Genomic DNA, 115343 nt, shown 5'->3' with positions numbered 1-115343 from the left:
AGGTCGGCCAGCAGCGCGAACGCAGCGGCCTGACGGTTGAGCGCGCGGAAATAACCTTGGCTGAGCTTGTCGCCGGGCATGTGTTCCAGATGCCCGAAACCGAGGTTCAGCACCAGGGTGCTGGCGGCGTTGCTCACGGCAAAACCGATGTGCTTGAGCAGCAGGCCGTCGAATTCGATCAGTGCCTGATCCTTGTCTTCGCGGCTGGCGAGCGCCATTTCCTTGAGGACGAACGGATGGCAGCGAATCGCGCCCTGGCCGAAGATCATCAGGTTGCGCGAGAGAATGTTCGCCCCTTCCACGGTGATGCAGATCGGCGCGCCATTCCAGATCCGACCGAGATAATTCCTTGGCCCCATGATGATTGCCTTGCCGCCATGAACATCCATGGCGTGGGTGATGCACTCGCGACCGCGTTCGGTGAGGTGATATTTGAGAATGGCCGACAGCACGGACGGTTTTTCGCCCAAATCCACTGCATTGGTCGTCAGCATTCGCGCCGCGTCCATCATCCAGGCGTTGCCGGCGATGCGCCCCATGGCTTCCTGGATACCCTCGAAGGCGGCAATCGGAACGTTGAACTGCTCGCGAATCCGCGCGTATTGGCCCGTCACAAGACTGGTGAACTTGGCCATGCCGGTACCGACCGCTGGCAGGGAGATCGAGCGCCCGACCGACAGGCAATTCATCAGCATCATCCAGCCCTTGCCGAGCATTTCCTGGCCACCGATGAGGTATTCCAGCGGCACGAATACATCCTTGCCGGAGTTCGGGCCATTCATGAACGCCGCGCCGAGCGGCAGGTGACGGCGGCCGATTTCCACACCGGCGGTATCAGTCGGTATCAATGCCAGGCTGATGCCCAGGTCTTCCTTGTCACCCAATAAATGGTCCGGGTCGTAGGCCTTGAACGCCAGGCCGAGGAGGGTGGCCACCGGCCCCAGTGTGATATAGCGCTTTTCCCAATTCAGGCGCAGGCCAAGGGTTTCCTTGCCTTCCCATTCGCCTTTGCAGATCACCCCGGTATCGGGCATGCCGCCTGCGTCGGAACCGGCCAGGGGGCCGGTCAGGGCAAAACAGGGGATTTCTTCGCCGCGCGCCAGGCGTGGCAAGTAATGGTTGCGTTGTTCGTCGGTGCCGTAATGCAGCAACAGTTCGGCCGGACCGAGGGAGTTGGGGACCATCACGGTGGAAGCGAGGTCGCCGCTGTGGGAGGCCAGTTTCATCGCCACTTGGGAGTGGGCATGGGCCGAGAATCCCTTGCCGCCAAATTCCTTGGGAATGATCAGGGCGAAGAAGCCGTTTTCCTTGATGAAGGCCCAGGCTTCGGCCGGCAGATCCAGGGTCTGACCGAGCTCCCAGTCACTGACCATGGCGCAGAGCTCATTGGTCGGGCCGTCAATAAAGGCCTGTTCTTCTTCGCTCAACTGCGCTTTGGGATAGGCCAGCAGTTTGTTCCAGTCCGGGCGGCCGCTGAACAATTCGCCGTCCCACCACACCGTACCGGCCTCGATGGCTTCACGCTCGGTTTGAGACATGGGCGGCAGGGCTTTCTGGAACCATTTGAACAGCGGCGCACTGAAGGATTTGCGACGCAGCTCGGGCAGCAACAAGGGGGCCGCCACGACCGCGAGCAATACCCAGAAAATCAGCAGCAGCCAGCCTGGTGCACGGCTCAAAGCGCCCATTGCCACCAGGTAGACGGCCACGATGCCCAGTGCAGGCAGCGGCGAAATGCGACGGTGGGCCAAATAAGCTATCCCGACAATCAGAACCAGTATCCACAACAGCAGCATATTTAATCCTCCGTGAAACCAGGGCGAGCCAACCCTCAGAGCTTAGACGGCATCCGCAAAACAGGGGGGGGCAGAGCGTTGTGATTGAAAACGTGGGAAAACCATGGATGTTTTTGTAGGCCTGATGAACGACAGGTCGTGACAAATCGTTCATTGAACGAGTGACATAGCGTCCATGTTTGGCCGAAACGTCGTTATCTTTGTGCTTGATCGCTCGCTAGACTCGGGGCTTCCCCAGGAGATAGCCCTCATGCACGAGTATCTGAGTCCCGGCCGCTTCATCGATAGTGACCATCCCTCGGTGGTGGAGTTCGCCGAAAAACATCGTGGCAACAGTCGCGACCCGCTCGAGCAGGCGATCAACCTCTATTACGCCGTCCGTGAAGCCGTGCGTTACAACCCTTACACATTTAGCCGTGATCCCCAGACCTTGCGCGGCAGTCATGCACTGGCCACCGGTGAAAGTTATTGCGTGCCCAAAGCCACGCTGTTGGCCGGGTGTGCGCGGCACTGCGGGATTCCTGCGCGGATCGGTCTGGCGGACGTGCGCAATCATTTATCGACGCCGCGTCTGCTCGAATTGCTCAAGAGTGACGTGTTTGCCATGCATGGCTACACCGAGCTTTACCTGAACGGTCGCTGGGTCAAAGCCACCCCGGCCTTCAACCAGGGTCTGTGTGAGTTGTTCAATGTCGCGCCGCTGGAATTCGACGGAATCAACGACAGTGTTTTCCATTCATTCAATCGCGATGGAGACAAATTGATGGAGTACCTGATTGATCACGGCCAGTTCGCCGACGTGCCCGAAACGTTTTTCTTCGCGCACCTTGAACAGTGCTATCCGCACTTGTTCGGCGAGCAACTGCCAGCGCTGCTGGGGGACATGCAGAGCGATTTGAGTCGCGCCTGAACCGGCGTATGCTGCCTGCGCGTTCATCCATTGAGAGGCGGTCATGCTGAAGATCTGGGGTCGGAAAAATTCATCGAATGTCAGAAAGCTATTGTGGGCCGCCGAAGAGCTGGGCCTGGCCTATGAAGCCATCGATGCCGGCGGTGCCTTTGGTGTCGTCGACACCCCGGAGTACCGCGCGATGAACCCCAACGGCCGCGTCCCGGTGATTGAAGACGATGGCTTTGTGTTGTGGGAGTCCAATGCCATCGTCCGTTACCTGTTGGCCCGTCACGCCGAAGGCAGCGCCTGGTACCCGGCCGACCTGCAAGCCCGCGCAACGGCCGACAAGTGGATGGACTGGACCACTTCCAGTTTTGCCGGACCGTTCCGCACGGTGTTCTGGGGCGTCCTGCGCACCCCGGCAGACCAGCAGGACTGGCCCGCCATCAAGGCGGCAATCCAGGAATGCGAAGCGTTGCTGGCGATGGCCGATCAGGCATTGGCAACCCGGCCGTACCTGTCCGGCGATGAGATCGGCATGGGCGACATTCCTTTGGGCAGTTTCATTTATGCCTGGTTCGAAATGCCGATCGAGCGTGCGCCCATGCCGCATCTGGAGGCCTGGTACGCACGGCTCAAACAGCGTCCGGCTTATCAACGGGCGGTGATGACCGCGTTGACTTAATACTCACTATCGACACACTTGACTGTACTTGTGTGGCGGCGACAAGCACCATTGTGCCGGTGCGTCGTGGTTGAGTTGTCCGCCGCCCGCCCCTATTTACTCCTCTCTTCCCTTCTTGGTGCGTAAATCCGATATGAGTTCCGCTCTGTCCATCCGGCAGCTAACCAAAACCTACGGCAACGGTTTCCAGGCCTTGAGTGGTATCGATCTGGATGTCGCCGAAGGTGACTTTTTCGCCTTGCTCGGCCCCAATGGCGCCGGCAAATCCACGACCATCGGCATTCTCTCCACCCTGGTGAACAAGACCAGCGGCACGGTGAATATTTTCGGTCACGACCTGGACAAGGATCCGGCGGGGCTCAAGCGCTCCATCGGCGTCGTGCCCCAGGAGTTCAACTTCAACCAGTTTGAAAAGACCTTCGACATCGTCGTGACCCAGGCCGGTTACTACGGCATTCCGGCGAAAATCGCCAAGGAACGCGCCGAGCAGTATCTGACCCAGCTCGGTCTGTGGGACAAGCGCGATGTGCCGTCGCGCTCACTGTCCGGCGGCATGAAGCGCCGACTGATGATTGCCCGGGCGCTGGTCCACGAGCCACGCCTGTTGATCCTCGACGAACCGACTGCCGGCGTGGACATCGAACTGCGTCGCTCGATGTGGACCTTTCTCACCGAGCTGAACAAAAAAGGCATCACCATCATCCTCACCACGCACTACCTGGAAGAGGCTGAGCAGTTGTGCCGCAACATCGGCATCATCGACCACGGCACCATCGTCGAAAACACCAGCATGAAGCAGTTGCTCGGCCAATTGCACGTCGAAACCTTCCTGCTGGATTTGAAGAACAGCCTGAGCGTGCCACCGCAGCTGATCGGCTATCCGTCACGGTTGCTCGACGACCACACCCTGGAGGTCCAGGTCGACAAGAGCATGGGTATCACTGCGTTGTTCACTCAACTCGCACAGCAGAACATCGAAGTGCTGAGCCTGCGTAACAAAACCAATCGCCTCGAGGAGTTGTTCGTGTCCCTGGTGGAGAAAAATCTGTCGAAGGTGGCGGTATGAGTTCCGAGCTGCAGCCCAACCTCGTTGCCCTGAACACAATCGTCTACCGTGAGGTCCGGCGTTTTACCCGGATCTGGCCGCAGACCCTGCTGCCGCCGGCGATCACCATGGTTCTGTACTTCGTGATCTTCGGTAACCTGATCGGCCGGCAGATCGGCGACATGGGTGGTTTTACCTACATGGAGTACATCGTGCCGGGGCTGATCATGATGTCGGTGATCACCAACTCCTACGGCAACGTGGTGTCGAGTTTCTTCGGCAGCAAGTTTCAGCGTTCCATTGAAGAACTGATGGTGTCGCCGGTCTCGCCCCACACCATTCTGATTGGTTTCACCCTGGGCGGCGTACTGCGTGGCCTGATGGTTGGCGTCATCGTGACGCTGCTGTCGCTGTTCTTCACTGATTTGCAGGTACATCACCTGGGTGTGACCATTCTGGTGGTGGTGCTGACGGCGACCATCTTTTCGCTGCTGGGCTTCATCAACGCGGTGTTTGCGCGCAATTTCGATGACATTTCGATCATTCCGACCTTCGTGCTGACGCCGCTGACCTACCTGGGCGGGGTGTTCTACTCGATCTCGCTGCTGCCGCCGTTCTGGCAGACCGTGTCCCTGGCCAACCCGGTGCTGCACATGGTCAATGCGTTCCGCTACGGCATCCTCGGCGTGTCGGATATCCGCATCAGCATTGCGATTACCTTCATGCTGGTGGCGACCGTCGTGCTGTATATCGGTTGCGCGCGATTGCTGGTCAGCGGCCGCGGGATGCGCACATAAGAGATAGTGTGTCGTCTGAATCGCGGGCAAGCCCGCTCCCACAAGGACCTGTTGTGTAGCACAAGTCGCATTCACACCGAAGAACCTGTGGGAGTGGGCTTGCCCGCGATAGCGTCATGACAGACACCTGCAAGAAACGGCCTCCATACGGAGGCCGTTTTGCTTTCTCACATTCGACTTTTCTTGCGCCGTTTCCATTGCCGCGCCACCCACCAGCGCCAATACATCATCACCAGGCAATAGGCGAGCGCCCCGAGGGCCAACCCCGTCACTACCGAGCCCAGCAAAAACGGCTGCCACAAGGTCGATAACTCGCCGCTAATCCATTCCCAGGTCAGCGCATCCGGCAATTGGCGGGGAGGAACGTCCATCAGCCAGGCGCCGGCCTGGTAAGTGCAATAGAACACGGCTGGCATGGTGATCGGGTTGGTCAGCCAGACCAGGCTGACGGCAATCGGCATATTGCCGCGCACCATGATGGCGAGCATGGCGGCGAGCAACATCTGCAACGGGATCGGCAGGAATGCCGCGAACAGGCCAACGGCCATGGCCCTGGCAACGGAGTGCCGATTCAGGTGCCAGAGGTTCGGGTCATGCAGCAGGGTGCCGAGAAAGCGTAAGGATTTGTGTTCCCTGATGCTGGTCGGGTCTGGCATGTAGCGTTTGAATAAGCGCCGGGGCATAAGGCTTCTCGGTCGGTTAAGGCGGCAAGTATGTCTGGATTCTATGAGGTGCCCATTCAGAGTTTGTGACAATTAATAACGACGGTGGTGCGATGGGCCGGCTATGCCTAGGGGCTGGACTCTCTAGGACGAGCTTATGCGCACAGGGATGGTTGCGTTGGCGCTGGGTCTGCTGGCGTTGCGTTTTTTACCGGCATTGCCGCCGGTCTGGTTATGCACGTTGTTGCCGGTTATCGGTTTGATGCTGCTGCCGTTCAGGACTTATCCAGTGGCGTTTTTCCTGTTCGGTTTGAGTTGGGCCTGCCTGCAGGCCCAATGGGCGCTGGATGATCGATTGCCATCGCGCCTGGATGGCGAAACGCGCTGGGTCGAAGGGCGGGTGGTGGGTTTGCCGCAGCATACCGAGGCGGTGGTGCGTTTCGAATTGGCCGACGCGCGGTCGCGCCACGGTACCGTGCCGCCACTCATGCGTCTGGCCTGGTATGGCGGACCACCAGTGAAGAGCGGCGAGCGCTGGCGAGTGGCGGTCAAGCTGAAACGTCCCGCCGGGCTGCTGAATCCACATGCCTTTGATTACGACGCCTGGCTGTTGGCGCAACGAATCGGTGCGACCGGGACGGTCAAGGACGGCGAGCTATTGAGCGAGGCGCGTGGGGCTTGGCGCGACGGCATCCGGCAGCGGTTGCAGGCCGTGGATGCCCAGGGCCGGACGGGCGTTCTGACGGCGTTGGTGCTGGGGGATGGTGGCGGACTCAGCCGTCAGGACTGGCAGGTGTTGCAAGACACCGGCACTGTGCATCTATTGGTGATTTCCGGGCAGCACATCGGTCTGCTGGCGGGGGTGGTGTATCTGTTGATTGCCGGACTCGCCCGCTATGGCCTGTGGCCGAACCGTCTGCCGTGGTTGCCCTGGGCCTGTGGTCTGGCATTCGCTGCAGCCCTCGGATACGGGTTGTTGGCCGGGTTCGAGGTGCCGGTGCGGCGTGCCTGTTTGATGATCGGTCTGGTGTTGTTATGGCGCCTGCGTTTTCGTCATCTCGGGGCCTGGTGGCCGCTGTTGCTCGCGCTCAATGGCGTGTTATTGCTGGATCCGCTGGCAAGTTTGCAACCGGGATTCTGGTTGTCCTTTGCGGCGGTCGCGGTGTTGATTTTCACTTTCAGCGGTCGTTTGGGACCGTGGCGATGGTGGCAAACCTGGACGCGCGCGCAATGGTTGATCGCCATCGGCCTGGGCCCGCTTTTACTGGTGCTGGGGTTGCCGATCAGTCTCAGTGGACCGCTGGTCAACTTGCTGGCCGTGCCGTGGATCAGTCTGATGGTGTTGCCACCTGCTTTGCTCGGGACGCTGTTTTTGCCGGTGCCGTATGTGGGTGAGGGCCTGTTGTGGCTCGCGGGCGGCTTGATCGATGGGTTGTTCAGGGGCCTGGCGTGGGTGGCTGGCCAGGTTCCGGCATGGGTGCCCGCGGCGATCCCGCTGTGGGTCTGGGGCCTGGGTGCCTTGGGGGCCTTTCTCTTGTTGCTGCCGCGAGGCGTACCGTTGCGCCCGCTGGGCTGGCCGCTGCTGCTGTTGCTGATTTTTCCGCCGCGTCCGGAAATACCGGAAGGCGTTGCCGACATCTGGCAGCTGGACGTCGGCCAAGGCCTGGCGATCCTGGTGCGCACTCGCCACCACACGCTGCTGTATGACGCGGGTCCCCGATTCGGTGATAACGATCTCGGCGAGCGCGTGGTCTTGCCAGCGTTACGCAAGCTGGGCGTGGACGGTATTGACCTGATGCTGATAAGCCACGCCCATGCCGGCGGGGCGCGGGCAGTCGCCCAGGGGCTACCGGTGAAGCACGTACTCGGTGGTGAACCCGCAGAATTGCCGAGTGAATGGCAAGCGGCGGGCTGCGAGAGCGGTCGGCGATGGACCTGGGACGGCGTGAACTTTGAACTGTGGCAATGGGCGCACGCCCGTGAAAGTAATCCCAAATCCTGCGTGTTGCAGATTGAAGCCAGCGGTGAGCGAATGCTGCTGACCGGCGACATCGATATGGCCGCCGAGCGAGCGTTGCTCGAGAGTCCGTTGGCCATACCCACCGATTGGCTGCAATCGCCGCACCATGGCAGCCGCAGTTCGTCCTCCATGGCGCTGCTTGACCGGTTGCTGCCCAGCGCGGTGCTGATCTCACGTGGCCAGGGCAATTCGTTCGGCCATCCACACCCGACCGTCCTGGCACGCTATCAAAAGTACGGCATGGCGATCTACGACAGTGCGGATCAAGGTGCCATTCATCTCCAGCTCGGGCGTTTCGAGGCGCCGCGCTCAATGCGTCTGGAACGGCGCTTCTGGCGCGATCCACCACCCCTGGCCAAATAACCGGGTGTCATGAACGCCCGACCGAATGCGACATCACGGTCTTCGGTGCGCCGACCCCCTATGTTAGAGTGGCGCACTTTTTCGAGGGGACTGTCACTGTGTGGGAATTGGTTAAATCCGGCGGTTGGATGATGATACCGATCATCCTGAGTTCCATCGCGGCAATGGCGATTGTCGCTGAGCGCCTTTGGACCCTGCGTGCCAGTCGCGTCACCCCGGAGCACTTGCTCGGGCAGGTCTGGGTCTGGATCAAGGACAAGCAGCTCAATAAGGAAAAACTCAAGGAACTGCGCGCCAATTCGCCATTGGGCGAGATCCTGGCGGCGGGTCTGGCGAACTCCAAGCATGGCCGCGAGATCATGAAAGAGTGCATTGAAGAAGCCGCCGCCCGGGTCGTCCACGAGCTGGAGCGCTACATCAACGCCCTCGGCACCATCGCCGCCATGGCGCCGTTGCTGGGCCTGCTCGGTACGGTGCTGGGCATGATCGATATCTTCAGTTCGTTCATGGGCACGGGCATGGCGACCAATCCGGGGGTGTTGGCCGGCGGTATTTCCAAGGCATTGATCACTACGGCGTCGGGGCTGATCGTAGGTATTCCATCGGTGTTCTTCCATCGTTTCCTGCAACGGCGTATCGATGAACTCGTCGTGGGCATGGAGCAGGAAGCCATCAAGCTGGTCGAGGTGGTGCAAGGCGACCGTGATGTGGATCTGGCCGGGAGCAAAGCGTGAAATTCCGCCGCAAACCACGGGAAACGGTGGACATCAACCTCGTGTCGCTGATCGACGTGGTGTTTGTCCTGTTGCTGTTTTTCGTGGTGACCACGACCTTTACCCGTGAAACCCAATTGCGTGTCGACCTGCCGGAAGCGGTCAGCGGCTCGCCGGCTGAAGACCAGACCAGGCAGCTGGACGTCGCCATCAGTGCCGAAGGCGTGTTTTCGGTGAATAACCAGGTATTGCCGAAAAGTGACCTGGCGACCCTGATGGACGCGTTGCAGAAAGAATCCGGCGGCGATACCAGCCGGCCGCTGTCCATCAGCGCCGACGGCAAGACCCAGCATCAGGCGGTGATCACCGCCATGGACGCCGCCGGCAAGCTTGGCTTCAGTCACTTGCGCATGACCACCATCGAGGCGGCGCCGCCCGCACCCTGATGGCCATGTCCGATCGCCTGCTTGCCGCCTGGTATCGGGGTCATCCGGCCCTGAAACTTCTGCAGCCGCTGGAGTGGTTGTATCGGCGCGTGGTCAACAACAAGCGCAAGCGCTTTCTGGCGGGCGAGGGTGATATCTATCAGCCACCCGTGCCGTTGATCGTGGTCGGCAACATCACCGTGGGCGGCACCGGCAAGACACCGCTGATTCTGTGGATGATCCAGCATTGCCAGCGCAGTGGTTTGCGGGTGGGTGTGGTCAGTCGTGGTTACGGCGCCAGGCCGGCGCAATGGCCATGGCGGGTCGAGGCGGATCAAACCGCAGACATTGCCGGTGACGAGCCATTGTTGATCGTCCAGCGCACCGGTGTGCCGTTGATGATCGACCCCAATCGCAGCAATGCCGTCAAATCCTTGCTGGCGAGCGAACCGCTGGACCTGATTTTGTCCGATGACGGCATGCAGCATTACCGGCTGGCCCGGGACCTGGAGCTGGTGCTGATCGACGCTGCCCGTGGCCTGGGCAACCAGCGTTGCCTGCCGGCCGGGCCGCTACGAGAACCGGTCGAACGCCTGCAAAGCGTCGATGCGGTGCTCTATAACGGCGCCACGGCTGACCGCGATGGAGGGTTCGCTTTCCAGTTGCAACCCACCGCGCTGGTCAATCTGCAAAGCGGTGAGCGTCGTCCCCTCGATCACTTTCCAAAAGGCCAGGCGCTGCACGCCGTGGCCGGGATCGGCAATCCGCAGCGTTTCTTCAAGACCCTCGAAACGCTACACTGGCAACCCGTGCCGCATGCCTTCGCCGACCATGCCGAATATAGCGTGCAGGCCTTGAATTTCACTCCGTCATTGCCATTGGTGATGACCGAAAAGGACGCGGTGAAGTGCCGTGCCTTCGCCGCTGCCGATTGGTGGTACCTGGCGGTCGATGCTGCGCCGTCGCCGGCCTTCGTGGCCTGGTTCGATACGCAGTTGATGCGCCTGTTACCGGCCCGACTTTTGCCTTAAACCGTTTTATCCAGGGAATGCTCATGGACACCAAATTGCTCGACATCCTCGCTTGCCCGGTCTGCAAAGGCCCACTCAAGCTCAGCGCCGACAAGACCGAGCTGATCAGCAAGGGCGCCGGCCTGGCTTATCCGATCCGCGACGGTATCCCGGTGATGCTCGAAACCGAAGCTCGCACCCTCACGACCGATGAGCGTCTGGACAAATGACCACAGCCTTTACCGTTGTCATTCCTTCGCGATACGCCTCTACGCGCCTGCCGGGCAAGCCGCTGCTGCTGATCGCCGGCAAGCCGATGATTCAACACGTTTGGGAGCAGGCAAGCAAAAGCAGCGCCCAGCGTGTGGTGGTTGCCACGGATGACGCCCGTATTGTCGAGGCTTGCCAGGGTTTTGGCGCTGAGGTGGTGCTGACTCGCGAAGACCACAACTCCGGTACCGATCGTCTGGCGGAAGTCGCGGCGAAACTGGGCCTTGCGCCCGATGCCATCGTTGTCAACGTCCAGGGCGATGAGCCGTTGATCCCGCCGAGCGTGATCGATCAGGTCGCCGCCAATCTGGCTATCCACACCGAAGCGCGCATGGCCACCCTGGCCGAGCCCATCGACGATGTTGAAACCCTGTTCAATCCCAACGTGGTCAAGGTTGTCAGTGATCTCAATGGCCTGGCCCTGACTTTCAGTCGCGCCACGTTACCGTGGGCACGGGATGCTTTCGCCAAGAGCCGCGAGCAATTGCCGCAAGGCGTGCCTTACCGCCGCCACATCGGTATTTATGCGTACCGTGCCGGTTTCCTGCATGACTTTGTCAGCTGGGGCCCATGCTGGCTGGAAAACACCGAGAGCCTGGAACAACTGCGTGCGCTGTGGCACGGCGTACGGATTCACGTTGCCGATGCGCTGATCGCACCGCCGGCCGGCGTCGATACCCTTGAAGACCTTGAGCGCGTTCGTCGCCTGCTGGAGGCCTGATGCGTGTTTTGTTTGTATGCCTGGGCAACATCTGCCGTTCACCCACGGCCGAAGGCGTGCTGCGGCATAAATTGCGTGAGGCGGGGCTGGCCGACCAGATAGAAGTCGCCTCCGCCGGCACCGGTGAATGGCACGTCGGCCAGGCGCCGGACAAGCGCAGCCAGGCGGCTGCCAAGCTGCGAGGTTATGATTTGTCCGCCCAGCGCGCCCAACAAGTGACCCGTGCCGATTTCTCCACCTACGACCTGATCCTGGCGATGGATAAAAGCAATCTGCGCGATCTCGAGTCCATGCAACCGGTCAAGGGTAAAGCAGAGCTGGATCTGTTCCTGCGCCGCTATCAGTCGGGCATCGATGAAGTGCCGGATCCCTATCACGACAGTGACCAGGGCTTCGAGCGGGTGCTGGATTTGATCGAGCGTGCCAGTGATCTGCTGGTGATCGAATTGAAGGGACGGTTATGAGTCTGCAGGTGCGGCAACAGGTTTCGCTCAAACCGTACAACAGCTTTGGCGTGGATGTTCAGGCCCGTCTGTTTGCCGAGGCCCATAGCGACGCCGACGTGCGTGACGCTCTGGCTTATGCCCGGGACCATGACGTGCCCTTGCTGGTCATCGGTGGTGGCAGCAACTTGCTGTTGACGGCGGACGTGTCGTCGCTGGTGCTGCGCATGGCCACTCGCGGGGTTCGTGTGCTGAGCGACGATGGCCGCACAGTCGTGCTTGAAGCCGAGGCTGGCGAGCCCTGGCATCCGTTCGTGCAGCACACACTGGCGCAGGGGTTGTCCGGTCTGGAAAACCTGAGCCTGATTCCCGGCACCGTGGGCGCGGCACCGATGCAGAACATCGGTGCTTATGGCGTCGAGATCAAGGACGTGTTTGCCGGCCTGACGGCACTCGATCGCCACAGCGGTGAACTGCGCGACTTCAGCCTGGAAGAATGCAACTTCGCTTACCGCGACAGCGTCTTCAAGCAGCAACCGGGGCGCTGGTTGATCCTTCGGGTACGTTTCACGCTCGACCGCACCGCGCATCTGCATCTGGATTACGGCCCGGTGCGTCAGCGCCTGACCGAGCAGGGCATCGATCAGCCGACCGCCACTGACGTCAGCCAGGCCATTTGCAGTATCCGCAACGAGAAGCTTCCGGACCCGGCGGTGCTCGGCAATGCTGGCAGTTTCTTCAAGAATCCGCTGGTACCGGCCGCGCTGGTAGCGCAGCTCAAGGGCGAATACCCGGATCTGGTGGCCTACGCGCAACCGGACGGTCAGATGAAGCTGGCCGCAGGCTGGCTGATCGAACGGGCAGGGTGGAAAGGGTTTCGCGAGAACGATGCCGGCGTGCATAAATTGCAGGCACTGGTGCTGGTCAACTATGGCAGTGCTACCGGGCTGCAATTGCTCGACCTGGCACAGCGTATCCAGAAAGACATTTCAGAGCGTTTTCATGTCAATCTGGAAATGGAGCCCAATCAGTATTGAGGCTAAGCTTTCCAGACTGATCTCAAAGCCCTGCACAACTTCCATTGTGCAGGGCTTTTTTGTTAATGCTGGGTTAACTTAGCCACCTAACGATACCAGCATTTGCTCCATCCAAAGGCCCGGTGCAGACGTGTTCGTTCGCACAAGAGAGCCCAATAGCCTGAGTCGATCTGCGATTACCGAACCGCTTGGCTAAAGCGGCAGATTGCTCGACCCCATAACCCAATACTATGCGGGCGTGCCCATGATTACCCTGAAACTCAATGGTCAAGACCATCAACTCGACGTCACCGAGGACATGCCGCTGCTCTGGGCGATCCGCGACGTGGCCGGTTACAACGGCACCAAATTCGGCTGCGGCATGGGCCTGTGCGGTGCCTGCACCATTCACATCGAAGGCGCTCCGGCGCGCAGCTGCATCACGCCAATCGGCTCGGTAGTGGGGCAGAACGTCACCACGATCGACAATCTGCATGCCGACCCGGTCGGCCAGGTCGTGCAGCAAGCCTGGCTCGATACGGCCGTAGCCCAGTGCGGTTACTGCCAGGGCGGGCAAATCATGTCGGCTACCGCATTGCTCAAAACCAATCCGAACCCGAGCGACGAACAGATCGAAGAGGCGATGGTCGGCAACATTTGCCGCTGCGGCACCTACAACCGCATCAAGACCGCCATCCGCCAGGCATCCACTCACCTGAAGGAGGCCAAGGCATGAGCCAGTTACCGAATGATTTCGCCCTGAGCAACCTCAGTCGGCGTGGTTTCCTCAAAGGCGTGGGTGCTACCGGCGCCTTGGTGGTGGCCGCCAGTTGGGGCTGGCAAGACGCGTTCGCCGAGGAGAAGGAGAAGAAGTTCGGCGCCGATGGCATGCCCCACGGCTCGGTCGACGATCCCAAGGTTTACCTCAGCATCGCAGCTGACGGCACAGTGACAGTCGTCTGCAACCGTTCGGAAATGGGTCAAGGGGTGCGCACCAGCCTGACCATGGTCGTGGCCGACGAACTCGAAGCCGATTGGGCGCGGGTCAAAGTCAAGCAGGCACCGGGCGACGAAGTGCGTTTCGGCAACCAGGACACCGACGGTTCGCGCAGCATGCGCCACTGGTACGAGCCAATGCGCCGCTGCGGTGCCGCCGCGCGGACCATGCTGGAGCAGGCGGCTGCCGAGCAGTGGAAAGTGCCGGTCAGTGAATGTCATGCGCAACTGCATAAAGTCATCCATAAACCTTCCGGTCGCGAGCTGGATTATGGTGCCCTGGCCGCCGCTGCCAGCGCCTTGGCCGTGCCGGCGCGTGACAGTCTGCGACTCAAGCAACCTTCGGAGTTCCGCTACATCGGCAAGGAAGGCACCAGGGCCATCGACGGCGACGACATCGTCAACGGTCGCGCGGTGTATGGTGCCGACGTGCATGTCGACGGCATGTTGTTCGCCACCATTGCCCGTCCAGCGGTTTACGGTGGCAAGGTCAAAACCTTCGATGCCAGCGCCGCGATGAAAGTCCCCGGTGTACTCAAGGTCGTGCAGATCGAAAGCCGTCCACTGCCCTCGGAGTTCCAACCGCTGGGTGGGGTGGCGGTGGTGGCCAGTAATACCTGGGCGGCGATCAAGGGACGTGAAGCGCTGAAAATCGAATGGGATGACGGCGCCAATGCCAGTTACGACTCGATCGCCTACCGCAAGGAGCTGGAAGCCGCTTCGCTCAAGCCCGGCAAAGTGGTGCGCAACACGGGCAACATCGATGAAGCCATGAGCGGCGCCAACAGCACGCTGGAAGCCTCCTACTACTTGCCGCATCTATCGCAGTCGCCGATGGAGCCAATGGTCGCCATCGCCCGCTACAAGGACGGTGTGTGCGAAGCCTGGGGCCCGAGTCAGGCGCCACAGGTCACCCGTGAGCGGATCAGCGAACGTCTCGGCCTGCCGTTCGACAATGTCACCTTCAATGTCACCTTGTTGGGTGGCGGTTTCGGCCGCAAGTCGAAGCCGGATTTCATTATCGAGGCGGCGATTCTTGCCAAGGAGTTCCCTGGCAAGGCCGTGCGTGTGCAATGGACCCGCGAAGACGACATCCACTGCTCCTATTTCCATACCGTGTCCGCCGAGTACCTGAAGGCCAGCCTGAACAAGGATGGCCTGCCATCCGGCTGGTTGCATCGCACGGTCGCGCCGAGCATCACCGCATTGTTCGCGCCGGGCATGAACCACGAGGCGGCATTCGAGCTGGGCATGGGCTTTACCAACATGGCGTACGCGATTCCCAACGTGCGCCTGGAAAACCCCGAGGCGACGGTGCACACCCGCGTCGGCTGGTATCGCTCGGTGTCGAACATTCCCCACGGCTTTGCGATCCAGAGTTTCGTCGATGAACTGGCGCACAAGGCCGGACAGGACCCGCTGAAGTACCAGATCAAATTGCTCGGCCCGGACCGCAAGATCGACCCGCGCACCTTGAGTGAAGAGTGGAACTACGGTGAATCGCCGGAACGTTACCCGATCGACACCGGACGTTTGCGCACGGTGCTGGAAACTGCGGCCAAAGCCGCCGGTTGGGGGCGCGAGCTGCCGAAGGGGCGCGGCCTGGGCCTGGCGGTGCATTACAGCTTTGTCACATACGTGGCGGCGGTGATCGAAGTCGAGGTCAAAGACGATGGCACGTTGATTGTGCACAAGGCTGACATTGCCGTGGATTGCGGGCCGCAGATCAATCCCGAGCGGATTCGCGCGCAGTTCGAAGGTGCCTGCGTCATGGGCCTGGGCAACGCGGTGCTGGGTGAAATCAGTTTCAAGGATGGCAAGGTCCAGCAGGACAACTTCCATATGTACGAAGTGGCGCGCATGTCCCTGGCGCCGAAGGAAGTCGCCGTGCATCTGGTCACGCCGCCGGGCAATGTCCCATTGGGCGGCGTCGGCGAGCCCGGCGTGCCGCCGATTGCGCCGGCGCTGTGTAACGCGATCTTCGCTGCCACCGGCAAGCGCATCCGCAGCCTGCCGGTTCGCTATCAGTTGCAGGGCTGGCAAAAGGCTGAAGCCTGATGGACAGCGCTGATCTGAATGTCCTGCGCAGTGTCCTGGAGTGGCGCCGTGCCGGTCAGCGGGTGGTGTTGTACAGCGTGGTCCAGACCTGGGGCACCGCGCCCCGGGCGCCTGGTGCCATGCTGGCCTTGCGCGAAGATGGCGTGGTGATCGGTTCGGTTTCGGGTGGTTGTGTCGAGGACGACCTGATTGCCCGGTTGCACGATGGTCGGATTCCGGCCGACGGGCCGCCGGTGCAATTGATCACCTACGGCGTGACCCGCGAAGAGGCGGCACGTTTTGGCTTACCGTGCGGCGGCACGTTGCGATTGACCGAGGAGCGCGTCGGCGATCCCGCGTGGGTCGCTGAACTGCTGGCGCGTTGCGAAGCCCATGAAATCGTGGCACGTTGCCTTGATATCGCAACCGGTGAAGTGGTTGTGCAGCCGGCCGGCAAAACGGATGTACTGGCATTTGACGAGCAGACCTTGCGCGCCATCTACGGCCCCCGCTGGCGCTTGTTGTTGATAGGCGCAGGGCAATTGTCACGCTACGTCGCCGAAATGGCGCGGCTGCTGGATTTCGAAGTGCTGATTTGCGATCCGCGTACCGAGTTCGTCTATGGCTGGGAAGAGCAGCATGGCCGTTTCGTCTCCGGCATGCCCGATGAGGCGGTGCTGAGTATCCAGACCGACGAGCGCACGGCCATCGTTGCCCTGACCCACGACCCGCGCCTGGATGACATGGCCCTGCTGACGGCTCTCGATTCCAGGGCGTTTTACGTCGGCGCGCTGGGATCACGGGTTAACAGCCAGAAGCGCCGGGACAATCTGGCTCAACTGGGCTTGTCGCAACAGGCCATTGATCGGCTGCACGGCCCGATCGGTTTGCATATCGGCAGTCATAGCCCGGCGGAAATCGCCTTGTCGCTGATGGCTGAAATCGTGGCCATTAAAAATGGCGTGGAGCTGAAACAGAAGAAGCCGCTACAGGAGCGCGTATGAGCGAGTCCATCGGCGTCATTGTGCTGGCAGCGGGGCAGGGCAGCCGGTTTCGTCAGTTCGCCGGTGGCGACAAGGACAAGTTGCTGGCCGATTGCACCGGCCGCGATGGTGCGGTTCGTTCGGTGATCGAACACGTGCTGGTGAATCTGCCGGCCAATGGGGGCAAGCGCGTCCTGGTGACCACCGCTGATCGACCCCAAGTGATTCGCATGGCCCAGGCTTATGGCTGCGAAATTGTGTTGATCGAGTCCATCGGCATGGGCGACAGCATTGCTGCGGGAGTTTCTGCCTGTGCGCAACTCGATGGCTGGTTGATGATGTTGGGTGACATGCCGTTCATCCTGCCGTCCAGCATTGAAAAAGTCCTGGCGGGCATCAGCCACGACAGCGTCAGCGTGCCGGTGCAGAACGGAGAGTATGGGCATCCGGTCGGGTTCGGACGTGATTTCGCGGCGGGATTGATGGCGCTATCGGGAGATCGTGGCGCCAAGCCGCTATTCGCCAAGGGGCGTGTGGTTGAGGTGGCTGTGGGGGATCCCGGGGTGTTATGGGATGTGGATGTGCCGGAGAAGTTGGTCTTCAAGTAATCGCTGATCCCTGTGGGAACTCGCGCCCACAGGGAATCGGTGTGATTGTTCTGGATATGAAAAAGCCCCGCCTGGGTTACCAGGCGGGGCTTTTCATTAGCCGATGGAATCAGGCGAGAGGTTTAGGCTCGTGTTCTTTTTCCAGGGCTTGTTCGTGTTGCTCAACCGCTTCCTGAACGGAGCGAGGTGCTTCGTGGATTGCGGATTGAGCTGGCTCGACAGCAACTTCTGCAGTCGGGGCAGGTGCTGCCTCGGCCACTTCAGCAACAACTGCTTCAGCCTGAGCAGCAGCGGCAGCCAATTCGGCTTCCTTCTGCAGGCGCTCTTCTTCACGCTTGCGACGACGCACTTCACGCGGGTCGTTCGGTGCGCGGCCGCTAGGCGTCAGGGCGCTGGCCGGAGCGGCAGCCACCACTGGTGCAGGCTCTTCGACAACTACCGGCGCTTCCACGACAGGAGCAGGCTCGGCTGCTGCGACGACCGGCTCGGAGGTCACTGTATCGGTGACCGGAGCTTCAACGGCCGGAGCTTCAACGACTGGCGCTGGAGTTTCGGTTACGGCTGGCTCGGCAACCCAGTTGAACGCGGTTTGCTCTTCGCGAACTTCACGAACGGCTTCGGTCACGGTTTCAGTGGCGGTTTCGACAACCGGTTCTGCAACCACGACAGGCGCTTCAACCACAGGCTCCGCTTGTGGTGCTTGTGCCACTTCGACTTCCGGCGATGCGCTAGCTTCGACCGGACTAGTCGCTTCAACGACTGGCGCTTCGACTGGAGCGGTTTCCAGGGTGGCGGCAGTGGCGCGTTCGGCTTGCTCGTTGGCCTGTGCTTCGGCCGGGGCGCTGATCACGGTGCTGGCAACGGCTGCGGTAACAGCCAGGCCGGCGGCCAGGTCAGCGGTGCTTGGTGCTTCATTGCTTTCGCCGGATTCGGATTCTTCCGAACCTTCGATCACATTGCCGTTGGCATCGCGTTGACGCTCGCGACGGTTGCTGCGACGACGCTGGCCACGGGAACGGCGGCGTGGGCGATCGCCTTCGGCGCCGTCCTGACCTTCTTCCTGCAGTTGCTCTTCGTTGGTGGTCAGCTCTTCTTCAGCGACGGCAGCGGCTTGCTCGGCACGGGGTTGACGTTCTTCACGCGGTGGGCGTGGAGCGCGTTCTTCGCGTGGCGGGCGGGCCGGGCGCTCTTCAGCGGTCGCCGCCGCAGCCGGAGCAGCAGCCGGAGCAGCATCCAGAGGCTCACGCAGTTCACGAACGCGCTCTTCGCGTTCGCCACGTGGCTTGCGGTCTTCACGCGGTGCGCGAGGGGCACGTTCTTCTCGTGGAGCACGCGGTGCGCGTTCTTCACGTGCTACGGCTGGTGTCTCTTCACGGGCTTCGCGTGGTTGACGCTCTTCGCGTGGCTCACGTGGTGCGCGCTCTTCACGCGGTGCACGTTCTTCGCGCGGCTTGCGTTCTTCATCGCGGCGACCGTTACGGTTGCGGCTCTGCTGGCGACCGTTGCGACGTTGTTCTTCATTGCTGCGAGCCGGACGCTCGGTGGCAGCCGGTTTCTCGACCACGGCCGGGGCAGCAGGCTCTTCCTTGGAGGCGAACAGGCTGACCAGCGATTTCACCAGGCCCTTGAACAGGCTTGGCTCTGGAGCAGCGACGGGAGCGGCAACCGGAGCGGCAACGACTTCGGTCGGAACCGGAGCGTTGGCACGGGCTGGCGCAGTCTTGACCGCCGCTTCCTGGCGAACCAGGGTGCGGGTGGCCGCAGCTGGCTGGACTTCTTCCACTTCGGCAGCGGCAGCAGCGATTTCGTAGCTGGACTGGTTGATCGCGGCTTCAGGGCTGTCATCACGCAGACGCTGTACTTCGAAGTGCGGCGTTTCGAGATGATCGTTCGGCAGAATCACGATGCGGGCACGGGTGCGCAGTTCGATCTTGGTGATCGAGTTGCGTTTTTCGTTGAGCAGGAACGCGGCGACCGGGATAGGCACCTGGGCGCGAACTTCGGCGGTGCGGTCTTTCAGTGCTTCTTCTTCGATCAGGCGCAGGATCGCCAGCGACAGCGATTCAACATCACGGATGATGCCGGTACCGTTGCAGCGCGGGCAGACGATGCCGCTGCTCTCGCCCAGGGAAGGACGCAGGCGCTGACGGGACATTTCCAGCAGGCCGAAGCGCGAGATGCGACCGACTTGCACGCGAGCGCGGTCGGCTTCCAGGCATTCGCGGACTTTCTCTTCCACGGCACGCTGGTTCTTGGCAGGGGTCATGTCGATGAAGTCGATGACGATCAGGCCGCCAATGTCGCGCAGGCGCAACTGACGGGCGATTTCTTCGGCGGCTTCAAGGTTGGTCTGCAGGGCGGTTTCTTCGATGTCGCTGCCTTTGGTGGCGCGCGCCGAGTTGATGTCGATGGACACCAGGGCTTCGGTCGGATCGATAACGATGGAGCCGCCGGAAGGCAGTTCGACCACGCGCTGGAACGCGGTCTCGATCTGGCTTTCGATCTGGAAGCGGTTGAACAGCGGAACGCTGTCTTCGTACAGCTTGATCTTGCTGGCGTACTGCGGCATCACCTGACGGATGAAGGTCAGGGCTTCGTCCTGGGCTTCGACGCTGTCGATCAGCACTTCGCCGATGTCCTGGCGCAGGTAATCGCGGATGGCGCGGATGATCACGTTGCTTTCCTGATAGATCAGGAATGGCGCGGAGCGATCCAGCGAGGCTTCTTTGATGGCGGTCCAGAGTTGCAGCAGGTAGTCGAGGTCCCACTGCATTTCTTCACTGCTGCGGCCCAGGCCGGCAGTGCGCACGATCAGACCCATGTCGGCCGGGGCAACCAGGCCGTTCAGGGCTTCACGCAGTTCATTGCGCTCTTCGCCTTCGATGCGACGGGAGATGCCGCCGGCACGCGGGTTGTTCGGCATCAGTACCAGGTAACGGCCGGCCAAGCTGATAAACGTGGTCAGGGCGGCGCCCTTGTTGCCACGTTCTTCTTTTTCGACCTGAACGATGACTTCCTGGCCTTCGCTCAGGACGTCCTTGATGTTGACGCGGCCTTCAGGGGCTTTCTTGAAGTATTCGCGGGAGATTTCTTTGAGTGGCAGGAAGCCGTGGCGCTCGGAGCCGAAATCGACAAAGGCAGCCTCAAGGCTTGGTTCGATGCGAGTAATCCGGCCTTTATAGATGTTGGCCTTCTTCTGCTCGCGTGCACCGGATTCGATGTCCAGGTCGTAGAGGCGCTGGCCATCTACCAGTGCAACACGCAACTCTTCGGGTTGAGTTGCGTTAATCAGCATTCTTTTCATGTAGTACCGTCGGTTTCCGGGCTGCCGGAAACGGCGTTCGGCACACACGACTTCTCACGGTCGGTGTCAGGTGCGTCAGGAGTGGTTGGACACTCCAGTGTCTAGCGAACCCCGACCAATTGGGCCGGCGTCGCGACGTACGCGTCCTGCTTGCTGTGGCTACTTAAGCACTCAGTCAGGAGGAGGAATCAACCAGCGGCTGTGGACGAGATGAAGCGTCTTGATAAAGCCTATTGCTACACAGTCCAGCGGTTGTGCATCTCCACCCTACACGTATCCCTGATAATTCGGGTGCTGCCGCGCGCAGAATCCGCAGCGGGTTGGCATTTACCGTGAGCTCCGATAGGGGAGGTCACGCATCATGGCTAATTTAGGCGTTGTTTCCGAAGCGTTCGCTCGGGGTCATTCGCAGCTGACTGCACTTTGTGAACTGGCCATGAATATTGGCTCGCAAGACGAGTGAAAACTCTGCTTTGCGGTTTGATTCAGGCCTCATGTCACCTGCGCTTGTTACAACTGCAAACTCCACCGTTACGTAGCGAAAGCCCCGTAGGACGGCCTCGCGTCCTGGTGAATTGCGTTGGTCAGGGTCGGTTTTTGACCGTTGGTCCGCTGTCCAGGCCGCTTTTGGCGGCGTTCGCGACTATAGCAGCAATGATTAAGTGCTTCAATTCCATAAAAAATTGTTATCATCCGCGGCATGACGACTACAGCCCCCTCGACCCCAGGCGTACAACTGCTTGAGGTCTCGCCGGAATATGCCGGCCAACGTATTGATAACTTCCTTCTCGCTCGGCTCAAAGGCGTGCCCAAGACCCTGATTTACCGCATTTTGCGCAAGGGCGAAGTGCGGGTGAACAAGGGGCGGATCAAGCCCGAATACAAGCTGCAGGCGGGCGATATCGTGCGCGTGCCGCCGGTTCGCGTGCCTGAACGCGACGAGCCGGTGCCGCTGGCCCAGGGCCTGCTGCAGCGACTCGAAGCCTCGATTGTCTATGAAGACAAGGCGCTGATCGTGATCAACAAGCCTGCTGGCATCGCTGTTCACGGCGGTAGTGGCTTGAATTACGGCGTCATCGAAGCCTTTCGTCAGTTGCGCCCCGACTGCAAGGAGCTGGAACTGGTCCACCGTCTTGACCGTGACACTTCCGGGCTGCTGATGATCGCCAAGAAGCGCAGCATGTTGCGTCACCTGCACGCCGCATTGCGCGGTGATGGTGTCGATAAGCGCTACATGGCGCTGGTTCGCGGCAACTGGGCGAGCTCGATCAAGCAAGTCCGTGCGGCGCTTGGCAAGAGCAATCTGCGCTCCGGCGAGCGCATGGTCGAGGTCGACGAGGAGGAGGGCAAGGAGTCTGTGACCGTGTTCAAGGTCCTGCGTCGCTTTGGCGACTTTGCCACCCTGATCGAAGCCAAGCCGATCACCGGCCGCACTCACCAGATCCGCGTCCACACGTTGCACGCCGGGCACTGCATTGCCGGCGACACCAAGTACGGCGATGACGATTTCAGTAAGGAAATTCGCGACCTGGGCGGCAAGCGCCTGTTCCTGCACGCCTACATGCTGACTGTGCCGCTGCCCGACGGCGGTGAACTCAAGTTGCAGGCGCCGGTCGATGAAATGTGGGCCAAGACCGTGGAGCGATTGAGTGCGCCCATCTGATTACAAGCTGCTGATTTTCGATTGGGATGGCACGCTCGCCGATTCCATTGGTCGGATTGTCGAAGCGATGCATGTGGCATCGGAGCGAACCGGTTTTCCGTTGCGTGATGATTTCGCCGTCAAGGGCATCATCGGGCTTGGTCTGCCGGAAGCGATCCGAACCTTGTACCCCGAAATCGGCGATGCCGAGCTGATAGCCTTTCGTCAGCATTATGCGGATCACTACATCGCGTCGGAGGCGGTACCTTCGCCGTTGTTCGAGGGGGTCGTTGAGTCGCTCGAGGCGTTTCGTGCCGAGGGCTATCATCTGGCTGTGGCGACCGGCAAGGCCCGTCGCGGGCTGGATCGGGTGTTGAAATCCCATGGCTGGGAAGATTATTTCGACATCACCCGTGCGGCTGACGAGACCGCCAGCAAGCCGCATCCGCTGATGCTTGAGCAGATCCTGGCTCATTGCAATGTGGCTCCCGCGCAGGCACTGATGGTCGGCGACTCGTCGTTCGATCTGCAGATGGCGCGCAATGCCGGGATGGATTCGGTGGCGGTCGGCTACGGTGCTCAATCGATCGAAGCGCTGAAGCTGTTCGGGCCGCGCCTGGCGGTCGATCGCTTTTCAGAATTGCATGCCTGGCTGAGTCAGCGGGCTTAATACGTTGTTGCTGGGGTAGATGGCATGACCGACGAATGGAAAGCGCCCGCCAAGTCGAGCGCAGAGAGCGGTGACGAGAAAAGCTGGAAGCTGCTGGAAAAGACGCTGCTGGCCGGCGTGCAGGAACAGCGTCGGTCTCGTCGCTGGGGGATTTTCTTCAAGCTGCTGACGTTTGTGTACCTGTTCGGCGCGCTGGCCTTGTTCACGCCGCTGGTGGACATGGAAAAGGCCGCCACCCGCAGCGCCCATTACACGGCGTTGATCGACGTGACGGGCATGATCGCCGACAAGGAGCCGGCCAGCGCCGACAATATCGTTGGAAGCCTGCGAGCGGCCTTCGAGGACGATAAGGTCAAGGGCGTAATCCTGCGTATCAACAGTCCGGGTGGCAGTCCGGTGCAGTCAGGTTACGTCTATGACGAGATTCGCCGCCTGCGTGGCCTGCATCCGGATATCAAGCTCTATGCGGTGATTTCGGATCTGGGGGCTTCCGGCGCGTATTACATTGCCAGTGCGGCCGATCAGATCTACGCCGACAAGGCGAGCCTGGTGGGTTCCATCGGCGTCACGGCGGCCGGTTACGGCTTTGTCGGTACCATGGAGAAGCTGGGGGTCGAGCGTCGCACCTACACTTCTGGCGAACACAAGTCGTTCCTTGATCCGTTCCAGCCGCAAAAACCGGAAGAGACGGCGTTTTGGCAGGGTGTGCTCGATACCACCCACAATCAGTTCATCAACAGCGTCAAGCAGGGGCGGGGTGATCGCCTGAAGGACAAAGAGCATCCGGAGCTGTTCTCCGGCCTGGTCTGGTCTGGCGAGCAGGCGCTGCCGCTGGGGCTGATCGATGGCCTGGGTAATGCCAGTTCGGTTGCCCGGGATGTGATCGGCGAAAAAGAGCTGGTGGATTTCACGGTTCAGGAGTCGCCGTTCGATCGCTTCTCGAAAAAGCTCGGCGCCAGCGTGGCTGAGCATTTGGCGATGTGGATGGGTTTCAATGGTCCATCGCTGCGTTGATCTTTTGGATGCTCAAAATAACCGGCCTGTGTGGCCGGTTTTTTGTGGCTCAGGGAATTTGCACGCCTTCAGTCAGCAGCATGTCGACAAGGCGGATCAGCGGTAGTCCGATCAGGCTGGTGGCGTCCGGGCCTTCGGTGCTTTGGAACAGGCTCACGCCCAGGCCTTCGGCCTTGAAGCTGCCAGCGCAGTCGTAGGGTTGTTCGGCGCGCAGATAGCGCTCGATGCGCGCGCTGTCGAGTGTGCGCATGTGCACGGTGAACGGTATGCAGTCGACCTGGCAGCGACCGGTCTGGCTATTGAGCAGTGCCAGGCCCGTCAGGAAGGTCACGCTGGCACCACTGGCGGCCAGCAGTTGTTCGCGGGCCTTTTCGAAGGTGTGGGGCTTGCCGATGATGCTGTCCCCCAGCACGGCAACCTGGTCGGAGCCAATGATCAGGTGAGCGCTGTGGTGGTCGGTCAATGCGCGGGCTTTTTCCTCGGCGAGGCGCTTGACCAGATCAACGGCGGTCTCGCCCGGGCGATGGCTTTCGTCGATATCTGGCGAGCTACAGGTAAACGGCAGTTGCAGGCGGGCCAGCAATTCCCGGCGATAGACCGAGCTGGAAGCGAGTAATAAAGGCAGCATGGGCAACTCCAAAAGGCAGACGGGAATTCTAGCGAGCCTTCCAAGTGACGGACAGGGCTGAATTTCCTTTGACATGGGCGGGGGCATCCCTATAATGCTGCGCCTATGTTGAATGACCCGATTCCACCTCACGTTGACCCGCGCAAATTGGCTGACCGTGGCACCACCCTTCAAGGTGAAATGCTGCTGGCCGATTTGGAGAGACTCTGCGACCCGCTTTCCGACAATGTCGGTACGGTGCAGGCTAAATTCGTTTTTGAACGAGATGAACGTAAATCTGTGGTCATCCACAGCTTTATCGACACTGAAGTCAAAATGGTTTGCCAGCGTTGTCTTGAGCTGGTCACCCTGCCGATCCATAGCGAATGCAGTTATGCTGTGGTGAAGGAGGGTGCGAATACCCAGTCGTTGCCGAAAGGTTATGACGTGCTGGAACTGGGCGAAGATCCATTGGATCTGCAGTCACTGATCGAGGAGGAGCTTCTGCTCGCCTTGCCCATTGTGCCTGCTCATCATCCGGAAGAATGCCAGCAGCCGGCGGGAGCAGATGAGCCCGAACCGAGCGAGGACGAGGTAACGCGGTCCAACCCGTTCAGTGTATTGGCGCAGTTAAAGCGTGACCCAAACGTTTAGGAGTTAATCAATTATGGCTGTTCAGCAGAACAAAAAATCCCGCTCTGCCCGTGACATGCGCCGTTCGCACGACGCTCTCGAGGCTAGCACTCTGTCTGTAGAAAAAACCACTGGTGAAGTTCACCTGCGTCACCACGTATCGCCAGAAGGCGTATACCGTGGCCGTAAAGTGATCGACAAGGGCGCTGACGAGTAATCACTTGTCCGCTCAAGTCATCGCGATTGACGCAATGGGCGGGGACTTCGGTCCCCGCAGCATTGTCCAGGCCAGCCTTGCTTGCCTGTCTGCTACACCCTCGCTACACCTGACCCTCGTCGGTCAAACCTCCCTCCTTGAAGAATTGATCGCTGGCCATTCGGCTGTGGATCGCGCTCGCCTGTCGATTACACCTGCGTCCGAATTCATCACCATGGATGAAAAACCGGCCCAGGCCCTGCGCGGCAAGCCTGATTCCTCGATGCGCGTGGCGCTTGAGTTGCTGCGTGACGGCAAGGTCCAGGCCTGTGTCAGTGCCGGCAACACCGGTGCGCTGATGGCGTTGTCGCGGTTTGTGCTCAAGACCTTGCCTGGCATTGATCGGCCCGCCATGATCGCGGCGATTCCGACGCAGAAAGGGTACTGTCAGTTGCTCGACCTGGGTGCGAATGTCGATTGCAGTGCCGAGCACTTGTTGCAGTTCGCGGTGATGGGGTCTGTCGCGGCAGAAACCCTCGGTATTGTTCGTCCGCGTGTAGCGCTGCTGAATATCGGCACTGAAGATATCAAGGGCAACCAGCAGGTCAAGCTGGCGGCAACGTTGTTGCAGAATGCCCGTGGCATCAATTACATCGGTTTTGTAGAGGGTGACGGCTTATACCGTGGCGAGGCGGATGTCGTGGTGTGTGACGGCTTTGTCGGCAATATCCTGCTCAAATCCAGCGAAGGCCTGGCCACCATGATTGCCGGGCGCATCGAGGCGTTGTTCAAGAAAACCCTGATGTCGCGAATGGTCGGTGCATTGGCGCTGCCGTTGATGAAGCGTCTGCAAGCGGATCTGGCTCCGGCACGGCATAATGGCGCAAGCTTTTTGGGGTTGCAGGGGATTGTGGTGAAAAGTCACGGTTCTGCCGGGGTACAGGGCTTTCAGAGTGCCATTCAGCGTGCGCTGATCGAGATTCAGGAAAACCTGCCCGAGCGACTTCACGGTCGTCTTGCGGATTTGTTGCTTTAGGCGTTTTCGTCGGACAATGCTTAAATGTGACCGCTCAGTTCAATTGGCCATCCAACTGTCAGTTTCTTGCGTCCCCCAAGAGGGACGTCAATTCTCCGACGACAAGATCATTAGGGGCTTGTTACATGTCTGCTTCCCTCGCATTCGTCTTTCCGGGACAGGGTTCGCAGTCCCTCGGCATGCTGGCCGAGTTGGGCGCGCAACATCCGGTTGTCCTCGAAACATTCAAAGAAGCTTCCGATGCTCTGGGTTACGACCTGTGGGCACTGACCCAGCAAGGGCCGGAAGAGCAACTCAATCAAACCGATAAAACCCAACCGGCCATTCTGACCGCCTCGATCGCCCTGTGGCGTCTGTGGCTGGCTGAAGGTGGTGCGCGTCCGGCCTACGTGGCTGGTCACAGCCTGGGGGAATACAGCGCGCTGGTCGCGGCGGGCAGCCTGAGCCTGGGCGATGCGGTGAAGCTGGTCGAGCGTCGTGGCCAACTGATGCAGGAAGCCGTTCCCGCCGGGCAGGGTGGCATGGCCGCCATCCTCGGGCTGGACGATGCTGACGTAGTGGCGGCCTGTGCTGAAGCGGCGCAAGGCGAAGTGGTCAGTGCGGTCAACTTCAACTCTCCAGGCCAGGTGGTTATCGCCGGTGCCAAGGCTGCGGTCGAGCGCGCCATCGAAGGCTGTAAGGCCCGTGGTGCCAAGCGCGCCATGCCACTGCCGGTCAGCGTGCCGTCCCATTGCGAGCTGATGCGTCCGGCCGCCGAGCGTTTCGCTGAGTCGATCGCTGCGATCGACTGGCAGGCGCCGCAGATTCCTGTGGTGCAGAACGTCAGTGCCGATGTGCCGGCCGATCTGCAAATCCTCAAGCGCGATCTGCTTGAACAGCTCTACAAGCCTGTGCGCTGGGTCGAATCGGTCCAGGCACTGGCGGCCAAGGGGGCAACTCAATTGGTCGAATGCGGCCCGGGCAAAGTGCTGGCCGGTCTGAACAAACGCTGCGCCGAAGGCGTATCGACTTCCAACCTCAATACCCCAGACGCTTTCGCTGCCGCTCGTGCAGCGCTGGCCTGAATCAGGAGAAGCTTGCATGAGTCTGCAAGGTAAAGTTGCACTGGTCACTGGTGCAAGCCGCGGTATCGGCCAGGCTATCGCCCTGGAACTGGGTCGTCAGGGCGCCATCGTTGTGGGCACCGCGACCTCCGCTTCGGGTGCCGAGCGCATTGCCGCCACCCTGAAGGAAAACGGCATTCAGGGCACTGGCCTGGAACTCAATGTCACCAGCGACGAGTCCGTAGCGGCGGTCCTGGCGAGCATCCAGGAGCAGTTCGGTGCGCCGGCGATTCTGGTCAATAATGCCGGCATCACCCGCGATAACCTGATGATGCGCATGAAAGACGACGAGTGGCATGACGTTGTCGATACCAACCTGAACAGTCTGTTCCGCCTGTCCAAGGGCGTTTTGCGCGGCATGACCAAGGCCCGTTGGGGACGAATTATCAGTATTGGCTCGGTTGTGGGTGCCATGGGCAACGCAGGCCAAGTAAACTACGCTGCCGCCAAGGCCGGTCTGGAAGGTTTCAGTCGTGCACTGGCGCGTGAAGTCGGTTCGCGTTCGATTACGGTAAACTCGGTGGCCCCAGGGTTCATCGACACCGATATGACCCGTGAACTGCCCGAGGCACAGCGTGAAGCCTTGCAGGCGCAGATTCCGCTGGGTCGTCTGGGGCAAGCACAAGAGATCGCGTCTGTGGTCGCTTTTCTTGCGTCCGACGGTGCGGCATACGTTACTGGGGCTACAATCCCGGTGAACGGCGGGATGTACATGAGTTAAATGTGACGGATTGCTTCAAAAAAATGTCATACGAGCTGTCTAAAATCCGTTATAAAGCTGCAATCTATTTATAGGCAGAGGGCTGCAGGGTTTGAGGAGTGAAGCTTTCAGTTGAAAAGCTGAAAAGTCTTTCTATACACTTACCCACTGGCCAGCTGCCTGAATTTGTCCATTAGGAGTGAAAACAAGGTATGAGCACCATCGAAGAGCGCGTCAAGAAAATCGTTGCCGAGCAACTGGGCGTTAAAGAAGAAGAAGTGGTCAACACTGCTTCCTTCGTTGAAGACCTGGGTGCTGACTCCCTTGACACCGTTGAGCTGGTGATGGCTCTGGAAGAGGAATTCGAGACCGAAATCCCTGACGAAGAAGCTGAGAAGATCACTACTGTACAAGCTGCAATCGACTACGTTACTAGCCACCAGGCGTAATAGTTTGTAATCGTTGCTTGCTGTCATGGAAAAACCGCACTGCTATCACGGCGTGCGGTTTTTTCTTTAGGCCTGATGCAAAGTCGTCATTTCAAAAAAGGAGAGTGCTGTGTCGCGTAGACGCGTCGTAGTCACCGGTATGGGTATGTTGTCGCCACTGGGCACTGATGTGCCAAGCAGCTGGCAGGGCATTCTGGCTGGCCGCAGTGGCATTGGTCTGATCGAACACACCGACCTTTCTGCCTATTCCACCCGTTTTGGCGGCTCGGTAAAGGGTTTCAATGTCGAGGAATACCTGTCGGTCAAGGAAGCCCGCAAACTCGACTTGTTCATTCAGTACGGCCTGGCCGCAGGTTTTCAGGCGGTACGCAATGCCGGCCTGGAAGTCACCGATGCCAACCGTGAGCGCATCGGCGTCGCCATGGGCTCGGGCATTGGCGGACTGACCAATATCGAAGAAACCAGCCGTACCCTGCATGATTCCGGCCCACGACGGATTTCGCCGTTTTTCGTGCCAGGCTCGATCATCAATATGATTTCCGGTTTCCTGTCGATCCACTTGGGTGCACAGGGACCTAACTACGCCATCGCCACCGCTTGCACCACGGGTACGCACTGCATTGGCATGGCTGCACGCAACATCATGTACGACGAAGCTGACGTGATGATTGCCGGCGGCTCCGAAATGGCGGCCTGTGGCCTGGGCATGGGCGGCTTTGGTGCCTCTCGCGCCTTGTCGACCCGCAATGACGAGCCGGCCCGCGCCAGCCGCCCATGGGACAAGGGCCGTGATGGCTTCGTGCTTTCCGATGGTGCCGGTGCGCTGGTTCTTGAAGAACTGGAACACGCCAAGGCGCGCGGCGCGACCATCTATGCCGAACTGATCGGTTTCGGCACCAGTGGCGATGCCTATCACATGACCTCGCCTCCGGCTGATGGCGCCGGTGCTGCGCGCTGCATCACCAATGCCTTGCGCGATGCCAGGATCAATGGCGATCAAGTGCAGTACATCAACGCCCATGGCACCTCGACGCCTGCCGGCGACCTGGCGGAAGCCAATGCGATCCGTTCGGTGTTCGGCGATCACGCCTACAAGCTGGCCGTCAGTTCGACCAAATCCATGACCGGTCACCTGTTGGGTGCGGCGGGCGCGGTCGAGGCGATCTTCAGCGTGCTGGCGATCAACAGTCAGGTGGCGCCACCGACCATCAACCTCGATGAACCGGACGAAGGCTGCGATCTCGATTTTGTGCCGCACACCGCGCGCAACATGGATATCGATGTCGTCCTGTCCAACTCCTTCGGGTTTGGCGGTACCAACGGCTCGCTGGTGTTCCGCCGGTTTGCAGGCTGATGGAAAGCCGGGTCGACGGTCAACCGGCTGACGCAGTGTCGCTGAAGGATCGCGGCCTGGCTTACGGTGATGGTCTCTTTGAGACCATTGCCGTGCGGCGTGGCCTTCCGGTGTTGCTGGACCGCCATCTGCAGCGTTTGGCCAAGGGGTGCCAGCGGTTGGCGATCAACCTTGATCATGATGCGATGGCCACGGAGCTGCTGGCCTACGCCAGGGAGCTGGACGAAGGTGTGCTCAAGCTGATCGTGACTCGCGGCGATGGCTTGCGTGGCTACGCTTTCGATCCTTCAGCCAAAGCCCGACGTATCCTCTCTGGTAATCCTCCAGCCGTTTATCCAGCCGCCCATGCCGAGCAGGGCGTTCGTCTGTTCCCCTGCACGACACGACTTTCCATTCAGCCATTGCTCGCCGGTCTCAAGCACTTGAACCGCCTCGAACAGGTGATCGCCCGCGCCGAATGGCGAGACACCGAACATGCCGAAGGCCTGATGCTCGATCAGGCGGGGCGTGTGATCGAAGGTGTGTTCAGTAACCTGTTCCTCGTGCGCAATGGCGAGTTGATCACGGCCGATCTGAAACGTTGCGGCGTGGAGGGTGTGATGCGTGCCGAGATATTGTTTCAAGCCGAGTCATTGGGCATTCCCACGCAAATCACCGATATCACCCTCGAACAGCTGCAATGGGCTGACGAAGTCTTTGTCTGCAACAGCGTGTATGGTATTTGGCCCGTGCATGCCTATGCCGCACTGAGCTGGCCGGTTGGGCCGCTCACCCGTAAACTCCAAACCATTGCCCGTGCGCTACTGGATGCTTGATACGTGAGACGTAAACTCTTGCTGCTGCTGGAAACCGGACTGGTTCTGGCAGGGCTGATGTTGGGCGCTTCTGCCTGGAAGGTTCATTCGGCGCTGGTGCAGCCGCTGAATATCGCTCAGGAAGAACTGCTGGAGGTGCCCAAGGGCACCACGCCGACCCGCACCTTCTACCGACTTGAAGCCGATGGCGTCATCAAGGACGCTTTCTGGCTGCGCCTGTACTGGCGTTTCAATCTACCGAAACAACCCCTGCACAGCGGCGAATACCGCATGCTTCCCGGCATGACCGTAGAAGGTCTGATCGATCTGTGGAAGCGCGGAGAAATGATGCAGTACAGCGTAACCCTGGTCGAAGGCTGGAACTTCCATCAGGTTCGCGCTGCCTTGGCCAAGGAAGAAAAACTCGATCACACCCTGGACGGCCTGAGCGACACCCAGGTCATGGACAAGCTCGGCCATGGCGGAATTTTCCCTGAGGGACGATTTTTCCCTGACACCTATCGCTTCGTCCGTGGAATGTCCGACGCAGAACTGCTGAAAACAGCCTATGACCGTCTCAATGAAGTGCTCGCCAAGGAATGGGAGCGGCGCGCCCCTGATGCGCCCTACACCGAGCCCTATCAGGCGTTGATCATGGCCTCGCTGGTGGAAAAGGAAACCGGCGTGCCACAGGAGCGTGGGCAGATTGCGGGTGTGTTTGTCCGGCGGATGGCGATGGGCATGTTGCTGCAGACCGACCCGACGGTGATCTATGGCCTCGGTGAGCGGTACAGCGGCAAATTGACCCGTGCCCATCTCAAGGAACCGACGCCTTACAACACTTATGTGATTGCCGGCCTGCCGCCGACCCCGATCGCCATGGTCGGCCGTGAAGCAATTCATGCGGCGCTGAATCCGGTGGCTGGCAACAGCCTGTATTTTGTCGCTCGTGGCGATGGCAGCCACGTGTTCTCCGATGACCTGGATGCCCACAACAACGCCGTGCGCGAGTTCCAGCTCAAGCGTCGTGCCGATTACCGCTCCAGTCCGGCGCCTGCCACCGCGCCCGACACGCAGGATGCCCCGGCCGCGGAAGCCCAGGCACCGATCCCGGTTGCTTCACCCGATCCGGCCCCGGAAGCCCTGCCGCAAGTGCCGGCGCAAGATCCTGCACCTGCGCCAGCGACTGCTCCCGAGCCGGATGCTGCCGCCCCGCAAAGCCCGCAATGACTCTGACTAAGGACTGCCTGTGACTGGCTTGTTTATTACGCTGGAAGGCCCGGAAGGCGCCGGCAAGAGCACCAATCGCGAATACCTGGCCGAGCGCCTGCGCGCCGCCGGTATTGAGGTCGTGCTGACTCGCGAACCAGGCGGTACGCCACTGGCCGAGCGTATCCGCGAAGTGCTGCTGGCACCGGTTGAAGAACAGATGAACCCGGACACCGAATTGCTGCTGGTCTTCGCGGCGCGGGCCCAGCATCTGGCCGAGGTGATCCGCCCTGCGCTGGCTCGGGGCGCTGTGGTGCTCTGTGACCGTTTTACCGATTCGACCTACGCCTATCAGGGCGGTGGCCGCGGCTTGTCGCTGGAGCGTATCGCGACACTGGAAACCTTCGTGCAGGGCGACCTGCGTCCCGACCTGACACTGATTTTCGATTTGCCGGTGGAAGTGGGCCTGGCCCGCGCCAGTGCGCGTGGTCGCCTCGATCGCTTCGAGCTCGAAGGCCGAACCTTTTTTGATGCGGTGCGCAGTGCCTTCCTCAAGCGCGCGGCAGCGGAGCCGGCGCGTTATGTGTTGGTCGACGCCGCGCAGCCGCTGGCACAGGTTCAGCAGTCCCTCGATGCCTTGCTGCCGCGTCTGCTGGAGCTGACCCGTGGCTGAAGCCTATCCGTGGCAGGACAGCCTCTGGCACCAGTTGGCCGGTCGTACGCATCACGCCCACGCCTATCTGCTGCACGGTCCGGCCGGGATCGGCAAGCGAGCGCTGGCCGAGCGCCTGATGGCCAGTCTGTTATGCCAGCGTCCCACTGCGCAGGGCGCTTGCGGAGAATGCAAATCCTGCCTGTTGCTCAAGGCTGGCAGTCACCCCGACAACTACATTCTCGAACCGGAAGAGGCCGACAAGGCCATCAAGGTCGATCAGGTACGTGACCTAGTCAGCTTCGTGGTCCAGACCGCGCAGTTGGGCGGACGCAAGGTGGTGCTGATCGAGCCCGTCGAATCAATGAACATCAACGCTGCCAACGCCTTGCTCAAAAGCCTTGAAGAGCCGTCCGGCGATACCGTATTGCTGCTGGTCAGCCACCAGCCGAGCCGTTTGCTGCCGACCATCAAGAGTCGCTGCGTGCAGCAGGCTTGCCCGCTACCGAGCGAAGCCATGAGTCTGGCCTGGCTGGCGAAAGCGCTGCCGGATTGCTCGCAAGAAGAGCGTATTGAATTGCTGACCCTGGCTGCCGGTTCGCCACTGGCCGCGGTCAACCTGCAGGCTCAAGGTGTACGCGAACAACGTGCGCAAGTGGTCGATGGCGTGAAGAAGCTGCTCAAGCAGCAGCAATCGCCGACCCAACTGGCCGAAGGCTGGAATGCGATCCCGTTGTTACTGTTGTTTGACTGGTTCTGCGACTGGTCTAGCCTGATCCTGCGCTACCAGCTGACCCAGGACGAAGAGGGGCTGGGACTGCCGGACATGCGCAAGGTGATTCAATACCTGGCGCAGAAGACCGCGCAGGACAAAGTCCTGAATATCCAGGACTGGATCCTTGCCCAGCGCCAGAAAGTACTGAGCAAGGCCAACCTCAATCGGGTGCTGCTGCTGGAGGCGCTGCTGGTGCAATGGGCGTCCCTGCCTGCCCAGAGGTAACCTGGACGCTACCTGTCAGCGGTAAAGCGTTACCGGGCAGCCGGGGTTGGCGTACAGTTCAACAATGCTGAAAACACTGCCCGCAGTCGAATCGAAACCCATCTGGCCGGAGCCCTCGAGTCCGACCGTCCCACTCATACGATGTAAGTTGCAGCCCTTTTTATGCTCGTAGATTCCCATTGCCACCTTGATCGCCTTGACCTCGCAGCCCATGACGGATCCCTGGACGCTGCCCTCGATGCCGCTCGTCAGCGCGGGGTTGGGCACTTTCTGTGTATCGGCGTCAGCGTCGATAACGCGGCTGATGTCAAAGCGCTGGCCGAGCGTTACGACGACGTCGACTGCTCGGTGGGCGTGCATCCGCTGGATGTGCAGCCAGGAGCGGCGCCTGCGCTGGACTGGCTGTTGCAGGAGCTCAATCACCCGCGCGTCGTGGCGATTGGTGAAACCGGTCTGGACTACCACTACGAACCCGAAGCCGCCGAATTGCAGCAGGCGTCTTTTCGACTGCACCTGCAAGCGGCGCAACAAACCGGCAAACCGGTGATCATCCATACCCGTGGTGCCCGTTCAGATACCCTCGACTTGCTGCGTGAAGCGGCGCTGCCCCAGGCGGGTGTTCTGCATTGCTTCACCGAAGACTGGGACATGGCCAAGGCCGCCCTGGACATGGGCTATTACATTTCCCTGTCCGGTATTGTCACTTTCCGCAATGCCGATGCGTTGCGTGATGTGGCCAGCAAAGTCCCGGCCGATCGTTTGCTGGTGGAAACCGACTCACCGTACCTGGCGCCGATTCCCTATCGTGGCAAGCCGAACCTGCCGCAGTATGTGCGAGAAGTGGCAGAGTTTCTGGCCATGCTGCGCGGTGAGCCCTACGAGCGATTTGCCGAGCAGACCACCGCGAACTTCAAGCGACTGTTTCCTCTGGCGCACGTAAAAGGTTAAATCGCAGGCAAAAAAAACCCGGGTTCTGGGGGGTGAATCCGGGTTAAGACCATTAGGAGTAAAACAATGGCACGCGGTCCGTTGGTACCAATATCGGCGTGACACTTGGGGGAGATGCCCCGCCGACAGTTCAAGTATTGATCACTATTACGCCGAGTCCAGTTTACCGGACACCGTTTTTAAACAATTTTGGAATACGCCCGCTTCGGAAGCGTTCTCATCAGGTGCAGACCCTGTCCGAATTCATCAGGAAACACAGACATGGTCGGATGATCCGTGCATTTTTGCGTAATTTAGGCATAATACGCGGCTTCGAATTTTGACCCCTACAGACCTTTTCTTATGCATAAAGAACCTCGTAAGGTCCGTGAGTTTCGCCGCCGCGAGCAGGAAATTCTCGATACCGCGCTCAAGCTGTTCCTCGAACAAGGTGAAGACAGTGTCACCGTCGAGATGATTGCTGATGCCGTCGGTATCGGCAAAGGCACGATCTATAAGCATTTCAAATCCAAGGCCGAGATCTATCTGCGGCTGATGCTCGACTACGAGCGCGATTTGAATGAACTGCTGCATTCGGCCGACGTCGACAAGGACAAGGAAGCCCTGTCGCGCGCCTATTTCGAATTCCGCATGCGTGACCCGCAACGCTATCGGCTGTTCGATCGCCTGGAAGAAAAGGTGGTCAAGGGCAACCAGGTTCCGGAGATGATCGAGGAGTTGCACAAGATCCGCGCCTCGAACTTCGAACGCCTGACCTTGCTGATCAAGGGCCGGATCAGTGAAGGCAAGCTGGAAGACGTGCCACCTTACTTCCATTACTGCGCATCCTGGGCGCTGGTGCACGGTGCCGTGGCCCTGTATCACTCGCCGTTCTGGAGCAATGTGCTGGAAGATCAGGAAGGCTTCTTCCAGTTCCTGATGGACATCGGCGTTCGCATGGGCAACAAGCGCAAGCGCGACACCGACGCCCCGAGCATCTGAGCCATTCAGTTGCCTTATGACGCCATGAATTCGCTACATGGTGCGATACCGCAGGAATATACTCAGGCATAGGGCTTGCTAAAACTTGATTTGTGAGTCAAGTTTTAGCGGTTCGATTTTCTTCCGCCGGAGTGATCCATGATCGTTGACCGTCAAGGCAGGCGCTTTCGTAATTTGCGAATCAGTCTGACCTCAGCCTGCAATTACGCTTGTACCTACTGCGTGCCGAACGGCAAGCGGCTGGTGGCTGCGCAGGATGAACTGTCGGCCGAAGCCATGGCGCGCGGCGTGGCGTATCTGATTGAAGCGGCAGGCATCGAGCGCTTGCGCATCACCGGCGGCGAGCCGCTGGTCAGCCCCAAGCTCGAAGCCTTCATGACCGCCGTCGGCCAGATGGGCCTGGAAGACATCAGCCTGACCACCAATGGTCAACTGCTGGCGAAAAAGCTGCCGTTGCTGGTCCATGCCGGCATTCGCCGCATCAACGTTTCCCTCGATACGCTCGACGCCAGCGCCTTTCGCGGCATTGCCCGTGGCGGCGATCTGGCGACCGTGCTCGACGGCATGGACCAGGCCAGCGCCGCTGGCATGAAGATCAAGGTCAACATGGTGCCGTTGCGTGGCCAGAACCTTGACCAGGTGATGCCACTGCTCGAGTACTGCCTGGAGCGTGGCTATGAACTGCGCTTCATCGAATTGATGCGAATGGGCCACCTGGCCAGCGACTCCAACGCCTTCCTGCAGCAGTTTGTCAGCCTTCAGCAGTTGTTGAGTCTGATCGGCGAACGCTACGAATATCTCCAGGCCGATGCCCCACTCGATGCCACGGCCGTGCGCTACGAGATTCCGGGGATGGGCCATTTCGGTGTAATTGCCAACGAAAGCGTGCCGTTCTGTCGCACCTGTTCCAGGCTGCGCCTGTCCTCCACCGGCTGGTTGCATGGCTGTTTGTCCTCGAGCAATCGTCACTACGTCGGCGATCTGTTGGACAAACCGCGTCATCAGGCATTGCCGGCCTTGCAGCGGTTGCTGGTCAAGGCGTTGGGCGACAAGCAGGAGGTGGCGTTTTCCGGTGGTGCGACAGTCATGAAGATTATCGGCGGCTGAACCGGCCTCATCGCGGGCAAGCCACGCTCCCACAAGGTTTTACGCAGATACTTGTGGGAGCGTGGCTTGCCCGCGATTGCGTTGGATCAGGCGGCGACGTCCATGAGGTGGCGCAAAAGCTGCATCCCATGGCCATTCGCCGGTTTTCCGACACCGGCCTCTGGAGGATAGGATGCGTAGCCTGGTTTTGCTGCTGGCCGTTTTGGCGCTTGGCGGCTGCATGAATGTCAGCGATATGGCCGAAGGGACTCTTTACCACATGAGCGACGTCGGTCTGCTGGATCACAGCGACAGCCGCCGCGTGAATAACCTGCGCATTCAGCCGGACTCGTTCGTCTACATTGCCCAGGGTGCATTCGTACCGCCGGGCAGTGCCGTTTACCCGCGACCCAACGTGATCGCCGAAGTCGCCTTCGATGGCTTTGTCGAATACTTCCCGATGGTTCGTCGCGCTCGCACGCCGGAAGGTCTGGACCAGGCCATGGGCGAAGCCCGTGCCGTGGGTGCCCATTACCTGCTCTACACCCGTTTCGCCAAGTCCGATGACCGCATTGGCAACACGGATGAACTGCTGGACCAAGAGGCGCTGGATCGCCTCGGAATCGACAGCGGCGTGATTCAGATCATGTTGATCGAGACCAGCACCCAGTATTTGATTGATACTGCACGTATCAAGAGTCGTGGCGGTTTACTGACGTTCCACGACAAAAAGCCGGAAGACCTGATGGGCCCGCCGCTGGAGCAATACGCTCGTAGTCTGTTGGGGCTCAGCGACCAGTAAATCAAAGGAGATCGCCATGAGTGGCCCGCAAAAAGCCAACGACCTGTTGGGGCAAATCCCCAAAACCAAAGGCTTGCCGCCGGTCCACCTGTGGAATCCCGACTTCTGCGGCGACATCGACATGCGCATCGCTCGCGACGGCACCTGGTATTACCTGGGCACGCCGATCGGGCGCAAGCCGATGGTCAATCTCTTCTCCACCATCATTCGCCGCGATGGCGATGATTATTTCCTCATCACGCCGGTCGAGAAGGTCGGCATCAAGGTTGATGACGCACCCTTCGTGGCCATCGCCGTGGACGTGGAAGGCGAGGGCGAGGCACAGGTCCTGCGCTTCACCACCAACGTCGACGAAACCACCGACGCCGGTGCCGAACACCCGATTCGTGTGGTGGTCGATCCACTCACCCAGGAACCGGCGCCTTACGTGCATGTGCGCACTAATCTTGAAGCGCTGATCCATCGCAATGTGTTTTACCAACTGGTTGAGCTGGCAGTCAGTCGCGAGATCGATGGGCAGCGCTGGTTGGGCGTGTGGAGTGGGGGTGAGTTTTTCCGCATCGGCCTTGAACCCTGACACGTAACCCTGTGGGAGCAAGGTCGCTCCCACAGGGTTTGCGTATCTTCAAAAAATCAATTTGACAGTCAATCGTATGATGATTAGCGTGGCCACCTTGGCGAATGGCTTTGGGGATATCCATGTCCAGCAGTTTTCATGCGTCGACCGTCGATTGGCTGGGTTGCTGGATCGCTACCGGCCAAGTGAAGCCCGGCGAAACCATCAAGGTCGAGGCTGACCTCGGCGAGCAGCTCGGCGTCAGTCGTACCGTCATCCGCGAAGCCATCAAAACCCTGGTTGCCAAAGGCCTGCTCGAAGTCGGGCCGAAGGTCGGTACCCGGGTGTTGCCGGTACGGCGCTGGAACCTGTTCGACCCACAAGTCGTCGGCTGGCTGTCGCGCAGCGGCTTGCCGGAAAACTTCGTCGATGACTTGCTCGACCTGCGCCGCACCATCGAACCCATGGCCGTGCGCTGGGCCTGCGAGCGGGCGACGGGCGAGCAGGTCGAGGCGATTTTACTGGCTTGCAACGCGCTCGAACGCGCCGTGGACAGTGGCATCGACTACAACCGCGCCGACCAGCTCTTCCATGAGTGCATCCTCGCCGCGAGCCACAATCAATTCATCGAGCAAATGGTGCCGGCCCTCGGTGCCTTGCTGGCGGTGTGTTTCGAAGTGTCCGCCGCCGACCCCGACGAACTGCGTCGCACCTTGCCCATTCATAAAGACATGGCCCAAGCCATCGCCGCCCGGGATGCCGCGCGGGGTGTATGGGCCTGTATGACCCTGATCGACAACGCTGACCTGGCGATCAAACGCTACTACCCGCAGGTCATGGCCGACAAAAAAGCCAGCTGAAAACGAAAAACCTGTGGGCGCCGGCAAACCGGCTCCGACCTGAAAAGAATAAGAAAGCAGGAGGTTTCATGACGTGGACTGCGGTGACCGGACACCGGGCGCAACTCGGTGAGGGCCCATTCTGGGATGCGCCGACCCAGGCACTGTACTGGGCGGACATCGCCGGCAAGCAAGCGCTGCGGCTGATCGGCGACAACGTGCAGATCTGGCAGATGCCGGAGCACGTGTCGGCGTTCATTCCGTGTGAGCGCGGCGATGCACTGGTGACCCTGAGCAGTGGCGTCTATCGACTTGATCTGGATTCGCCCGGCCTGGAGCCGCGGTTGACGTTGCTCTGCGTCGCCGACCCGCAACCGGGCAACCGCGCCAACGAAGCGCGTTGCGATGCCCTCGGCCGGCTCTGGCTCGGCACCATGCAAAACAATATCGGCGAACAAGGCGAAGACCTGCCCATCGTGCGGCGTACCGGCGGGCTGTTTCGCATTGACCGCGACGCCAGGGTAACGCCCCTGCTTCGCGGTTTGGGCATTCCCAATACGTTGTTGTGGAGCGATGACGTCACCACCCTGTATTTCGGCGACAGCCTCGATGGCACGCTGTATCAACATTTCATCCGCACCGACGGCAACCTCGAACCGGCGCAGACCTGGTTTGCAGCCCATGGGCGCGGCGGTCCGGACGGATCGGCGATGGATGCCGAAGGCTTTATCTGGAACGCCCGGTGGGACGGCAGCTGCCTGCTCAGGCTCAGCCCGGACGGCAAAGTCGATCGGGTGATTGAACTGCCAGTCAGTCGCCCCACCAGCTGCGTGTTCGGCGATACCGATCTCAAAACCCTGTACATCACCAGTGCCGCGAGCCCGCTCGGGCATTCGCTGGATGGGGCCGTGTTGTCGATTCGTGTGGACGTACCCGGAAAGCATTGCACTCGATTTGCGGGATAAATCCCAAAATATGGGATGTAAATATATATATTGAGATTTATCCTGGGCCGGGTTTATAGTCGGCCTCACCAGTTACATGCACTCACACTTAAGAAAAACAAAACAGGTGAAGTGATGCAGCGATATTCCACCGTCCTCCCTTGCGGAGTCAGTGCTTCAGAGCGTTTCAAAGCTGAAACGTTTTTTGCGTGCCTGTTCTTGCCTCAACGCCTTTTGACCGGACATCCACGGATGCCCGGTTTTCGTCGTGCTTTCGAACAGGAGTCTTGATCCATGGCTGAACCTCTTTCCTTGCCACCGGTACCCGAACCGCCGAAGGGCGAGCGTTTGAAAAACAAAGTCGTGTTGCTCACCGGCGCGGCCCAGGGTATCGGCGAAGCGATCGTCGCCAGCTTCGCATCTCAGCAAGCCAGGCTGATCATCAGCGATATTCAGGGGGATAAAGTCGAAAAGGTTGCGGCGCACTGGCGGGAAAAAGGTGCCGATGTGGTGGCGATCGAGGCCGACGTCTCGCACCAGCAGGATCTGCACGCCATGGCCAGGCTGGCGGTGGAACGCCACGGCCGGATCGACGTGCTGGTCAACTGTGCCGGGGTCAATGTGTTCCGTGATCCGCTGCAAATGACCGAAGAAGACTGGCGTCGCTGCTTTGCCATCGACCTCGACGGCGCCTGGTTCGGCTGCAAGGCCGTTTTGCCGCAGATGATCGAGCAGGGCACCGGCAGCATTATCAACATTGCCTCGACCCATTCCAGCCACATCATTCCCGGCTGCTTCCCGTACCCGGTGGCCAAGCACGGCTTGCTCGGCCTGACCCGTGCCTTGGGTATCGAATATGCGCCCAAGGGCATTCGCGTCAACGCCATTGCACCGGGCTACATCGAAACTCAGTTGAACGTCGATTACTGGAACGGTTTTGCCGATCCTTACGCCGAGCGTCAGCGTGCCTTCGACCTGCATCCGCCGCGCCGCATCGGTCAGCCGATAGAAGTCGCCATGACGGCCGTGTTCCTGGCCAGCGATGAGGCGCCGTTCATCAACGCTTCCTGCATCACCATCGATGGTGGGCGCTCGGTCATGTACCACGACTGAATGATGAGGGTTTCAGGCGCCATTCTGCGCCTGAGATTCAATCATCATACGATATGACTATTTAGCGATAAGGTTTCACCGCGCCACTGGTTGAAAAGAACGCTTTCGAAGAATGCTCAACAAAAATAACAAGGAGTCAAAACCTATGAATCGTCGTCGTGCAATCCGTTCCCTGTGCTGTGCCGCTCTGGCGGTCACTGCGGTCAGCCTGAGCAGTACGCTGCTGGCGGCCGAGGAAGTGAAAATCGGATTTCTGGTCAAACAAGCGGAAGAGCCGTGGTTCCAGACCGAGTGGGCCTTCGCCGAAAAGGCCGGCAAGGAGAAGGGCTTCACCCTGATCAAGATTGCCGTGCCTGATGGCGAGAAGACCCTGTCGGCCATCGACAGCCTGGCCGCCAACGGCGCCAAGGGCTTTGTGATCTGCCCGCCGGATGTATCCCTCGGCCCGGCCATCATGGCCAAAGCCAAGCTCAACGGCTTGAAAGTGATCGCCGTCGATGACCGCTTCGTCGATGCCAGTGGCAAATTCATGGAAGAGGTTCCGTACCTGGGCATGGCAGCGTTCGAAGTCGGCCAGAAGCAGGGCCATGCCATGGCCACCGAAGCGAAAAAGCGCGGTTGGGACTGGAAAGACACCTACGCGGTGATCAACACCTACAACGAACTCGACACCGGCAAGAAACGCACCGACGGTTCGGTCAAGGCGCTGGAAGACGCCGGCATGCCGAAGGATCACATCCTGTTCTCGGCGCTGAAAACCCTCGACGTGCCGGGCAGCATGGACGCCACCAACTCGGCGCTGGTGAAGCTGCCGGGCGCGGCGAAGAACCTGATCATCGGCGGCATGAACGACAACACCGTGCTCGGCGGCGTGCGCGCCACGGAAGCTGCCGGTTTCGCGGCGAAGAATGTGATCGGCATCGGCATCAACGGCACCGATGCCATCGGTGAATTGAAGAAACCTGACAGTGGCTTCTATGGCTCGATGCTGCCAAGCCCGCACATCGAGGGCTACAACACCGCCAGCATGATGTACGAGTGGGTCACCACCGGCAAAGAACCGGCGAAATACACTGCCATGGATGACGTGACACTGATTACCCGCGACAACTTCAAGCAGGAGCTGGAAAAGATCGGTCTGTGGAACTGAGGACGGGTTGATTTCATCGGCAGCCCCGGCAACGGGGTTGCCTGATCTGTGTCATGAGGTGGTTATGCACGCGCAAACACACATACAACAACGCACCGGCCGTTCCTTTAGTGGCGGTGGCAGCTTGCGCTTCAACGGGATCGGTAAAACCTTTCCCGGTGTGAAGGCGCTGGATGGCATCAGCTTCGTCGCCCATCCCGGGCAGGTTCATGCCCTGATGGGCGAGAACGGCGCCGGCAAGTCGACCCTGCTGAAAATCCTCGGTGGCGCCTATACCCCGAGCAGCGGCGACTTGCAGATCGGCGAGCAGACGATGGCCTTCAGGTCCACCGCCGACAGCATCGGCAATGGCGTCGCGGTGATCCACCAGGAACTGCACCTGGTGCCGGAAATGACCGTGGCGGAAAACCTGTTCCTTGGTCATTTGCCAGCCAGTTTCGGCTTGATCAATCGCCGTACCCTGCGCCAGCAAGCGCTGGCCTGCCTCAAGGGACTGGCCGAAGAAATCGACCCCCAGGAAAAAGTCGGACGCCTGTCCCTCGGGCAACGGCAACTGGTGGAAATCGCCAAGGCCTTGTCCCGTGGCGCCCATGTGATTGCCTTCGATGAGCCGACCAGCAGCCTGTCGGCGCGGGAGATCGATCGTTTGATGGCGATCATCGCCCGCCTGCGTGACGAGGGCAAAGTGGTGCTGTACGTCTCCCATCGCATGGAAGAAGTGTTCCGTATCTGCAACGCGGTGACGGTGTTCAAGGATGGTCGCTACGTACGCACCTTCGAGGACATGAGCGAACTGACCCACGATCAATTGGTCACGTGCATGGTCGGTCGCGACATCCAGGACATCTACGATTACCGTCCTCGCCAGCGTGGTGCGGTGGCCCTGAAAGTCGACGGCCTGCTCGGGCCAGGCTTGCGCGAACCGGTGAGTTTCGAGGCACACAAAGGCGAGATTCTCGGCCTGTTCGGTCTGGTGGGCGCCGGCCGTACCGAGCTGTTCCGCATGCTCAGCGGGCTTACGCGCAACACCGCCGGACGCCTTGAACTGCGCGGCCACGAATTGAAGTTGCGTTCACCCCGCGACGCCATCGCCGCCGGGATTCTGCTGTGCCCGGAGGATCGCAAGAAGGAGGGCATCATGCCGCTCTCCAGCGTTGCCGAAAACATCAACATCAGTGCGCGCGGCGCCCATTCCACGTTTGGCTGCCTGTTGCGCGGGCTGTGGGAAAAGGGCAACGCCGACAAGCAGATCAAGGCACTGAAAGTAAAAACGCCGCATGCCGGACAACAGATCAAGTTTCTATCCGGCGGCAACCAGCAAAAGGCCATTCTCGGTCGCTGGCTGTCGATGCCGATGAAAGTGTTGCTGCTCGACGAGCCCACTCGCGGTATCGACATCGGCGCCAAGGCCGAGATCTACCAGATCATCCACAACCTGGCCGCCGACGGTATTTCGGTGATCGTGGTGTCCAGCGACCTGATGGAAGTGATGGGTATTTCCGACCGCATCCTGGTGCTGTGCGAAGGCGCCATGCGCGGCGAACTGAGCCGCGAACAGGCCAACGAATCCAACTTGCTGCAACTGGCTTTGCCGCGCCAACGCGCTGACGGCGTGGCGAACTGAGAGGTGACTATGATGACAACCCAAAACGAAACCCTGCCGACCGTGCGCAAGCCTCTGGACCTGCGACGCTTTCTCGATGACTGGGTGATGCTGCTGGCGGCTGTGGGGATCTTCGTGCTCTGCACCTTGCTGATCGACAATTTCCTGTCACCGCTGAACATGCGTGGCCTGGGCCTGGCGATTTCCACCACTGGGATTGCCGCCTGCACCATGTTGTACTGCCTGGCGTCCGGGCATTTCGACTTGTCGGTGGGCTCGGTGATCGCTTGTGCCGGGGTCGTCGCCGCCGTGGTGATGCGCGACACCAACAGCGTGTTTCTGGGTGTCTGTGCGGCACTGGTCATGGGGCTGATCGTCGGGCTGATCAACGGGATCGTGATTGCCAAGCTGCGGGTCAACGCGTTGATCACGACGCTGGCGACCATGCAGATCGTGCGCGGCCTGGCCTACATCTTCGCCAACGGCAAAGCGGTGGGCGTGTCCCAGGAATCGTTCTTCGTGTTCGGCAATGGCCAACTGTTCGGTGTGCCGGTGCCGATCCTGATTACCATCGTCTGCTTCCTGTTCTTCGGTTGGTTGCTCAACTACACCACCTATGGCCGCAACACCATGGCCATCGGCGGTAACCAGGAAGCGGCGCTGCTGGCCGGGGTCAACGTTGACCGGACCAAGATCATTATCTTCGCCGTGCATGGCCTGATTGGCGCGTTGGCCGGTGTGATTCTGGCTTCGCGCATGACCTCGGGTCAGCCGATGATCGGCCAGGGCTTCGAGCTGACGGTGATCTCGGCATGCGTGCTGGGCGGGGTTTCGTTGAGTGGCGGGATCGGCATGATCCGGCACGTGATTGCCGGGGTGTTGATTCTGGCGATCATTGAGAATGCAATGAACCTGAAGAACATCGATACGTTTTACCAGTATGTGATTCGGGGTTCGATCCTGCTGTTGGCGGTGGTGATTGACCGTTTGAAACAGCGCTGAGATTTTCGCTGCTCCCACGAGCGCCATCGCGGGCAAGCCAGGCTCCCACAGGTTTTTGCGTAATCTGTGGGAGCGTGGCTTGCCCACGATGGCGGCATGACTGACTCACTCCCGCTCTCGCGAACAATCGCATCCTCCTGTCACCTCCCTTAAATATTCCTTGCCCGCCCCAACCCGTTTCGGGTATCAATTTGTACATGATTAGACAGGTACGATTCGACAAGAAACAACGGGTGGTCGACGAACTCATCCGGCGCATTGAAAGCGGCCTCATGGAGGACGGCTTTCATCTGCCGGGCGAGCATCAGTTGGCTCAAGAATTCAAAGTCAGCCGAGGTACTTTGCGTGAAGCCCTGGCCGAGTTGAAACGGCGCAACTACATTGCGACGCAAAGCGGGGTAGGCTCCATCGTCACCTTCGACGGTGTGATGCTCGACCAGCGCAACGGCTGGGCCCAGGCCCTGGCCGACAGCGGCGCGCTGGTCAACACCGAAGTGCTGCGGCTGGAGGCGGTGACCCGTCCTGACCTGCTGTCGCGTTTCGGCACCGACCAGTTCATTACGCTCGACCGACGCCGCCGTTCCAACGATGGCACGCTGGTCTCCCTCGAACGCTCCTTGATGCCCGCCACCGGAGGTCTGGAAAGCCTGCCGCGTGTCGGTCTGATCGACAATTCCCTGACCATCACCCTGGCGGCCTATGGCTATATCGGTGAACGCGGCGATCAATGGATCGGTGCCGAACCGCTGAACGCCGAAGACGCCGAACTGCTGGGCCGCCCGGTCGGCACGGTATTCCTGAAAGCCTTGCGCACCACGTACGACCGGCAAAACCGTTTCATGGAGCAGGTGGAAAGCTTGCTCGACCCTGTGCACTTTCGTCTTCACCTGCAGTTTGGAGCGGCGCAATGACGGCGCTCAACCGTGCACTTGGCGCATTCTATGGCTTGGCCCTGGGTGATGCGCTGGGCATGCCGACCCAATCCCTGAGCCGCCCGGAAATCAAGGCGCGCTTCGGCGAAATCACCGACCTGCAAGACGCCGGCCCCTTGCAACCGATTGCCCCCAACATGCCCAGGGGCTCGATCACTGACGACACCGAACAGGCGATCCTGGTCGGCCAGTTGTTGATCGACGGCAAGGGCAGGATCGAACCGGCGCTGCTCGCCCGGCGCTTGATCGAATGGGAAGCCCAAATGCAGGCCAGGGGCTCCCAGGATTTGCTCGGGCCATCGACCAAACGTGCAATTGAAATGATCCTGGCCGGTCATTCGCCGGAAGAGGCGGGGCGTTACGGCACCACCAACGGTGCGGCGATGCGCATCACCCCGGTCGGTATCGCCGCCGACGTCGCAGATCCCGCGCGTTTTATCGATGCCGTGGTCCAGGCCTGCCAGGTGACCCATAACACCACGCTGGGTATTTCGAGCGCGGCGGCGGTGGCGGCGGTGGTTTCGGCCGGGATCAACGGCATGGATTTGGGGGCAGCGCTGAACCTTGGCCAGCAAGTCGCCCAGCAAGCCGAAAGCCATGGCCATTGGGTTGCCGGCGGACGCATTGCCTCGCGCATCAGTTGGGCGCGGAGCATCAGCATCGACAGCGACAAGGCGTTGTTGGCCGACCTGCTGTACGACGTGATTGGCACTTCGGTGGCATCACAGGAATCGGTGGTGGTAGCGTTTGCCCTGGCGCAGCAAGTGGCCATCGGTGAGATGAATGCCTTCGAAGCGCTGTGCATGGCCGCCAGCCTGGGCGGCGACACCGACACCATCGCAGCGATTCTCGGCGCGATGCTCGGGGCCTGCCTGGGCCTTGAGAGTTGGCCTGTCGCGTTGATCGACACGGTCAAGGCTGTCAATGATCTGGAGCTGAAGCCACTGGTGCAGGGGCTATTGGCTTTGCGTTGATAGCGCTGACGCCATCGCGGGCAAGCCCGCTCCCACAGGATCGCTGTGACCCTGTGGGAGCGGGCTTGCCTGCGATGGGTGCACCACCGAATCAATTTGATAAACCGCAATAGTGCGCACCAACAAGGCCAGGATGGCCGGGCTGTTGTATCGACATCCGTCATTGCCCACAACCACAAAAAAGGCAAACAGGAGCATTTTTCATGAGTTCATCAACCGCCGGGCAAAATGCCGGACAACTGGAAACCCGTGGCATCGAACCGGTGCCGGAAGCCGAGTGCAACGGTCATCCCTTGCAACTGTTCTGGGTCTGGTTCGCCGCCAACATTTCCATCCTCGGCCTGCCTTTGGGCGCGACCCTCATAGCGTTTCGCGGCCTGGCGATATGGCAGGCGATCATCGTCGCGATCCTCGGTGCCGCCGGTTCTTTCGCGGTGGTCGGGATCATCTCCATCGCCGGTCGTCGAGGCCGGGCACCGAGCCTGACCCTGTCGCGCGCGATCTTCGGTGTACGCGGCAACATCGGCCCGACCCTGGTCTCACTGATGTCGCGCCTGGGTTGGGAAACGGTCAACACCACCACCGCCGCGTTCGTGCTGTTGTCGTTGTGTTCCATTCTGTTCGGCTCGCCGGTGGAAGCGAAAAGCGCACCGCTGTTGACGCTGCTGTTCATCGCGATTTTCGTGTTGCTGACCCTGTCGGTGTCCGGCCTCGGTCACGCCACGCTGTTGGTGATCCAGAAATGGGCGACCTACGTGTTCGGCGCGCTGAACATTCTGGTCGGCGGTTTCCTCTGCGCCACCATCGACTGGAGCGCGGTATTCAACGCCACGCCTGCGCCACTGAGCGCCATGATCATCGGCGTCGGCACCATGGCGGCGGGCACCGGGATCGGTTGGGCCAACGCAGGGGCCGACATGTCGCGCTACCAGCACCGCAGCGTCAAGGCTGTGCGCCTGGTGGCGTCGGCGGCATTCGGCGCGGGCATTCCGCTGGTGCTGTTGATCACCCTCGGCGGCCTGCTGTCGGTGGGCAATAACGACCTGGCCCAGGCCACCGATCCGATCATCGCGATCCGCGACATGCTGCCGACCTGGATGGCCGTGCCGTACCTGATCACCGCATTCGGCGGGCTGCTGCTGTCGAATAACCTCTCGGTGTATTCCGCCGGCCTGACCACGCTGACCCTCGGCTTGAAGGTCAAGCGCGTCTACGCCGTGGTGGTCGACATCGTCGCGATCTTCGCCGGTTCGATCTACTTCATGCTGATCGCCGACAGTTTCTATGGTCCGTTCATCACCTTCATTTCCCTGTTGGCAGTGCCGATCACCGCGTGGGTCGGGATCTTCGTGGTCGACCTGATCCATCGTCACTACTACAGCCCCAAGGACTTGCTGGATGTCAGCCCGAGCAGCGCCTACTGGTATCGCGGCGGCGTCGAATGGCGAGCCTTCGGTGCCTGGGCCATCGCCATTGTGCTCGGTTTCAGTTTCACCACCATTGGCACCACCGCAGAAAACGTCTGGTTCAAAGGCTTTCTGTCCGATTCGTGGCTGGGCCATAACGGCCTTGGCTGGATCGTGACCTTCGTGGTCGCTGGCGGGATTTATTGGGTGCTCGGCGGGGCGAAGGATCGTCGCGCCGCATTGATCGAGAATGCCCATGCCTAGGTTGTTGCACACCGGCCAGGTCATCATCGACCTGGTCATGGCCGTGGATAAATTGCCGCAAGCAGGTGGCGACGTGCTGGCGCAATCGGCCCGTTTCGAAGCGGGTGGCGGTTTCAATGTGATGGCCGCCGCCCGGCGCAACGGTCTGCCGGTGGTCTACCTGGGCCGGCATGGCACCGGGCGCTTCGGTGACCTGGCGCGCGAGGCGATGAACACGGAGGGCATCCGGATCGGCATCACTCAGCGCGCCGAGCGCGATACCGGGTTGTGTGTCGCCATCACCGACGCCTCGGCCGAGCGCAGTTTCGTTTCCTATATCGGCGCTGAGGGCGAACTGACTGCCGAAGACCTGGCGGGCGTGTCGGTCGAGGCGGGGGACTATGTCTACGTCAGTGGCTACAGCCTGCTGCACGTCGGCAAGGCCCAGGCGCTGGTGGACTGGGTGCTGGCGTTGCCGAGCGCTATCAAGGTGGTATTCGATCCGGGTCCCTTGGTGGATTCACCGGATGCACCGCTGATGCAAGCGTTGCTGCCACGTATCGACCTGTGGACCAGCAACGCGGTCGAGGCGCTGAGATTCACCGGGGCGTCGGACATCTCCGACGCGCTGACGCGCCTGACCGACCATCTGCCGGCCAGGGTGTTGATGGTCGTGCGCGATGGGCCGCAAGGCTGCTGGATCAGCCAGGGTTCTGAGCGTCGGCATGTGCCGGGCTTCAAGGTCGACGCGGTGGACAGCAATGGTGCGGGCGATGCCCATGCCGGGGTGTTCGTGGCGGGGCTGGCCCAGGGATTGTCGGCGTTTGAAGCAGCACGGCGGGCGAATGCGGCGGCGGCTTTGGCGGTGACTCGCTGGGGGCCTGCGACTTCGCCAGGGGTGGCTGAAGTGGATGCGTTGATTGGCGTTGGCTCTAGCCGTTGATCTGTCGCCATCGTTGGCAAGCCGGCTCCTGAAGGCGATTCGCGATAGCTGATCTGCACCCCGAAAGCTGGACAGCAATCCTGCTTTCAGGGGTGGCAGCTATTGGCTGATTCCGCCGGCTTTGCCCGAGTTACCGCTGGTGCTTGAGCCCAGGCCGCCGCCGGTGCTATCGGGTGTTTCGGTGTCCGGCAAGTCGAAGCCGCCCTGGCGCCCGGGGTCGTTGCCCTGGGTGCGTGGATCGGTCCCGGTGGAAGGCGGCAAACGGTTGTCGATTCCCGCACCGTCGGTGTTCATGCCGGGGGCGCTCTGGACGGCCGGGGCCTTGGGTTTTTCCACAGGGTTGGTGGGGCCGGTGTTCCCGGCGAAGGCGCTAGAGGACAGCAGCGCAGCGAGGGCGAGGGCGGTCAACCGGGACAGGCTCATGGTGTTGTCTCCAATAAATAGAGTCCTACCTGATTAGTCCGCCACGGATCTCGATGGGTGCCTGATGGGCGACGAACGGCTCAGGCGCGCTGCAACGCCTCGACCGTGGTGATTCGACGCCAGGCCAGGCGCCCGACGGTAATCAACCAATTGAGCGATGCCACCGCCATCACGGTGAGCAGCAGCGTGGCCATGCCGTGTTCGACGATGATTTTCCCGGCCAGCAATGGAAAGCCGAACACGCCGATGAAGTACGACAGGCTGAACAGCAGCAAGGATTGTGCGGTGGTGCCGCTCGGCGCTTCATTGGCGGCCAGGCCGTTGATCACTGAGTAGGTCAGGCCGTAACCGATCCCGAGCATCACGGCGGCGAGCACGTAGCTGAAGCCGTTGTTGACCACGAACCCGAACATCAGGATCGAACCGAGCATCAGCCCTGAAAGCAGGCAGGACGCACGCAGTGGATCGCGCTTGACCACGAATCCGGCGATCAGCAGGCGGCCGCTGATCGCCGCGCTCATGAAACCGAGAAAGAACAGCGAATAGTCGAGTGAGCGCTGCGCCGCGTAGCTTGCAACAGCCCGAAAAGCAGCAGCAGGTGGCCGAAGCCTGGCGTCAAGGCAAAACCAAGGCTGGCGGCGACCAGCAACAGGCCGAACAGCGCCACCGAACGGGCCGCGCCGAGCCAGTCGGACAAGTGACCGGAGACGATTACTGCGGCGAAAGTGCTGAGCATCGCTGCCGAAATCACGCTGCCGGCATCCTGCTCGTTGCCACCGCGAGAGCCGATCAACAGCGACAGCAAAAAGGTCGAACCATAGGACAGCGACAGCAGGTAGCTGGCCAGGCAAAACAGGCCGAACAACTTGCTGGAGACAGGGGGTGTTGCGCTAGACATGACGCAGTTCCTTGACCCGATAAGTAGGCAGGTCATCTATCTATCACGCAAGGCGTCTATCTTAGGTGCGAGGTTCGCGATGCAAGGGTTAGCCGTAGCCGGAGTAATGACCTGTGGCGAGGGAGCAAGCTCCCTCGCCACAAATCGCGCGCCGCCTTAGTATGGCGTTTTCAACTTTTGACAAGGCACGTCCATGACGATCGAAATCCGCCCGGCAACCCCCAGTGACGCGCCACAAATCCTCGCGTTCATCACGGAGTTGGCCGACTACGAACGTGCCCGCCACGAAGTCATTGCCAGCGTCGCCGACATCGAGCGCAGCCTGTTCAGCGAAGGGGCGACCGCCCATGGCCTGATCTGTCTGCGCGACGGCTTGCCGATCGGGTTCGCGGTGTTCTTCTTCAGTTATTCCACCTGGTTGGGCAGCAACTGCCTGTACCTCGAAGACCTCTACATCACCCCGGAACAGCGGGGGGGCGGTGCCGGCAAAACCCTGCTGCGGCATTTGGCGAAAATTGCCTGTGCCAACGACTGCGGGCGCTTCGAATGGAGCGTTCTGGAGTGGAACACCCCAGCCATCGATTTCTACAAATCCCTGGGCGCGCAGCCACAGGAAGAGTGGGTGCGCTACCGCATGGACGGCAAAGTGCTCCGCGAGTTTGCCGAGGGTAATTAAACGCTCAACCCTGTAGGAGCGAGCCTGCTCGCGAAGAAATCGAAAGCACTGCAGGGTGTCAGGCTTCACGCGTTATCGTTAACGACCATCGCTAGCAAGCTAGCTCCTACAAGGGAATGCATTCCGAGGAGCTAGCGAACGCTGCGATCTTTTTTTGTCTTCTCCCAATATATGGGATTGATATTTATATATTGAGATTTTTCGCCGTCCGGGTTTATAGTCCAGCTCACTCACTGCCAAAAACCAAAACAGGTGAAGCGATGCTGGCGCAATTGATCGCGCTCGATTGGGGGACAACCTCATTACGTGCTTACAAACTGGCCGAAGGTGGCCAAGTGCTCGAACAGCGTTCGCTGTCGTCGGGGATCATGCAGTTGCCCAAGGCGCCGCGCGTCATTGCCGGCCGGGAATGCACCGACGGTTTTGAACTGGCCTTTGACCAGGCATGCGGCGACTGGCTCGACGAGCAGCCCGGTCTTCCGGTGATTGCCTGTGGCATGGTCGGCAGCGCCCAGGGCTGGTGCGAAGCGGCCTACCGCGATACGCCGGCAAACGTCGCCACCCTCGGCACCGCCTTGCAAACCGTACGCAGTCTTCGCGGTGTCGACGTGCACATCGTGCCGGGTGTGATCCAGCGCTCGCGCTTGCCCAACGTGATGCGCGGCGAAGAAACCCAAGTGCTCGGCGTGCTGCAAACGCTGCCGGACGAGGCGGGCGCCGATCTGTTGATCGGCCTGCCGGGCAGTCATTCGAAATGGGTGGAAGTGGCCGACGGCTGCATCGTCCATTTCGACACTTTCATGACCGGCGAAGTCTTCGCCGTGCTCAGCGAACACAGCATTCTGGGGCGTACCCAGCAACGCGGCGGGTCGTTCGATGGCGAAGCGTTTGACCGCGGCGTGCAGGTGGCTTTGTCGGCGGACGGCGAAACCGGTGTGCTCTCGACAATGTTCAGCGCTCGCAGCCTCGGGCTGACGGGGGAGCTGAGCGCCACCGCACAACCGGATTACCTGTCCGGCCTGTTGATCGGCCATGAACTGTCGGCCCTGGCCAGCGTCCTGCGACATCGGCGCAACAGTGTGCACCTGCCGTCAATCATCCTCATCGGCAACGCCCAACTCTGTACGCGTTACAGCCGGGCCCTCGACGCGTGCGGGTTTGCCCGGGTGTCCCAGGCCGAGCAGGCCACCGAACGCGGGCTGTGGCAACTGGCGCTGGCCGCCGGACTGATCACGCCCAACCCATCCCGTTAAACCTGACTGGAGCTCTGAACATGCTCAAACAAGCATTGGCGCAAAACGGTCTGATCGCGATCCTGCGCGGCTTGCGTCCGCAAGAAGCGGCGGCCATCGGCGAAGTCCTGTATGCGGCCGGATTTCGCGTTATCGAGGTACCGCTCAACTCCCCGGAGCCGTACGAAAGCATCCGTATCCTGCGCAGCACCTTGCCCGCCGATTGCCTGATCGGTGCCGGCACGGTGCTGACACCGGAACAGGTCGAGCAAGTGAAAGCGGCGGGCGGTCAGGTGATCGTCATGCCTCATAGCGATCCCAAGGTATTGCGCGCCGCGAAAGCTGCGGGGCTGTACCTGTCGCCGGGTGTCGCCACGCCGACCGAAGCCTTTGCGGCACTGGCCGAAGGGGCGGACATCCTGAAGATGTTTCCGGCCGAACAGATGGGGCCGGCGGTCGTCAAGGCATGGCTCGCGGTGTTGCCGGCAGGAACGATTCTGGCACCGGTCGGTGGCATCACCCCGGACAACATGCAGGTGTTCATCGATGCTGGCGTCAAGGGCTTCGGCCTCGGCTCCGGGTTGTTCAAGCCAGGCATGACCCCTGCGCAAGTGGCGGCCAATGCCAAGGCCTACGTCGCTGCCTGGAAATCCCTTCGCTAAGACTTTTGGCGCTGCGTGCGCTGCATCCGAACAAGAGAGACAAGAAGATGAAAATCACCAAACTGACCACCTTCATCGTTCCGCCGCGCTGGTGCTTCCTCAAGGTCGAAACCGACGAGGGCGTCACCGGTTGGGGCGAGCCCGTGGTCGAAGGCCGCGCCCACACCGTGGCGGCCGCCGTCGAGGAATTGTCCGACTACCTGATCGGCAAAGACCCACGCAACATCGAAGACATCTGGACCGTGCTCTATCGCGGAGGCTTCTACCGTGGCGGCGCGATCCACATGAGCGCACTGGCCGGCATCGATCAGGCGTTGTGGGACATCAAGGGCAAGGCGTTGGGTGTGTCGGTCAGCGACCTGCTGGGCGGCCAGGTGCGTGACAAGATTCGTGTCTATTCGTGGATCGGCGGCGACCGTCCTGCAGATACCGCGCGTGCCGCGAAAGAAGCGGTGGGGCGCGGTTTCACCGCGGTGAAAATGAACGGCACTGAAGAGCTGCAATTCCTCGACACCTTCGAAAAAGTCGACCTGGCCCTGGCCAACGTCGCTGCCGTGCGAGACGCGGTGGGCCCGAACGTCGGCATAGGCGTGGACTTTCATGGCCGGGTGCACAAGCCCATGGCCAAGGTGCTCATGAAAGAGCTCGACCCGTACAAACTGATGTTCATCGAAGAGCCGGTGCTCAGCGAAAACTATGAAGCGCTGAAAGAGCTGGCGCCGCTGACCAGCACGCCGATTGCCCTGGGCGAACGGTTGTTTTCCCGTTGGGATTTCAAACGCGTGCTCAGCGAAGGCTATGTCGACATCATCCAGCCCGATGCGTCCCACGCCGGCGGTATCACCGAAACCCGCAAGATTGCCAACATGGCCGAAGCCTACGATGTGGCGCTGGCGCTGCATTGTCCGCTGGGCCCGATTGCGCTGGCCGCCTGCCTGCAACTGGACGCGGCCTGCTACAACGCGTTCATTCAGGAGCAGAGCCTGGGCATCCATTACAACGAGAGCAACGACCTGTTGGATTACGTCAAGGATCCGCGGGTGTTCGACTACGACAAAGGCTTCGTGAAAATCCCCAACGGTCCGGGCCTGGGTATCGAGATCAACGAGGAGTACGTGATCGAACGCGCAGCCATCGGCCACCGCTGGCGCAACCCGATCTGGCGCCATGCCGATGGCAGTTTTGCCGAGTGGTGAGTTTCTCCTGACACATAACCTGTGGGAGCGGGCTTGCCCGCGATAGCGTCCTGTCGGTCACATCAATGCCGGATGTGCCGCCGCCATCGCGGACAAGCCCGCCTCCACAGAGACAGTGCAAATTTTCCAATCGTCCTCAATAAACATAAGAAGAGGCACTCCTCATGCAACCGCAAACCCTCACCGGGCAGGCGACGTTGGTGACGCCCAGCCGCAAGCGTTTTTTCATCATGGTCCTGCTGTTCATCACGGTGGTGATCAATTACCTGGACCGCAGCAACCTGTCGATCGCAGCCCCGGCGCTGACCAGCGAACTGGGCATCGACCCGATTCACGTCGGCCTGATTTTCTCGGCCTTCGGCTGGACCTACGCCGCCATGCAGATCCCCGGTGGCTGGCTGGTGGATCGGGTGCCTCCGCGCATTCTTTACACCGTCGCGCTGCTGTTGTGGTCGATTGCCACGGTGATGCTCGGCTTCGCCGGCAGCTTCATCGCGCTGTTCGTCTTGCGCATGGCCGTCGGTGCCCTGGAAGCGCCGGCCTATCCGATCAATAGCCGCGTTGTAACCACCTGGTTCCCCGAGCGCGAGCGCGCCACGGCCATCGGTTTCTACACCTCTGGACAGTTTGTCGGCCTGGCGTTCCTGACGCCGGTACTGGCCTGGCTTCAGCACGAATTCGGCTGGCACATGGTGTTTGTCACCACAGGCGCGGTAGGCATTCTCTGGGCCGTGATCTGGTACGCGGTGTATCGCGAACCGCGTGACTTCAAAGGTGCCAACGAGGCCGAAATCGACCTGATCCGCGAAGGCGGCGGGCTGGTGGACATCCAGGCCGAGCAAGCGAAGGTGAAGGCCAAATTCAGCTGGGCCGACCTGGGGATCGTCCTGAGCAAGCGCAAACTCTGGGGCATCTACCTCGGCCAGTTCTGCCTCAACTCGACGCTGTGGTTTTTCCTGACGTGGTTCCCGACCTACCTGGTGAAATACCGTGGGATGGACTTCATCAAATCCGGCTTGCTGGCATCGCTGCCGTTTCTCGCAGCGTTCGTCGGTGTGCTGTGTTCCGGTTTCTTTTCGGATTTCCTGATCCGTCGCGGGTACACGGTCGGTTTCGCTCGCAAATTGCCGATCATCAGTGGCCTGCTGATTTCCACTTCGATCATCGGCGCCAATTTCGTCGAGTCGACGCCGCTGGTGATTGCCTTCCTCGCCCTGGCGTTCTTCGGCAACGGTCTGGCGTCGATCACCTGGTCGCTGGTTTCCACGCTGGCACCGGCACGTTTGCTGGGACTGACCGGTGGCGTGTTCAACTTCATCGGCAACCTGTCGGCCATCGCCACGCCAATCGTCATCGGTTTCCTTGCCAGCGGTGAGTCCTTTGCTCCGGCGATCACCTACATCTCGGTTCTGGCATTGCTGGGTGCACTTTCCTACATTTTGCTGGTGGGCAAGGTCGAGCGTATCAAGTTGTAGTCGCAGCAGGAGGGCGACCATAATGCCGCCCGTTCACTCGCTCAACGGTAAAGGCTGGATATGCAGGAAGACGCCCCAAAAATCGCCAAGGACGCCGCGCCGACCGGCACCCAGACACTGCTTCGAGGTTTGGGTGTGGTTCAGGCGGTGGCCAGTGGCGCCCGTGATCTCAAGGAGATCGCCCGGTTGATCGGAACCACGCGCAGCACCACTCATCGACTGGCCAGTTGCCTGGTCGACGAACGTTATCTGCGGGTGGTGCCGCAAGTCGGTTACCTGCTGGGGCCGAAGCTGATCGAACTGGGGTTTCAGGCGCGCGAAGAACTGCCGTTGGTCACCCTGGCCGGGCCGTATCTGGATGAGTTGTCGGCGTTGACCGGTGACACCATTCACCTGGCGATCCGTGAAGGCGACGAAGTGTTGTACCTGCACAAGAATCCGGGACGCAACGGCCCGGAAATGCGCTCGCGGGTCGGCCATCGCATGCCGTTGGCGCGTACCGGCATCGGTAAGGCACTGATGCTCGACGACACGCCACAAGAGTGGCAACGGTTGTACGAAGTCAGTCTGCCAGCAGGTGGGAAAAATCAGTTCTGGCCGCAGCACCCGGAGCAGTCCTGGGAGCAATTTCAGCAACGCATGATCGAATATGTGGCCGGAGGTTATGCGTTCGACCTGGAGGACAACGAACCGTCGATCCGTTGCGTGGCGGCGCCGATTCGTGATGCCAGCAAGCGTATCGTCGCCGGCATCAGCATCGCCAGTACCGTGCCGTATATGCCGCTGGAAAAAATGGCCGAGTTGATTCCCCTGATCAAAGGGGTCACGGCGCGGTTGTCGGCGGAGCTGGGTCTCAAGGTTTGAATGCAAAACACTGTGGGAGCGAGCAAGTTCGCTCCCACATTGGTTTTTTGTGCCGTCAGTAAAATCGCAGGCAACAAAAAGGCCCCCGTTCGGGAGCCTCGTTGTTCAGCGCTCGGCTTACATGTTCGGGTAAGTCGGGCCGCCAGCGCCTTCCGGCGTCACCCAGGTGATGTTCTGCGAAGGGTCCTTGATGTCGCAGGTCTTGCAGTGCACGCAGTTCTGGGCGTTGATCTGGAAGCGCTTCTCGCCATCTTCCTTGGTAATCACTTCGTACACGCCGGCCGGGCAGTAACGCTGGGCTGGCTCATCGTACAGCGGCAGGTTCTTGTTGATCGGGATGCTCGGGTCGGTCAGCTTCAGGTGGCAAGGCTGTTCTTCTTCATGGTTGGTACCGGAGATGAACACCGAGCTGAGTTTGTCGAAGCTGATCTTGCCGTCCGGTTTCGGGTAGTCGATCTTCTTGCAGTCGGCCGCGAGCTTCAGGCAAGCGTAATCCGGCTTGGTGTCGTGCAGGGTGAACGGCAGTTTGCCGCCGAAGATGTTCTGGTCGAGCCAGTTGAAACCGCCACCGACGATAGCGCCGAACTTGTGGATCGCCGGGCCGAAGTTGCGGCTGGCGAACAGTTCGTCGTAGAGCCAGCTCTTCTTGAACGCGTCGACGTAAGTGGTCAGCTCTGCAGTGCCGTCCAGGTCAGCGAACAGCGCGTCAGCCACGGATTCGGCGGCCAGCATGCCGGACTTCATTGCAGTGTGGCTGCCTTTGATCTTGGCGAAGTTCAGGGTGCCGAGGTCGCAACCGATCAGCGCGCCGCCCTTGAAGACCATTTTCGGCAGCGAATTCAGGCCGCCCTTGCAGATGGCGCGCGCGCCGTAGCTGATGCGCTTGCCGCCTTCCAGGTACTGCTTGAGCACCGGGTGATGCTTGAGGCGCTGGAACTCGTCGAACGGCGACAGGTAAGTGTTGCTGTAGGACAGGTCGACGATCAGGCCGACCACCACCTGGTTGTTTTCCAGGTGATAGAGGAACGAGCCACCGGTGTTCTCGGTGCCCATGATGTCCATCGGCCAACCGGCGGTGTGGACCACCAGGCCAGGCTGATGCTTGGCCGGGTCGACTTCCCAGATTTCTTTCAGGCCGATGCCGTAATGCTGGGCGTCTGCATCGCTGTCGAGGTTGAAACGCTTGATCAGCTGCTTGCCGATGTGGCCGCGGCAACCTTCGGCGAACAGCGTGTACTTGCCACGCAGTTCCATGCCTGGGGTGTACAGGCCTTCTTTCGGCTGACCTTCGCGGTCAACGCCCAGGTCACCGGTGATGATCCCGCGAACCACGCCGTTCTCGTCGAACAGGGCTTCCTGGGCGGCGAAGCCCGGGTAGATTTCCACGCCCAGGTTCTCGGCCTGCTGGGCCAGCCAGCGGCACAGGTTACCCAGGGAGATGATGTAGTTGCCTTCGTTGTGCATGGTCTTGGGCACAAAGAAGTCAGGGATTTTCTGCGCGCTTTCGGCATTTTTCAGCACGAAGATGTCATCGCGGGTGACCGGCGTGTTCAGCGGCGCGCCGAGTGCTTTCCAGTCCGGGAACAATTCGTTCAGGGCCCGTGGTTCGAACACGGCACCAGACAAGATGTGAGCACCGACTTCGGAGCCTTTTTCGACCACGCAGACGCTGATTTCCTTACCGGCTTCGGCGGCCTTCTGCTTCAATCGGCAGGCAGCGGAAAGACCAGCGGGGCCGGCACCGACGATGACCACGTCGAATTCCATGTATTCGCGTTCCACAGGTTATCTCCTACTCAAGGCTCAACAGTTTTTTTTCTAATTGGGAGGTTGGGTGTCGCATCCCTGAATCCCTGCGCAACGCCGGGAGAGGACAATCGAGTAACCACCTTTCTCTTTGGGTGGCGCATTATATCTACACCACTCTCAGCGTCCAATACAAACGTTTGTTTGAATTGGCTCAAAGCCAGAGAAATCAAAGTCACGCGGCTTATGAACGGCTATTTTGCCGTATTGACCGGAATAGGTGTTCCGGTCAAGATACGGGCGGTTTTGCGCTCGCCGTAGGCTGACTGTTGGTTTCAAGAGCACCTCTAAAGACAGGGCGATGGCACTGGAAAGTGATGAGCCGCGCAGGTTTGGCGCGCAGTTTACACGCCGCGATAATGAATGACTTGTAAGTCACGACTGACGAACGGTCATCAACATCATGAACGATGGTCACTTGACACGTTTGCCGGCGTTTTTAGAGGTGCCCTTGCGCCCGATGAGCATCAACCGCCAGGTTCGCCTAGGCGACTTCCTTTTCACCGGAGAGTAACGAGGAATCCATGAAGGTTCTTGTAGCTGTCAAACGCGTTGTGGATTACAACGTCAAGGTCCGCGTCAAGGCGGACAATTCCGGCGTCGATCTTGCCAACGTCAAGATGTCGATGAACCCGTTCTGCGAAATCGCAGTGGAAGAAGCGGTACGCCTGAAAGAGAAAGGCGTCGCGACTGAAATCGTCGTCGTCTCCGTCGGCCCGTCCACCGCTCAAGAGCAACTGCGCACTGCGCTGGCTCTGGGTGCTGACCGCGCCATCCTCGTCGAATCCGCCGAAGATCTGACTTCCCTGGCCGTTGCCAAACTGCTGAAGGCTGTTGTCGACAAGGAACTGCCTCAGCTGGTGATCCTTGGCAAACAAGCCATCGACAGCGACAACAACCAGACTGGCCAGATGCTTGCCGCATTGAGCGGTTACGGTCAGGGTACGTTCGCTTCGAAAGTCGAAATCAGCGGCGACAGCGTCGCTGTGACCCGCGAAATCGATGGCGGCGCGCAGACCGTTTCCCTGAAACTGCCGGCCATCGTCACCACCGACCTGCGTTTGAACGAGCCGCGCTACGCGTCCCTGCCAAACATCATGAAAGCCAAGAAGAAGCCTCTCGAAGTGCTGACTCCGGACGCTTTGGGCGTTTCCACCGCCTCCACCAACAAGACCGTGAAAGTCGAAGCGCCTGCTGCACGCAGCGCGGGTATCAAGGTCAAGTCGGTGGCTGAACTGGTCGAGAAACTGAAAAACGAAGCGAAGGTAATCTAAATGACTATCTTGGTTATTGCTGAACACGACAACAAAGTGCTGGCCCCGGCCACGCTGAACACCGTGGCTGCCGCTGCCAAAATCGGCGGCGATATCCACGTGCTGGTTGCAGGCCAGGGCGCTGGCGCCGTGGCTGAAGCCGCTGCGAAAGTCGCTGGCGTGGCTAAAGTGCTGGTGGCCGACAACGCTGCCTACGCTCACCAGCTGCCGGAAAACGTTGCGCCTCTGGTTGCCGAGCTGGGCAAGGGCTACAGCCACATCCTGGCTGCCGCCACTTCCAACGGCAAAAACATCCTGCCGCGCGTTGCCGCAGCACTGGACGTTGACCAGATCTCCGAGATCATCTCGGTCGAAAGCGCTGATACCTTCAAGCGTCCGATCTATGCCGGTAACGCCATCGCTACCGTTCAATCGAACGCCGCCGTGAAAGTGATCACCGTGCGTGCCACCGGTTTCGACCCGGTTGCCGCTGAAGGTGGTTCGGCTGCTGTAGAAGCCGTTGCCGCTGCTCACGACGCTGGCATCTCCAGCTTCGTTGGCGAAGAACTGGCCAAGTCCGATCGTCCGGAACTGACCGCTGCCAAGATCGTCATTTCCGGCGGCCGTGGCATGCAGAACGGTGACAACTTCAAACACCTGTACGCCCTGGCCGACAAGCTGGGCGCTGCCGTCGGTGCTTCCCGCGCCGCGGTCGACGCAGGTTTCGTACCCAACGACATGCAGGTCGGTCAGACCGGCAAGATCGTTGCGCCACAGCTGTACATCGCCGTCGGTATCTCCGGCGCGATCCAGCACCTGGCCGGCATGAAAGACTCCAAGGTGATCGTTGCGATCAACAAGGACGAAGAAGCGCCGATCTTCCAGGTGGCCGATTACGGCTTGGTGGCGGACCTGTTCGAAGCCATCCCCGAGCTGGAGAAGCTGGTCTAATCCGGCTGCTTCACTTATAAAGAGCCCGACCTTTTGGTCGGGTTTTTTTTGCTTTTTTTCCTGCAGGAGCTGGCTCGCTCCTACAAGGTTATAAACGGTCTCAACGGGAGAGTTTCGCCATGGATTTGAGCCGCCTATGTGGCTGGTCATTGCTTCTTGGGTTGACGCTATTTCCAGCGCTGTCCACTGCAGCCGGCAAGTGCGATCGCCTGGTGGTGACCGGCAGTCCGGATGCGCCACCTTTCCTGTGGCAAGACCCGCAGGATCCCAGGCATCTGATCGGCGCCAGTGCCGATTTATTGCAGCAAGTGGCGGGGCAGTCAGGGATCAAGGTTGAACTGTTGTACGCCGGAAAACGCTCCCAGGCCCTGGACGAAGTGCGCAGTGGACGCATGGACATGCTGGCCGACGCCTCGTTGACGGTCAGCGAGCTGGAAACCCTGGATTATATTCACCCACCATTGCTGGAAAACGACTATCTGGTCTGGACCCGCAAGGATTCGTCACTGGTCTACAGCGATGTGCAGGACCTGCAGGGGCATACCGGCGCCGTGTCGGAAAAATCCCGATTGACCCCGGCATTTGGCACTTTTGCCGAGCAGCAATTGACCCTCATCCGCACATCCAGTCTGACCCTGGCCTTTCAGAAATTGCTCTTGGGCGAGGCGGAATATGTCCTGGCCGGACGCTACTCGGGTGTGGCGATGGCGCAGACATTGGGCATGTCCAATGATCTGGTGGCTCGCGTGCAACCAGTAGACAAGCCGGGGTTGTTTCTGGCCATTTCCCACGACTCCGCCTGCAACGATCCGTGGTTGCGCGGACAGTTGGCCAAAAAGATGACAGAATTGCGCGCGTCCGGACTGACGGAGGCCGTGCTGTTGCGCAATATCGAGCGTTGGAATGCCCAACTTTCTCAACGGCAGACGCAACCTGTCAGTAGCCCAAAACAGTAGGGATTTTTAGTGAGTATTCGACCTCTTTTCGCTGCCCTGGCCGTTCTGGCTCTGGCGGGTTGTGCAGCCGATCCTGCGCCGAATGAACAAATGCGCCTGACTGCACAGGCACTCGAACAAGCCAAGGCTGTTGGCGCCACTGCCGACGAAGTGCCTGAAATGAAATTGGCCGAAGACAAGTTCAACCGGGCCAAGGGCAACATGGCCGACCAATCCTTCAGAAACGCACGCATGCGGGCCGAACAGGCCGAGCTGGACGCGCGTCTGGCTGAGGCCCGGGTCCTGACCCTCAAGAGCGAGGAGCAGTTGAGCGTGCTCAATACCCGCATCGCCCGTCTGCGCAAGCAAGTGGGGGACTCCCAATGAGCCTCAAGACCAAGGCCCTCGGTGGTCTGATCCTGGCGGGTTGCGCGAGCCTTTATGGCTGCGCCGGCCAGCACAGCGAAACGGCATTGCAGGAGGCGGGCGCCGACTTCCAGAAGGTCAAGGAAGATTCGAATGTGCTGCGTATCGCACCCAAGGACGTGATCCGCGCCGGTGAGTCCCTGGCGCGCGCCGATCGCTTGTCCAGCTACTGGGGCAGCGGGTCGGACGTGGTGCATTACGCTTATCTGAGTCAGCGTTACAGCGAGATCGCTCGGGAACACACCAATCAGGTGCTTAACGAAGAGCGCGCGGCAAAGCTCGAACTGGAGCGGCAGCGCCTGCAACTGGCCTTGCGGGAATCCAAACTGCTCAGCGTGCAGCAGCAGGGCAAATGGATCGAAGAGCAGATCGTTGCGACGGCCACCACCCAGACCGACCGTGGTTTGGTCATGACCCTGGGCGACGTGCTGTTCGACACCGGCGAAGCAGAATTGAAAAACTCGGCGAACCGCGTCGTGCTGAAAGTCGTCCAGTTCCTGCAGCTCAACCCCAAGCGCGTGGTGCGGATCGAAGGCTATACCGACAGTACCGGCGGCAAACAGGAAAACCTCAAGCTGTCGCGCGACCGTGCGCAATCGGTGGCGGACGTTTTGACGGATCTTGGGATCGACGACAAACGTATTCAGGTTGAAGGTTACGGCGATGAATACCCTGTGGACGTCAACGCTTCCGAGCGTGGTCGTGCCCAGAACCGTCGGGTGGAAATTGTGTTCTCCGACGAAAAAGGCCAGCTGGGCGCCGCCCGCTAAGGGTTGCGTCACTGGAGACCCGGCCTGCCAGTCAGCGCCGGGTTTTTTTTCGCCTGCCAAATAGTGCTCAAAACAGTACAGTTCTTGCTGACACTGCACTGTACTGTCGACTATTGTGGCAGCTGTCCCAGTACACTTCTAAACTGTTCCGGTATTGTTTTACACAAGAATAAAATGCCCGTGAAATCGAGTGCTGCGTCATGACCAATCTCCTGCTCTACCAACGTATTGCTCAGCAACTGGCCGAAGATATCCGTCGTGGTGTCTATCAACCCGGCGAGCGTGTGCCTTCGGTGCGCAAGATGAGCTCGCAGCTCAATGTCAGTCATGCGACAGTGCTGCAGGCCTATGCCAACCTCGAGGATCAGGGCCTGATCCGTGCCCGGCCGCAATCGGGCTACTACGTGCACCAGACCCCGGCCCTGACTGCACCGACACCGGATATCGCCAGGGTTGAGCGTCCCGGGCTGGTCACTCGCAGCAGCATCATCCAGCAGGTGTTGGTCGAATCCCGCCGCGAGGGCGTCTTTCCGTTGGGCGCCGCAGTACCGAGCGTCGATTATTTGCCGGTGCGGGCACTGCATCAGCAACTGGCCAAAGTCACCCGTTTTCACAGTCCGCGTGCGTTCAGCTACATGTTCAGCCCGGGTTTTGAACCGTTGCGCCGACAAGTGGCGATTCGCATGCGTGATGCGGGCGTGGTGGTCGATCCGTCGGAAGTGGTGATTACCCACGGCTGTGTCGATGCCTTGCAAATGTCCCTGCGGGTGCTGACCCGGCCGGGTGACCTGATCGCAGCCGAGTCGCCGACCTACTATGGGTTGCTGCAATTGGCTGATCTGCTGGGCCTCAAGGTCATCGAAATTCCCAGCGACCCATCCACCGGCATGAGCCTCGAAGCCTTGCAACTGGCGGCCAACCAGTGGTCGATCAAGGCCTTGGTGCTGACCACTCGTCTAAGCAACCCGCTGGGGGGCACCATGCCCGAGGAGCGGCAGAAACAACTGCTGCGCCTGGCATCCGACTTCGATATCCAGATTGTCGAGGACGATATTTACGGCGAGTTGATGTTCGAGCAGGGGCGCACCAAAGCGCTCAAGGCCTATGACCGCCTGGACCGGGTGATCTATTGCTCGAGTTTCTCCAAGACCCTGTCGCCGGGTGTACGGATCGGCTGGATGATTGCCGGCAAGTACCAGCAGGAAATCCAGCGTTTGCAGACGTTCAGCACCCATTCCGCCTGCAGCGTCACGCAAATGGGCATTGCGGCCTACTTGGAAAACGGTGGATACGACCGCCATTTGCGTTACATCCGTCAGGAATACCGCAAGAACCTCAGCGCCTTCCAGCTGGCCGTGCAGCAGTATTTCCCCGAAGGCACCCAGATGACGCGGCCAACCGGCGGGTTCATTTTGTGGGTAAGCCTGCCGGGTCGGGTCAATACCCAGGAATTGCATGTACGGGCGCTGCAGCAGGGCATCAGCATCGCGCCGGGGCTGATTTTCAGTAACACCGAGCAATTCAATCATTGCATTCGCCTGAACTGCGGCATCCCCTGGAATCGTGAAGCCGAGCGTGCCTTGATGACCCTTGGCATGCTCGCCACCCAGCTCTGCCAGGAAATGGCCGGCGGTCTTTGACGGAGGCGGGCAGGTAATGCCTGTCCGCGCTTGTCATGTTGATTGCAACAAGCGAGCATATGGCCCCTCTGTCGTTAGCGCCGTTGCGCCGTTGGGTCCATGAAACCGATTTTTCCCGCCACCTGGCTGATGATTTGCCTGTTATTGAGCGCTCAGCCGCTATCCGTGATGGCCGCTTCTGTTCAGGAAAAACCGGCAGCAAGCACTACCTCGAAAAAAACCGCTCCAGCCACGAAAACCGCCCCGGTCAAAAAGAAAGCCGCGCCGGTCAAGAAGCGTCCTCCGATTGCGGCCAAGTCGAAACCGGCCAGCGAGGTGGCGAAAACCCCGCTGCCTTCAGCTGACCTGGATTTGAGTTTGCCCAAGGGCATGGTCGAGGAGCTGAAGCCGGTGGGCACCGTGCCATTACCGAGGCGAGATCCGGTACTGCCGCAAATGTTCGGTGACAAAAGCAGCCAGTTCCAGCTCAACGGAAGGTTGATCAGTAACGAAATGCAATTGCAGCTGCGCAACGAAGAGCGTCGTGAAGTCGAAGGCGCGGCGCTGGAATTCGAGTTCAAGCATTAATTCTTCCTTGCTGATGACCCGCCAACCAGACGCTTTGTCGGAGACTGCCCGGTCACGCCCGGTTGCAGGCAAAAACCCGTGGTTCGCCAATTTAAAACAACTGTTTTAGCGGTTACTCTGTGCAACGTCCTTTAACACATTGCCCGTCGCGAGGAGCTCGTCGTCATGAAATGCCGTGAAGGGTGTGGCGCCTGTTGCATAGCCCCATCCATCAGCTCACCCATCCCCGGCATGCCCAACGGCAAAGCCGCGGGGGAACGATGCCTGCAATTGTCTGCCGAAAACCTGTGCACTATTTTCGGCCAGCCAGAGCGCCCGGCAGTCTGTTCGGCGTTCGAGGCTGATATCGAGGTGTGCGGCAATAGCCGTGAAGAAGCGATCAGGCTGATCGGCTGGTGGGAGCAAATGACGGCTGCGTGATGTGTACAACGAACGGAACTTCAACAATAAGGAATAAGACTATGGGTTCGCTGCATCGTATTGCTCTGCTGTGTGGTTTGACGGCTGTATTGGCCACCTCGGTCGCTCAGGCCGAAGACTGGAAGGTTGCCAAGAACGAAGACGGCATCAAGATATCCCTGAGTGAAGTACCAGGTTCCGACTACAAGGCCTACCAGGGCGTCACCCTGATGAAGACCACCATGGCCAAACTGCGCGCACTACAGGACGACGTCCCCGGCGCCTGCGCCTGGATTCACGAATGCAAGACCCAGAAGTTGCTCAAGCAGGAAGGCAATCAGCTCTGGACCTACACCCAGTTCAATACCCCTTGGCCAGTCACCCCGCGTGATTCGGTGATGCACGTCACCATTACCGAAGGTGCCGATGGCAGCATGACCCGCAAGCTCGAAGGTGTGCCGAAATACCTGCCTGATGAAAAAGGTCTGGTCCGGGTCGCCAAGGTCGATGGTTTCTGGAAGTTTGTTCCCAAGGGCGACCAGGTTGAAGTGACCTATCAGGTTCACACCGAGCCGGGCGGCAGTGTTCCGTCGATGGTGGCCAACAAGTTTGTGGTCGATGCGCCGTTCAATACCTTGAAAAACCTCAAGGCACGCGCCGAGAAGTAATCGCATTGCGCTGTTGAGCAAGGCCTGCGCAACGCCCCGACCGGTTCGGGGCGTTGCCGTATTTGCAGGGCAGGGCTTTATTTTGTTTCCAGATATGCGTTGCACGAAATTTTCACAACGCCTCCAAGACAATTCGCACGCGTCTGCATCGACGAACACTTATCAATGGCAATGATGCGGTTGATCGTGCAACATTTGCGCATCGCGCAAACCCCGGGCCAGGATTTGGCCAGCAGAGGGCAGGGCGCAGCTGTATTTTTGAAACTTCAACTTCCAATGGGTCCTAATACGACATGGCAATCCCGGACGCCCTGAATCAGCAGCGAGCTTCAAGTCGCCTGCTGCAACCGACCGTCAAATCGCATCTGGCTTATACACTGCTGTGTGCTTTGGTCATGATGGTGATGTTTTCCGCGCTGCGCGTCGCGCTGCTGGTCTACAACCGCGAGATGATCCTCTCCACACCAGCCTCGACATTTCTCGAAGCATTCGCCAACGGCCTGCGTTTCGATTTGCGCCTGGTGGTTTACCTCAGCGTTCCGTTGCTGCTCGCGTTGTTTAGCGTCCGTAGCATGGCGGCGCGCGGGCTGTTCCGCTTCTGGTTGACGGTTGCTTCGAGCATCGCGCTGTTCCTGGGCCTCATGGAGATGGATTTCTACCGTGAGTTCCACCAGCGCCTCAACGGCCTGGTTTTCCAGTATGTAAAAGAAGATCCGAAAACCGTGATGAGCATGCTCTGGTACGGTTTTCCGGTCGTTCGCTACCTGCTGGCCTGGGCCGTAGGCACCTGGATCCTCAGCCTGGCATTCAAGGGCGCTGATCGTGCGACCCGTCCTCGTGGCCCCTTCAGCGGCGGCAGCATTGGTACGCGTCAGGTTGCCCCGTGGTACACGCGCTTCGCCGTGTTCGTGGTCTGCCTGCTGATCTGCGTGGTCGCCGCCCGTGGCACCTTGCGTCAAGGCCCACCCATGCGTTGGGGTGACGTCTACACCACCGAATCGAACTTCGCCAACCAGTTGGGCCTTAACGGTACCCTGCAACTGATTGCCGCCGCCAAGAGCCGGATGTCCGAAGATCGCGACAACATCTGGAAAGCGACATTGCCACAACCTATGGCGCAGCAGACTGTGCGTGACATGCTGGTGATGAAGGACGAAAAACTGGTGGATGGCGATACCGCTGCCGTACGTCGCGTTTATACGCCTCCGGCAGACAAGACCCTGCCGATCAAGAACGTCGTCGTGATCCTGATGGAAAGCATGGCCGGCCACTCGGTGGGGGCATTGGGTGCACCGGGCAACATCACGCCATACCTCGACAAACTGTCGAAGGAGGGCCTGTTGTTCGACCGCTTCTTCTCCAACGGCACCCACACTCACCAGGGGATGTTCGCCACCATGGCCTGCTTCCCGAACCTGCCGGGTTTCGAATACCTGATGCAGACCCCGGAAGGCAGTCACAAACTGTCTGGCCTGCCGCAATTGCTCAGTGCCCGTCAGTACGATGACGTGTATGTCTACAACGGTGACTTCGCCTGGGATAACCAGTCGGGTTTCTTCAGCAACCAGGGCATGACCAACTTCATCGGGCGTAACGACTTCGTTAACCCGGTGTTCTCCGACCCGACCTGGGGTGTTTCCGACCAGGACATGTTCACCCGTGGCCTGGAAGAGCTGAAGGCTCGTGATGGCAAGGACAAAAAACCGTTCTATGCCTTGCTGCAAACGCTGTCCAACCACACACCTTATGCCTTGCCGTCGCCATTGCCTGTTGAGCCAGTGACTGATCGCGGTAGCCTCAACGAGCACTTGACCGCGATGCGTTACTCCGACTGGGCGCTGGGTCAGTTCTTCGAGAAGGCACGCAAGGAGCCGTACTTCAAGGAAACCCTGTTTGTGATCGTCGGTGACCACGGTTTTGGCAACGAGCAGCAGATCACCGAAATGGACCTGGGGCGTTTCAACGTTCCGATGCTGATGATCGCACCGGGCATTCAGGAAAAATTCGGCCAGCGTGACCACACCGTCGGGACTCAGATTGACATTGTGCCGACCATCATGGGTCGACTGGGGGGCGAAGTGCGCCATCAGTGCTGGGGACGCGACCTGCTCAACCTGCCAGAAGGTGATCCTGGTTTTGGCGTGATCAAACCATCGGGCAGTGAGCAGACCACGGCGATCATTACGGCGGACCAGATATTGGTTTTACCGAAGGACAAGGACATGGCCCCGAAGATGTATCAATACGAGTTGGGTGCCAATCCACACGCTGAGGTCATTCCAAACGCCCCGCGTACTGCCGAGTTGAAAACCAAGCTTGAATCGTTCCTGCAAACGGCCACCAAGAGCCTGCTCGACAACACCGCAGGTGTGGTTGACGGCAAGCCGGACTAAGTAAAGCGGCAATATAGAAACAAGCACTTGTAGGAGCGAGCTTGCTCGCGATGGACGTTAACGATGACGCGTATTTTCTGGATAAGCGCATCGTCATCAAGTCCATTGCGAGCAAGCAAGCTCCTACATTTTTTTGCCGGTCAGATCTTCATATTCTGCCGAGCAAGAGCAGGATCAGCAGCACGACCAACACGACGCCGATGATGCCCGATGGGCCATAACCCCAGCTTCTGGAGTGCGGGAAGACCGGCAAGCCACCGATCAGTAACAAGATCAGAATTACGATAAGAATTGTGCCCATGACTGTTTCCTTGTTGGATGTATTCAGGGATGACCTGATCGTTAACGGTCAGCGGGAATGCAATTAATTCGAGCTGCTTAAAAAATCCGACTGCCGCGCACGCTATAAAATTCCAAGTTTTTTCGATGTTTTTCGAACAATGCGCTGTTTCGGGGTTAATTGTGTTAGTTGGGTCGGACGCGCCTGCGGTTTGCTCGGGGCATTCAGCAATCTGATGGAGCGTGGGTCGGGCAATATCCTTCGCTACACTCGCTGCATCTTCCCCCGGACAACAAGGCTGTTTGCTATGCAAAATCGCATGATGATCACTGGTGCGGGCTCTGGCCTGGGTCGCGAAATCGCACTGCGCTGGGCGCGCGAAGGCTGGCAGCTGGCCTTGTCGGATGTCAGCGAACCGGGCCTGCAGGAAACCCTGAAATTGGTTCGCGAAGCCGGCGGCGACGGTTTCATCCAGCGCTGCGATGTGCGCGATTACAGCCAGTTGACCGCCTTCGCCCAGGCCTGCGAAGTGAAACTGGGTGGTATCGATGTCATCGTCAACAACGCCGGCGTGGCATCCGGTGGGTTCTTCAGTGAACTGTCCCTGGAAGACTGGGACTGGCAAATCGCAATCAACCTGATGGGCGTCGTCAAGGGGTGCAAGGCCTTCCTGCCGCTGCTGGAGCAAAGCAAGGGCAAGATCATCAACATCGCGTCGATGGCCGCCTTGATGCAAGGCCCGGCCATGAGCAACTACAACGTGGCCAAGGCTGGCGTGGTGGCGCTGTCCGAAAGTCTGCTGATTGAGTTGGCCCAGCAGGAAGTCGGCGTACACGTGGTTTGCCCATCGTTCTTCCAGACCAACCTGCTGGACTCGTTCCGTGGCCCGACCCCGGCGATGAAAGCCCAGGTCGGCAAATTGCTGGAAAGCTCGCCGATCAGCGCGGCAGACATCGCTGACTACATCTATCAGCAGGTCGCCGCCGGCGAGTTCATGATCCTGCCCCACGAGCAAGGGCGCATGGCCTGGGCGCTCAAGCAGAAAAACCCGCAACTGCTCTACAACGAAATGACCCTGATGGCCGACAAGATGCGCGCCAAGGCCAAACAAACCGCAGGTTGAACTTGCCCGCACGGAACAGCCTCGTTAGGGTGGCCGCCATCGGTCATCCTCGCGAGACGTTCGCATGCTCAACTATCTGTGGTTTTTCCTCGCCGCGCTGTTTGAAATCGCCGGCTGTTTTGCCTTCTGGATGTGGTTGCGCCAGGGCAAAAGCGCCTGGTGGATCGCGCCGGCGCTGCTCAGCCTGACCTTGTTCGCGGTGTTGCTGACCCGTGTCGAAGCGGTCTACGCCGGTCGCGCCTATGCCGCCTACGGGGGCATTTACATCATTGCATCGATTGGCTGGCTGGCGGTGGTCGAGCGGATTCGTCCACTCGGTTCGGACTGGATCGGCGTGGCATTGTGTGTGATCGGGGCGAGCGTCATCCTGTTTGGCCCGCGCTTTACTGCGTCGTGAAGGAAGTGCCTGATCGATTTGTCAGACGTTTCTGTCAGCGCTGTGGGTCTGTGCTTGTAGGTTCGGTCTGGATTGCCGCTGTTGCCTTGAAGCGCTGCGGTACGCCGGGCATCTTCAAGGTCCGGTAACCTTGAAGGACGAAGGCCATGCTTGTACTCAGCCGTGTTGTGGGCGAGTTGATTTCCATCGGTGACAGCATTTCGATACGCGTCGTTGGCATCAACGGCAATGATGTGCGATTCGGCATCGAGGCTCCGCGCCACGTCAATGTGCACCGAAACGAAATCTACGAGCGCATCCAGCGCAAACTGGCCCGAGCGAAAAAATCAGTCGAATAGGTGCTTGGGTACGTCGTGCTTGAGCATCAACTGGCATTGCTCGCTTTCCGGGTCGAAGACAATCAATGCCTGCCCCTTGGTCAACGCCTGACGTACCCGTAGTACACGGGTCTCCAGCGGGGTGTCATCACCATTGTCAGTACCGTCACGGGTCACGAAATCTTCGATCAGGCGGGTCAGGGTGTCGACTTCAAGTTGGTCGTGGGGGATCAGCATAGGCACCTCGGTTAAATCAATGGCGCGATGCTACGGCGAATGGCGGATGGCTGCCAGCCCGGGCGTCTGTGTTGTCCGATCCGGCGTCTTTGCCAGCAAGCCACGCTCCCTCAGGTTTTGCATCGATTCCCTGTGGGAGCGAGCTTGCTCGCGATGGCGTCAGTCCCGTCGAAGACAATCCGGGATCATCTATCGTTGCGCTGCCCCACCAGACTGTCCACCGACGGCACCCAGGTATCGCTTTCCATCTGGGTGTCGTGTTCGATCTGGTGACTGAAGCGGTCCAGCGAACCCTTGGCCGGTTGTGCATCGCTGGCGAACACCGGCGGGCTGAGGATATAGGCGCCGAGCAGGCGACTGAGGGCCGCGAGGCTGTCGATGTGGGTGCGTTCGTAGCCGTGGGTGGCGTCGCAGCCGAAAGCGAGCAGGGCGGTGCGGATGTCATGGCCGGCGGTCACGGCCGAGTGAGCATCGCTGAAGTAGTAACGGAACAGATCGCGGCGTACTGGCAACTCGTTGTCACTGGCCAGGCGCAGCAGGTGCCGTGACAAGTGATAGTCATACGGCCCACCGGAATCCTGCATCGCCACGCTCACCGCATGTTCGCTGGAGTGCTGGCCGGGGGCGACCGGCGCGATGTCGATGCCGACGAATTCGCTGACGTCCCAAGGCAGTGCCGCCGCCGCGCCGCTGCCGGTTTCCTCGGTGATGGTGAACAGTGGATGACAGTCGATCAGCAATTCCTCACCGCTGTCGACGATCGCTTTCAACGCCGCCAGCAGCGCCGCCACACCGGCCTTGTCGTCGAGGTGGCGAGCGCTGATGTGGCCGCTTTCGGTGAACTCCGGCAGCGGGTCGAAGGCGACGAAATCGCCGACACTGATGCCCAGCGAATCGCAATCGGCGCGGGTGGCGCAGTAGGCATCCAGGCGCAATTCGATGTGATCCCAGCTGATTGGCATTTCATCGACTGCCGTGTTGAACGCATGTCCCGACGCCATCAATGGCAATACGCTGCCACGGATTACTCCGTTGTCGGTAAACAGGCTGACGCGACTGCCTTCGGCGAAACGGCTCGACCAGCATCCCACTGGAGCCAGGGTCAGGCGGCCGTTGTCCTTGACGGCGCGCACGGCCGCGCCAATGGTGTCCAGGTGCGCGGAAACGGCGCGATCCGGGCTGTTCTTCTTGCCCTTGAGCGTGGCGCGAATGGTCCCGCGGCGGGTCATTTCGAAGGGAATGCCCAGCTCTTCAAGGCGTTCGGCCACATAGCGCACGATGGTGTCGGTGAACCCGGTGGGGCTGGGAATGGCGAGCATTTCCAGCAGGACTTTTTGCAGGTAGGTCAGATCGGGTTCCGGGTATTTGAGGGTCATGGAAACTCCAGATGGGGTTGAGCACATCGATGGTTTCGATGAGGAGGAATTTTGTTTCCAGCGAAGGCGGCCGCCCAGGCACTACGTGACTAGGAAACGATCGGCTGACTATGGGGAAACAACAGATCCACAAAGCGTTCAGCCGTCGGCTGTGGCTCATGGTTGGCCAGTCCGGCCCGCTCGTTGGCTTCGATGAACACATACGCCGGTTGATCGGCGGCGCTCACCATCAGGTCGAGGCCGACCACGGGAATATCCAGCGCCCGCGCGGCTCGCACGGCGGCATCCGCCAGTGTCGGGTGCAGGATCGCGGTGACGTCTTCGAGAATCCCGCCGGTGTGAAGATTCGCCGTACGCCGTACGAACAAGTGCTCGCCCGCCGGCAGAATGCTGCTGTAGTCGTAGCCGGCGGTATGCAAGGTGCGTTGGGTTTCCGCATCCAGCGGGATTTTGCTTTCACCGTCCGTGGCGGCCTGTCGGCGTCGGCTCTGGGCTTCGATCAACGCGCCGATGGAATGCTGGCCATCGCCGACCACTTCGGCCGGTCGACGAATCGCGGCGGCGACCACTTCAAAGCCGATCACCAGAATCCTTAGATCAAGGCCTTCGTGGAAGCTTTCCAGCAGCACGCGACTGTCGAAGCGACGAGCGTCTTCGATGGCGTGCTGGACGTCTTCGATGGTCTGCAAATCCACCGCCACACCTTGCCCCTGTTCGCCATCCAGCGGCTTGACCACCACCCTGTGGTGCTCGTCGAGAAACGCCAGGTTGTCATCGGCATTGCCGGCCAGTTGCTGCGATGGCAGGTTCAGGCCCGCGTTCTTGAGCACTTTGTGGGTCAGGCTTTTGTCCTGGCACAGGCTCATGCTGATGGCGCTGGTCAGATCGCTGAGGGACTCGCGACAGCGCACCCGGCGCCCGCCGTGGCTGAGGGTGAACATCCCGGCCTCGGCGTCATCGACCTGCACATCAATGCCGCGTCGATGGGCTTCTTCGACGATGATCCGCGCATAGGGATTGAACGGCGCCTCGGGGCCCGGGCCGAGGAACAACGGCTGGTTGATTCCGTTCTTGCGCTTGATGGCGAACGTCGAGAGGTTGCGAAAACCGAGCTTGGCGTAGAGGTTCTTCGCCTGGCGATTGTCGTGGAGCACCGACAGGTCGAGGTAACTCAGGCCGCGACTCATGAAGTGTTCGATCAGGTGCCGTACCAGCACTTCACCGACCCCCGGTCGCGAGCAATGCGGGTCGACCGCCAGGCACCAGAGGCTGCTGCCGTTTTCCGGATCATTGAAGGCCTTGTGATGATTCAGCCCCATGACGCTGCCAATCACCGCGCCGCTGTCCTCGTCTTCGGCCAGCCAGTACACCGGCCCGCCCGAGCCCCGTGGCGTCAGCAACGTGGCATCGATGGGCAGCATGCCCCGCGCCTGGTACAGCTGATTGATCGCGTTCCAGTCCGCTTCACTCTGCGCACGGCGGATGCGAAAGCCGCGAAACACCCGGGTGGCCTGACGGTAATCGCTGAACCACAGGCGCAAGGTGTCGGAGGGGTCGAGGAACAACTGGGTCGGCTCCAGTCCCAGCACTTGTTGCGGCGCGGCGACATACAGGGCGATGTCGCGCTCACCGGGCTGTTCGTTGAGTAACTCCTGAGCGAGGCTGGCCGCATCGGCAAAGGTGTGGCCGATCAGCAACCGGCCCCAGCCGCAATGCACGGCGATTGGCGCGGCCCCCAATTCGCTGCCGTCTTCGGCCAGGCGCGCCTGCAAGCGTTCGTAGGAGGGCGTTTGACCGCGCAACAAGCGTTGGTTGATGGCCGTGGCGTGAGGTTTCATCGATCAGATTCCTTGTTCGCTGAGCCACAGGTTCAGGGCCGCCAGTTGCCACAGTTTGGAACCGCGCAGCGGGGTCAACTGCCCCTGCGGATCGGTCAACAGGCGGTCGAGCATGGCGGGCTTGAACAGACCGCGATCCTGGCTCGGATCGAGCAGCAGTTCGCGGACCCAGTTCAGGGTCTCGCCTTGCAAATGCTTGAGGCCCGGTACCGGGAAGTAACCTTTCTTGCGGTCGATCACCTCGCTCGGAATCACCTGGCGCGCGGCTTCCTTCAACACCTGCTTGCCGCCATCCGGCAATTTGTATTGACCCGGCACCCGGGCCGACAACTCCACCAGGCGATAGTCGAGAAACGGTGTGCGCGCTTCCAGGCCCCAGGCCATGGTCATGTTGTCGACGCGTTTGACCGGGTCGTCCACCAGCATCACCGTGCTGTCCAGGCGCAGGGCTTTGTCCACCGCTGCGTCCGCACCGGGCTGTGCGAAATGTTCCTTCACGAAGTCGCCGGCAGCGTCGTTGGCCGTCAGCCATTTGGGCTGAACGGTGGCGGCGTATTCGTCGTAACTGCGGTCGAAAAACGCCTCGCGATAGGCGGCATACGGGTCGCTCGCGCCGTCCACCTGCGGGTACCAGTGATAGCCGGCGAACAGTTCGTCGGCGCCCTGGCCGCTTTGCACCACTTTGCAGTGCTTGGCCACTTCCCGTGACAGCAGATAGAAGGCGATGCAGTCATGACTGACCATCGGTTCGCTCATGGCGCGGAACGCGGCGGGCAACTGCTCGATGATTTCTTTTTCGTCGATACGCAGTTGATGGTGGCGAGTGCCGTAGTGTTTGGCGATCAGGTCCGAATACTGGAATTCGTCACCGCGCTCACCGCCGGCGTCCTGGAAACCGATGGAGAACGTCGACAGGTTCTCCACGCCGACTTCACGCAACAGACCGACCAGCATGCTCGAATCGACACCGCCGGACAGCAACACGCCAACGTCTACCGCCGCACGCTGACGGATCGCCACGGCGTCACGCGTGCTGTCGAGCACCCGGTCGCGCCAGTCTTTGAGCGTCAGATTCATCTCATCGGCGTGTGGGCCGTAGGGCAGAGCCCACCAGGTTTTCTGCTCGGTGCTGCCATTGGCCTCGATACGCATCCAGGTGGCCGGCGGCAGTTTTTCGATGCCCGCCAGCAAGGTGCGCGGGGCCGGCACCACGGCGTGGAAGTTCAGATAGTGATTGAGCGCGACCGGATCGAGGATCGGGTTGATGTCGCCGCCCTTGAGCAACGCCGGCAGGGACGAGGCAAAACGCAGGCGCTGGTCGGTGCGCGACAGGTACAGCGGTTTCACCCCGAGCCGGTCACGGGCGATGAACAGGCGTCGGCTGTCGCGCTCCCAAATGGCGAAGGCAAACATGCCGTTGAGTTTGGGCAGCAGCGCCTCGCCCCAGGCGTGAAAGCCCTTGAGCAGCACTTCGGTGTCGCCACCGGAATAGAAGGCGTAGCCGAGGCTTTCCAGTTCGATGCGCAGTTCGGGGAAGTTGTAGATTGCGCCGTTGAAGGCCAGGGACAAGCCCAATTGGTGGTCGATCATCGGCTGCGCCGAACCGTTCGACAGGTCCATGATTTTCAGGCGGCGATGGCCCAGGGCTATTGGCCCTTGACTGTGAAAACCCCAGGCGTCGGGGCCGCGAGGCGCCAGGTGATGGGTGATTCGTTCAACCGCTGCGAGGTCTGCAGGTTGATTGTCAAAACGTAACTCGCCAGCTAATCCGCACATAAATTCCTTACCGGTTTTTCCGTTGGGGAGGGTCATTCGATTACCGCGCCAAAACGGCGGGTACTCAAAAACTGACCCGGCTGAATCCCCGGAGTTTTAGACCGATAAGTTATAAGGGCCGGATGGGCCGCCGTTTGGCTGAACGTCATCCGACCGCAAGGGGCTGCGTCAGGCGTTGGTTCGGCGAATCAGGCGCCGCAAGGCAAACCGGTTGGGATGGCAGGCTTCAGCCACGCTTCTGGGCAGTGGCAGGGGTTCGTCATCCAGCCAGGCCGCCAGCAGTTCCCCGGACAGCGGTGCGGTGATCAAGCCGCGCGAGCCGTGGCCGCTGTTGATGTACAAACCATCCAGCCACGGGCATTCGACGTCCGGCACCTGTCGGGCGTCCTTGCTCAGCGCGGCATAGGCCTGGGCAAATGCCTGGCTGTCGGCCAAGGGGCCGACGATCGGCAGATAGTCGGGGCTGGTGCAGCGAAAGGCGGCGCGACCCTGGAGGCTTTCGGGGTCAAGCTCATTGGCCTGCAGGCGCGTGACCAGGTCATGGGAAATTTCTTCGAGCATCGCCAGGTTGCCCAAGTGTTCGGTGGTGGTCGGCGTCAGGTCGTCACTCTTGAAATCGAAACTGGCGCCCAGGGTATGTTCGCCCAGACGCGCCGGGGCGACGTAGCCTTCGGCGCAGACCACCGTGTTCAGCGCCTGGCTCTGCGGTGTTTGCGGCAGGCGAGTGATTTGTCCGCGAATGCGCTTGAGCGGCAGTCCGGCGGTTTCCGGGAAGCGCTGGATCTCGGCAGCGCCGGCCAGCACCACCACCGGTGCACAGGCAAGCAACTGCTCGCCGTTCCAGGCCTGCCACTCGCCATCGACCCTGCGTAATTCCAGGGCATCGTGATGCGCGAGCAATTGAATCTGCGGATGCGCCATCTGCCATTGGCACAGCGCCGGCGGATGGACCCAGCCACCTTCCGGGTAGTACAGGCCGCCCTGCGCCAGGCCGACACCGGCCAGCGCTTGCGCCTGGGGCTGATCCAGCAGGTGCAGCAGGTCCGCGGGAAAGGCCTCGGCCAGTTGCAACTGACGTTCGGCTTCCTTGGCGTTGAACGCCAGTTGCAACACGCCGCAATCGTCCCAGTCGGTGCTTCTCTGCAAGTGTTCGAGCTGGCGCCGGGTGTAGCCGAAACCACTGACGATCATTTGCGACAGCGTCGTGCCATGGGCCGATAACTTGAGGTAAAGCACGCCTTGCGGGTTGCCCGAAGCCTCCTGTGCGACATCCTTGTGTCGCTCCAGCACGCTCACCTGCCAGCCCCGTGCAGCGAGACTGGCGGCACTGGCGCAACCGGCCAGCCCGGCACCGATCACCAGGGCGCGGCGTTCACCGGTCAGCGCGGCAGGTCGGGCAAACCAGGGCTTGTCCGGCGCCGGAGCGGCAACTTCCTGGGGCCAGCCAAGGAACTCGCCGCGCAGGATTTCCCACTTGTGGCCGATGCCGGGTGTGCGTTTCATTTTGAAGCCGGCGGCATTGAGCAGGCGGCGGACCCAACCGGTGCTGGTGAAGGTGCTGATGGTCGAGCCCGGGGCGGCCAGACGGGCCAGTTCGGCGAACAGTTCAGCGGTCCACATGTCGGGGTTTTTCGCCGGGGCAAAGCCGTCGAGAAACCAGGCGTCGATCCGGGCGTCCAGTTGCGGCAACTGCTCCAGTGCGTCGCCGATCAGCAGTGTCAGGGTCACCCGGCCATTGGCCAGTGTCAGGCGCTGGAACCCTTGATGGATCGCCACGTATTGCCCCAGCAATTGATCGGCAAGGGGTTTGAGCTCTGGCCACAGTGCCAGGGCCCGTTGCAGATCGGCCGGGCTCAAGGGGTATTTTTCGACGCTGACAAAATGCAATCGGGCATCAGTTGCCGCGTGTTGCTCGAACACCTGCCAGGCACATAAAAAATTCAGCCCGGTGCCGAAACCGGTCTCGCCAATCACCAGGCGACCGCCCTGGGGCAACGCGGCAAAGCGTTCCGCCAGGCGGTTCTGCTCGAGGAACACATAGCGGGTTTCGTCCAGCCCCGACTTGTCGGAGAAATACACATCGTCGAACACTCGCGAATAGGGGCGACCTTGGTCGTCCCAGTCGAGTTGGGCGTGGGGCATTACAGGTTTCATGGCAGGCTCGGCAACGGCAAGGCGGCCATTCTAGCCGATCGCCATGATGAGAAGACTTGCCCTTGCAGGAGCGAGCCTGCTCGCGATGAATTCAAGAGCACCGCGGTTATTCAGACAACCCGCGTTATCGTTGACGTCCATCGCGAGCTGGCTCGCTCCCACAAGGAATTTTCTGCGACCAAAAGCAGCCCGATCCGCTAGTCTTGCTCACATCTGGAAGGGAGCCATTCATGTTCGAATCTGCTGAAATCGATCACGTGATCGACAAAGAAACCTATGACACCGAAGTGCCGGCCCTGCGTGAAGCCTTGCTCGAAGCGCAATTCGAGTTGCAGCAGCAAAAGCGTTTTCCGGTGATCATTTTAATCAACGGTATTGAAGGCGCCGGCAAGGGCGAGACGGTCAAATTACTCAACGAATGGATGGACCCGCGCCTGATCGAGGTTCGCACCTTCGATCAGCAAACCGACGAGGAACTGGCGCGACCACCGGCCTGGCGCTACTGGCGGATGCTCCCGGCCAAGGGGCGCATGGGTGTCTTCTTTGGCAACTGGTACAGCCAGATGTTGCAGGGGCGGGTGCATGGCGCGTTCAAGAACGCTCGACTGGACCAGGGCATCAATGGCGCCGAGCGCCTGGAAAAGATGCTGTGCGATGAAGGCGCCTTGATCTTCAAATTCTGGTTTCACCTCTCCAAGAAGCAAATGAAGGACCGCCTCAAGGCCTTGGCCGATGACCCGCTGCACAGCTGGCGCATCAGTCCGCTGGACTGGCAGCAATCGCAAACCTACGACAAGTTTGTGAAGTACGGCGAACGCATTCTGCGCCGCACCAGCCGTGACTACGCGCCATGGCATGTGATCGCCGGGATGGATCCGCGCTATCGCAGCCTGGCGGTGGGCAGGATTTTGCTCGAAGGCCTGCAAAGCGCCCTGAACCGGCCGACGATCCACCCCGTCAAAGTCAGTGCCGCGCCATTGCCCGTCAGCGTCGATCAGGTGAACTTGCTCGATAGCCTTGACCTGACGTTGCACCTGGACAAAGAGGATTATGAAGAGCAACTGATCACCGAACAGGCACGGTTTTCCGGGTTGATGCGTGACAAGCGAATGCGGCGCCATGCACTGGTAGCGGTGTTCGAAGGCAATGACGCGGCGGGCAAGGGCGGGGCGATCCGCCGGGTTGCCGCGGCGCTCGATCCGCGCCAGTACGACATCGTGCCAATTGCCGCGCCGACCGAAGAGGAGAGGGCGCAGCCGTATCTCTGGCGTTTCTGGCGGCATCTTCCGGCCCGGGGAAAGTTCACCGTGTTCGACCGCTCCTGGTATGGCCGGGTGCTGGTGGAGCGCATCGAAGGCCTCTGCAGCCCGGCCGACTGGTTGCGCGCCTACGGTGAAATCAACGATTTCGAAGAGCAGATCGCCGATGCCGGCGTGATCGTGGTCAAGTTCTGGCTGGCCATCGACAAGCAGACGCAACTGGAGCGGTTCCAGGAGCGCGAAGATATTCCCTTCAAGCGCTTCAAGATCACCGAGGATGACTGGCGCAATCGCGATAAATGGGATGACTACCGCGGCGCCGTCGGCGACATGGTCGACCGCACCAGCACCGAGATTTCGCCCTGGACCCTGGTGGAAGCCAATGACAAGCGCTGGGCGCGGGTGAAGGTCTTGCGCACCATCAACCTGGCACTGGAGCAAGCCTTCGAAAAGTCCGACAAACATGAACGCAATGCACAGAAAGGCAAGAAATAAACCGATGGTTGCGCATACGCGAGGTGAATGATTGTCGCGGTCGGTAATTGAGTGAGCTTATGCTCGGCTCACTCTCAACCGACAACAACAATGAGGTATGCCATGCGTGAAGTGGTGATCGTCGACAGCGTGCGGACTGGCCTGGCCAAATCCTTTCGCGGCAAATTCAACATGACCCGTCCCGACGACATGGCGGCTCACTGTGTCAACGCCTTGTTGAAACGCACCGGTATCGACCCGGCCAGCGTCGAGGACTGCATCGTCGGTGCCGGTTCCAACGAAGGTGCGCAGGGCTACAACATCGGTCGCAATGTCGCCGTGCTGTCGCAACTGGGTATCGGCACCGCCGGCATGACCCTCAACCGCTTCTGTTCGTCGGGCTTGCAGGCGATCGCCATCGCGGCCAACCAGATCGCTTCGGGCTGCAGCGACATCATCGTGGCCGGTGGCGTCGAGTCGATCAGCTTGACCATGAAAAGCGTCAACACTGACAACCTGATCAACCCGCTGCTCAAGGAGCAGGTGCCGGGTATCTATTTCCCGATGGGCCAGACTGCGGAAATCGTCGCTCGCCGTTACAACGTCAGCCGCGAAGAGCAGGACCTGTATGCCCTGCAAAGCCAGCAACGTACGGCTCAGGCCCAGGCCGCCGGGCTGTTCGACGACGAAATCGCGCCGATGGCAGTGAAATACCGCGTTGAAGACAAGGCCACCGGCCAGGTGCAGATCGTTGAGGGGGTGGTGGATCGCGATGACTGCAACCGCCCCGATACCACGCTGCAAAGTCTGGCGGGTCTGAACCCGGTGTTTGCCGAGGACGGCTCGGTGACGGCCGGCAACTCTTCGCAGTTGTCCGACGGAGCGTCCATGACCCTGGTAATGAGCCTGGAAAAGGCCCTTGAACTGGGGCTCAAGCCGAAAGCGTTCTTCCGGGGTTTTGCCGTGGCCGGATGCGCGCCGGATGAAATGGGCATTGGCCCGGTGTTTTCGGTGCCCAAGCTGCTCAAGGCCAAAGGCTTGCAGATCGCTGACATCGACTTGTGGGAACTCAACGAAGCATTCGCCTCGCAGTGCCTGTACGCGCGTAATCGCCTGGAAATCGATAACGACAAATACAACGTCAATGGCGGCTCGATTTCCATCGGCCATCCCTTCGGCATGACCGGATCGCGTCAGGTGGGTCACCTCGTTCGCGAGTTGCAGCGACGTAACCTGCGTTACGGCATCGTCACCATGTGCGTGGGCGGCGGGATGGGGGCTACCGGGTTGTTCGAGGCCGTGCGATAAACAGCTTGGGCTGGCCGTCAAATCCATGATGCGACCTGCACAGTTTCATTAGCGGCCAGACGCAAACTGTCCCTGTGTGCCACATGAGGGTGCGCCTAGAATGAGGGCTCTTGAACGTTCGCTCTGGGGATCACATGCACATTTCATCGGGTCGCTGGGTTTACGGTCTGTTCCTGGCCTTGTTGACCGCGTTGCTGTGGGGAATCCTGCCGATCAAGCTCAAGCAGGTATTGCTGGTGATGGACCCGGTCACGGTGACCTGGTTTCGCCTGATGGTGTCCGGTGGCTGCCTGTTCATCTACCTGGCGGCGACCCGGCGTTTGCCCAGTCGCCGAGCGCTTGGCCCACGCGGTGGCTGGCTGGTGTTGATGGCGGTGCTCGGTCTGGTGGGCAACTACGTGTTGTATTTGATGGGCCTTAACCTGCTCAGCCCCGGCACCGCGCAACTGGTGGTGCAGATGGGGCCGATCATGTTGCTGATCGCCAGTGTGTTCGTGTTCAAGGAGCGCTTCAGCCTGGGGCAGGGGATTGGCTTGCTGGTGCTGCTGGTCGGTTTCGCCCTGTTTTTCAATCAGCGCTTGAGTGAGCTGCTGACCTCCTTGACCGATTACACCGCTGGCGTGCTGCTGGTGCTGCTGGCGTCCACGGTCTGGACCTTTTATGCGCTGGGGCAGAAGCAGTTGCTCACGGTGTGGAATTCGTTGCAGGTGATGATGGTGATCTACCTGTTCTGCGGATTATTACTGACGCCGTGGGTGCATCCGCTCGAAGCGCTGCAATTGAACCCACTGCAAGGCTGGCTGCTGCTGGCCTGCTGCATGAACACCCTGATTGCCTACGGCGCCTTTGCCGAAGCGTTGGCCCATTGGGAAGCATCCCGGGTCAGTGCGACCCTGGCGATTACACCTCTGGTGACTTTCGGTGCCGTGGCCCTGGCGGCCTTGTGGTGGCCTGCGTATGTGCACGCCGAAACGATCAATGGCCTGGGCTATGGCGGGGCGGTGCTGGTGGTGCTGGGGTCGGCGTTGGTGGCGTTGGGGCCATCGTTGATTGCCGGGCTCAAGGCGCGGAAAGTGCGGATGGCAGCAAGCTGATTCGCGTTATCGTTCATCACGAGCAGGCTCGCTCCCACATTTGACCGCTTGCACTGTTCAATGTGGGAGCGGGCTTGCCCGCGATTACGGACGCTCAGGCGCTACAAGGCTCAGCCCTTGGCGCCAGCCTCCAGCATGTTCTCCGGCCGCACCCACGCGTCGAACTGTTCATCGGTCAGATACCCCAGCTCAATGGCCGCCTCACGCAGGGTCAGCCCTTGCGCGTAGGCTTTCTTGGCAATTTCCGCCGATTTGTCGTAGCCGATGTGCGGGTTCAGCGCGGTCACCAGCATCAACCCCTGTTCCAGGTGTTCCGCCATTTTCTCGGCATCCGGCTCCAGGCCGGCGATGCAATGCTGTTGGAAGTTGCTGCAGCCGTCGCCCAACAGGCGGATCGATTGCAGCAAGTTGTGGATGATCACCGGTTTGAACACGTTCAGTTGCAAATGCCCCTGACTCGCGGCGAAACCGATGGTGACGTCATTGCCCAGCACCTGACAGGCCAGCATCGACAAGGCTTCGCATTGGGTCGGGTTGACCTTGCCGGGCATGATCGAGCTCCCCGGTTCGTTGGCCGGCAGTTTCACCTCGGCCAATCCGGCACGAGGCCCGGAACCCAGCAGGCGCAAGTCGTTGGCGATTTTCATCAGCGTCACGGCGAGGGTTTTCAACGCGCCGGACAGCGTGGTCAGCGGCTCGTGGCCGGCCAGCGCGGCGAATTTGTTGGGCGCGGTGACGAACGGCAGGCCGGAAAGCGCGGCCAGCTCGGCCGCGATGGCTTCACCGAAACCGTGGGGTGAATTCAACCCGGTGCCCACCGCGGTACCGCCCTGGGCGAGTTCGCAAACCGCCGGCAGCGCGCTGCGGATTGCCCGTTCGGCGTAATCCAGTTGCGCGATGAATGCCGAGATTTCCTGGCCGAAGGTAATCGGCGTCGCGTCCATCATGTGCGTGCGGCCGGTCTTGACCAGCTTCATGTGGCGCGCCGCCAGCTCGGCCAGTCCGCCCGACAATTCGTTGATTGCCGGCAGCAGATGATGTTGCACGGCCTGGGCGGCAGCAATGTGCATGGCGGTGGGGAAGCAGTCGTTGGAGCTCTGGGAGCGATTGACGTGATCGTTGGGGTGCACCGGCGACTTGCCGCCGCGCGCGTTGCCGGCCAGCTCGTTGGCGCGCCCGGCGATCACTTCGTTGACGTTCATGTTGCTCTGGGTACCGCTACCGGTTTGCCAGACCACCAGGGGAAACTGATCGTCATGGCTGCCGTCGAGCACTTCATCGGCCGCTTGTTCGATCAATCGGGCGATGTCGGCGGGCAAGTCGCCATTACGGTCGTTGACCCGGGCGGCCGCTTTCTTGATCAGCGCCAGGCCATGCAGCACGGCCAGCGGCATGCGTTCGGTGCCAATGGCAAAGTTAACCAGTGAGCGTTGCGTCTGAGCGCCCCAGTAGGCTTCATCCGGGACTTCAACCTGGCCAAGGCTGTCGGTTTCGATACGGCTCATCGGTCACACTCCTGTCAGTTCGATTGCGCAGTTTAGGCCGTGATCCACGGCCGTGGTTCCATCAGTCTGAATTGTGTCCATTGAACCCCTCTAAATCAGGCGCGACAAGGCTTGGGGTTGAGTGACACACTTTTTTAGGCGCAGAATGGTCGTCCTTGGGGTTTTACCTCGCCTGCTAGAAAAGGAAACTCGATGACTCGTCTTCGTGCCATCTGTACCGCGGTTGCACTGGTTTGCGCCAGCGGCCAGGTTTTTGCCGATACCGCCAGCCACAACGCCAGTGCCGAGGCCTTCCTGACCCTGGCGCACGCTGACAAATTGGGCACTCCGGTGTACATGCAAGTTCAGCAAATGTTCGCTCAACGCTTCGAGCAAACCAAAGCCCCGGAATCGAAAAAAGCCGTACTCGAAACCTACCAGGCCAAGGCTAACGCCGCCCTGGACCAGGCCATTGGCTGGAACAAGCTCAAGCCAGACATGGTCAAGCTCTACACCAGCAACTTCACCGAGTCCGAACTCAAGGACCTGGTAGCGTTCTACCAGTCGCCGCTGGGCAAGAAAGTCCTGGAAAAAATGCCGCAGCTGACCCAGCAATCGGCCCAGATGACTCAAGCCAAGCTGGAAAGCGCAGTGCCGGTGGTCAACAAACTGCTGGCTGACATGACCGCCGAGCTGACGCCGAAAGACGCGACCGCTCCAGCCAAGAAAAAGCCTTAAGCGGAGTCTGGTATGACCATGCAACAACGCATCGAATCGACGCTGGGCCTGCTGCAGCCCCAGCATCTGCAGGTGCTGGATGAAAGCCATATGCACAGCCGCGGGTTGCAGACCCATTACAAGGCTGTCGTGGTCAGTGAGCAGTTTGCCGGGCTCAATCGCGTCAAGCGACACCAGAAGGTCTATGCCACGCTGGGCGAGCTGATGGGTGAGTTCCATGCGTTGGCGCTGCATACCTACACGCCAGAAGAGTGGGCGCAGATCGACGCGGCTCCGGCTTCGCCGACTTGTGCAGGTGGCGGTCATTAATGTGATGGGTTGATGGGCTATTGTGGCGAGGGAGCAGGCTCGCTCGCCACAACGTCATCTCGCAGTCCTAAAGCACACGGTTTTTGTTAGAATATGCAACGCGCCGCTCACCCGGCGCGTTTTTTTTCGTATCCGGTTCACCCCTTACGAGGGTAGCCACCTGGAGAATCACCCATGACACAACAGATTGTCGTGGCGGCACTGTATAAGTTCGTCACCCTGGAAAATTACGTCGACCTGCGCGAGCCCCTGCTCAAGGCGATGGTCGACAACGGCATCAAAGGCACCCTGCTGATCGCCGAAGAAGGCATCAACGGCACCGTGTCCGGCAGCCGCGAAGGCATCGACGGGCTCATGGCCTGGCTCAAGAACGACCCGCGCATGGACGACATCGACCATAAAGAGTCGTACTGCGACGAGCAGCCGTTCTACCGCACCAAAGTCAAACTCAAGAAAGAAATCGTCACCCTTGGCGTGGAAGGCGTGGACCCGAACAAAAAGGTCGGCACCTACGTTGATCCGCAGGACTGGAACGCGCTGATCAGCGATCCGGAAGTGTTGTTGATCGACACCCGCAACGACTATGAAGTGTCGATCGGTACCTTTGAAGGCGCGATCGATCCGAAAACCACCAGTTTTCGCGAATTCCCCGACTACATCAAAGCCAACTTCGACCCGGCCGTGCACAAGAAGGTCGCGATGTTCTGCACCGGCGGCATTCGTTGCGAAAAGGCCTCGAGCTATATGCTCAGCGAAGGCTTCGATGAGGTCTATCACCTCAAGGGCGGCATCCTGAAGTACCTCGAAGAGGTGCCGCAGGAAGAAACCAAATGGCAGGGCGACTGCTTCGTGTTCGACAACCGCGTGACCGTTCGCCACGATCTGAGCGAAGGCGACTACGATCAGTGCCACGCCTGTCGTACGCCGGTCAGCGTCGAAGACCGTGCATCCGAACATTACGTGGCCGGTATCAGTTGCCCGCATTGCTGGGACAAACTGAGCGAGAAAACCCGTCGCAGCGCCATCGATCGGCAAAAGCAGATCGAGCTGGCCAAGGCTCGCAACATGCCTCACCCGATCGGCTACAACTACAAGCAAATCAACTCCGAGGCTTGAATCATGTCTGCATGTCGCCTGCTCTACTTGATGGACCCGATGTGTTCCTGGTGCTGGGGCTTTGCTCCGGTGGCCAACGCGCTGGTCGAGCAGGCGCAGGCAGCAGGAGTGGACGTGCACCTGGTGGTGGGCGGTTTGCGTACCGGCAGTGGCGCGGCGCTTGAACCGACCACCCGGCGTTACATCCTCGAGCATTGGCAGGCGGTCACCGAGGCCACCGGCCAGCCGTTCAAGCTGGAAGGGGCGTTGCCGGATGGATTCGTCTACGACACCGAGCCCGCCTGTCGGGCGCTGGTGACGGCGCGCAGCCTGGCGCCGGATTGTGCGTGGAAACTGCTCGGTCTGATTCAGCAGGCGTTTTATGCCGAAGGTCGCGATGTTACCCACGCCAGCGTTCTGGTGGAGCTGGCGGAGCGGGCCGGTCTGCCGCGCATCGAGTTCGCCGCGGCGTTCGATCGTGCCGATATGCACGCCGCTACGGCTGCCGATTTCACGTGGGTCCAGGACCTGGGCATTGCCGGTTTCCCGACCTTGCTGGCTGAACGAAATGGTCAATTGGCGCTGCTGACCAATGGTTACCAGCCGCTCAGTGTGCTTTCCCCGCTGCTCGGCCGCTGGCTGGAGCGCGCTGCCTGTGCATGATCTGCCCGACGATAGCGCAACGGTAAAACGTGTCGATCGGTTGAGCTGGGCGGAAATTCGTCGTCTGGCGCTTCATCACAAAAAGTCCCTGTGGATCGCCAACGGCGTGGCCGTGCTGGCAACGCTTTGCAGTGTGCCCATCCCCTTGCTCTTGCCATTGCTGGTGGACGAAGTGTTGCTGGGGCATGGTGACGCTGCGCTGAAAATCATGAACCACGCACTGCCGGATCCCTGGCAGAAGGCTGCGGGTTACATCGGCCTGATGCTGCTGGTGACCCTGACGCTGCGCTGCGCAGCCTTGTTCTTCAACGTGGTGCAGGCGCGATTGTTCGCGGCGCTGGCCAAGGACATCGTCTACCGCATTCGCATCCGGCTGATCGAGCGACTCAAGCGTATTTCGCTGGGGGAATACGAAAGCCTGGGCAGCGGCACGGTGACTACGCACCTGGTCACCGACCTGGACACCCTGGACAAATTCGTCGGCGAAACCCTCAGCCGTTTCCTCGTGGCCATGCTGACGCTGGTGGGGACCGCGGGCATTCTGATGTGGATGCACTGGAAACTGGCGCTGCTGATCCTGTTGTTCAACCCGCTGGTGATCTACGCCACGGTGCAGTTGGGCAAGCGGGTCAAGCACCTGAAGAAGCTCGAGAACGACAGCACTTCGCGCTTCACCCAGGCGTTGACCGAAACCCTCGATGCGATCCAGGAAGTGCGTGCCGGCAACCGTCAGGGTTTTTTCCTCGGTCGCCTGGGGCTGCGGGCCAGGGAAGTCCGTGATTACGCGGTGAGTTCGCAGTGGAAAACCGATGCCTCAAACCGGGCCAGCGGCTTGCTGTTCCAGTTCGGTATCGATATTTTCCGCGCCGCGGCAATGCTGACGGTGCTGTTTTCCGACCTGTCCATCGGCCAGATGCTCGCGGTGTTCAGCTACCTGTGGTTCATGATCGGGCCGGTTGAACAGCTGTTGAACCTGCAATACGCCTATTACGCTGCGGGCGGTGCCCTCTCGCGAATCAACGAACTGCTGTCCCGCGCCGATGAGCCGGAATACCCGAAAGGGGTCGATCCGTTCAATGGCCGCGAGACGGTGGGCATCGAGGTTCAGGGCTTGAGTTTTGGCTACGGCGACGAATTGGTGCTGAACCAGATGAACCTGTCCATCGCCCCCGGCGAGAAAGTCGCGATCGTCGGTGCCAGCGGGGGTGGCAAGAGCACCCTGGTGCAACTGCTGCTGGGCTTGTACACGCCACTGGCCGGCACCATTCGCTTCGGCGGTTCGACTCAGCAAGAGATCGGTCTGGAGACTGTCCGGGAGAATGTCGCCGTGGTCCTGCAACACCCGGCGCTGTTCAACGACACCGTGCGCGCCAACCTGACCATGGGCCGTGAACGCAGTGACGAGGCTTGCTGGCATGCGCTGGAAATCGCGCAGTTGCACGCCACGATACGCGATCTGCCCAATGGGCTGGACAGCATTGTCGGGCGCTCCGGCGTGCGTTTGTCCGGTGGCCAGCGGCAACGCCTGGCGATTGCGCGGATGGTGTTGGCCGAGCCGAAAGTGGTGATCCTCGACGAGGCCACTTCGGCACTGGATGCCGCCACCGAATACAACCTTCATCAGGCGATGGCACGGTTCCTGAGCAATCGCACCACGTTGATCATCGCCCACCGACTGTCGGCGGTGAAACAGGCCGACAGGGTGCTGGTGTTCGACGGCGGGAAAATCGCCGAGGATGGCGACCACCAGCAGTTGATCGCTGATGGCGGTTTGTACGCCAAGCTTTATGGGCATTTGCAGCAGTTGTAGTTAATTCCACAACACTTGGAGCGCATTTGCCCCGCCGTCGTAACCGAACTCTTTCACCACGATCGAGCATGACTCGCAAGGGCGCATTGTCGTAGCGACGTCTATGGATTTGATCGCTGCAGAATCAGGGTATTTTTCCCGAATCACACGGATCAACTTGCTTTCGCTGTCCAGAGAAGTAGGTCTGACAGTTTGCACAGGCTTGTAGGTGCCTATGTCCTTGATGGTCGTCGGTACGGCCAGCAGCTTGCCTTGATCGGTCACATCAAGGGATGTAATGGGAAAGTGCTGATTCAGATCGATATTGAAGTAGACAGAATCGCCGACCCTGACTTGATCCGCGCCCAGGTTTTGCTTGAACAGAGGCAAATGACTGGTCGCCTGTTGGCCTCCCGAAACGCTGACATAAATTTCCCGTTGCCCGGTCGTGGTCATGACCTCGGCGTAGGCGATGTTCCTCGGGTTGTAGGAGCGTTGGCGCCGCGGGATCAACTGGTGCAGTTTTTCCATGGTCTGGTTTATCCGCAGCGCACTGTTCGCCTTGCTGGCGTCGATGGTCGGCGACCCGAACAGGGTATCGAAAATGTTTGCCGTTCGTTGCCTCAGGGCTTCCGGCGCGTCCTTGCTGCGGCTCCAGGACGTGGCGCCTTGGGGCAATTGCGTGACGATCATTCGGGTCGAATGATCGAACATCAACGCCTCTCCAGGGCTGGTGTCGACCTTCAAGTGTTTCATGCTGCTCGCCGGTATCGGGTTCGTTCCGATGGGAATGGCGATCTCCTCCATGGTTTTCATGGCACGCGAAATGGCTTCGACTCCATGGATGCGTGCGATGTTGTTGGCGCTCAACGACCCGGTGTACACCAGTAACAATTCCGCTCCCAGCGTGCCTTCGGCCATGTCGGGCTTGAGCAGGCGTTTCAAGGTCAGCGGCTCGCTCAAGCTTTGTCCCTTGGGGACTGTCGCGACGTAATACTTGTCGGTGTTGATTCGGGTAAACACATAAGTGCTGGACTCATCGAGGGACGGCACCAGAATGGCGCCGATCCGATGCGAGTCCTCAGCGCCTTCATAGACGCCCTTAACCTCGATACGGCTGTAAATACCTTTGCGGAACATCAGGCTGGCCGGTATCTCGCGGCTGGGCACCAGCCACTTCCTGGCAAAGCCGAGCTGGGTGATGTCACCTTTGTAGAGCGTCGGGACATTGTCGATGATGTGATAAAGATTGCCTTCATGGGTAAGAAACTGACCTTCATGATGGAGCCGTGCAACCGGCACGGATACCCGGTCGCCAAACCATGGCGCGTACCCTTTGGTTTCGTCGAACGAGCCGATTTGCGGTGTGGGGGCCGGCTCGCTCGTCACAAAACTGCTGAGGCAGTCACTACTGCCGTTTGGCGTGCGACGTGGCCGGCAGGGCACCAGGGTCAATGCGCTGCTGTCATCGATCAGATCGACGCGGCGTAAATCATCTGCGTCGAGTCGGTAGGGCAAGTCGTCGATCAGTACCGTGGTACGGCCATCGATTTCGAGCACTTCCCGAACGCTGGCTTTCTCAGGCAATACAACGAAGACATGCTCGTCACTTTTCTTCAGTGGGTGGTAGCTGGAACGACCGAGCGAGAGATCGTGGGTGTGAGTCGACAGCAACGGCCCGAACGGACGAGAGGACAGCGGATCGATCAGGTAATGGCGAAATCCCAACGGCACGACATTACGCACGGGGACGTCTTCAATGCCTTTGACGATGGCCAGTTGATCGGCATCTGTCAGAGGTCGCCAGTGCCCGGGGTCGGTTACTTGAGTCAGGCCGTGGGAGAAGTCGTACTCATCAGCCTGTCCGGCCAGTTTCTTGAGTTTGAACAAAGCTTTGTTTTCGAGATGAACCAATGCGCGACCGCCCGCCCGACCGCCACGTGCAGTTGATTTAAGAAGGGCAGGCAGGGCATCCAGGGGATTGAGGTTTCTCAGATTGGTTGTCAGGAGGTTCGCTGAAAGTTTGCCCAGCGAGGGTAGCGTTGCCCGAATTCCCATTCGGCCAGCCTGGATGACCAGCCTCATACTGCCAGCCGCGAATTTCCCCAAAGGCATGGCAAATGAAATGATATCCACAATCAGCCCTATGGCCCCGAGGACTCGATCGCCGAAATTGTCGGATTGCAAATCATCGAGGCTGCCCCAGAACGGGATGAAGGGTTGGAGCATGTACAGCCAGTGTTTTTCATCGCGATCGCGCTCGAATTTCGTTTCTCCCCAGGCACTGGCCCGCAGTTCTTTTTCGTCGAGGTAGAACAGATTCTTCGAAATGAAAGAGGCAATTTCCAGGGAACGGGACGAGGACAGTGTCAGGTTCGCTGAGATGTCGTGATGTGCCGGTGGGATCAATGAACGGCTGAGGGTGCCGCCCAATTGTTCGAGAATGGCGTAGCAGGTCGCTCCCTGCTTCGGTTTTATGCCTTTCTTGTGGGCTTCCCAGTCGAACGGCAGTTTGTTGCCACCCGTGATGGGTATAACGTCATAGTCGTCATTGAAAGCATTGGGAGCATGGAAGTTTCTGCGGTAACCACCGACCATTTTGACTGAAACATCCGTCCGTATCCGTATCAATCCGGCACGGGGAAGGCACTCGTAAAACGACGCCTTGCCGCGATAATCGGCTCGCAGAACAAACCCCATGCGCGCCCGCAGGGGCAGTATCAGTTCACTGGTCTCGTCATCCGCTTTGATTTTCGAGGTTTCTTCCCTCAGGGTGTAGACCCTGACCTCTCCATGTTCCAGAGCCTGACGATCAACCCAGGGCAAAGTAACGAGTTGGTTTTTGATCAGGGTTTCGTAGGCATCCTTGGCTTTATCGAGATAAGTGCTGAACTGTTTGTCGAAGAGGGCTGATATGTCGGGTAAGGGTGTATCGGTGGAAAGGAAAGAATGGAGTCTGGTTCCAGTGTGCGCTCTCGTAAGGCCGTTCTTGAGAGTGCCGTCGCTGGACAGGCTTATCCAAAAATACCCGATCTTGCCGTCGTCGCTGACATACCACTTCGTGTTGGACGACAAGCCGCCCGAGGCATACACCTCAACCAGGGGATAGGTCGTTCCTGGAATGGGCGGAGTGTCGATCACGCTTCGTTTGCTGAGTTTTCCAGCGTTACCGTCGTCGCGCATCAGTCTCGTACTGAGCGGATCGTTGACTTCGCCAAGCGCGTCCACCAAGCATTTTTTGGCCAGATCCAATCGTTGTGGCGGTTCTGCCGCCATCCGGATAATCGCAGCGTTCAATTGTTCGGTGTATTTCTCCAGAGCGGTGGTCGGGTGGGTCAAGGCTTGTGCATTCTCGTCGGCCGGATCAATCGCTCCCGTGGCCAAGGTCCACTCGCGGGCAGCTTCGAGGCGAGTCAATGCAGTCAGATCAAGCAATGACTTTGAAGTGCTTTGACTTTTGCACAGGGGTAAATCCACCAGTTGCTGAAACGTCAGACGTTGCAGTAGTCCCGGATCAAGGGCATGGGCGAGTCTGGCGCCATGGACAAAATTGACCCAGACGACCGAGGTCGCATAAGGCAGATCATCCGGAATGTTGCGTACCTGAAATTCGACTGGAAACTGTCGCAGCAGCAGACGGCCGAGTACGGCTTTTTCCAAGGCCGTGGAGGCTCGCATCGAATCGAGCAGATGAGTCTCGAATTCGTGACGAAGACGGTTGTAACTTTTGCCATAGTTGGAGCGTTGTTGCAGGCTGTAGCCGGCAATGGTGTCGGGTTCTTCGTCATCCCACGGGCAATACCAGGCAAGCAGGGCCGCGGCCAGAAGCCGGGGGCCGATACCCGGAGCGGATGCTTCGCCGGGGCGAGTGCCGTACCACTCCAACACGTCGATCAAGCGCTGGGTCAGATAACGGGCCTTATGGCTGTCGAGCAAGCGCAGCAGGCAGACTTCGGGTGTCAGTTGCAACTGTTCCAGGGTAATGGCCGGTTCGACTTCCCTTGCCAGCCGGTCAATGATGGGCGTTTCTTCATCACCCAGAACCCGGCGGATTTCTTGATTGATCTTCAGACGATCGTCGGTAGTCAACAGGCGGCTGATATCAAGACCCTGTTCTAGACTCAGCCGATGGTTCGCGATTCTTTCTTCCAGCTCGCGAACCAATGGGACAAGCGTGGTGGCGTTTTGTTGCTGAGGCACCGCAAGCCCGTAATATTTCAGGATATGCGTGAGACACAACAGGCGATCAGCGCGCACTTCTGCGCCGATACTCCGAACGACCTCGGCAATGTTTGCGCTGCCCTTGTCGAACTCTCGAGCCAGAGGCGAAAAGGGTTGAGCACTCAAATAAGTGTTGTCTGTGTGGATGCCTGAAGTCGGGATATCGCGCAGCTTCGACAGTAAGGCGTCGTATTCCGCCAGTTGACCGGCGTGATGCTGCGCTGAAGTTGAAGTGGGTAATTGCATGACAGGCTTCGCTCTCGAATGGAAAGAGCGCCAGCTTCAATACTTCAAGCCACTTCGAGGCGGTACATATATATTGGCGTCCCAAAATATCCCGGCTTGCCGGGAATGAGATCGCGCCCTAGTCTAGCTGTAGCGATTTCGTCCGGAAGACGAGCAAGAAGTGCTAATGCAAGGGACCTCATGAATCAAACGCGGACACTCGGAACGCCACGGTTATTGGGCATCGTCTGGCCATTTATCGCCGTAGTGTTGTTTCAAGCCTTGTTGGGTGGCGTTAGCCTTTACGTGCTGTCGGCGGTTCGCGGCTATGTAGCGGGTGAAAGCTTGTGGTCCAAAGGCCAGAAAGACGCCATCTACTACCTCAATCTCTACGCCGACAGTCGTGACGAGTCGATTTTCCGCAAATACCAGAACGCGATGGCCGTGCCCCAGGGCGGTCACGAGTTGCGGGTAGCGCTGGATCATCAACCGCCGAATATCGAAGCGGCGCGCCTGGCGATTCTCAAGGGTGGCAACCACCCGGATGACGTTTCCAGTCTGATCTGGCTGTACCTCAATTTCCGCCATTTCAGTTACCTCGAGAAGGCTATCAATCTCTGGACGGTGGGTGATTCGTATCTGGTCAAGCTTGATGACGTTGCGCAGGACATGCACCGGCACATTGCCGCCGGCCCGGCCTCCGAGGCCGATATCAAGAACTGGAAGGCGCAGATATTTGCAATCAATGTTGAAGTGACTCCGGCAGCGAAAGCTTTCAGTGACGCACTGGGAGAGGGATCTCGGGTCATTCTCCGGCTGTTACTGGTGACCAACCTCGCCACCGCCCTTGGCCTGATTGCGCTGGCCTTGATGCGCACCCACAAGTTGCTCAAACAACGTCATGCCTTCGCCGATGCCCTGCAGCTCGAGAAAGACCGGGCGCAGATCACCCTGCAATCGATTGGCGACGCGGTGATCACCACGGATGTCGAAGGCGCAATTGCCTACATGAACCCGGCGGCCGAGATGTTGACCCACTGGAAGGCCGAGCAGGCGACGGGGTTGCCGCTGGCGGCGCTGTTCAATCTGCTGGACGAGAATGCCCACACCGACGGATTCACGTTGATCGAGCGAATTCTGAGCGGTCAGCTCAGCGGTGGCAGTGAACATTCCAAGTTGATTCAACGCCTGGATGGCAGCACGGTGTCGGTCACGCTGGTTGGCGCGCCGATCCGCAATGCCGGCAACGTCAGCGGCGCCGTACTGGTGCTGCACGACATGACCCAGGAGCGGCAATACATCGCCAATCTGTCCTGGCAGGCTACCCATGACGCATTGACCGGGCTCGCCAACCGTCGCGAGTTCGAGTATCGCCTGGAGCAGGCGCTACACACGCTGGCGCGGCAGACGGGGCGTCACGCCCTGATGTTTCTCGATCTTGATCAATTCAAGTTGGTCAACGATACCTGCGGCCATGCGGCGGGGGACGAATTGCTGCGGCATATCTGCGCGCTGTTGCAATCGGGATTGCGTGAAGGCGATACCCTCGCTCGGCTGGGCGGCGACGAGTTCGGCATCCTGCTGGAGAATTGTGGGCTGGAGGCGGCGGAAACTATTGCCGAGAGCCTGCGCCAGACCGTACAGAATCTGCACTTTGTCTGGAAAGGTCGACCTTTCGTGACGACCGTCAGTATCGGGCTGGTGCATGTCGCGCAACATCCGACCACACTCGAGGCTTCGTTGCGCGCTGCCGACATGGCCTGCTACATGGCCAAGGAAAAAGGTCGTAACCGGGTTCAGCTCTATCATCCGGATGATTCGGAACTGTCCCTGCGTTTCGGCGAAATGGCTTGGGTGCAGCGCTTGCACATGGCCTTGGAAGAAGATCGCTTCTGCCTGTATGCCCAGGAAATCGCGCCGCTCGGCCGTACTGACGCGGGCAGCGGACACATTGAGATCCTGCTGCGTCTGCATGACGAAGCCGGGCGCATGATCCTGCCCGACAGCTTTATTCCGGCGGCCGAGCGTTATGGCCTGATGAGCTTGATTGATCGGTGGGTCGTGCAAAACGTATTCAAGATCATTGCCCAATGTCGTGCCGAAAAGCGTCAGGGGCCTTTGGCCATGTGTGCGATCAATCTGTCAGGCACTACCATCGGAGATGAGGCTTTTCTGGACTTCCTGCGTGAACAGTTCGTTACTTATTCAATACCGGCTGAAATGATTTGTTTTGAAATTACTGAAACCAGCGCCATTTCAAATTTGGGCAGCGCAATCAGATTCATTAATGAACTCAAGGGCTTAGGCTGCCATTTTTCGCTGGACGATTTTTGCGCCGGTATGTCCTCATTCGCTTACTTGAAACATTTGCCTGTAGACTTCCTGAAGATCGACGGGAGTTTCGTAAAGGATATGCTGGACGACCCGATTAACCGCGCCATGGTCGAGGTGATCAATCATATCGGTCATGTCATGGGTAAGCGTACGATTGCCGAGTTTGTCGAGACGCCTCAGATCGAGCAGGCATTGCTGGAGATCGGGGTGGATTACGCTCAAGGGTATCTCATTGAGCGCCCGCAACTGTTTACCTGCGATAGTTTGCAAAGTCGTCCTGCCAGGCCTCAGCCTTTGTTGTTCAGGGCGCCTGGCACGTTCCGTTGAAATCTCTTGCTGATCCCAACAATCACAATCAAAAGGAGCTCGACAGTGATCGATACATTCAACCGAACCGGACCACTCATGGAAGCTGCAAGTTATCCCGCCTGGGCTCAACGATTGGTCCAGGACTGCAGCGAGAGCAAGCGCCGGGTCGTCGAACACGAACTGTATCAGCGCATGCGTGACAACAAGCTCAGCGCAAAGACCATGCGCCAGTACCTGATAGGTGGCTGGCCGGTGGTTGAACAGTTCGCGTTATACATGGCACAAAACCTGACCAAGACCCGTTTTGCCCGCCACCCAGGCGAGGACATGGCGCGTCGCTGGTTGATGCGCAACATTCGCGTCGAATTGAACCACGCCGATTATTGGGTGAACTGGAGCCGTGCTCACGGCGTCACCCTGGAAGATCTGCAGGCGCAACAGGTCGCCCCTGAGCTTCACGCCTTGAGCCATTGGTGCTGGCACACCAGTTCCTCGGACTCGCTGATCGTGGCCATTGCGGCCACCAACTATGCCATTGAAGGCGCAACCGGGGAGTGGTCGGCGCTGGTCTGTTCCAATGGCGTCTATGCGGCGTCGTTTCCCGAGGAGGAGCGCAAGCGGGCGATGAAGTGGCTGAAGATGCATGCTCAGTACGACGATGCTCATCCATGGGAAGCGCTGGAAATCATCTGCACCCTGGCAGGCATGAATCCGAGCAAATCCCTGCAGACGGAATTGCGCCAGGCTGTGTGCAAGAGCTACGACTACATGTTCCTGTTCCTGGAACGCTGCATGCAGCTGGAACACGCGGAAAGAACGCCGGTAGCCCGTGAGCGACTGGCACTGGCCGAAAACTGATCCGAGTAACATGCAATAAAACTGTGGGAGCGAGCCTGCTCGCGAAAGCGGTTTATCAATCAACATTGATGTTGACTGGCACTCCACTATCGCGAGCAGGCTCGCTCCCACATTGATTATGCAGCGTTGCTGAAATCTCAGCCCGCCATCGTCAAACGGTTACGCCCTTCGCGCTTGGCCACATAAAGCGCATTGTCGGCCCTGCGCAACAGGCTCTCCACAGACTCGCCGGGCAACAGGGTCGAGCAGCCGATGCTGACGGTCAGCCCGACCAGACGGCCATCAGCCAGGAAGTCCTCGGTTTGCGCCGCCAACCGCAGTCGTTCGCCAACCATGGCCGCTGCTTCCCGGGTGGTGTTCGACAGCAGGATCAGGAATTCTTCCCCGCCATAGCGAAACACCATGTCTACGTTACGCAACTGGCCTTTGATCGACGCGGCAACGGCCTTGAGCACGTCATCGCCGGCACTGTGCCCGTGGGTGTCGTTGATCTGCTTGAAGTGATCGATGTCCAGCATCAATAGCGACAGCGGTTGCAAATGGCGCCGCGACAGTTCGATTTCCCGCTGCAGCGTCTGGTCCATGGCGATACGGTTGCCGGTGTCGGTCAGTGGATCGCGCAATGCGCTCCGGGTGGCGGCACGGTAAAGCAAGGCGTTGCGCATCGGATAAAGCAGCGAGGCCAGCAGCGATTCGAGGTTGCCCTGTTCTTGCTCGGTGAAGCGCTGATTGCGGCGAAACACCAGTTCACCCAGGTGTTCACCTTCATGACTGAGGTTGTAACTGATGGAGTGATGCCCGCGTTGGCCGAACTCCAGGCGCAAGTCGCTGCTATTGTGCTGGTAACTCAAGGAATCGAGTGGAACGAGTCGCTGAATTTCGCGGAAAAACAGTCCGAGAATGCGTTGTGGCTCAAGACTGGTTTGCAGCTGCAGGCTCAGTTGCTGGCGCAGTTGCGCAAGACTGAGAGGCCTTTCCAGAGTGGTTTGCTGCTGACCAAAACCCAGGCGTTGCAATTTGGCGCTATCGAAGTCAATTGCGTTGGTCTGGGAAGGTGATTTCATATGCTGTGCGCCCCTGAGCAGTAAGGCTGTCTTACAAGCTGGGTGAGAGCGGCTTTGGGCTGCGCGTCATACTGGTCCGTCAGTCCCGTAGGACATCTCTTACAAGTCTAATCTGCTTTATCGCGGTTTTGTAACCCGTCGAGTTAAGCCCCGCTTGCCTGCTTTCACACTGCCTGTTTGAACAAAGGTAGAGCGAAAGTCATGCCAGAGCGTTCAATTAAATAAAAATATTTCGAAATCAATGTGTTAACGGTAGCTGAAAGGGTGGAGGGCACTTGTGCGGCATTTGTTTGACTGAAAAACCACTGAACCTTGGGTGCCGCGACGGGAAGTCGGCGCGGCACAAAAGCGACGCACGGTATTACTGGGCGTTGAATGCCTGGCCGTTGATACCTGTGCTGTCCGGACCCATCAGGTAGAGGTAGACCGGCATGATTTCCTCGGGCGTCGGGTTGTTCAGCGGGTTTTCCCCCGGATACGCCTGGGCGCGCATGCTGGTCCGGGTGGCGCCCGGGTTGATGCTGTTGGAGCGTACGGGGGCCACGGTGTCGACTTCATCGGCCAGCGTTTGCATCAGGCCTTCGGTGGCGAACTTCGAGACACCATAAGCGCCCCAGTACGCACGGCCCTTGCGGCCGACGCTGCTGGAGGTGAATACCACCGAGGCGTCCCGGGACAGCTTGAGCAGTGGCAACAGTGTGCTGGTCAGCATGAACATGGCGTTGACGTTGACTTGCATGACCCGCATGAAGTTTTCGCCGGACAGTTGTTCGATCGGCGTGCGTGGGCCGATGATTGACGCGTTGTGCAGCAGGCCATCGAGGTGGCCGAATTCACTTTCGATCATCGCCGCCAGCTCATCGTATTGATGGGGCAGGGCGGTTTCCAGATTAAACGGGATCACCGCGGGTTGCGGATGGCCGGCCGCTTCGATTTCGTCGTAGACCTGAGTCAGATTGGCTTCGGTCTTGCCCAGCAACAGTACGGTAGCGCCATGGGCCGCATAGGTTTTCGCGGCGGCGGCGCCTATGCCACGACCGGCACCGGTGACCAGGATGACCCGGTCCTTGAGCAAATCAGGGCGAGCGGAATAATCGAACATAAAAACCTCACAGCAAATTCAACAAGAAGCGGAGACCGAACCTGTGGCGAGGGAGCGGGCTCCCTTGCCACCAAGGCGTCTTTGGTCAGCAGCTGCAAAGGGCGCTATCGAGCACCTTGCGCAACTCCAGCGGATGATCGACCACCACGTCCGCGCCCCAGTGCCGCGGGTTGTCATCCGGGTGGATGTAGCCGAACGTCACCGCTGCCGTCCTGGTGCCCGCATCGCGGCCCGATTCGATATCGCGCAAATCATCGCCGACGAACAAGACGCTGGCCGGGTGGAGGTCAAGCATCTTGCAGGCGAGGATCAGTGGCTCGGGGTCCGGTTTGCTGTTCTTCACGTGGTCCGGACAGATCAGCAGGGCCGAACGCTCGGCCAGCCCGAGCTGCTGCATGATCGGTTCGGCGAAACGCAGTGGCTTGTTGGTGACCACGCCCCAGATCAGGTTGGCGCTCTCGATGTCGGCCAGCAGTTCGCCCATGCCGTCGAATAGTTTGCTGTGTACGGCACAACCCACGAGGTAGCGCTCAAGGAATTCCAGGCGCAGCTCTTCGAAGCCTGGGGACTCAGGGTCCATGGAGAAGGTCACGGCGACCATCGCCTTGGCACCACCGGAAATCTCATCGCGAATATGTTTGTCGTTGATCGGCGGCAAGCCGCGATCGGCACGCATCGCCTGACAGATCGCAATGAAGTCCGGCGCGGTGTCGAGCAGGGTGCCGTCCATGTCGAATAGAACTGCTCTGATACGCATCGGCTTACTCCTCGCGCAGGGTCTGGATCATGTAGTTGACGTCAACATCGGCTGCCAGTTTGTAGTGCTTGGTCAGCGGGTTGTAGGTCAGGCCGATAATATCCTTGACCGTCAGGCCAGCCATGCGGCTCCAGGCGCCAAGCTCGGAAGGCCGAATGAATTTCTTGAAGTCGTGGGTGCCGCGCGGCAGCAGCTTCATGATGTATTCGGCGCCGACAATGGCGAACAGGTAGGCCTTCGGGTTGCGGTTGATGGTGGAGAAGAACACCTGGCCGCCGGGTTTGACCATGCGGAAGCAGGCACGGATGACCGAGGAGGGGTCCGGCACGTGTTCGAGCATCTCCAGGCAGGTGACGACGTCGAATTGCTCCGGCATTTCCTCGGCCAGGGCTTCGGCGGTGATTTGCCGGTATTCGACGTTCACGCCGGACTCCAGTTGATGCAACTGCGCGACCGCCAGTGGCGCTTCGCCCATGTCGATGCCCGTCACCGTAGCGCCGCGCTGGGCCATGGCTTCGCTGAGAATGCCGCCGCCGCAGCCGACATCGAGGACTTTCTTGCCGGCCAGGTTGACGCGTTCGTCAATCCAGTTGACTCGCAGCGGGTTGATGTCGTGCAGTGGTTTGAATTCGCTTTCACGATCCCACCAGCGGTGCGCCAGGGCTTCGAATTTGGCGATTTCGGCGTAGTCGACGTTGCTCATGGTTTAAGTCCTCTAAAACTTGAAAAATCCTGTTGCCCCGGTTTTCGGTCCGGGGGGCTTACGATTCGTAGCGACCGCTGATGCGCTGGCCCCAGGCCTTGGCGATGGCGATCAACTGTTGTTCATCCAGGCGGGTCAGGCGCCGGTCGTCCAGCAGTTGCTGGCCGGCGACCCAAAGGTGTTTCACGCTGTCCCGGCCCGTGGCATAGATAAGCTGCGAAACAGGGTCGTAGACCGGTTGTTGGGCCAGCCCGGAGAGGTCGAATGCCACCATGTCAGCGGCCTTGCCCAGTTCCAGGGAGCCGACCTCGGCTTCGATCCCCAGGGCACGTGCACCGTTGAGCGTGGCCATGCGCAGGGCGCGATGGGCATCCAGCGCGGTGGCCGAGCCGGCGACCGCCTTGGCGAGCAGGGCGGCGGTGCGGGTTTCACCGAGCAGGTCCAGGTCGTTATTGCTGGCCGAGCCATCGGTGCCGACCGCGACATTCACGCCAGCCTGCCAGAGGCGTTCCACCGGGCAGAAACCGCTGGCCAGCTTCAGGTTCGACTCCGGGCAATGAATCACGCTGGTGTTGCTTTCTACCAGAAGCGCCAGGTCTTCTTCGCTGATCTGGGTCATGTGAACGGCCTGGAAGCGCGGCCCGAGCAGGCCCAGTCGCGCGAGGCGAGCCAGCGGACGTTCGCCGCGCTGCTCGATCGACTGCTGCACCTCGAACGCGGTTTCATGCACGTGCATGTGGATCGAGGCGTCGAGTTCTTCGGCGATCACGCGGATTTTTTCCAGGTTTTCGTCGCCCACGGTATAAGGGGCATGGGGGCCGAAGGTGACTTTGATGCGGTCATGGTGCTTGAGGTCGCCGAACAACTCGATGCCCTGACGAATGGCTTCGTCCGCCGTGCTGGCGCCGGGAATGGGGAAATCGAGGATCGGGATCGCGATCTGTGCGCGAATGCCGCTCTTGTGCACGCGCTCGGTGGCAACCTTCGGGAAGAAATACATGTCAGAGAAGCAAGTGATGCCACCTTTGATCTGCTCGGCGATAGCCAGGTCCGTGCCATCGCGGACAAAATCCTCGTCGACCCATTTGGCTTCGGCCGGCCAGATGTGGTTTTCCAGCCAGGTCATGAGCGGCAGGTCATCGGCCAGGCCGCGGAACAGGGTCATCGCCGCATGTCCGTGAGCATTGATCAGGCCGGGACTGAGCAAGATGTCCGGCAGATCTCGCACTTCGCTTGCATTAAGCTTCAGGGCGGCGGAACGTGGGCCGATGAAGACGATGCGTCCGTCGCGGATGCCCAGGGCATGGTCCTTGAGGACAACGCCAGCGGGTTCGACGGGTACCAGCCAGGTCGGCAGTAATAACAGGTCGAGCGCAGCGGCAGTGTTCGGCATCGAGGGTCGGTTCCAGTGCTTTTGTAAAGGATGGCGAAGTATACCCGAGCGTCTTCGCGGGGGGATCGCTATAATCGGCGGCTTTTGTTCATGAGTGCGGGGTGAGGGATGCGCGATCGACTGTTGGCTGCGGAGAAAGTGAAGGCCATCGATTGGCGTGATGGCGCCCTGTATCTGCTGGATCAGCGTATTTTGCCGTTCGAGGAGACCTGGATCGCCTACACCAGCGCGGCTGGCGTGGCCGAGGCCATTCGCTCGATGGTGGTGCGCGGTGCGCCGGCGATCGGTATCAGTGCCGCTTATGGTGTTGTGCTGGCGGCTCGCGCGCGGTTTGCCGAAGGCGGGGACTGGCAGGCGGCGCTGGCGGAGGATTTTGCTCTGCTCGCCGATTCCCGGCCGACCGCTGTCAATCTGTTCTGGGCGCTGGGTCGCATGCAGGAACGGCTCGATCGGCTGAAGAATCACGCCGATCCGCTCTCTGTCCTGGAGGCCGAGGCCATCGCAATCCACGAAAGTGATCGCGAAGCCAACCTCACCATGGCGCAACTGGGGGTGGACCTGATCCGCAAGCATCAGGGCAACGCTCAGGCAATCCTGACCCATTGCAATACCGGCGCGCTGGCCACCGGCGGCTTCGGTACCGCGCTGGGTGTGATTCGCGGGGCGTTCATTGAAGGCATGGTCGAACGCGTTTACGCCGATGAAACCCGCCCATGGTTGCAGGGGTCGCGATTGACGGCGTGGGAGCTGGCCAACGAAGGCATTCCCGTCACCCTCAATGCCGATTCCGCTGCTGCGCACATCATGAAAACCAAGGGCATTACCTGGGTGATCGTCGGCGCGGACCGGATCACCGCCAATGGCGACGTGGCGAACAAGATCGGCACCTATCAGCTGGCGGTCAACGCCATGCACCACGGTGTTCGGTTCATGGTGGTGGCGCCGAGTTCGACCATCGACATGAGCCTGGCCAGTGGCGACGACATTCCGATTGAAGAGCGCGATGGTCGCGAGTTGCTGGAAGTCGGTGGCAAACGGGTCGGGGCGGATGTCGATGCGTTCAATCCGGTGTTCGATGTCACGCCGGCTGATTTGATCGACGCCATCGTCACCGAAAAAGGCATCGTCGAGCGTCCGGATACGGCGAAAATGACGCAGTTGATGTGCCGTAAGCGTCTGCATTGACGGTCTCTGGCGCCTGATCGATCGCTATTGCGGGCAAGCCCGCTCCCACAGGTTTTGTGAGCGCAGCAAAACTCTGTGGGGGCGGGCTTGCCCGCGATTGGGCCCTCAAAGCCAACAAATCAACTTGAATCAGCCACAAATTCTCCATTCAACACAGCTCTAAGCTTCTCTGATCCCCTTCAAGCCTGTCACCGGTCAACTAACTATGCTCCATGCGCATCAGGGGGATAGGTGCGTGGCGGCTCTTGTGATAACATCCGGCGGTTTCCAGGGTTGCCCCAAGGGGCGACCTTTACTGCGCAGATCCATGGCATAACTCGTTGATTTGTCGTAAGTCGGTGCATGGCAATGAGCCTGCAGCGGCGAGCTTCGTTCGTCCCATATGGATGTGACGAAGTTTCACCAGAAAAAGGAATCAGGCTTCTCATGGGCGAACTGGCCAAAGAAATCCTCCCGGTCAATATCGAAGACGAGCTGAAGCAGTCCTACCTCGACTACGCGATGAGCGTAATTGTCGGGCGGGCACTGCCGGATGCGCGCGATGGCTTGAAGCCCGTGCACCGGCGCGTGCTGTTCGCGATGAGCGAGCTGGGCAACGACTTCAACAAGCCGTACAAGAAATCTGCCCGTGTTGTCGGTGACGTGATCGGTAAGTATCACCCGCACGGTGATACCGCGGTGTACGACACCATCGTTCGGATGGCGCAGCCATTCTCCCTGCGCTACCTGCTGGTAGACGGCCAGGGCAACTTCGGTTCGGTGGACGGCGACAACGCCGCGGCCATGCGATACACCGAAGTGCGCATGACCAAGCTGGCGCACGAGCTGCTGGCCGACCTGCACAAAGAAACCGTGGACTGGGTGCCGAACTACGACGGCACCGAAATGATCCCGGCGGTCATGCCGACCCGTATTCCCAACCTGTTGGTCAACGGCTCCAGCGGTATCGCCGTGGGCATGGCGACCAACATTCCGCCGCACAACCTCGGTGAAGTCATCGACGGTTGCCTGGCCCTCATCGACAACCCTGAGCTGACCGTCGATGAACTGATGCAATACATTCCCGGTCCGGACTTCCCGACGGCGGCGATCATCAACGGTCGCGCCGGCATCATCGAAGCCTACCGCACCGGTCGCGGCCGCATTTACATGCGCGCCCGCTCGATCATCGAAGACATCGACAAGGTCGGTGGCCGTCAGCAGATCGTCATCACCGAACTCCCATACCAGCTGAACAAGGCCCGCCTGATCGAGAAGATCGCCGAGCTGGTAAAAGAGAAGAAACTCGAAGGCATCACCGAGCTGCGCGACGAGTCCGACAAGGACGGTATGCGCGTCGTGATCGAGTTGCGTCGCGGCGAAGTGCCGGAGGTGATTCTCAACAACCTCTACGCCCAGACCCAGCTGCAAGCGGTGTTCGGTATCAACATCGTGGCGCTGATCGACGGTCGCCCACGGATCCTGAACCTCAAGGACCTGCTGGAAGCCTTTGTCCGTCACCGTCGCGAAGTGGTCACCCGCCGTACCGTGTTCGAACTGCGCAAGGCGCGCGAGCGTGGTCACATCCTTGAAGGTCAAGCGGTTGCCCTGTCGAACATCGACCCGGTCATCGCCCTGATCAAGGCCTCGCCAACTCCGTCGGAAGCCAAGGAAGCGCTGGTCAGCACCCCTTGGGAATCCTCCGCGGTGGTCGCGATGGTCGAGCGTGCCGGTGCCGATTCGTGCCGTCCGGAAAACCTCGATCCGCAATACGGTCTGCGCGACGGCAAGTACTTCCTGTCGCCAGAACAGGCGCAAGCCATTCTGGAACTGCGTCTGCACCGTCTGACCGGTCTGGAACACGAAAAGCTGCTGGCCGAGTATCAAGAGATCCTCAACCAGATCGGCGAGCTGATCCGCATTCTCAACAGCGCCACGCGCCTGATGGAAGTGATCCGCGAAGAGCTGGAAGTGATCCGCGCCGAATACGGCGATGTGCGTCGCACCGAGATCCTCGATGCCCGTCTCGACCTGACCCTGGGCGACATGATCCCGGAAGAAGAGCGCGTCGTGACCATTTCCCACGGTGGCTATGCCAAGACCCAGCCGCTGGCTGCGTATCAGGCCCAGCGTCGTGGCGGTAAAGGCAAGTCGGCGACCGGCGTCAAGGATGAGGACTACATCGCTCACCTGCTGGTTGCCAACAGTCACACCACGCTGTTGCTGTTCTCCAGCAAGGGCAAGGTGTACTGGCTCAAGACTTACGAAATCCCCGAGGCGTCCCGTGCTGCCCGTGGTCGTCCGCTGGTCAACCTGCTGCCGCTGGACGACGGTGAATACATCACCACCATGCTGCCGGTCGAGGACTACACCGAAGGTCACTACATCTTCATGGCCACCGCCAACGGCACCGTGAAGAAGACCCCGCTGGAATCCTTCAGCCGTCAACGCAGCGTCGGTTTGATCGCGCTGGAGCTGGACGAAGGCGACGTACTGATTTCCGCCGCCATTACCGATGGCGAACGTGAAGTCATGCTGTTCTCCGATGGCGGCAAGGTGACTCGCTTCAAGGAATCCGACGTTCGCGCCATGGGCCGTACCGCCCGCGGTGTGCGCGGCATGCGCCTGCCGGAAGGCCAGAAGCTGATTTCCATGCTGATCCCGGAAGAAGGCAGCCAGATCCTCACCGCTTCCGAGCGTGGCTTCGGCAAGCGTACGGCGATCACCGAGTTCCCTGAGTACAAACGTGGCGGCCAGGGCGTTATCGCCATGGTCAGCAACGAGCGTAACGGTCGTCTGGTCGGTGCGGTTCAGGTGCTCGATGGCGAGGAGATCATGCTGATTTCCGACCAGGGCACCCTGGTACGTACCCGTGTCGACGAAGTCTCCAGTCTGGGTCGTAACACCCAGGGCGTAACCCTGATCAAACTGGCCAAGGATGAAACCCTGGTTGGTCTGGAGCGGGTTCAGGAGCCGTCGGAGGTCGAGGGTGAAGAGCTGGAAGGTGAAGAGGGTGCGGAGTTCGACGGTGAGGTCGTGATCGACGACGTTGTCGAGGACCAGCAACTCGACGCCGCCGCTGACGAAGAACCTCAAGAGTAAGCAGGTAAGCAGGGGGCGGATGAAAATTCGCCCCCTTGTTGTTTGTCCGTAATGAAATATCGACACCTCTGGAGATCCCTTGTGGGAGCGAGCCTGCTCGCGATGCAGGCGCCACGGTACGTCTGAAGTATCGCGGTGATGCAATCGCGAGCAGGCTCGCTCCCACACATCTGTTTCAGCAGGGACCCGGTGTCGGCTGACAATGTGATTTATTGCGTGGTACCACCAAATCAGAGCGAGATTGGATGTGAGCAAGAGAGCCTATAACTTCTGTGCCGGTCCTGCGGCGCTTCCCGAAGCTGTCCTGCAGCGCGCCCAGGGTGAACTTCTCGATTGGCACGGCAAGGGCCTGTCGGTCATGGAGATGAGTCATCGCAGTGATGAGTTCGTGTCCATTGCCACCAAGGCCGAGCAGGATCTGCGTGATCTGCTGGATATCCCCTCGAACTATAAAGTGCTGTTTCTGCAAGGTGGCGCCAGCCAGCAATTTGCTCAGATTCCTCTGAACCTGTTGCCGGAAAGTGGCTCTGCCGACTATATCGATACCGGTATCTGGTCGCAGAAAGCCATCGAAGAAGCTTCGCGCTACGGCCACGTCAATGTTGCCGCTACCGCCAAGCCTTACGACTATTTCGCCATTCCCGGGCAGAACGAGTGGAAGCTGTCGAAAGACGCGGCCTACGTTCACTACGCGCCGAACGAAACCATTGGTGGCCTGGAGTTCCAGTGGGTTCCGCAAACCGGTGATGTTCCGCTGGTGGCCGACATGTCCTCGGACATTCTTTCCCGTCCGATCGACGTCTCGCGCTTCGGCATGATCTACGCCGGTGCCCAGAAAAACATCGGCCCGAGCGGCATCGTGGTGAACATCGTTCGCGAAGACCTGCTGGGTCGCGCCCGTTCCCTGTGCCCGACCATGCTCGACTACAAGGTCGCGGCCGATAACGGTTCGATGTACAACACCCCGCCAACCCTGGCCTGGTACCTGTCCGGCCTGGTGTTCGAGTGGCTGAAAGAGCAGGGCGGTGTCGAAGCCATCGGCAAGCTCAACGAAGTGAAGCAGCGCACGCTGTACGAGTTCATCGATGCCAGCGGCCTGTACAGCAACCCGATCAACAAGTCGGACCGTTCCTGGATGAACGTGCCGTTCCGCCTGGCGGACGACCGTCTCGACAAGCCGTTCCTGGCCGGCGCCGACGAGCGTGGCCTGTTGAACCTCAAGGGGCACCGCTCCGTGGGCGGCATGCGCGCCTCCATCTATAACGCCGTCGACATCAACGCGATCAATGCGCTGGTTTCGTACATGGCAGAGTTCGAGAAGGAACACGGCTAATGTCTGAGCAAGAACTCAAGGCACTGCGCCTGCGCATTGATGCCCTGGACGAAAAGGTCCTGGAGTTGATCAGTGAGCGTGCGCGCTGCGCCCAGGAAGTCGCGCGAGTAAAGATGGCCTCGCTGGCCGAAGGCGAAGTGCCGGTGTTCTATCGTCCTGAGCGCGAAGCTCAGGTGCTCAAGCGTGTCATGGAGCGTAACCAGGGGCCGCTGGGTAACGAAGAGATGGCGCGGTTGTTCCGCGAAATCATGTCTTCCTGCCTGGCGCTCGAGCAGCCACTGAAAGTGGCTTACCTCGGCCCTGAAGGTACCTTCACCCAGGCTGCGGCCATGAAGCACTTCGGTCATGCCGTGATCAGCAAGCCGATGGCGGCGATCGATGAAGTGTTCCGGGAAGTGGCGGCCGGTGCGGTGAACTTTGGCGTGGTCCCGGTGGAGAACTCCACCGAAGGCGCGGTCAACCACACGCTGGACAGCTTCCTTGAACACGACATGGTGATCTGTGGCGAAGTCGAGCTGCGCATCCACCATCACCTGTTGGTCGGTGAGAACACCAAGACCGACAGCATCAGTCGCATCTACTCCCACGCTCAGTCCCTGGCCCAGTGTCGCAAGTGGCTGGACGCCCATTACCCGAATGTCGAGCGCGTGGCGGTGTCCAGCAACGCCGAGGCGGCCAAGCGGGTCAAGGGTGAGTGGAATTCGGCGGCGATTGCCGGCGATATGGCGGCTGGCCTGTATGGGCTGACCCGACTGGCCGAGAAAATCGAAGACCGTCCGGATAACTCCACGCGGTTCCTCATGATCGGCAACCAGGAAGTGCCGCCGACTGGCGACGACAAGACCTCGATCATTGTCTCCATGAGCAACAAGCCCGGCGCACTTCACGAGTTGCTGGTGCCATTCCACGACAATGGCATCGACCTGACGCGAATCGAGACCCGTCCGTCGCGCAGTGGCAAATGGACCTACGTGTTCTTCATCGACTTCGTCGGCCACCACCGTGATCCGCTGATCAAGGGTGTGCTGGAAAAGATCAGTCAGGAAGCAGTGGCACTCAAAGTGCTGGGTTCCTACCCGAAAGCAGTTCTCTAAGGGCGGTAGCAAATGAGTGGTGATTTCCTAGCTCTGGCGCAGCCGGGCGTGCAACAACTTTCGCCTTACGTTCCGGGCAAGCCCGTGGACGAACTGGCGCGCGAGCTGGACCTCGATCCGGCCAGCATCGTCAAACTGGCAAGCAACGAAAACCCGCTGGGCGCCAGCCCCAAGGCGCTGGCGGCCATCCACGATGCGCTCGCAGAGCTGACCCGCTACCCGGACGGCAACGGTTTCGCACTCAAGACCCTGCTGGCCGAGCAGTGCCGAGTCGAGCTGAGTCAAGTGACCCTGGGCAACGGCTCCAATGACATTCTGGAGCTGGTCGCGCGCGCTTACCTGGCGCCGGGCCTGAATGCGGTGTTCAGCGAGCACGCGTTTGCGGTCTATCCGATCGTGACCCAGGCTGTCGGCGCCCAGGCCAAAGTGATTCCGGCCAAAGACTGGGGGCATGATCTGCCGGCCATGTTGGCTGCGATCGACGCCAATACCCGCTTGGTGTTCATCGCCAACCCGAACAACCCGACCGGGACCTGGTTCGATACCGAGGCGCTGGACGAATTCCTGCAGGACGTGCCGGAACACGTGCTGGTCGTGCTGGACGAGGCCTACATCGAGTACGCCGAAGGCAGCGATCTGCCGGACGGTCTGGATTTCCTGGCGGCTTACCCGAACCTGCTCGTTTCGCGGACTTTCTCCAAGGCCTATGGCCTGGCGGCGCTGCGCGTCGGCTATGGCTTGTCCACCGCGGTGGTCGCCGATGTACTGAATCGTGTGCGCCAGCCGTTCAACGTCAACAGCCTGGCCCTGGCTGCCGCTTGCGCCGCCCTGCAAGACGCCGAGTACCTGGCCGAAAGTCGTCGACTCAATGAGGCCGGCATGCAGCAGCTGCAAGCGGGCTTCCGCGATCTGGGGCTGAGCTGGATTCCCTCCAAGGGCAATTTCATTTGTGTCGATCTCGGTCGAGTGGCGGCCCCGGTTTTTCAGGGGTTGCTGCGTGAAGGTGTGATCGTGCGTCCGGTGGCTAACTACGGCATGCCGAATCACTTGCGCATCACCATCGGTCTGCCGGCTGAAAACAGCCGCTTCCTCGAGGCGCTGGCCAAGGTCCTGGCTCGTGGTTGATGTCACTGCACTGCAATCTGCCGAACCTATGATCGGGCGCCTGGTGGTGGTCGGTCTTGGGTTGATCGGCGGTTCGTTTGCCAAGGGCTTGCGTGAAAGCGGCCTGTGCCGCGAAGTGGTCGGTGTCGATCTCGATCCGCAATCGCGCAAGCTGGCGGTTGAATTGGGTGTGGTGGATCGTTGCGAAGATGACCTGGCACTGGCCTGCCAGGGCGCGGACGTTATCCAGTTGGCGGTGCCGATCCTCGCCATGGAAAAACTGCTCGCCCGACTGGCTGGCATGGATCTGGGGTCGGCGATCCTGACCGACGTCGGCAGCGCCAAGGGCAATGTGGTGCGAGCCGCGACCGAAGCATTTGGCGGTATGCCGCCGCGTTTCGTTCCGGGGCACCCGATAGCCGGTTCTGAGCAGAGCGGGGTGGAAGCCTCCAATGCCGAGCTGTTTCGACGCCACAAGGTGATTCTGACGCCGCTGGATCAGACCGATCCGGCAGCGTTGGCGGTGGTCGACCGTTTGTGGCGGGAATTGGGTGCCGATGTCGAGCACATGCAGGTCGAGCGCCACGACGAAGTGTTGGCGGCGACCAGTCATCTGCCGCATTTGCTGGCATTCGGTTTGGTCGACTCGTTGGCCAAGCGCAATGAAAATCTTGAGATCTTCCGCTACGCTGCGGGCGGTTTCCGCGATTTCACAAGAATCGCCGGGAGCGACCCGGTCATGTGGCATGACATCTTCCTCGCCAACCGCGAAGCTGTCCTGCGCACACTCGATACATTTCGCAGCGACCTCGACGCCTTGCGCGACGCGGTCGATGCAGGGGATGGGCACCAATTGTTGGGCGTTTTCACTCGCGCCCGGGTTGCCCGCGAGCATTTCAGTAAAATCCTGGCCCGTCGGGCCTATGTGGACGCTATGAATTCCAACGATCTGATTTTCCTGGCTCAACCTGGTGGCCGCCTTTCCGGTCGGATTCGCGTACCAGGTGACAAATCGATTTCCCACCGTTCGATCATGCTGGGCTCCCTGGCCGAAGGCGTGACCGAAGTGGAAGGTTTCCTCGAGGGCGAAGACGCCCTGGCAACCCTTCAGGCTTTCCGTGACATGGGTGTCGTGATCGAGGGGCCGCACCACGGCCGCGTGACCATTCACGGCGTCGGCCTGCATGGCCTGAAGCCCGCGCCTGGCCCGATCTATCTGGGTAACTCCGGTACTTCGATGCGCCTGCTGTCCGGCCTGCTGGCTGCGCAAGATTTCGACAGCACCCTGACCGGCGATGCCTCGCTGTCCAAGCGTCCGATGAATCGCGTGGCCAATCCGCTGCGTGAAATGGGCGCCGTGATCGAGACCGCCGCTGAAGGTCGCCCACCGATGACCATTCGTGGTGGCCACAAGCTCAAAGGCCTGACTTACACCATGCCGATGGCCAGTGCTCAGGTGAAGTCCTGTCTGCTGCTGGCGGGTCTGTACGCGGAAGGCAAGACCACCGTTACCGAGCCTGCGCCGACCCGTGATCACACCGAGCGCATGCTGCGTGGTTTCGGCTATCCGGTTACCGTCAATGGCGCGACTGCATCGGTGGAGTCCGGAAACAAGCTGACCGCCACCCACATCGAAGTACCCGGTGATATCTCCTCGTCGGCGTTTTTCCTGGTAGCGGCTTCGATCGCCGAAGGTTCCGAGCTGGTGCTCGAGCATGTCGGTATCAACCCGACCCGTACCGGCGTGATCGATATCCTGCGTCTGATGGGTGCTGACATCACCCTGGAAAACCAGCGTGAAGTGGGTGGCGAGCCGGTAGCGGACCTGCGCGTACGTGCAGCTAAACTCAAAGGTATCGATATTCCGGAAGCGCTGGTTCCATTGGCGATCGACGAGTTCCCGGTGCTGTTCGTGGCTGCTGCCTGTGCCGAAGGGCGCACCGTGCTTCGTGGTGCCGAAGAGCTGCGGGTGAAGGAGTCGGACCGCATTCAGGTCATGGCCGATGGCTTGCTGGCGCTGGGCGTCAAATGCAAACCGACCCCGGACGGCATCATCATCGATGGCGGCCAGATCGGCGGCGGCGAAGTGCACGGTCACGGCGATCACCGGATTGCCATGGCCTTCAGTGTTGCCTCGCTGCGTGCCAGTGCGCCCATCCGCATCCATGATTGCGCCAACGTCGCGACGTCGTTCCCCAACTTCCTCGCGCTGTGCGCGCAGGTCGGCATCCGCGTAGCCCAAGAGGCCCAGTCGTGAACAACATTGCACCGGTCATCACCATTGATGGGCCTAGCGGCTCCGGAAAAGGCACCGTCGCCGGGATACTGGCCAAACGCCTTGGCTGGAATCTGCTGGATTCCGGTGCGTTGTACCGTTTGCTGGCCTTCGCTGCGCATAACCACGGCGTCGACCTGACCAATGAAGAATTGCTGAAAAAACTTGCCGCTCATCTGGATGTGCAATTCATTGCGGCGACCGACGGTCAGTTGCAGCGCATCATTCTGGAAGGTGACGAAGTCAGCGATGTGATCCGTACGGAGAGTGTCGGGTCCGGTGCCTCCCAGGTGGCTGCATTGCCCGCGGTACGCGAGGCGCTGCTGCAGCGCCAGCGTGCATTCCTGGAAGCGCCGGGTCTGGTGGCCGATGGTCGCGACATGGGCACGGTGGTTTTTCCGGATGCACCGCTGAAGATTTTCCTGACCGCCAGCGCCGAGGAGCGTGCACGCCGTCGATACTTGCAGTTGAAGGGCAAAGTCGATGGTGTTAGTCTGTCGAGTCTGCTAGATGAGATACGTGCACGCGATGAGCGTGACACCCAGCGAGCGGTAGCCCCGCTCAAGCCGGCGGCTGACGCCATTCAGCTGGATTCCACGGAATTGTCCATCGATCAGGTGCTGGAACGCATCATGAGCGAGATCGCCATTCGCGATATCGCCGGGTGACCAAGAAGGCCGCGGGGGGCCAGTCATAGTCCTGCGGCGCTTCTTTTAAATGAAACTAACCCACATCGTCTGGGGTGTGGAGATGGGCGTATTCTTCGCCCTCATCAACAGGAATTAAAATGAGCGAAAGCTTTGCGGAACTCTTTGAAGAAAGCCTAAAAACCCTGAACCTTCAGGCAGGCTCCATCATCACCGGTGTTATCGTTGATATCGATTACCAAGCTCGCTGGGTAACCGTTCACGCTGGCCTGAAGTCTGAAGCACTCATCCCGCTTGAGCAGTTCTACAATGACGCTGGCGAACTGAACATCAACGTCGGTGACGAAGTTCACGTTGCTCTGGACTCGGTTGAAGACGGCTTTGGTGAAACCAAGCTGTCCCGTGAAAAAGCCAAGCGCGCTGAATGCTGGATTGTTCTGGAAGCAGCCTTCGCAGCCGAAGAAGTGGTCAAGGGCGTTATCAACGGTAAGGTTAAGGGCGGCTTCACAGTCGACGTTAACGGCATCCGTGCGTTCCTGCCAGGTTCTCTGGTTGACGTCCGTCCAGTGCGCGACACCACGCACCTGGAAGGCAAAGAGCTGGAATTCAAGGTCATCAAGCTGGACCAGAAGCGCAACAACGTTGTCGTTTCCCGTCGCAGCGTCCTCGAAGCCGAGAACTCCGCCGAGCGTGAAGCTCTGCTGGAATCCCTGCAGGAAGGCCAGCAAGTCAAAGGTATCGTCAAGAACCTCACCGATTACGGCGCATTCGTCGATCTGGGTGGCGTCGATGGCCTGCTGCACATTACCGACATGGCTTGGAAGCGTATCAAGCATCCTTCCGAAATCGTCAACGTTGGCGACGAGATCGATGTCAAGGTTCTGAAATACGATCGCGAGCGCAATCGTGTTTCCCTGGGCCTCAAGCAACTGGGCGAAGATCCATGGGTTGCTATCAAAGCCCGTTACCCAGAAAGCACTCGCGTTACCGCTCGTGTAACCAACCTGACCGACTACGGCTGCTTCGCTGAGCTGGAAGAAGGCGTTGAAGGTCTGGTACACGTTTCCGAAATGGACTGGACCAACAAGAACATCCACCCTTCGAAAGTCGTGCAAGTCGGCGACGAAGTGGAAGTTATGGTTCTGGACATCGACGAAGAGCGTCGTCGTATCTCCCTGGGCATCAAGCAGTGCAAATCTAACCCATGGGAAGATTTCTCTGGCCAGTTCAACAAGGGCGATAAAATCTCCGGCACCATCAAGTCGATCACCGATTTCGGTATCTTCATTGGTCTGGACGGCGGCATCGACGGCCTGGTTCACCTGTCCGACATCTCCTGGAACGAAGTGGGCGAAGAAGCCGTACGCCGCTTCAAGAAGGGTGACGAGCTGGACACCGTTATCCTGTCGGTTGACCCAGAGCGCGAGCGCATCTCCCTGGGTATCAAGCAGCTGGAAAGCGATCCGTTCTCCGAGTACGTTCAAGAGAACGACAAAGGCGCAATCGTTAAGGGCATCGTGAAAGAAGTTGACGCCAAAGGCGCCATCATCACTCTGGCCGACGATATCGAAGCGACTCTGAAAGCCTCCGAAATCAGCCGTGACCGCGTTGAAGACGCGCGCAACGTTCTGAAAGAAGGCGAAGAAGTAGAAGCCAAGATCATCAGCGTTGATCGTAAGAGCCGCGTAATCCAGCTCTCGATCAAGTCGAAAGACGTTGAAGACGAGAAAGAAGCTATCCAGAGCCTGCGCGACAAGCCAGTAGCTACGGATGCTCCAGTAGCCACCACTCTGGGTGACCTGCTGCGTGCTGCACAAGCGGAAAAACAGAACTAAGTTCTGACTTTCTGTAAAAAAAGGGCGACTTCGGTCGCCCTTTTTTGTGTCTGGAATTTACCAGGAGTGATGGCAGTGTGGGTGGGGGGAACCCAGCGTAACCAATAGCTGTCTCTTTCTTTAATCGGATCAATCGTTTATTTGCAGCTAGTCTTTAGACTGAGTCGAACGACAGTCGGGCAGAGTGCCTGGCATAAGGAAGTGAATGAACAAGCTCATTGTCGCAATAGCAATTCTGACATTGGCGGGTTGTACGACTAACGCCAAGACTCACGCTGTGCGTGGGGTCAGTGGTATTGAGATTGATTGTTCGGGGCTGGGCTCGGGGTGGGACAAGTGTCATAAGCGAGCGGCCAAGGAGTGCAAGGCGGCAGGCTATAAGGTTGTGGCCAGGTCCGATGATGTCAAGGAAGAAGATGAGTTTCCCTTTGGCTTCAACCCTGCGGGTTATCTGACTCGCACCATGCTGGTCATCTGTAGATGAGCGTGCGGCGGCGAGTAAGTGTAGCAATGCCCTGAAATCGGGCATTTTGTGGTGGGTAGGGGGATGTTAAAACTCGGACTGTTCAAAATCATCCGGGCGTGCTAAAACCTTTGAAGCGCTGATCTAGCTGCTTGAAAAAGAAGGGAAAAATATGACGAAGTCGGAGTTGATCGAACGAATTGTCACCCATCAAGGGCTGCTCTCATCAAAAGATGTGGAGCTGGCTATCAAGACCATGCTTGAGCAAATGTCCCAATGTCTGGCCACGGGGGATCGTATCGAGATCCGTGGTTTTGGCAGCTTCTCCCTGCACTACCGTGCGCCGCGTGTAGGTCGCAATCCAAAAACCGGTCAGTCCGTCAGCCTCGACGGCAAGTTCGTTCCGCATTTCAAGCCGGGAAAAGAATTGCGTGATCGTGTAAACGAGGATGAAGAGGAAGTCCTTTGACTGTCGCCGCTCATCAAGGAGCCGCTCATGCGTAATTTAAAACGAGTGCTTCTTGGTATCTTCATACTGTTGCTGGTGTTGGCGATCCTGGCCTTCGTGCTCGAAAACCAGCAGTCGGTGTCACTGCTGTTTCTCGGTTGGGCTGGACCGGAGTTGCCTGTCTCTCTGATGATGGTTCTCGCGCTATTGATCGGCATGGTAGTCGGGCCGCTGCTAAGCTGGTTTCTGGGGCGATCGTTCAGGGCTTCGCGCAAGCGACTTGTCTGATTGCGATCAGTGCGAACTGGTCGTTGAATTTGCGCCACAGCTTGTCTATATCCATTAGTAAAACGTTCATTAAGCTGTAAAATGTTGCCCTTGTTCGATAGTGGCATTTTCCCACATCGATTCGGAATAGCTCTGACAGAGGCCTCATGTTCGATGGCTTTTGCATTCATGGATTAGACAGCGCTCGGTAAGCGGCCCTGTCAGCAAATAAAGGGTGTGGTTTCGCGTGAAAATTCTAGTAACCGGCGGCGCCGGGTTTATCGGCTCGGCAGTCATCCGTCATATCATTTCCAATACGTCTGACTCTGTCGT

General features: G+C 59.8%; 105 protein-coding genes and 2 pseudogenes (2 of these 107 only partly in view). 87 read left to right on the top strand and 20 right to left on the bottom strand.

Annotated features, from left to right (window positions below; all coding sequences use genetic code 11):
• A protein-coding gene (locus ACX3YF_RS30450) for an acyl-CoA dehydrogenase (protein ID WP_458974794.1) crosses the window boundary here: on the bottom strand, positions 1–1796 show its 5' portion. It extends 652 nt beyond the left edge of the window; only the first 1796 of its 2448 coding nucleotides appear in the window; the start codon lies at positions 1794–1796; its stop codon lies off the left edge, out of view.
• Positions 1797–2046: 250 nt separating this feature from the next.
• Here ACX3YF_RS30450 and ACX3YF_RS30445 point away from each other — a divergent pair, with 250 nt between their 5' ends.
• From ACX3YF_RS30445 to ACX3YF_RS30430, 4 genes are all read left to right on the top strand, one after another.
• Complete coding sequence (locus ACX3YF_RS30445) at positions 2047–2706, top strand: transglutaminase-like domain-containing protein (RefSeq protein ID WP_458974793.1); 660 nt, start codon at positions 2047–2049, stop codon at positions 2704–2706.
• A 43-nt stretch (positions 2707–2749) separates the two neighbouring features.
• Positions 2750–3373 (top strand): glutathione S-transferase family protein, encoded by a 624-nt coding sequence (locus ACX3YF_RS30440; RefSeq protein ID WP_458974792.1) that lies wholly within the window; start codon positions 2750–2752, stop codon positions 3371–3373.
• 133 nt (positions 3374–3506) lie between these two features.
• Positions 3507–4439, top strand: a complete 933-nt coding sequence (locus ACX3YF_RS30435; protein WP_103406459.1) for an ABC transporter ATP-binding protein — start codon at positions 3507–3509, stop codon at positions 4437–4439.
• Positions 4436–5215: an ABC transporter permease gene (locus ACX3YF_RS30430; protein WP_103406458.1), complete on the top strand. Its 780-nt coding sequence runs from the start codon at positions 4436–4438 to the stop codon at positions 5213–5215. The genes ACX3YF_RS30435 and ACX3YF_RS30430 overlap by 4 nt, the downstream gene beginning before the upstream one ends.
• Positions 5216–5382: 167 nt before the next feature.
• Here the strand turns inward: ACX3YF_RS30430 and ACX3YF_RS30425 are convergent, their stop codons facing one another.
• The gene (locus tag ACX3YF_RS30425; RefSeq protein WP_198132801.1) at positions 5383–5898 is read right to left on the bottom strand and encodes a DUF2062 domain-containing protein; all 516 of its coding nucleotides are present in this window, start codon (positions 5896–5898) and stop codon (positions 5383–5385) included.
• Positions 5899–6034: 136 nt separating this feature from the next.
• On the opposite strand from ACX3YF_RS30425, the gene ACX3YF_RS30420 reads away from it, so the two are divergent.
• The 12 genes from ACX3YF_RS30420 (at position 6035) to ACX3YF_RS30365 (ending at position 17482) form a co-directional block, all read left to right on the top strand.
• Positions 6035–8260 carry a DNA internalization-related competence protein ComEC/Rec2 gene (locus ACX3YF_RS30420; protein ID WP_458974791.1) on the top strand — a complete coding sequence of 742 codons (2226 nt, stop codon included), beginning with the start codon at positions 6035–6037 and terminating at the stop codon, positions 8258–8260.
• 98 nt (positions 8261–8358) lie between these two features.
• Positions 8359–8994 (top strand): MotA/TolQ/ExbB proton channel family protein, encoded by a 636-nt coding sequence (locus tag ACX3YF_RS30415; RefSeq protein WP_047526945.1) that lies wholly within the window; start codon positions 8359–8361, stop codon positions 8992–8994.
• On the top strand, positions 8991–9419 hold the full coding sequence (locus tag ACX3YF_RS30410; protein ID WP_448646059.1) for an ExbD/TolR family protein: 429 nt from the start codon (positions 8991–8993) through the stop codon (positions 9417–9419). The genes ACX3YF_RS30415 and ACX3YF_RS30410 overlap by 4 nt, the downstream gene beginning before the upstream one ends.
• Positions 9419–10429, top strand: coding sequence for a tetraacyldisaccharide 4'-kinase (gene lpxK, locus ACX3YF_RS30405; protein ID WP_448646060.1), 1011 nt, complete (start codon positions 9419–9421; stop codon positions 10427–10429). The genes ACX3YF_RS30410 and lpxK overlap by 1 nt, the downstream gene beginning before the upstream one ends.
• A gap of 23 nt (positions 10430–10452) precedes the next feature.
• Positions 10453–10638 carry a Trm112 family protein gene (locus ACX3YF_RS30400; RefSeq protein WP_007945752.1) on the top strand — a complete coding sequence of 62 codons (186 nt, stop codon included), beginning with the start codon at positions 10453–10455 and terminating at the stop codon, positions 10636–10638.
• Positions 10635–11399: a 3-deoxy-manno-octulosonate cytidylyltransferase gene (gene kdsB, locus ACX3YF_RS30395; RefSeq protein ID WP_448646061.1), complete on the top strand. Its 765-nt coding sequence runs from the start codon at positions 10635–10637 to the stop codon at positions 11397–11399. The genes ACX3YF_RS30400 and kdsB overlap by 4 nt, the downstream gene beginning before the upstream one ends.
• Positions 11399–11863: a low molecular weight protein-tyrosine-phosphatase gene (locus tag ACX3YF_RS30390; protein ID WP_130206748.1), complete on the top strand. Its 465-nt coding sequence runs from the start codon at positions 11399–11401 to the stop codon at positions 11861–11863. The genes kdsB and ACX3YF_RS30390 overlap by 1 nt, the downstream gene beginning before the upstream one ends.
• Entirely contained in the window at positions 11860–12879 is a 1020-nt protein-coding gene (gene murB / locus ACX3YF_RS30385; RefSeq protein ID WP_130206750.1) for a UDP-N-acetylmuramate dehydrogenase, read from the top strand. The genes ACX3YF_RS30390 and murB overlap by 4 nt, the downstream gene beginning before the upstream one ends.
• 244 nt (positions 12880–13123) lie before the next feature.
• A complete protein-coding gene (locus tag ACX3YF_RS30380) occupies positions 13124–13594 on the top strand; it encodes a (2Fe-2S)-binding protein (protein ID WP_090467760.1) in 471 nt (156 codons plus the stop codon).
• The gene (locus ACX3YF_RS30375) at positions 13591–15912 is read left to right on the top strand and encodes a xanthine dehydrogenase family protein molybdopterin-binding subunit (protein WP_458974790.1); all 2322 of its coding nucleotides are present in this window, start codon (positions 13591–13593) and stop codon (positions 15910–15912) included. The genes ACX3YF_RS30380 and ACX3YF_RS30375 overlap by 4 nt, the downstream gene beginning before the upstream one ends.
• Positions 15912–16895 (top strand): XdhC family protein, encoded by a 984-nt coding sequence (locus tag ACX3YF_RS30370; RefSeq protein ID WP_198132805.1) that lies wholly within the window; start codon positions 15912–15914, stop codon positions 16893–16895. The genes ACX3YF_RS30375 and ACX3YF_RS30370 overlap by 1 nt, the downstream gene beginning before the upstream one ends.
• Complete coding sequence (locus ACX3YF_RS30365; RefSeq protein WP_130206756.1) at positions 16892–17482, top strand: nucleotidyltransferase family protein; 591 nt, start codon at positions 16892–16894, stop codon at positions 17480–17482. Before ACX3YF_RS30370 ends, ACX3YF_RS30365 begins: the two co-directional genes overlap by 4 nt.
• Positions 17483–17591: 109 nt before the next feature.
• On the opposite strand, the gene rne is transcribed toward ACX3YF_RS30365, so the two are convergent.
• Positions 17592–20786: a ribonuclease E gene (gene rne, locus ACX3YF_RS30360; RefSeq protein WP_458974789.1), complete on the bottom strand. Its 3195-nt coding sequence runs from the start codon at positions 20784–20786 to the stop codon at positions 17592–17594.
• 700 nt (positions 20787–21486) lie between these two features.
• Between rne and rluC the strand changes: the two genes are divergently transcribed.
• The 3 genes from rluC to ACX3YF_RS30345 are packed head-to-tail and all read left to right on the top strand — an operon-like array spanning position 21487 to position 24112.
• Positions 21487–22449: a 23S rRNA pseudouridine(955/2504/2580) synthase RluC gene (gene rluC, locus ACX3YF_RS30355; RefSeq protein ID WP_130206760.1), complete on the top strand. Its 963-nt coding sequence runs from the start codon at positions 21487–21489 to the stop codon at positions 22447–22449.
• Complete coding sequence (locus tag ACX3YF_RS30350; protein ID WP_130206762.1) at positions 22436–23098, top strand: HAD-IA family hydrolase; 663 nt, start codon at positions 22436–22438, stop codon at positions 23096–23098. The genes rluC and ACX3YF_RS30350 overlap by 14 nt, the downstream gene beginning before the upstream one ends.
• 24 nt (positions 23099–23122) lie before the next feature.
• A complete protein-coding gene (locus ACX3YF_RS30345) occupies positions 23123–24112 on the top strand; it encodes a S49 family peptidase (RefSeq protein WP_458974788.1) in 990 nt (329 codons plus the stop codon).
• 49 nt (positions 24113–24161) lie between these two features.
• Here ACX3YF_RS30345 and ACX3YF_RS30340 read toward each other — a convergent pair whose 3' ends face one another.
• Positions 24162–24740: a Maf family protein gene (locus tag ACX3YF_RS30340; protein WP_458974787.1), complete on the bottom strand. Its 579-nt coding sequence runs from the start codon at positions 24738–24740 to the stop codon at positions 24162–24164.
• Between the two features lie 105 nt (positions 24741–24845).
• Here ACX3YF_RS30340 and ACX3YF_RS30335 point away from each other — a divergent pair, with 105 nt between their 5' ends.
• The 27 genes and pseudogenes from ACX3YF_RS30335 (at position 24846) to ACX3YF_RS30205 (ending at position 49367) form a co-directional block, all read left to right on the top strand.
• Positions 24846–25373, top strand: coding sequence for a YceD family protein (locus ACX3YF_RS30335; RefSeq protein ID WP_007942001.1), 528 nt, complete (start codon positions 24846–24848; stop codon positions 25371–25373).
• Positions 25374–25386: 13 nt separating this feature from the next.
• Positions 25387–25569, top strand: a complete 183-nt coding sequence (rpmF, locus tag ACX3YF_RS30330) for a 50S ribosomal protein L32 (RefSeq protein ID WP_003179396.1) — start codon at positions 25387–25389, stop codon at positions 25567–25569.
• Positions 25570–25573: 4 nt separating this feature from the next.
• Positions 25574–26584 (top strand): phosphate acyltransferase PlsX, encoded by a 1011-nt coding sequence (gene plsX / locus ACX3YF_RS30325; protein ID WP_130206767.1) that lies wholly within the window; start codon positions 25574–25576, stop codon positions 26582–26584.
• A 125-nt stretch (positions 26585–26709) separates the two neighbouring features.
• Positions 26710–27648 carry an ACP S-malonyltransferase gene (gene fabD, locus ACX3YF_RS30320; RefSeq protein ID WP_130206768.1) on the top strand — a complete coding sequence of 313 codons (939 nt, stop codon included), beginning with the start codon at positions 26710–26712 and terminating at the stop codon, positions 27646–27648.
• A gap of 16 nt (positions 27649–27664) precedes the next feature.
• Complete coding sequence (fabG, locus tag ACX3YF_RS30315) at positions 27665–28408, top strand: 3-oxoacyl-ACP reductase FabG (RefSeq protein ID WP_047526979.1); 744 nt, start codon at positions 27665–27667, stop codon at positions 28406–28408.
• 191 nt (positions 28409–28599) lie between these two features.
• Positions 28600–28836, top strand: coding sequence for an acyl carrier protein (acpP, locus tag ACX3YF_RS30310; RefSeq protein WP_003175607.1), 237 nt, complete (start codon positions 28600–28602; stop codon positions 28834–28836).
• Positions 28837–28945: 109 nt separating this feature from the next.
• Complete coding sequence (fabF, locus tag ACX3YF_RS30305; protein WP_047526983.1) at positions 28946–30190, top strand: beta-ketoacyl-ACP synthase II; 1245 nt, start codon at positions 28946–28948, stop codon at positions 30188–30190.
• The gene (pabC, locus tag ACX3YF_RS30300) at positions 30190–31005 is read left to right on the top strand and encodes an aminodeoxychorismate lyase (RefSeq protein ID WP_458945897.1); all 816 of its coding nucleotides are present in this window, start codon (positions 30190–30192) and stop codon (positions 31003–31005) included. Before fabF ends, pabC begins: the two co-directional genes overlap by 1 nt.
• 3 nt (positions 31006–31008) lie before the next feature.
• Positions 31009–32214: an endolytic transglycosylase MltG gene (gene mltG / locus ACX3YF_RS30295; RefSeq protein ID WP_458974786.1), complete on the top strand. Its 1206-nt coding sequence runs from the start codon at positions 31009–31011 to the stop codon at positions 32212–32214.
• 19 nt (positions 32215–32233) lie between these two features.
• Positions 32234–32866, top strand: a complete 633-nt coding sequence (tmk, locus tag ACX3YF_RS30290; protein WP_448646070.1) for a dTMP kinase — start codon at positions 32234–32236, stop codon at positions 32864–32866.
• Positions 32859–33845, top strand: a complete 987-nt coding sequence (locus ACX3YF_RS30285) for a DNA polymerase III subunit delta' (RefSeq protein ID WP_090467780.1) — start codon at positions 32859–32861, stop codon at positions 33843–33845. Before tmk ends, ACX3YF_RS30285 begins: the two co-directional genes overlap by 8 nt.
• 30 nt (positions 33846–33875) lie before the next feature.
• Positions 33876–33992 (top strand): annotated as a pseudogene (locus ACX3YF_RS30280) (PilZ domain-containing protein); the annotation flags it as partial.
• A gap of 15 nt (positions 33993–34007) precedes the next feature.
• On the top strand, positions 34008–34793 hold the full coding sequence (locus ACX3YF_RS30275) for a TatD family hydrolase (RefSeq protein WP_130206783.1): 786 nt from the start codon (positions 34008–34010) through the stop codon (positions 34791–34793).
• Positions 34794–35135: 342 nt separating this feature from the next.
• Positions 35136–35774 carry a TetR/AcrR family transcriptional regulator gene (locus tag ACX3YF_RS30270; protein ID WP_458974785.1) on the top strand — a complete coding sequence of 213 codons (639 nt, stop codon included), beginning with the start codon at positions 35136–35138 and terminating at the stop codon, positions 35772–35774.
• Between the two features lie 138 nt (positions 35775–35912).
• Complete coding sequence (locus ACX3YF_RS30265; RefSeq protein ID WP_130206785.1) at positions 35913–36881, top strand: GTP 3',8-cyclase MoaA; 969 nt, start codon at positions 35913–35915, stop codon at positions 36879–36881.
• 172 nt (positions 36882–37053) lie between these two features.
• Entirely contained in the window at positions 37054–37662 is a 609-nt protein-coding gene (locus tag ACX3YF_RS30260) for a DUF4823 domain-containing protein (RefSeq protein WP_130206787.1), read from the top strand.
• 16 nt (positions 37663–37678) lie between these two features.
• Positions 37679–38239, top strand: a complete 561-nt coding sequence (locus ACX3YF_RS30255) for a DUF1285 domain-containing protein (protein WP_458974784.1) — start codon at positions 37679–37681, stop codon at positions 38237–38239.
• Between the two features lie 122 nt (positions 38240–38361).
• Positions 38362–39078 (top strand): FadR/GntR family transcriptional regulator, encoded by a 717-nt coding sequence (locus tag ACX3YF_RS30250; protein ID WP_047526995.1) that lies wholly within the window; start codon positions 38362–38364, stop codon positions 39076–39078.
• Between the two features lie 68 nt (positions 39079–39146).
• The gene (locus tag ACX3YF_RS30245) at positions 39147–40022 is read left to right on the top strand and encodes an SMP-30/gluconolactonase/LRE family protein (protein ID WP_448646071.1); all 876 of its coding nucleotides are present in this window, start codon (positions 39147–39149) and stop codon (positions 40020–40022) included.
• Positions 40023–40295: 273 nt separating this feature from the next.
• Positions 40296–41114 carry an SDR family oxidoreductase gene (locus ACX3YF_RS30240; protein WP_130206791.1) on the top strand — a complete coding sequence of 273 codons (819 nt, stop codon included), beginning with the start codon at positions 40296–40298 and terminating at the stop codon, positions 41112–41114.
• Positions 41115–41259: 145 nt separating this feature from the next.
• A complete protein-coding gene (locus ACX3YF_RS30235; RefSeq protein ID WP_130206793.1) occupies positions 41260–42264 on the top strand; it encodes a substrate-binding domain-containing protein in 1005 nt (334 codons plus the stop codon).
• A 64-nt stretch (positions 42265–42328) separates the two neighbouring features.
• Complete coding sequence (araG, locus tag ACX3YF_RS30230) at positions 42329–43888, top strand: L-arabinose ABC transporter ATP-binding protein AraG (protein WP_458974783.1); 1560 nt, start codon at positions 42329–42331, stop codon at positions 43886–43888.
• A gap of 12 nt (positions 43889–43900) precedes the next feature.
• Entirely contained in the window at positions 43901–44869 is a 969-nt protein-coding gene (araH, locus tag ACX3YF_RS30225; protein WP_047538387.1) for an L-arabinose ABC transporter permease AraH, read from the top strand.
• A gap of 197 nt (positions 44870–45066) precedes the next feature.
• On the top strand, positions 45067–45780 hold the full coding sequence (locus ACX3YF_RS30220; protein ID WP_130206797.1) for a GntR family transcriptional regulator: 714 nt from the start codon (positions 45067–45069) through the stop codon (positions 45778–45780).
• The gene (locus ACX3YF_RS30215) at positions 45777–46775 is read left to right on the top strand and encodes an ADP-ribosylglycohydrolase family protein (RefSeq protein WP_288099773.1); all 999 of its coding nucleotides are present in this window, start codon (positions 45777–45779) and stop codon (positions 46773–46775) included. Before ACX3YF_RS30220 ends, ACX3YF_RS30215 begins: the two co-directional genes overlap by 4 nt.
• 203 nt (positions 46776–46978) lie before the next feature.
• Positions 46979–48445 (top strand): purine-cytosine permease family protein, encoded by a 1467-nt coding sequence (locus ACX3YF_RS30210; protein WP_458974782.1) that lies wholly within the window; start codon positions 46979–46981, stop codon positions 48443–48445.
• Positions 48438–49367: a PfkB family carbohydrate kinase gene (locus ACX3YF_RS30205; protein ID WP_130206803.1), complete on the top strand. Its 930-nt coding sequence runs from the start codon at positions 48438–48440 to the stop codon at positions 49365–49367. Before ACX3YF_RS30210 ends, ACX3YF_RS30205 begins: the two co-directional genes overlap by 8 nt.
• A gap of 99 nt (positions 49368–49466) precedes the next feature.
• Here ACX3YF_RS30205 and ACX3YF_RS30200 read toward each other — a convergent pair whose 3' ends face one another.
• Together ACX3YF_RS30200 and ACX3YF_RS30195 are read right to left on the bottom strand one after the other, a co-directional pair.
• The gene (locus ACX3YF_RS30200) at positions 49467–49790 is read right to left on the bottom strand and encodes a hypothetical protein (protein ID WP_458974781.1); all 324 of its coding nucleotides are present in this window, start codon (positions 49788–49790) and stop codon (positions 49467–49469) included.
• Positions 49791–49870: 80 nt separating this feature from the next.
• Positions 49871–50688: pseudogene (locus tag ACX3YF_RS30195) on the bottom strand (hypothetical protein).
• Between the two features lie 193 nt (positions 50689–50881).
• Between ACX3YF_RS30195 and ACX3YF_RS30190 the strand changes: the two are divergent.
• From ACX3YF_RS30190 to ACX3YF_RS30165, 6 genes are all read left to right on the top strand, one after another.
• Positions 50882–51364, top strand: coding sequence for a GNAT family N-acetyltransferase (locus tag ACX3YF_RS30190; RefSeq protein ID WP_056855912.1), 483 nt, complete (start codon positions 50882–50884; stop codon positions 51362–51364).
• A gap of 260 nt (positions 51365–51624) precedes the next feature.
• Entirely contained in the window at positions 51625–52617 is a 993-nt protein-coding gene (locus ACX3YF_RS30185; protein ID WP_130206809.1) for a 2-dehydro-3-deoxygalactonokinase, read from the top strand.
• A 20-nt stretch (positions 52618–52637) separates the two neighbouring features.
• Positions 52638–53258, top strand: coding sequence for a 2-dehydro-3-deoxy-6-phosphogalactonate aldolase (locus ACX3YF_RS30180; protein WP_090317780.1), 621 nt, complete (start codon positions 52638–52640; stop codon positions 53256–53258).
• 47 nt (positions 53259–53305) lie between these two features.
• Entirely contained in the window at positions 53306–54454 is a 1149-nt protein-coding gene (dgoD, locus tag ACX3YF_RS30175; RefSeq protein WP_047527021.1) for a galactonate dehydratase, read from the top strand.
• 164 nt (positions 54455–54618) lie between these two features.
• The gene (locus tag ACX3YF_RS30170) at positions 54619–55929 is read left to right on the top strand and encodes an MFS transporter (protein WP_130206813.1); all 1311 of its coding nucleotides are present in this window, start codon (positions 54619–54621) and stop codon (positions 55927–55929) included.
• 60 nt (positions 55930–55989) lie between these two features.
• Positions 55990–56793 (top strand): IclR family transcriptional regulator, encoded by an 804-nt coding sequence (locus tag ACX3YF_RS30165; protein ID WP_103405745.1) that lies wholly within the window; start codon positions 55990–55992, stop codon positions 56791–56793.
• Positions 56794–56910: 117 nt separating this feature from the next.
• Here the strand turns inward: ACX3YF_RS30165 and ACX3YF_RS30160 are convergent, their stop codons facing one another.
• The gene (locus ACX3YF_RS30160) at positions 56911–58575 is read right to left on the bottom strand and encodes a 4Fe-4S dicluster domain-containing protein (RefSeq protein ID WP_196585444.1); all 1665 of its coding nucleotides are present in this window, start codon (positions 58573–58575) and stop codon (positions 56911–56913) included.
• A 548-nt stretch (positions 58576–59123) separates the two neighbouring features.
• Here ACX3YF_RS30160 and ACX3YF_RS30155 point away from each other — a divergent pair.
• The 10 genes from ACX3YF_RS30155 (at position 59124) to ACX3YF_RS30110 (ending at position 68601) form a co-directional block, all read left to right on the top strand.
• The gene (locus tag ACX3YF_RS30155) at positions 59124–59873 is read left to right on the top strand and encodes an electron transfer flavoprotein subunit beta/FixA family protein (protein WP_458974780.1); all 750 of its coding nucleotides are present in this window, start codon (positions 59124–59126) and stop codon (positions 59871–59873) included.
• A complete protein-coding gene (locus tag ACX3YF_RS30150; RefSeq protein ID WP_130206819.1) occupies positions 59874–60803 on the top strand; it encodes an electron transfer flavoprotein subunit alpha/FixB family protein in 930 nt (309 codons plus the stop codon).
• A 119-nt stretch (positions 60804–60922) separates the two neighbouring features.
• A complete protein-coding gene (locus ACX3YF_RS30145; RefSeq protein ID WP_130206821.1) occupies positions 60923–61759 on the top strand; it encodes a substrate-binding periplasmic protein in 837 nt (278 codons plus the stop codon).
• A 9-nt stretch (positions 61760–61768) separates the two neighbouring features.
• A complete protein-coding gene (locus ACX3YF_RS30140) occupies positions 61769–62125 on the top strand; it encodes a DUF4398 domain-containing protein (protein WP_047527033.1) in 357 nt (118 codons plus the stop codon).
• Positions 62122–62934 carry an OmpA family protein gene (locus tag ACX3YF_RS30135; protein WP_130206823.1) on the top strand — a complete coding sequence of 271 codons (813 nt, stop codon included), beginning with the start codon at positions 62122–62124 and terminating at the stop codon, positions 62932–62934. The genes ACX3YF_RS30140 and ACX3YF_RS30135 overlap by 4 nt, the downstream gene beginning before the upstream one ends.
• A 200-nt stretch (positions 62935–63134) precedes the next feature.
• Positions 63135–64574, top strand: a complete 1440-nt coding sequence (locus ACX3YF_RS30130; protein WP_047527036.1) for an aminotransferase-like domain-containing protein — start codon at positions 63135–63137, stop codon at positions 64572–64574.
• A gap of 99 nt (positions 64575–64673) precedes the next feature.
• The gene (locus ACX3YF_RS30125) at positions 64674–65141 is read left to right on the top strand and encodes a translation initiation factor 2 (protein ID WP_458974779.1); all 468 of its coding nucleotides are present in this window, start codon (positions 64674–64676) and stop codon (positions 65139–65141) included.
• Positions 65142–65306: 165 nt separating this feature from the next.
• The gene (locus ACX3YF_RS30120) at positions 65307–65561 is read left to right on the top strand and encodes a YkgJ family cysteine cluster protein (protein ID WP_130206827.1); all 255 of its coding nucleotides are present in this window, start codon (positions 65307–65309) and stop codon (positions 65559–65561) included.
• Between the two features lie 41 nt (positions 65562–65602).
• The gene (locus ACX3YF_RS30115) at positions 65603–66208 is read left to right on the top strand and encodes an START domain-containing protein (protein ID WP_130206829.1); all 606 of its coding nucleotides are present in this window, start codon (positions 65603–65605) and stop codon (positions 66206–66208) included.
• A 293-nt stretch (positions 66209–66501) separates the two neighbouring features.
• Complete coding sequence (locus tag ACX3YF_RS30110; RefSeq protein WP_130206831.1) at positions 66502–68601, top strand: LTA synthase family protein; 2100 nt, start codon at positions 66502–66504, stop codon at positions 68599–68601.
• 148 nt (positions 68602–68749) lie between these two features.
• Here the strand turns inward: ACX3YF_RS30110 and ACX3YF_RS30105 are convergent, their stop codons facing one another.
• Positions 68750–68902, bottom strand: a complete 153-nt coding sequence (locus ACX3YF_RS30105; protein ID WP_032833547.1) for a DUF3309 family protein — start codon at positions 68900–68902, stop codon at positions 68750–68752.
• Between the two features lie 286 nt (positions 68903–69188).
• On the opposite strand from ACX3YF_RS30105, the gene ACX3YF_RS30100 reads away from it, so the two are divergent.
• From ACX3YF_RS30100 to csrA, 3 genes are all read left to right on the top strand, one after another.
• Entirely contained in the window at positions 69189–70004 is an 816-nt protein-coding gene (locus ACX3YF_RS30100; protein ID WP_047527046.1) for an SDR family oxidoreductase, read from the top strand.
• Positions 70005–70068: 64 nt separating this feature from the next.
• Positions 70069–70401 carry a YnfA family protein gene (locus tag ACX3YF_RS30095; RefSeq protein ID WP_130206833.1) on the top strand — a complete coding sequence of 111 codons (333 nt, stop codon included), beginning with the start codon at positions 70069–70071 and terminating at the stop codon, positions 70399–70401.
• Positions 70402–70547: 146 nt separating this feature from the next.
• Positions 70548–70739 carry a carbon storage regulator CsrA gene (gene csrA, locus ACX3YF_RS30090; protein WP_130206835.1) on the top strand — a complete coding sequence of 64 codons (192 nt, stop codon included), beginning with the start codon at positions 70548–70550 and terminating at the stop codon, positions 70737–70739.
• Here the strand turns inward: csrA and ACX3YF_RS30085 are convergent.
• The 5 genes from ACX3YF_RS30085 to mnmC form a co-directional block, all read right to left on the bottom strand.
• Positions 70728–70955: a YheU family protein gene (locus ACX3YF_RS30085; RefSeq protein WP_003199186.1), complete on the bottom strand. Its 228-nt coding sequence runs from the start codon at positions 70953–70955 to the stop codon at positions 70728–70730. The genes csrA and ACX3YF_RS30085 overlap by 12 nt on opposite strands.
• Before the next feature lie 185 nt (positions 70956–71140).
• The gene (locus ACX3YF_RS30080; RefSeq protein WP_458974778.1) at positions 71141–72331 is read right to left on the bottom strand and encodes an osmoprotectant NAGGN system M42 family peptidase; all 1191 of its coding nucleotides are present in this window, start codon (positions 72329–72331) and stop codon (positions 71141–71143) included.
• An 89-nt stretch (positions 72332–72420) separates the two neighbouring features.
• Positions 72421–74169 carry an N-acetylglutaminylglutamine synthetase gene (gene ngg, locus ACX3YF_RS30075; RefSeq protein ID WP_458974777.1) on the bottom strand — a complete coding sequence of 583 codons (1749 nt, stop codon included), beginning with the start codon at positions 74167–74169 and terminating at the stop codon, positions 72421–72423.
• A 3-nt stretch (positions 74170–74172) separates the two neighbouring features.
• Positions 74173–75945, bottom strand: coding sequence for an N-acetylglutaminylglutamine amidotransferase (locus tag ACX3YF_RS30070; protein ID WP_448646077.1), 1773 nt, complete (start codon positions 75943–75945; stop codon positions 74173–74175).
• Between the two features lie 168 nt (positions 75946–76113).
• Positions 76114–78099, bottom strand: coding sequence for a bifunctional tRNA (5-methylaminomethyl-2-thiouridine)(34)-methyltransferase MnmD/FAD-dependent 5-carboxymethylaminomethyl-2-thiouridine(34) oxidoreductase MnmC (gene mnmC / locus ACX3YF_RS30065; protein WP_458974776.1), 1986 nt, complete (start codon positions 78097–78099; stop codon positions 76114–76116).
• Between the two features lie 230 nt (positions 78100–78329).
• Between mnmC and pap the strand changes: the two genes are divergently transcribed.
• The 3 genes from pap to ACX3YF_RS30050 all read left to right on the top strand — a co-directional run bounded on the left by pap (position 78330) and on the right by ACX3YF_RS30050 (position 82234).
• Positions 78330–79853, top strand: a complete 1524-nt coding sequence (pap, locus tag ACX3YF_RS30060) for a polyphosphate:AMP phosphotransferase (protein ID WP_448646079.1) — start codon at positions 78330–78332, stop codon at positions 79851–79853.
• Between the two features lie 102 nt (positions 79854–79955).
• On the top strand, positions 79956–81140 hold the full coding sequence (locus ACX3YF_RS30055; RefSeq protein ID WP_288098920.1) for a thiolase family protein: 1185 nt from the start codon (positions 79956–79958) through the stop codon (positions 81138–81140).
• Positions 81141–81274: 134 nt separating this feature from the next.
• Positions 81275–82234 (top strand): DMT family transporter, encoded by a 960-nt coding sequence (locus ACX3YF_RS30050; protein ID WP_130206845.1) that lies wholly within the window; start codon positions 81275–81277, stop codon positions 82232–82234.
• Between the two features lie 110 nt (positions 82235–82344).
• Here the strand turns inward: ACX3YF_RS30050 and ACX3YF_RS30045 are convergent, their stop codons facing one another.
• Complete coding sequence (locus tag ACX3YF_RS30045) at positions 82345–83739, bottom strand: class II fumarate hydratase (protein WP_288098916.1); 1395 nt, start codon at positions 83737–83739, stop codon at positions 82345–82347.
• A gap of 192 nt (positions 83740–83931) precedes the next feature.
• Between ACX3YF_RS30045 and ACX3YF_RS30040 the strand changes: the two genes are divergently transcribed.
• From ACX3YF_RS30040 to ACX3YF_RS30020, 5 genes are all read left to right on the top strand, one after another.
• The gene (locus ACX3YF_RS30040; RefSeq protein ID WP_103405727.1) at positions 83932–84456 is read left to right on the top strand and encodes a DUF2059 domain-containing protein; all 525 of its coding nucleotides are present in this window, start codon (positions 83932–83934) and stop codon (positions 84454–84456) included.
• A 12-nt stretch (positions 84457–84468) separates the two neighbouring features.
• A complete protein-coding gene (locus ACX3YF_RS30035; RefSeq protein WP_130206849.1) occupies positions 84469–84765 on the top strand; it encodes a BolA family protein in 297 nt (98 codons plus the stop codon).
• Between the two features lie 174 nt (positions 84766–84939).
• Positions 84940–85881, top strand: a complete 942-nt coding sequence (trhO, locus tag ACX3YF_RS30030) for an oxygen-dependent tRNA uridine(34) hydroxylase TrhO (RefSeq protein WP_090317862.1) — start codon at positions 84940–84942, stop codon at positions 85879–85881.
• Between the two features lie 39 nt (positions 85882–85920).
• A complete protein-coding gene (locus ACX3YF_RS30025) occupies positions 85921–86523 on the top strand; it encodes a DsbA family protein (protein ID WP_177329346.1) in 603 nt (200 codons plus the stop codon).
• The gene (locus ACX3YF_RS30020; protein WP_130206853.1) at positions 86516–88333 is read left to right on the top strand and encodes an ABC transporter ATP-binding protein; all 1818 of its coding nucleotides are present in this window, start codon (positions 86516–86518) and stop codon (positions 88331–88333) included. The genes ACX3YF_RS30025 and ACX3YF_RS30020 overlap by 8 nt, the downstream gene beginning before the upstream one ends.
• On the opposite strand, the gene ACX3YF_RS30015 is transcribed toward ACX3YF_RS30020, so the two are convergent.
• On the bottom strand, positions 88334–92779 hold the full coding sequence (locus tag ACX3YF_RS30015) for a hypothetical protein (protein WP_458974775.1): 4446 nt from the start codon (positions 92777–92779) through the stop codon (positions 88334–88336).
• 180 nt (positions 92780–92959) lie between these two features.
• Between ACX3YF_RS30015 and ACX3YF_RS30010 the strand changes: the two genes are divergently transcribed.
• Entirely contained in the window at positions 92960–95419 is a 2460-nt protein-coding gene (locus ACX3YF_RS30010) for an EAL domain-containing protein (RefSeq protein WP_448646082.1), read from the top strand.
• A 78-nt stretch (positions 95420–95497) separates the two neighbouring features.
• Positions 95498–96259, top strand: coding sequence for a TenA family transcriptional regulator (locus ACX3YF_RS30005; RefSeq protein WP_206770352.1), 762 nt, complete (start codon positions 95498–95500; stop codon positions 96257–96259).
• Positions 96260–96396: 137 nt separating this feature from the next.
• On the opposite strand, the gene ACX3YF_RS30000 is transcribed toward ACX3YF_RS30005, so the two are convergent.
• From ACX3YF_RS30000 to ACX3YF_RS29980, 5 genes are all read right to left on the bottom strand, one after another.
• Positions 96397–97323, bottom strand: coding sequence for a GGDEF domain-containing protein (locus ACX3YF_RS30000; protein ID WP_130206861.1), 927 nt, complete (start codon positions 97321–97323; stop codon positions 96397–96399).
• 361 nt (positions 97324–97684) lie between these two features.
• Complete coding sequence (locus ACX3YF_RS29995; protein ID WP_130206863.1) at positions 97685–98425, bottom strand: YciK family oxidoreductase; 741 nt, start codon at positions 98423–98425, stop codon at positions 97685–97687.
• An 85-nt stretch (positions 98426–98510) separates the two neighbouring features.
• Positions 98511–99182, bottom strand: coding sequence for an N-acetylmuramic acid 6-phosphate phosphatase MupP (gene mupP / locus ACX3YF_RS29990; RefSeq protein WP_090467988.1), 672 nt, complete (start codon positions 99180–99182; stop codon positions 98511–98513).
• A 4-nt stretch (positions 99183–99186) separates the two neighbouring features.
• Complete coding sequence (gene ubiG, locus ACX3YF_RS29985) at positions 99187–99885, bottom strand: bifunctional 2-polyprenyl-6-hydroxyphenol methylase/3-demethylubiquinol 3-O-methyltransferase UbiG (RefSeq protein WP_007973655.1); 699 nt, start codon at positions 99883–99885, stop codon at positions 99187–99189.
• A 58-nt stretch (positions 99886–99943) separates the two neighbouring features.
• On the bottom strand, positions 99944–101278 hold the full coding sequence (locus ACX3YF_RS29980; RefSeq protein ID WP_130206865.1) for a TRZ/ATZ family hydrolase: 1335 nt from the start codon (positions 101276–101278) through the stop codon (positions 99944–99946).
• 108 nt (positions 101279–101386) lie between these two features.
• Here ACX3YF_RS29980 and mtnA point away from each other — a divergent pair, with 108 nt between their 5' ends.
• From mtnA to rfbB, 12 genes are all read left to right on the top strand, one after another.
• The gene (gene mtnA, locus ACX3YF_RS29975) at positions 101387–102463 is read left to right on the top strand and encodes an S-methyl-5-thioribose-1-phosphate isomerase (protein WP_047527088.1); all 1077 of its coding nucleotides are present in this window, start codon (positions 101387–101389) and stop codon (positions 102461–102463) included.
• A 426-nt stretch (positions 102464–102889) separates the two neighbouring features.
• Entirely contained in the window at positions 102890–105544 is a 2655-nt protein-coding gene (gene gyrA, locus ACX3YF_RS29970; protein ID WP_130206866.1) for a DNA gyrase subunit A, read from the top strand.
• A 247-nt stretch (positions 105545–105791) separates the two neighbouring features.
• Positions 105792–106877 carry a 3-phosphoserine/phosphohydroxythreonine transaminase gene (serC, locus tag ACX3YF_RS29965; RefSeq protein ID WP_454837898.1) on the top strand — a complete coding sequence of 362 codons (1086 nt, stop codon included), beginning with the start codon at positions 105792–105794 and terminating at the stop codon, positions 106875–106877.
• Entirely contained in the window at positions 106877–107971 is a 1095-nt protein-coding gene (pheA, locus tag ACX3YF_RS29960; protein WP_047527090.1) for a prephenate dehydratase, read from the top strand. Before serC ends, pheA begins: the two co-directional genes overlap by 1 nt.
• 12 nt (positions 107972–107983) lie before the next feature.
• Positions 107984–109096, top strand: coding sequence for a histidinol-phosphate transaminase (hisC, locus tag ACX3YF_RS29955; protein WP_458974774.1), 1113 nt, complete (start codon positions 107984–107986; stop codon positions 109094–109096).
• A gap of 28 nt (positions 109097–109124) precedes the next feature.
• Entirely contained in the window at positions 109125–111332 is a 2208-nt protein-coding gene (locus ACX3YF_RS29950) for a bifunctional prephenate dehydrogenase/3-phosphoshikimate 1-carboxyvinyltransferase (protein ID WP_458974876.1), read from the top strand.
• The gene (gene cmk / locus ACX3YF_RS29945) at positions 111329–112018 is read left to right on the top strand and encodes a (d)CMP kinase (RefSeq protein ID WP_448646084.1); all 690 of its coding nucleotides are present in this window, start codon (positions 111329–111331) and stop codon (positions 112016–112018) included. The genes ACX3YF_RS29950 and cmk overlap by 4 nt, the downstream gene beginning before the upstream one ends.
• Positions 112019–112137: 119 nt before the next feature.
• Positions 112138–113832 (top strand): 30S ribosomal protein S1, encoded by a 1695-nt coding sequence (rpsA, locus tag ACX3YF_RS29940; protein WP_047527094.1) that lies wholly within the window; start codon positions 112138–112140, stop codon positions 113830–113832.
• Between the two features lie 205 nt (positions 113833–114037).
• Complete coding sequence (locus ACX3YF_RS29935) at positions 114038–114316, top strand: hypothetical protein (RefSeq protein WP_103405718.1); 279 nt, start codon at positions 114038–114040, stop codon at positions 114314–114316.
• Positions 114317–114467: 151 nt separating this feature from the next.
• A complete protein-coding gene (gene ihfB, locus ACX3YF_RS29930; protein WP_033055808.1) occupies positions 114468–114764 on the top strand; it encodes an integration host factor subunit beta in 297 nt (98 codons plus the stop codon).
• A gap of 27 nt (positions 114765–114791) precedes the next feature.
• Complete coding sequence (locus ACX3YF_RS29925; RefSeq protein ID WP_047527096.1) at positions 114792–115031, top strand: LapA family protein; 240 nt, start codon at positions 114792–114794, stop codon at positions 115029–115031.
• Between the two features lie 226 nt (positions 115032–115257).
• A protein-coding gene (gene rfbB, locus ACX3YF_RS29920) for a dTDP-glucose 4,6-dehydratase (protein ID WP_458974773.1) crosses the window boundary here: on the top strand, positions 115258–115343 show its beginning. 991 nt of this gene lie beyond the right edge of the window; 86 of the gene's 1077 nt are visible here — the first part of the coding sequence; it begins with the start codon at positions 115258–115260; its stop codon lies off the right edge, out of view.

This window comes from Pseudomonas fluorescens group sp. PF-69 (assembly GCF_054481235.1).
This window is presented reverse-complemented; position numbering and strand designations above follow the sequence as displayed.

Coding starts and splice junctions, on each gene's coding strand:
- ACX3YF_RS30375 (WP_458974790.1), top strand. CDS start 13,591: ATGAGCCAGTTACCGAATGATTTCGCCCTGAGCAACCTCAGTCGGCGT.
- ACX3YF_RS30445 (WP_458974793.1), top strand. CDS start 2,047: ATGCACGAGTATCTGAGTCCCGGCCGCTTCATCGATAGTGACCATCCC.
- ACX3YF_RS30425 (WP_198132801.1), bottom strand. CDS start 5,898: ATGCCCCGGCGCTTATTCAAACGCTACATGCCAGACCCGACCAGCATC.
- ACX3YF_RS30070 (WP_448646077.1), bottom strand. CDS start 75,945: ATGTGCGGATTAGCTGGCGAGTTACGTTTTGACAATCAACCTGCAGAC.
- ACX3YF_RS30165 (WP_103405745.1), top strand. CDS start 55,990: ATGCAGGAAGACGCCCCAAAAATCGCCAAGGACGCCGCGCCGACCGGC.
- ACX3YF_RS30150 (WP_130206819.1), top strand. CDS start 59,874: ATGACTATCTTGGTTATTGCTGAACACGACAACAAAGTGCTGGCCCCG.
- ACX3YF_RS30190 (WP_056855912.1), top strand. CDS start 50,882: ATGACGATCGAAATCCGCCCGGCAACCCCCAGTGACGCGCCACAAATC.
- pabC (WP_458945897.1), top strand. CDS start 30,190: ATGGAAAGCCGGGTCGACGGTCAACCGGCTGACGCAGTGTCGCTGAAG.
- ACX3YF_RS30055 (WP_288098920.1), top strand. CDS start 79,956: ATGCGTGAAGTGGTGATCGTCGACAGCGTGCGGACTGGCCTGGCCAAA.
- ACX3YF_RS30430 (WP_103406458.1), top strand. CDS start 4,436: ATGAGTTCCGAGCTGCAGCCCAACCTCGTTGCCCTGAACACAATCGTC.
- ACX3YF_RS30420 (WP_458974791.1), top strand. CDS start 6,035: ATGCGCACAGGGATGGTTGCGTTGGCGCTGGGTCTGCTGGCGTTGCGT.
- ACX3YF_RS30205 (WP_130206803.1), top strand. CDS start 48,438: ATGCCTAGGTTGTTGCACACCGGCCAGGTCATCATCGACCTGGTCATG.
- ACX3YF_RS30085 (WP_003199186.1), bottom strand. CDS start 70,955: ATGCTGATCCCCCACGACCAACTTGAAGTCGACACCCTGACCCGCCTG.
- ACX3YF_RS30015 (WP_458974775.1), bottom strand. CDS start 92,779: ATGCAATTACCCACTTCAACTTCAGCGCAGCATCACGCCGGTCAACTG.
- ACX3YF_RS30040 (WP_103405727.1), top strand. CDS start 83,932: ATGACTCGTCTTCGTGCCATCTGTACCGCGGTTGCACTGGTTTGCGCC.
- lpxK (WP_448646060.1), top strand. CDS start 9,419: ATGGCCATGTCCGATCGCCTGCTTGCCGCCTGGTATCGGGGTCATCCG.
- ACX3YF_RS30335 (WP_007942001.1), top strand. CDS start 24,846: ATGTTGAATGACCCGATTCCACCTCACGTTGACCCGCGCAAATTGGCT.
- ACX3YF_RS30145 (WP_130206821.1), top strand. CDS start 60,923: ATGGATTTGAGCCGCCTATGTGGCTGGTCATTGCTTCTTGGGTTGACG.
- ACX3YF_RS30265 (WP_130206785.1), top strand. CDS start 35,913: ATGATCGTTGACCGTCAAGGCAGGCGCTTTCGTAATTTGCGAATCAGT.
- fabD (WP_130206768.1), top strand. CDS start 26,710: ATGTCTGCTTCCCTCGCATTCGTCTTTCCGGGACAGGGTTCGCAGTCC.
- acpP (WP_003175607.1), top strand. CDS start 28,600: ATGAGCACCATCGAAGAGCGCGTCAAGAAAATCGTTGCCGAGCAACTG.
- ACX3YF_RS30200 (WP_458974781.1), bottom strand. CDS start 49,790: ATGAGCCTGTCCCGGTTGACCGCCCTCGCCCTCGCTGCGCTGCTGTCC.
- ACX3YF_RS30275 (WP_130206783.1), top strand. CDS start 34,008: ATGCTCGTAGATTCCCATTGCCACCTTGATCGCCTTGACCTCGCAGCC.
- rluC (WP_130206760.1), top strand. CDS start 21,487: ATGACGACTACAGCCCCCTCGACCCCAGGCGTACAACTGCTTGAGGTC.
- ACX3YF_RS30025 (WP_177329346.1), top strand. CDS start 85,921: ATGTGTTCCTGGTGCTGGGGCTTTGCTCCGGTGGCCAACGCGCTGGTC.
- ACX3YF_RS30170 (WP_130206813.1), top strand. CDS start 54,619: ATGCAACCGCAAACCCTCACCGGGCAGGCGACGTTGGTGACGCCCAGC.
- ACX3YF_RS30345 (WP_458974788.1), top strand. CDS start 23,123: ATGACCGACGAATGGAAAGCGCCCGCCAAGTCGAGCGCAGAGAGCGGT.
- araG (WP_458974783.1), top strand. CDS start 42,329: ATGCACGCGCAAACACACATACAACAACGCACCGGCCGTTCCTTTAGT.
- gyrA (WP_130206866.1), top strand. CDS start 102,890: ATGGGCGAACTGGCCAAAGAAATCCTCCCGGTCAATATCGAAGACGAG.
- pheA (WP_047527090.1), top strand. CDS start 106,877: ATGTCTGAGCAAGAACTCAAGGCACTGCGCCTGCGCATTGATGCCCTG.
- ACX3YF_RS30390 (WP_130206748.1), top strand. CDS start 11,399: ATGCGTGTTTTGTTTGTATGCCTGGGCAACATCTGCCGTTCACCCACG.
- ACX3YF_RS30365 (WP_130206756.1), top strand. CDS start 16,892: ATGAGCGAGTCCATCGGCGTCATTGTGCTGGCAGCGGGGCAGGGCAGC.
- ACX3YF_RS29980 (WP_130206865.1), bottom strand. CDS start 101,278: ATGCCGAACACTGCCGCTGCGCTCGACCTGTTATTACTGCCGACCTGG.
- rne (WP_458974789.1), bottom strand. CDS start 20,786: ATGAAAAGAATGCTGATTAACGCAACTCAACCCGAAGAGTTGCGTGTT.
- ACX3YF_RS30185 (WP_130206809.1), top strand. CDS start 51,625: ATGCTGGCGCAATTGATCGCGCTCGATTGGGGGACAACCTCATTACGT.
- trhO (WP_090317862.1), top strand. CDS start 84,940: ATGACACAACAGATTGTCGTGGCGGCACTGTATAAGTTCGTCACCCTG.
- ACX3YF_RS30245 (WP_448646071.1), top strand. CDS start 39,147: ATGACGTGGACTGCGGTGACCGGACACCGGGCGCAACTCGGTGAGGGC.
- ACX3YF_RS30255 (WP_458974784.1), top strand. CDS start 37,679: ATGAGTGGCCCGCAAAAAGCCAACGACCTGTTGGGGCAAATCCCCAAA.
- ngg (WP_458974777.1), bottom strand. CDS start 74,169: ATGAAACCTCACGCCACGGCCATCAACCAACGCTTGTTGCGCGGTCAA.
- ACX3YF_RS30270 (WP_458974785.1), top strand. CDS start 35,136: ATGCATAAAGAACCTCGTAAGGTCCGTGAGTTTCGCCGCCGCGAGCAG.
- mupP (WP_090467988.1), bottom strand. CDS start 99,182: ATGCGTATCAGAGCAGTTCTATTCGACATGGACGGCACCCTGCTCGAC.
- ACX3YF_RS29950 (WP_458974876.1), top strand. CDS start 109,125: ATGATCGGGCGCCTGGTGGTGGTCGGTCTTGGGTTGATCGGCGGTTCG.
- ACX3YF_RS30115 (WP_130206829.1), top strand. CDS start 65,603: ATGGGTTCGCTGCATCGTATTGCTCTGCTGTGTGGTTTGACGGCTGTA.
- ACX3YF_RS30095 (WP_130206833.1), top strand. CDS start 70,069: ATGCTCAACTATCTGTGGTTTTTCCTCGCCGCGCTGTTTGAAATCGCC.
- ACX3YF_RS30050 (WP_130206845.1), top strand. CDS start 81,275: ATGCACATTTCATCGGGTCGCTGGGTTTACGGTCTGTTCCTGGCCTTG.
- ACX3YF_RS30045 (WP_288098916.1), bottom strand. CDS start 83,739: ATGAGCCGTATCGAAACCGACAGCCTTGGCCAGGTTGAAGTCCCGGAT.
- ACX3YF_RS30435 (WP_103406459.1), top strand. CDS start 3,507: ATGAGTTCCGCTCTGTCCATCCGGCAGCTAACCAAAACCTACGGCAAC.
- ACX3YF_RS30130 (WP_047527036.1), top strand. CDS start 63,135: ATGACCAATCTCCTGCTCTACCAACGTATTGCTCAGCAACTGGCCGAA.
- ACX3YF_RS30105 (WP_032833547.1), bottom strand. CDS start 68,902: ATGGGCACAATTCTTATCGTAATTCTGATCTTGTTACTGATCGGTGGC.
- rpmF (WP_003179396.1), top strand. CDS start 25,387: ATGGCTGTTCAGCAGAACAAAAAATCCCGCTCTGCCCGTGACATGCGC.
- dgoD (WP_047527021.1), top strand. CDS start 53,306: ATGAAAATCACCAAACTGACCACCTTCATCGTTCCGCCGCGCTGGTGC.
- ACX3YF_RS30380 (WP_090467760.1), top strand. CDS start 13,124: ATGATTACCCTGAAACTCAATGGTCAAGACCATCAACTCGACGTCACC.
- ACX3YF_RS30135 (WP_130206823.1), top strand. CDS start 62,122: ATGAGCCTCAAGACCAAGGCCCTCGGTGGTCTGATCCTGGCGGGTTGC.
- ACX3YF_RS30210 (WP_458974782.1), top strand. CDS start 46,979: ATGAGTTCATCAACCGCCGGGCAAAATGCCGGACAACTGGAAACCCGT.
- ACX3YF_RS30215 (WP_288099773.1), top strand. CDS start 45,777: ATGACGGCGCTCAACCGTGCACTTGGCGCATTCTATGGCTTGGCCCTG.
- ACX3YF_RS30240 (WP_130206791.1), top strand. CDS start 40,296: ATGGCTGAACCTCTTTCCTTGCCACCGGTACCCGAACCGCCGAAGGGC.
- ACX3YF_RS30370 (WP_198132805.1), top strand. CDS start 15,912: ATGGACAGCGCTGATCTGAATGTCCTGCGCAGTGTCCTGGAGTGGCGC.
- rpsA (WP_047527094.1), top strand. CDS start 112,138: ATGAGCGAAAGCTTTGCGGAACTCTTTGAAGAAAGCCTAAAAACCCTG.
- ACX3YF_RS30235 (WP_130206793.1), top strand. CDS start 41,260: ATGAATCGTCGTCGTGCAATCCGTTCCCTGTGCTGTGCCGCTCTGGCG.
- ACX3YF_RS30400 (WP_007945752.1), top strand. CDS start 10,453: ATGGACACCAAATTGCTCGACATCCTCGCTTGCCCGGTCTGCAAAGGC.
- ACX3YF_RS30250 (WP_047526995.1), top strand. CDS start 38,362: ATGTCCAGCAGTTTTCATGCGTCGACCGTCGATTGGCTGGGTTGCTGG.
- ACX3YF_RS30440 (WP_458974792.1), top strand. CDS start 2,750: ATGCTGAAGATCTGGGGTCGGAAAAATTCATCGAATGTCAGAAAGCTA.
- mnmC (WP_458974776.1), bottom strand. CDS start 78,099: ATGAAACCTGTAATGCCCCACGCCCAACTCGACTGGGACGACCAAGGT.
- murB (WP_130206750.1), top strand. CDS start 11,860: ATGAGTCTGCAGGTGCGGCAACAGGTTTCGCTCAAACCGTACAACAGC.
- ACX3YF_RS29995 (WP_130206863.1), bottom strand. CDS start 98,425: ATGTTCGATTATTCCGCTCGCCCTGATTTGCTCAAGGACCGGGTCATC.
- fabG (WP_047526979.1), top strand. CDS start 27,665: ATGAGTCTGCAAGGTAAAGTTGCACTGGTCACTGGTGCAAGCCGCGGT.
- ACX3YF_RS30340 (WP_458974787.1), bottom strand. CDS start 24,740: ATGCTGCCTTTATTACTCGCTTCCAGCTCGGTCTATCGCCGGGAATTG.
- ihfB (WP_033055808.1), top strand. CDS start 114,468: ATGACGAAGTCGGAGTTGATCGAACGAATTGTCACCCATCAAGGGCTG.
- ACX3YF_RS30120 (WP_130206827.1), top strand. CDS start 65,307: ATGAAATGCCGTGAAGGGTGTGGCGCCTGTTGCATAGCCCCATCCATC.
- ACX3YF_RS30010 (WP_448646082.1), top strand. CDS start 92,960: ATGAATCAAACGCGGACACTCGGAACGCCACGGTTATTGGGCATCGTC.
- ubiG (WP_007973655.1), bottom strand. CDS start 99,885: ATGAGCAACGTCGACTACGCCGAAATCGCCAAATTCGAAGCCCTGGCG.
- ACX3YF_RS29935 (WP_103405718.1), top strand. CDS start 114,038: ATGAACAAGCTCATTGTCGCAATAGCAATTCTGACATTGGCGGGTTGT.
- pap (WP_448646079.1), top strand. CDS start 78,330: ATGTTCGAATCTGCTGAAATCGATCACGTGATCGACAAAGAAACCTAT.
- ACX3YF_RS30220 (WP_130206797.1), top strand. CDS start 45,067: ATGATTAGACAGGTACGATTCGACAAGAAACAACGGGTGGTCGACGAA.
- mtnA (WP_047527088.1), top strand. CDS start 101,387: ATGCGCGATCGACTGTTGGCTGCGGAGAAAGTGAAGGCCATCGATTGG.
- hisC (WP_458974774.1), top strand. CDS start 107,984: ATGAGTGGTGATTTCCTAGCTCTGGCGCAGCCGGGCGTGCAACAACTT.
- ACX3YF_RS30005 (WP_206770352.1), top strand. CDS start 95,498: ATGGAAGCTGCAAGTTATCCCGCCTGGGCTCAACGATTGGTCCAGGAC.
- ACX3YF_RS30155 (WP_458974780.1), top strand. CDS start 59,124: ATGAAGGTTCTTGTAGCTGTCAAACGCGTTGTGGATTACAACGTCAAG.
- ACX3YF_RS30260 (WP_130206787.1), top strand. CDS start 37,054: ATGCGTAGCCTGGTTTTGCTGCTGGCCGTTTTGGCGCTTGGCGGCTGC.
- araH (WP_047538387.1), top strand. CDS start 43,901: ATGACAACCCAAAACGAAACCCTGCCGACCGTGCGCAAGCCTCTGGAC.
- kdsB (WP_448646061.1), top strand. CDS start 10,635: ATGACCACAGCCTTTACCGTTGTCATTCCTTCGCGATACGCCTCTACG.
- csrA (WP_130206835.1), top strand. CDS start 70,548: ATGCTTGTACTCAGCCGTGTTGTGGGCGAGTTGATTTCCATCGGTGAC.
- ACX3YF_RS30125 (WP_458974779.1), top strand. CDS start 64,674: ATGAAACCGATTTTTCCCGCCACCTGGCTGATGATTTGCCTGTTATTG.
- ACX3YF_RS30035 (WP_130206849.1), top strand. CDS start 84,469: ATGACCATGCAACAACGCATCGAATCGACGCTGGGCCTGCTGCAGCCC.
- ACX3YF_RS29925 (WP_047527096.1), top strand. CDS start 114,792: ATGCGTAATTTAAAACGAGTGCTTCTTGGTATCTTCATACTGTTGCTG.
- ACX3YF_RS30100 (WP_047527046.1), top strand. CDS start 69,189: ATGCAAAATCGCATGATGATCACTGGTGCGGGCTCTGGCCTGGGTCGC.
- ACX3YF_RS30110 (WP_130206831.1), top strand. CDS start 66,502: ATGGCAATCCCGGACGCCCTGAATCAGCAGCGAGCTTCAAGTCGCCTG.
- ACX3YF_RS30080 (WP_458974778.1), bottom strand. CDS start 72,331: ATGACCCTCAAATACCCGGAACCCGATCTGACCTACCTGCAAAAAGTC.
- ACX3YF_RS30180 (WP_090317780.1), top strand. CDS start 52,638: ATGCTCAAACAAGCATTGGCGCAAAACGGTCTGATCGCGATCCTGCGC.
- ACX3YF_RS30000 (WP_130206861.1), bottom strand. CDS start 97,323: ATGAAATCACCTTCCCAGACCAACGCAATTGACTTCGATAGCGCCAAA.